Origin of the sequence: Pacificoceanicola onchidii (assembly GCF_004804335.1) — a bacterium.
GTDB lineage: Bacteria > Pseudomonadota > Alphaproteobacteria > Rhodobacterales > Rhodobacteraceae > Pacificoceanicola > Pacificoceanicola onchidii.
In genome coordinates this window covers 167,111-279,378 of record NZ_SRXY01000005.1, presented here as the reverse complement: position 1 = coordinate 279,378, position 112,268 = coordinate 167,111, and the positions used below count along the sequence as shown (strand labels likewise).

115 protein-coding genes and 1 tRNA gene (2 of these 116 running past the window's edge) are annotated in these 112,268 nt (G+C 62.7%); 53 read left to right on the top strand and 63 right to left on the bottom strand.

Annotation, left to right across the window (positions count from 1 at the left end; translation table 11 throughout):
* Both E4662_RS14935 and E4662_RS14930 read left to right on the top strand, forming a co-directional pair.
* Positions 1-8, top strand: partial view of an ammonium transporter gene (locus tag E4662_RS14935; protein ID WP_136442389.1) — the end only. Its footprint begins 1,171 nt before the window's first position; only the last 8 of its 1,179 coding nucleotides appear in the window; the start codon falls outside the window, past its left edge; its stop codon occupies positions 6-8.
* A gap of 130 nt (positions 9-138) precedes the next feature.
* Positions 139-702 (top strand): hypothetical protein, encoded by a 564-nt coding sequence (locus tag E4662_RS14930; protein WP_136442388.1) that lies wholly within the window; start codon positions 139-141, stop codon positions 700-702.
* A 72-nt stretch (positions 703-774) separates the two neighbouring features.
* Here E4662_RS14930 and E4662_RS14925 read toward each other — a convergent pair whose 3' ends face one another.
* Positions 775-1,221: a type II toxin-antitoxin system RatA family toxin gene (locus E4662_RS14925; protein ID WP_136442387.1), complete on the bottom strand. Its 447-nt coding sequence runs from the start codon at positions 1,219-1,221 to the stop codon at positions 775-777.
* Between the two features lie 84 nt (positions 1,222-1,305).
* Between E4662_RS14925 and hpt the strand changes: the two genes are divergently transcribed.
* From hpt to E4662_RS14865, 12 genes are all read left to right on the top strand, one after another.
* A complete protein-coding gene (gene hpt, locus E4662_RS14920) occupies positions 1,306-1,848 on the top strand; it encodes a hypoxanthine phosphoribosyltransferase (protein WP_136442386.1) in 543 nt (180 codons plus the stop codon).
* A 244-nt stretch (positions 1,849-2,092) separates the two neighbouring features.
* A complete protein-coding gene (locus E4662_RS24110; RefSeq protein WP_168797985.1) occupies positions 2,093-3,694 on the top strand; it encodes a hypothetical protein in 1,602 nt (533 codons plus the stop codon).
* A 5-nt stretch (positions 3,695-3,699) separates the two neighbouring features.
* Positions 3,700-8,241: a DUF6603 domain-containing protein gene (locus E4662_RS14910; RefSeq protein WP_136442385.1), complete on the top strand. Its 4,542-nt coding sequence runs from the start codon at positions 3,700-3,702 to the stop codon at positions 8,239-8,241.
* Between the two features lie 10 nt (positions 8,242-8,251).
* Positions 8,252-10,798 carry a hypothetical protein gene (locus E4662_RS14905; RefSeq protein WP_136442384.1) on the top strand — a complete coding sequence of 849 codons (2,547 nt, stop codon included), beginning with the start codon at positions 8,252-8,254 and terminating at the stop codon, positions 10,796-10,798.
* Positions 10,799-10,802: 4 nt separating this feature from the next.
* Positions 10,803-15,230, top strand: a complete 4,428-nt coding sequence (locus tag E4662_RS14900) for a hypothetical protein (protein WP_136442383.1) — start codon at positions 10,803-10,805, stop codon at positions 15,228-15,230.
* Positions 15,227-17,614, top strand: coding sequence for a Kelch repeat-containing protein (locus E4662_RS14895; protein ID WP_136442382.1), 2,388 nt, complete (start codon positions 15,227-15,229; stop codon positions 17,612-17,614). The genes E4662_RS14900 and E4662_RS14895 overlap by 4 nt, the downstream gene beginning before the upstream one ends.
* Positions 17,615-17,660: 46 nt before the next feature.
* Positions 17,661-18,824: a hypothetical protein gene (locus tag E4662_RS14890; RefSeq protein ID WP_136442381.1), complete on the top strand. Its 1,164-nt coding sequence runs from the start codon at positions 17,661-17,663 to the stop codon at positions 18,822-18,824.
* A gap of 23 nt (positions 18,825-18,847) precedes the next feature.
* Positions 18,848-19,756 carry a hypothetical protein gene (locus E4662_RS14885; protein ID WP_136442380.1) on the top strand — a complete coding sequence of 303 codons (909 nt, stop codon included), beginning with the start codon at positions 18,848-18,850 and terminating at the stop codon, positions 19,754-19,756.
* 52 nt (positions 19,757-19,808) lie between these two features.
* Entirely contained in the window at positions 19,809-21,209 is a 1,401-nt protein-coding gene (locus E4662_RS14880) for a hypothetical protein (RefSeq protein WP_136442379.1), read from the top strand.
* A 7-nt stretch (positions 21,210-21,216) separates the two neighbouring features.
* The gene (locus E4662_RS14875; protein WP_136442378.1) at positions 21,217-21,546 is read left to right on the top strand and encodes a hypothetical protein; all 330 of its coding nucleotides are present in this window, start codon (positions 21,217-21,219) and stop codon (positions 21,544-21,546) included.
* A 100-nt stretch (positions 21,547-21,646) separates the two neighbouring features.
* On the top strand, positions 21,647-22,102 hold the full coding sequence (locus tag E4662_RS14870) for a c-type cytochrome (protein WP_136442377.1): 456 nt from the start codon (positions 21,647-21,649) through the stop codon (positions 22,100-22,102).
* A 5-nt stretch (positions 22,103-22,107) separates the two neighbouring features.
* Positions 22,108-22,992 (top strand): c-type cytochrome, encoded by an 885-nt coding sequence (locus E4662_RS14865; protein WP_136442376.1) that lies wholly within the window; start codon positions 22,108-22,110, stop codon positions 22,990-22,992.
* A 123-nt stretch (positions 22,993-23,115) separates the two neighbouring features.
* Here the strand turns inward: E4662_RS14865 and E4662_RS14860 are convergent, their stop codons facing one another.
* From E4662_RS14860 to E4662_RS14825, 8 genes are all read right to left on the bottom strand, one after another.
* Positions 23,116-23,988: an exonuclease/endonuclease/phosphatase family protein gene (locus E4662_RS14860; protein ID WP_136442375.1), complete on the bottom strand. Its 873-nt coding sequence runs from the start codon at positions 23,986-23,988 to the stop codon at positions 23,116-23,118.
* Between the two features lie 20 nt (positions 23,989-24,008).
* Positions 24,009-24,620, bottom strand: coding sequence for a VPLPA-CTERM sorting domain-containing protein (locus E4662_RS14855; RefSeq protein WP_136442374.1), 612 nt, complete (start codon positions 24,618-24,620; stop codon positions 24,009-24,011).
* Between the two features lie 83 nt (positions 24,621-24,703).
* A complete protein-coding gene (gene lipA, locus E4662_RS14850; protein ID WP_136442373.1) occupies positions 24,704-25,654 on the bottom strand; it encodes a lipoyl synthase in 951 nt (316 codons plus the stop codon).
* 217 nt (positions 25,655-25,871) lie between these two features.
* Positions 25,872-26,258 carry a VOC family protein gene (locus E4662_RS14845; RefSeq protein ID WP_136442372.1) on the bottom strand — a complete coding sequence of 129 codons (387 nt, stop codon included), beginning with the start codon at positions 26,256-26,258 and terminating at the stop codon, positions 25,872-25,874.
* Positions 26,259-26,359: 101 nt separating this feature from the next.
* Entirely contained in the window at positions 26,360-27,214 is an 855-nt protein-coding gene (locus tag E4662_RS14840) for an ATP-binding protein (RefSeq protein WP_136442371.1), read from the bottom strand.
* On the bottom strand, positions 27,211-28,179 hold the full coding sequence (gene tatC / locus E4662_RS14835) for a twin-arginine translocase subunit TatC (RefSeq protein WP_136442370.1): 969 nt from the start codon (positions 28,177-28,179) through the stop codon (positions 27,211-27,213). Before tatC ends, E4662_RS14840 begins: the two co-directional genes overlap by 4 nt.
* On the bottom strand, positions 28,176-28,658 hold the full coding sequence (gene tatB, locus E4662_RS14830; RefSeq protein WP_136442369.1) for a Sec-independent protein translocase protein TatB: 483 nt from the start codon (positions 28,656-28,658) through the stop codon (positions 28,176-28,178). Before tatB ends, tatC begins: the two co-directional genes overlap by 4 nt.
* Before the next feature lie 5 nt (positions 28,659-28,663).
* Entirely contained in the window at positions 28,664-28,879 is a 216-nt protein-coding gene (locus E4662_RS14825; RefSeq protein ID WP_136442368.1) for a twin-arginine translocase TatA/TatE family subunit, read from the bottom strand.
* A gap of 201 nt (positions 28,880-29,080) precedes the next feature.
* Between E4662_RS14825 and E4662_RS14820 the strand changes: the two genes are divergently transcribed.
* Positions 29,081-29,737, top strand: a complete 657-nt coding sequence (locus E4662_RS14820; protein WP_136442367.1) for a helix-turn-helix transcriptional regulator — start codon at positions 29,081-29,083, stop codon at positions 29,735-29,737.
* Here the strand turns inward: E4662_RS14820 and E4662_RS14815 are convergent.
* A complete protein-coding gene (locus E4662_RS14815) occupies positions 29,728-30,399 on the bottom strand; it encodes an HAD-IA family hydrolase (protein ID WP_136442366.1) in 672 nt (223 codons plus the stop codon). The genes E4662_RS14820 and E4662_RS14815 overlap by 10 nt on opposite strands.
* Before the next feature lie 107 nt (positions 30,400-30,506).
* Here E4662_RS14815 and glmU point away from each other — a divergent pair, with 107 nt between their 5' ends.
* From glmU to E4662_RS14800, 3 genes are read left to right on the top strand one after another with little or no spacing between them, the layout of a single operon-like run.
* Complete coding sequence (gene glmU, locus E4662_RS14810; protein WP_136442365.1) at positions 30,507-31,859, top strand: bifunctional UDP-N-acetylglucosamine diphosphorylase/glucosamine-1-phosphate N-acetyltransferase GlmU; 1,353 nt, start codon at positions 30,507-30,509, stop codon at positions 31,857-31,859.
* A 3-nt stretch (positions 31,860-31,862) separates the two neighbouring features.
* Complete coding sequence (gene glmS, locus E4662_RS14805) at positions 31,863-33,680, top strand: glutamine--fructose-6-phosphate transaminase (isomerizing) (RefSeq protein WP_136442364.1); 1,818 nt, start codon at positions 31,863-31,865, stop codon at positions 33,678-33,680.
* Between the two features lie 13 nt (positions 33,681-33,693).
* Positions 33,694-34,368, top strand: coding sequence for a DNA alkylation repair protein (locus tag E4662_RS14800; protein ID WP_136442363.1), 675 nt, complete (start codon positions 33,694-33,696; stop codon positions 34,366-34,368).
* Here the strand turns inward: E4662_RS14800 and E4662_RS14795 are convergent.
* A complete protein-coding gene (locus E4662_RS14795) occupies positions 34,365-34,868 on the bottom strand; it encodes a hypothetical protein (protein WP_136442362.1) in 504 nt (167 codons plus the stop codon). The genes E4662_RS14800 and E4662_RS14795 overlap by 4 nt on opposite strands.
* An 84-nt stretch (positions 34,869-34,952) precedes the next feature.
* On the opposite strand from E4662_RS14795, the gene moaA reads away from it, so the two are divergent.
* Positions 34,953-35,960: a GTP 3',8-cyclase MoaA gene (gene moaA, locus E4662_RS14790; protein ID WP_136442361.1), complete on the top strand. Its 1,008-nt coding sequence runs from the start codon at positions 34,953-34,955 to the stop codon at positions 35,958-35,960.
* A 311-nt stretch (positions 35,961-36,271) separates the two neighbouring features.
* Here the strand turns inward: moaA and E4662_RS14785 are convergent, their stop codons facing one another.
* Positions 36,272-37,330, bottom strand: coding sequence for an anhydro-N-acetylmuramic acid kinase (locus E4662_RS14785; protein ID WP_240705213.1), 1,059 nt, complete (start codon positions 37,328-37,330; stop codon positions 36,272-36,274).
* A 101-nt stretch (positions 37,331-37,431) separates the two neighbouring features.
* Here E4662_RS14785 and tyrS point away from each other — a divergent pair, with 101 nt between their 5' ends.
* Positions 37,432-38,682: a tyrosine--tRNA ligase gene (tyrS, locus tag E4662_RS14780; RefSeq protein WP_136442360.1), complete on the top strand. Its 1,251-nt coding sequence runs from the start codon at positions 37,432-37,434 to the stop codon at positions 38,680-38,682.
* A 277-nt stretch (positions 38,683-38,959) separates the two neighbouring features.
* Entirely contained in the window at positions 38,960-39,790 is an 831-nt protein-coding gene (locus E4662_RS14775; protein WP_240705205.1) for a GNAT family N-acetyltransferase, read from the top strand.
* 109 nt (positions 39,791-39,899) lie between these two features.
* Here E4662_RS14775 and E4662_RS14770 read toward each other — a convergent pair whose 3' ends face one another.
* The 3 genes from E4662_RS14770 to E4662_RS14760 form a co-directional block, all read right to left on the bottom strand.
* Positions 39,900-40,859, bottom strand: a complete 960-nt coding sequence (locus E4662_RS14770; RefSeq protein ID WP_136442358.1) for a DUF3179 domain-containing protein — start codon at positions 40,857-40,859, stop codon at positions 39,900-39,902.
* A gap of 117 nt (positions 40,860-40,976) precedes the next feature.
* Positions 40,977-41,534: a peptidylprolyl isomerase gene (locus E4662_RS14765; RefSeq protein ID WP_136442357.1), complete on the bottom strand. Its 558-nt coding sequence runs from the start codon at positions 41,532-41,534 to the stop codon at positions 40,977-40,979.
* A complete protein-coding gene (locus E4662_RS14760) occupies positions 41,527-42,033 on the bottom strand; it encodes a peptidylprolyl isomerase (protein WP_136442356.1) in 507 nt (168 codons plus the stop codon). Before E4662_RS14760 ends, E4662_RS14765 begins: the two co-directional genes overlap by 8 nt.
* Positions 42,034-42,159: 126 nt before the next feature.
* Between E4662_RS14760 and E4662_RS14755 the strand changes: the two genes are divergently transcribed.
* Both E4662_RS14755 and E4662_RS14750 read left to right on the top strand, forming a co-directional pair.
* Positions 42,160-43,347, top strand: a complete 1,188-nt coding sequence (locus E4662_RS14755; protein WP_136442355.1) for a phosphoglycerate kinase — start codon at positions 42,160-42,162, stop codon at positions 43,345-43,347.
* A 196-nt stretch (positions 43,348-43,543) separates the two neighbouring features.
* Positions 43,544-43,846, top strand: a complete 303-nt coding sequence (locus E4662_RS14750) for an FtsB family cell division protein (protein WP_136442354.1) — start codon at positions 43,544-43,546, stop codon at positions 43,844-43,846.
* 22 nt (positions 43,847-43,868) lie between these two features.
* Here the strand turns inward: E4662_RS14750 and E4662_RS14745 are convergent, their stop codons facing one another.
* A complete protein-coding gene (locus E4662_RS14745) occupies positions 43,869-44,498 on the bottom strand; it encodes a hypothetical protein (protein WP_136442353.1) in 630 nt (209 codons plus the stop codon).
* A gap of 213 nt (positions 44,499-44,711) precedes the next feature.
* Between E4662_RS14745 and pdhA the strand changes: the two genes are divergently transcribed.
* Genes pdhA through E4662_RS14720 form a run of 5 tightly spaced genes read left to right on the top strand, consistent with a single transcriptional unit; the run spans position 44,712 to position 49,044 of the window.
* Positions 44,712-45,725: a pyruvate dehydrogenase (acetyl-transferring) E1 component subunit alpha gene (pdhA, locus tag E4662_RS14740; RefSeq protein ID WP_136442352.1), complete on the top strand. Its 1,014-nt coding sequence runs from the start codon at positions 44,712-44,714 to the stop codon at positions 45,723-45,725.
* On the top strand, positions 45,725-46,129 hold the full coding sequence (locus E4662_RS14735) for a VOC family protein (protein ID WP_136442351.1): 405 nt from the start codon (positions 45,725-45,727) through the stop codon (positions 46,127-46,129). The genes pdhA and E4662_RS14735 overlap by 1 nt, the downstream gene beginning before the upstream one ends.
* Positions 46,129-47,487 carry a pyruvate dehydrogenase complex E1 component subunit beta gene (locus tag E4662_RS14730; protein WP_136442350.1) on the top strand — a complete coding sequence of 453 codons (1,359 nt, stop codon included), beginning with the start codon at positions 46,129-46,131 and terminating at the stop codon, positions 47,485-47,487. Before E4662_RS14735 ends, E4662_RS14730 begins: the two co-directional genes overlap by 1 nt.
* The gene (locus E4662_RS14725) at positions 47,484-47,783 is read left to right on the top strand and encodes a hypothetical protein (protein ID WP_136442349.1); all 300 of its coding nucleotides are present in this window, start codon (positions 47,484-47,486) and stop codon (positions 47,781-47,783) included. Before E4662_RS14730 ends, E4662_RS14725 begins: the two co-directional genes overlap by 4 nt.
* A complete protein-coding gene (locus tag E4662_RS14720) occupies positions 47,773-49,044 on the top strand; it encodes a pyruvate dehydrogenase complex dihydrolipoamide acetyltransferase (RefSeq protein ID WP_136442348.1) in 1,272 nt (423 codons plus the stop codon). Before E4662_RS14725 ends, E4662_RS14720 begins: the two co-directional genes overlap by 11 nt.
* 63 nt (positions 49,045-49,107) lie before the next feature.
* On the opposite strand, the gene cysE is transcribed toward E4662_RS14720, so the two are convergent.
* Positions 49,108-49,923 (bottom strand): serine O-acetyltransferase, encoded by an 816-nt coding sequence (cysE, locus tag E4662_RS14715; protein WP_136442347.1) that lies wholly within the window; start codon positions 49,921-49,923, stop codon positions 49,108-49,110.
* 65 nt (positions 49,924-49,988) lie between these two features.
* On the opposite strand from cysE, the gene E4662_RS14710 reads away from it, so the two are divergent.
* The gene (locus tag E4662_RS14710; protein WP_240705204.1) at positions 49,989-50,342 is read left to right on the top strand and encodes a TraR/DksA family transcriptional regulator; all 354 of its coding nucleotides are present in this window, start codon (positions 49,989-49,991) and stop codon (positions 50,340-50,342) included.
* Between the two features lie 320 nt (positions 50,343-50,662).
* Here E4662_RS14710 and E4662_RS14705 read toward each other — a convergent pair whose 3' ends face one another.
* The 18 genes from E4662_RS14705 to E4662_RS14620 all read right to left on the bottom strand — a co-directional run bounded on the left by E4662_RS14705 (position 50,663) and on the right by E4662_RS14620 (position 65,250).
* Positions 50,663-50,956, bottom strand: coding sequence for a DUF7742 family protein (locus E4662_RS14705; protein ID WP_136442345.1), 294 nt, complete (start codon positions 50,954-50,956; stop codon positions 50,663-50,665).
* Entirely contained in the window at positions 50,953-54,885 is a 3,933-nt protein-coding gene (locus tag E4662_RS14700; RefSeq protein WP_136442344.1) for a baseplate multidomain protein megatron, read from the bottom strand. The genes E4662_RS14705 and E4662_RS14700 overlap by 4 nt, the downstream gene beginning before the upstream one ends.
* A gap of 3 nt (positions 54,886-54,888) precedes the next feature.
* Positions 54,889-55,320: an NlpC/P60 family protein gene (locus E4662_RS14695; protein ID WP_136442343.1), complete on the bottom strand. Its 432-nt coding sequence runs from the start codon at positions 55,318-55,320 to the stop codon at positions 54,889-54,891.
* Positions 55,317-56,204, bottom strand: coding sequence for a DUF2163 domain-containing protein (locus E4662_RS14690; RefSeq protein ID WP_136442342.1), 888 nt, complete (start codon positions 56,202-56,204; stop codon positions 55,317-55,319). Before E4662_RS14690 ends, E4662_RS14695 begins: the two co-directional genes overlap by 4 nt.
* Entirely contained in the window at positions 56,204-56,836 is a 633-nt protein-coding gene (locus tag E4662_RS14685) for a DUF2460 domain-containing protein (RefSeq protein WP_136442341.1), read from the bottom strand. Before E4662_RS14685 ends, E4662_RS14690 begins: the two co-directional genes overlap by 1 nt.
* 12 nt (positions 56,837-56,848) lie before the next feature.
* Complete coding sequence (locus E4662_RS14680) at positions 56,849-57,511, bottom strand: phage tail tape measure protein (protein ID WP_136442340.1); 663 nt, start codon at positions 57,509-57,511, stop codon at positions 56,849-56,851.
* The gene (locus tag E4662_RS14675; protein ID WP_136442339.1) at positions 57,508-57,720 is read right to left on the bottom strand and encodes a rcc01693 family protein; all 213 of its coding nucleotides are present in this window, start codon (positions 57,718-57,720) and stop codon (positions 57,508-57,510) included. The genes E4662_RS14680 and E4662_RS14675 overlap by 4 nt, the downstream gene beginning before the upstream one ends.
* A complete protein-coding gene (locus E4662_RS14670) occupies positions 57,707-58,039 on the bottom strand; it encodes a gene transfer agent family protein (protein WP_136442338.1) in 333 nt (110 codons plus the stop codon). Before E4662_RS14670 ends, E4662_RS14675 begins: the two co-directional genes overlap by 14 nt.
* On the bottom strand, positions 58,039-58,461 hold the full coding sequence (locus E4662_RS14665) for a phage major tail protein, TP901-1 family (RefSeq protein WP_136442337.1): 423 nt from the start codon (positions 58,459-58,461) through the stop codon (positions 58,039-58,041). Before E4662_RS14665 ends, E4662_RS14670 begins: the two co-directional genes overlap by 1 nt.
* Before the next feature lie 74 nt (positions 58,462-58,535).
* Entirely contained in the window at positions 58,536-58,949 is a 414-nt protein-coding gene (locus E4662_RS14660) for a DUF3168 domain-containing protein (protein WP_136442336.1), read from the bottom strand.
* The gene (locus tag E4662_RS14655) at positions 58,946-59,281 is read right to left on the bottom strand and encodes a phage head closure protein (RefSeq protein ID WP_136442335.1); all 336 of its coding nucleotides are present in this window, start codon (positions 59,279-59,281) and stop codon (positions 58,946-58,948) included. Before E4662_RS14655 ends, E4662_RS14660 begins: the two co-directional genes overlap by 4 nt.
* Entirely contained in the window at positions 59,278-59,871 is a 594-nt protein-coding gene (locus E4662_RS14650) for a head-tail connector protein (RefSeq protein WP_136442334.1), read from the bottom strand. Before E4662_RS14650 ends, E4662_RS14655 begins: the two co-directional genes overlap by 4 nt.
* 156 nt (positions 59,872-60,027) lie before the next feature.
* Positions 60,028-61,206 (bottom strand): phage major capsid protein, encoded by a 1,179-nt coding sequence (locus E4662_RS14645; protein ID WP_136442333.1) that lies wholly within the window; start codon positions 61,204-61,206, stop codon positions 60,028-60,030.
* A 32-nt stretch (positions 61,207-61,238) separates the two neighbouring features.
* Positions 61,239-61,784, bottom strand: coding sequence for an HK97 family phage prohead protease (locus E4662_RS14640; RefSeq protein ID WP_136442332.1), 546 nt, complete (start codon positions 61,782-61,784; stop codon positions 61,239-61,241).
* A gap of 30 nt (positions 61,785-61,814) precedes the next feature.
* Positions 61,815-62,033, bottom strand: coding sequence for a GTA head formation protein, RCAP_rcc01685 family (locus E4662_RS14635; protein WP_136442533.1), 219 nt, complete (start codon positions 62,031-62,033; stop codon positions 61,815-61,817).
* Position 62,034: 1 nt separating this feature from the next.
* Positions 62,035-63,231, bottom strand: coding sequence for a phage portal protein (locus tag E4662_RS14630; RefSeq protein ID WP_136442331.1), 1,197 nt, complete (start codon positions 63,229-63,231; stop codon positions 62,035-62,037).
* A gap of 263 nt (positions 63,232-63,494) precedes the next feature.
* Positions 63,495-64,862: a DNA-packaging protein gene (locus tag E4662_RS14625; RefSeq protein WP_136442330.1), complete on the bottom strand. Its 1,368-nt coding sequence runs from the start codon at positions 64,860-64,862 to the stop codon at positions 63,495-63,497.
* Positions 64,771-65,250 carry a hypothetical protein gene (locus E4662_RS14620; RefSeq protein WP_136442329.1) on the bottom strand — a complete coding sequence of 160 codons (480 nt, stop codon included), beginning with the start codon at positions 65,248-65,250 and terminating at the stop codon, positions 64,771-64,773. Before E4662_RS14620 ends, E4662_RS14625 begins: the two co-directional genes overlap by 92 nt.
* 164 nt (positions 65,251-65,414) lie before the next feature.
* Here E4662_RS14620 and E4662_RS14615 point away from each other — a divergent pair, with 164 nt between their 5' ends.
* The 4 genes from E4662_RS14615 to rsmA are packed head-to-tail and all read left to right on the top strand — an operon-like array spanning position 65,415 to position 68,634.
* The gene (locus E4662_RS14615) at positions 65,415-66,596 is read left to right on the top strand and encodes a pyridoxal phosphate-dependent aminotransferase (RefSeq protein WP_136442328.1); all 1,182 of its coding nucleotides are present in this window, start codon (positions 65,415-65,417) and stop codon (positions 66,594-66,596) included.
* A complete protein-coding gene (locus E4662_RS14610; protein WP_136442327.1) occupies positions 66,593-67,402 on the top strand; it encodes an isocitrate lyase/PEP mutase family protein in 810 nt (269 codons plus the stop codon). Before E4662_RS14615 ends, E4662_RS14610 begins: the two co-directional genes overlap by 4 nt.
* Positions 67,399-67,728: a TfoX/Sxy family protein gene (locus tag E4662_RS14605; RefSeq protein ID WP_136442326.1), complete on the top strand. Its 330-nt coding sequence runs from the start codon at positions 67,399-67,401 to the stop codon at positions 67,726-67,728. The genes E4662_RS14610 and E4662_RS14605 overlap by 4 nt, the downstream gene beginning before the upstream one ends.
* Before the next feature lie 60 nt (positions 67,729-67,788).
* Positions 67,789-68,634, top strand: a complete 846-nt coding sequence (gene rsmA, locus E4662_RS14600) for a 16S rRNA (adenine(1518)-N(6)/adenine(1519)-N(6))-dimethyltransferase RsmA (protein ID WP_136442325.1) — start codon at positions 67,789-67,791, stop codon at positions 68,632-68,634.
* 38 nt (positions 68,635-68,672) lie between these two features.
* On the opposite strand, the gene E4662_RS14595 is transcribed toward rsmA, so the two are convergent.
* The 6 genes from E4662_RS14595 to E4662_RS14570 all read right to left on the bottom strand — a co-directional run bounded on the left by E4662_RS14595 (position 68,673) and on the right by E4662_RS14570 (position 74,292).
* On the bottom strand, positions 68,673-69,386 hold the full coding sequence (locus E4662_RS14595) for a DUF4167 domain-containing protein (RefSeq protein WP_136442324.1): 714 nt from the start codon (positions 69,384-69,386) through the stop codon (positions 68,673-68,675).
* A gap of 209 nt (positions 69,387-69,595) precedes the next feature.
* Positions 69,596-70,444, bottom strand: coding sequence for a peptide chain release factor N(5)-glutamine methyltransferase (gene prmC, locus E4662_RS14590; protein WP_136442532.1), 849 nt, complete (start codon positions 70,442-70,444; stop codon positions 69,596-69,598).
* Positions 70,445-70,531: 87 nt separating this feature from the next.
* Positions 70,532-71,581 (bottom strand): peptide chain release factor 1, encoded by a 1,050-nt coding sequence (gene prfA / locus E4662_RS14585; RefSeq protein WP_136442323.1) that lies wholly within the window; start codon positions 71,579-71,581, stop codon positions 70,532-70,534.
* Between the two features lie 31 nt (positions 71,582-71,612).
* Complete coding sequence (locus E4662_RS14580; protein ID WP_168797983.1) at positions 71,613-72,032, bottom strand: DUF1499 domain-containing protein; 420 nt, start codon at positions 72,030-72,032, stop codon at positions 71,613-71,615.
* Between the two features lie 115 nt (positions 72,033-72,147).
* Positions 72,148-73,119, bottom strand: coding sequence for an agmatinase (gene speB / locus E4662_RS14575; RefSeq protein ID WP_136442321.1), 972 nt, complete (start codon positions 73,117-73,119; stop codon positions 72,148-72,150).
* Between the two features lie 9 nt (positions 73,120-73,128).
* Entirely contained in the window at positions 73,129-74,292 is a 1,164-nt protein-coding gene (locus E4662_RS14570; protein WP_136442320.1) for a M20 aminoacylase family protein, read from the bottom strand.
* A gap of 276 nt (positions 74,293-74,568) precedes the next feature.
* Between E4662_RS14570 and mazG the strand changes: the two genes are divergently transcribed.
* Both mazG and E4662_RS14560 read left to right on the top strand, forming a co-directional pair.
* Positions 74,569-75,372: a nucleoside triphosphate pyrophosphohydrolase gene (gene mazG / locus E4662_RS14565; protein ID WP_136442319.1), complete on the top strand. Its 804-nt coding sequence runs from the start codon at positions 74,569-74,571 to the stop codon at positions 75,370-75,372.
* A 99-nt stretch (positions 75,373-75,471) separates the two neighbouring features.
* The gene (locus E4662_RS14560) at positions 75,472-76,476 is read left to right on the top strand and encodes a Fe(3+) ABC transporter substrate-binding protein (protein WP_206080299.1); all 1,005 of its coding nucleotides are present in this window, start codon (positions 75,472-75,474) and stop codon (positions 76,474-76,476) included.
* A gap of 104 nt (positions 76,477-76,580) precedes the next feature.
* Here the strand turns inward: E4662_RS14560 and E4662_RS14555 are convergent, their stop codons facing one another.
* From E4662_RS14555 to fabD, 4 genes are all read right to left on the bottom strand, one after another.
* Entirely contained in the window at positions 76,581-78,707 is a 2,127-nt protein-coding gene (locus tag E4662_RS14555) for a methyl-accepting chemotaxis protein (protein WP_168797982.1), read from the bottom strand.
* 176 nt (positions 78,708-78,883) lie between these two features.
* Positions 78,884-79,117, bottom strand: a complete 234-nt coding sequence (locus tag E4662_RS14550) for an acyl carrier protein (protein WP_136442317.1) — start codon at positions 79,115-79,117, stop codon at positions 78,884-78,886.
* Positions 79,118-79,319: 202 nt separating this feature from the next.
* Positions 79,320-80,057, bottom strand: coding sequence for a 3-oxoacyl-[acyl-carrier-protein] reductase (fabG, locus tag E4662_RS14545; protein ID WP_136442316.1), 738 nt, complete (start codon positions 80,055-80,057; stop codon positions 79,320-79,322).
* Positions 80,058-80,126: 69 nt separating this feature from the next.
* The gene (fabD, locus tag E4662_RS14540; RefSeq protein ID WP_136442315.1) at positions 80,127-81,068 is read right to left on the bottom strand and encodes an ACP S-malonyltransferase; all 942 of its coding nucleotides are present in this window, start codon (positions 81,066-81,068) and stop codon (positions 80,127-80,129) included.
* A 159-nt stretch (positions 81,069-81,227) separates the two neighbouring features.
* On the opposite strand from fabD, the gene E4662_RS14535 reads away from it, so the two are divergent.
* Entirely contained in the window at positions 81,228-82,442 is a 1,215-nt protein-coding gene (locus E4662_RS14535; RefSeq protein ID WP_136442314.1) for a cytochrome b/b6 domain-containing protein, read from the top strand.
* Between the two features lie 332 nt (positions 82,443-82,774).
* On the opposite strand, the gene E4662_RS14530 is transcribed toward E4662_RS14535, so the two are convergent.
* The gene (locus tag E4662_RS14530; protein ID WP_136442313.1) at positions 82,775-83,347 is read right to left on the bottom strand and encodes a YceI family protein; all 573 of its coding nucleotides are present in this window, start codon (positions 83,345-83,347) and stop codon (positions 82,775-82,777) included.
* Positions 83,348-83,451: 104 nt separating this feature from the next.
* Positions 83,452-83,688 (bottom strand): hypothetical protein, encoded by a 237-nt coding sequence (locus tag E4662_RS14525; protein WP_136442312.1) that lies wholly within the window; start codon positions 83,686-83,688, stop codon positions 83,452-83,454.
* Positions 83,689-83,947: 259 nt separating this feature from the next.
* Here E4662_RS14525 and rpsF point away from each other — a divergent pair, with 259 nt between their 5' ends.
* The 3 genes from rpsF to rplI are packed head-to-tail and all read left to right on the top strand — an operon-like array spanning position 83,948 to position 85,194.
* Complete coding sequence (rpsF, locus tag E4662_RS14520) at positions 83,948-84,304, top strand: 30S ribosomal protein S6 (RefSeq protein WP_136442530.1); 357 nt, start codon at positions 83,948-83,950, stop codon at positions 84,302-84,304.
* A gap of 23 nt (positions 84,305-84,327) precedes the next feature.
* Positions 84,328-84,555 carry a 30S ribosomal protein S18 gene (gene rpsR / locus E4662_RS14515; protein WP_008328567.1) on the top strand — a complete coding sequence of 76 codons (228 nt, stop codon included), beginning with the start codon at positions 84,328-84,330 and terminating at the stop codon, positions 84,553-84,555.
* A 12-nt stretch (positions 84,556-84,567) separates the two neighbouring features.
* The gene (gene rplI, locus E4662_RS14510; protein ID WP_136442311.1) at positions 84,568-85,194 is read left to right on the top strand and encodes a 50S ribosomal protein L9; all 627 of its coding nucleotides are present in this window, start codon (positions 84,568-84,570) and stop codon (positions 85,192-85,194) included.
* Positions 85,195-85,389: 195 nt separating this feature from the next.
* On the opposite strand, the gene tig is transcribed toward rplI, so the two are convergent.
* The 6 genes from tig to E4662_RS14480 all read right to left on the bottom strand — a co-directional run bounded on the left by tig (position 85,390) and on the right by E4662_RS14480 (position 90,609).
* Positions 85,390-86,721 carry a trigger factor gene (gene tig / locus E4662_RS14505; RefSeq protein WP_136442310.1) on the bottom strand — a complete coding sequence of 444 codons (1,332 nt, stop codon included), beginning with the start codon at positions 86,719-86,721 and terminating at the stop codon, positions 85,390-85,392.
* Between the two features lie 104 nt (positions 86,722-86,825).
* Positions 86,826-87,587, bottom strand: a complete 762-nt coding sequence (locus tag E4662_RS14500) for a hydroxypyruvate isomerase family protein (RefSeq protein WP_136442309.1) — start codon at positions 87,585-87,587, stop codon at positions 86,826-86,828.
* The gene (otnC, locus tag E4662_RS14495) at positions 87,584-88,228 is read right to left on the bottom strand and encodes a 3-oxo-tetronate 4-phosphate decarboxylase (RefSeq protein ID WP_136442308.1); all 645 of its coding nucleotides are present in this window, start codon (positions 88,226-88,228) and stop codon (positions 87,584-87,586) included. Before otnC ends, E4662_RS14500 begins: the two co-directional genes overlap by 4 nt.
* Positions 88,225-89,463, bottom strand: a complete 1,239-nt coding sequence (gene otnK / locus E4662_RS14490) for a 3-oxo-tetronate kinase (protein ID WP_136442307.1) — start codon at positions 89,461-89,463, stop codon at positions 88,225-88,227. The genes otnC and otnK overlap by 4 nt, the downstream gene beginning before the upstream one ends.
* The gene (ltnD, locus tag E4662_RS14485) at positions 89,460-90,365 is read right to left on the bottom strand and encodes an L-threonate dehydrogenase (protein WP_136442306.1); all 906 of its coding nucleotides are present in this window, start codon (positions 90,363-90,365) and stop codon (positions 89,460-89,462) included. The genes otnK and ltnD overlap by 4 nt, the downstream gene beginning before the upstream one ends.
* A 159-nt stretch (positions 90,366-90,524) precedes the next feature.
* Positions 90,525-90,609: transfer RNA gene (locus E4662_RS14480), tRNA-Leu, on the bottom strand.
* 351 nt (positions 90,610-90,960) lie between these two features.
* Here E4662_RS14480 and E4662_RS14475 point away from each other — a divergent pair.
* Entirely contained in the window at positions 90,961-91,437 is a 477-nt protein-coding gene (locus E4662_RS14475; RefSeq protein WP_136442305.1) for a Hint domain-containing protein, read from the top strand.
* A gap of 79 nt (positions 91,438-91,516) precedes the next feature.
* Here E4662_RS14475 and E4662_RS14470 read toward each other — a convergent pair whose 3' ends face one another.
* The gene (locus E4662_RS14470) at positions 91,517-93,124 is read right to left on the bottom strand and encodes an NAD(P)H-hydrate dehydratase (RefSeq protein WP_136442304.1); all 1,608 of its coding nucleotides are present in this window, start codon (positions 93,122-93,124) and stop codon (positions 91,517-91,519) included.
* 174 nt (positions 93,125-93,298) lie between these two features.
* Between E4662_RS14470 and E4662_RS14465 the strand changes: the two genes are divergently transcribed.
* The 6 genes from E4662_RS14465 (at position 93,299) to E4662_RS14440 (ending at position 98,276) form a co-directional block, all read left to right on the top strand.
* Complete coding sequence (locus E4662_RS14465) at positions 93,299-93,637, top strand: P-II family nitrogen regulator (protein ID WP_136442303.1); 339 nt, start codon at positions 93,299-93,301, stop codon at positions 93,635-93,637.
* Between the two features lie 92 nt (positions 93,638-93,729).
* On the top strand, positions 93,730-95,136 hold the full coding sequence (glnA, locus tag E4662_RS14460; protein ID WP_136442302.1) for a type I glutamate--ammonia ligase: 1,407 nt from the start codon (positions 93,730-93,732) through the stop codon (positions 95,134-95,136).
* A 143-nt stretch (positions 95,137-95,279) separates the two neighbouring features.
* Entirely contained in the window at positions 95,280-95,474 is a 195-nt protein-coding gene (locus E4662_RS14455; RefSeq protein WP_136442301.1) for a hypothetical protein, read from the top strand.
* A 91-nt stretch (positions 95,475-95,565) separates the two neighbouring features.
* Positions 95,566-96,387 (top strand): lytic murein transglycosylase, encoded by an 822-nt coding sequence (locus E4662_RS14450; RefSeq protein WP_136442300.1) that lies wholly within the window; start codon positions 95,566-95,568, stop codon positions 96,385-96,387.
* A 220-nt stretch (positions 96,388-96,607) separates the two neighbouring features.
* The gene (locus tag E4662_RS14445) at positions 96,608-97,465 is read left to right on the top strand and encodes a hypothetical protein (protein WP_136442299.1); all 858 of its coding nucleotides are present in this window, start codon (positions 96,608-96,610) and stop codon (positions 97,463-97,465) included.
* A gap of 43 nt (positions 97,466-97,508) precedes the next feature.
* Positions 97,509-98,276 carry a heme-dependent oxidative N-demethylase family protein gene (locus tag E4662_RS14440; RefSeq protein WP_136442298.1) on the top strand — a complete coding sequence of 256 codons (768 nt, stop codon included), beginning with the start codon at positions 97,509-97,511 and terminating at the stop codon, positions 98,274-98,276.
* On the opposite strand, the gene E4662_RS14435 is transcribed toward E4662_RS14440, so the two are convergent.
* Entirely contained in the window at positions 98,240-99,109 is an 870-nt protein-coding gene (locus tag E4662_RS14435; RefSeq protein WP_136442297.1) for an endonuclease/exonuclease/phosphatase family protein, read from the bottom strand. The genes E4662_RS14440 and E4662_RS14435 overlap by 37 nt on opposite strands.
* 85 nt (positions 99,110-99,194) lie before the next feature.
* Between E4662_RS14435 and E4662_RS14430 the strand changes: the two genes are divergently transcribed.
* Entirely contained in the window at positions 99,195-100,409 is a 1,215-nt protein-coding gene (locus E4662_RS14430; RefSeq protein WP_136442296.1) for a bifunctional alpha/beta hydrolase/OsmC family protein, read from the top strand.
* A gap of 23 nt (positions 100,410-100,432) precedes the next feature.
* On the opposite strand, the gene E4662_RS14425 is transcribed toward E4662_RS14430, so the two are convergent.
* On the bottom strand, positions 100,433-101,326 hold the full coding sequence (locus tag E4662_RS14425) for an AraC family transcriptional regulator (protein WP_136442295.1): 894 nt from the start codon (positions 101,324-101,326) through the stop codon (positions 100,433-100,435).
* Between the two features lie 147 nt (positions 101,327-101,473).
* Here E4662_RS14425 and E4662_RS14420 point away from each other — a divergent pair, with 147 nt between their 5' ends.
* Positions 101,474-102,421: an SDR family oxidoreductase gene (locus E4662_RS14420; RefSeq protein WP_136442294.1), complete on the top strand. Its 948-nt coding sequence runs from the start codon at positions 101,474-101,476 to the stop codon at positions 102,419-102,421.
* A gap of 98 nt (positions 102,422-102,519) precedes the next feature.
* Here the strand turns inward: E4662_RS14420 and E4662_RS14415 are convergent, their stop codons facing one another.
* Positions 102,520-103,119: a biotin transporter BioY gene (locus E4662_RS14415; protein ID WP_136442293.1), complete on the bottom strand. Its 600-nt coding sequence runs from the start codon at positions 103,117-103,119 to the stop codon at positions 102,520-102,522.
* A 295-nt stretch (positions 103,120-103,414) separates the two neighbouring features.
* Here E4662_RS14415 and E4662_RS14410 point away from each other — a divergent pair, with 295 nt between their 5' ends.
* Both E4662_RS14410 and E4662_RS14405 read left to right on the top strand, forming a co-directional pair.
* Entirely contained in the window at positions 103,415-103,864 is a 450-nt protein-coding gene (locus E4662_RS14410) for a hypothetical protein (RefSeq protein ID WP_136442292.1), read from the top strand.
* A gap of 39 nt (positions 103,865-103,903) precedes the next feature.
* Positions 103,904-104,320: a hypothetical protein gene (locus E4662_RS14405; RefSeq protein ID WP_136442291.1), complete on the top strand. Its 417-nt coding sequence runs from the start codon at positions 103,904-103,906 to the stop codon at positions 104,318-104,320.
* An 85-nt stretch (positions 104,321-104,405) separates the two neighbouring features.
* On the opposite strand, the gene E4662_RS14400 is transcribed toward E4662_RS14405, so the two are convergent.
* Positions 104,406-105,836, bottom strand: coding sequence for an NAD(P)(+) transhydrogenase (Re/Si-specific) subunit beta (locus E4662_RS14400; protein ID WP_136442290.1), 1,431 nt, complete (start codon positions 105,834-105,836; stop codon positions 104,406-104,408).
* 13 nt (positions 105,837-105,849) lie between these two features.
* The gene (locus E4662_RS14395) at positions 105,850-107,424 is read right to left on the bottom strand and encodes a Re/Si-specific NAD(P)(+) transhydrogenase subunit alpha (protein ID WP_136442289.1); all 1,575 of its coding nucleotides are present in this window, start codon (positions 107,422-107,424) and stop codon (positions 105,850-105,852) included.
* A gap of 320 nt (positions 107,425-107,744) precedes the next feature.
* Between E4662_RS14395 and E4662_RS14390 the strand changes: the two genes are divergently transcribed.
* Complete coding sequence (locus E4662_RS14390) at positions 107,745-108,260, top strand: rhodanese-like domain-containing protein (RefSeq protein ID WP_206080298.1); 516 nt, start codon at positions 107,745-107,747, stop codon at positions 108,258-108,260.
* A 12-nt stretch (positions 108,261-108,272) separates the two neighbouring features.
* On the opposite strand, the gene E4662_RS14385 is transcribed toward E4662_RS14390, so the two are convergent.
* From E4662_RS14385 to E4662_RS14375, 3 genes are all read right to left on the bottom strand, one after another.
* Positions 108,273-108,722 carry a methyltransferase family protein gene (locus tag E4662_RS14385; protein WP_136442288.1) on the bottom strand — a complete coding sequence of 150 codons (450 nt, stop codon included), beginning with the start codon at positions 108,720-108,722 and terminating at the stop codon, positions 108,273-108,275.
* A gap of 1 nt (position 108,723) precedes the next feature.
* Entirely contained in the window at positions 108,724-109,140 is a 417-nt protein-coding gene (locus E4662_RS14380) for a rhodanese-like domain-containing protein (RefSeq protein ID WP_136442287.1), read from the bottom strand.
* Positions 109,141-109,253: 113 nt separating this feature from the next.
* Positions 109,254-110,210: an MBL fold metallo-hydrolase gene (locus E4662_RS14375; protein ID WP_136442286.1), complete on the bottom strand. Its 957-nt coding sequence runs from the start codon at positions 110,208-110,210 to the stop codon at positions 109,254-109,256.
* 139 nt (positions 110,211-110,349) lie between these two features.
* Here E4662_RS14375 and E4662_RS14370 point away from each other — a divergent pair, with 139 nt between their 5' ends.
* Positions 110,350-111,099, top strand: coding sequence for an SDR family NAD(P)-dependent oxidoreductase (locus E4662_RS14370; protein WP_136442285.1), 750 nt, complete (start codon positions 110,350-110,352; stop codon positions 111,097-111,099).
* A 113-nt stretch (positions 111,100-111,212) separates the two neighbouring features.
* Here E4662_RS14370 and E4662_RS14365 read toward each other — a convergent pair whose 3' ends face one another.
* Positions 111,213-111,803 (bottom strand): TetR/AcrR family transcriptional regulator, encoded by a 591-nt coding sequence (locus E4662_RS14365; protein ID WP_136442284.1) that lies wholly within the window; start codon positions 111,801-111,803, stop codon positions 111,213-111,215.
* Positions 111,804-111,895: 92 nt separating this feature from the next.
* Between E4662_RS14365 and E4662_RS14360 the strand changes: the two genes are divergently transcribed.
* Positions 111,896-112,268 carry the 5' portion of a (2Fe-2S)-binding protein gene (locus E4662_RS14360; protein ID WP_136442283.1) on the top strand. Its footprint extends 80 nt past the window's final position, so only the first 373 of its 453 coding nucleotides appear in the window; the start codon lies at positions 111,896-111,898; its stop codon lies beyond the right edge, outside the window.

Sequence of the window (112,268 nt, the reverse complement as noted above, 5' to 3'; positions counted from 1 at the left end):
CCAGCTGATCTGAGCACAAAACACATCAAACGCCCGGGTTTGCTGTCGCACCCGGGCGTTTTTTGTTGCCAGATTGCCGGCCCTTGTGAAAATAAACCGACCGCTTCCCGGAGGCGGTGTATTTTGAAAGGGAAGACATTGACCAAAACGACAAAGAGCCTCGCCTTTGGGCTGCTTCTGGCTGGCACGGCCATAAGCGCCGAGGCCGCCACCATCCAGTTCACCGCCACAAGCGCATCCGCCGGGGAAATCGGCTGGTTCCAGATGGACGACGCCGCTTTCAGCGGGGCCTGCTGTAGCAGCTGGTACGACAACAGCCTGATCACCGCGCTGTTTTTCAGCGACCCGGTCACCGGCGCGTGGCTGACCATCGAGGATATCAACCTTGGCTCACCCGGAAACGAAGCTGAGGTTCGGATCGACGCCTCAGGTACTCTGCCCGCCTTCGAGAATGGACGCTTCAGCTTTGCCGTTGACGAAAACTTCTTTGAAGTCAGCTTCTCCGGCACCCAGTACATCGACTTTTACGGCGGCGCGCCGGACTATGCTTACAACGGCTATAGCGATGTGAGCTGGAGCACGGGCTTTGCCCTGTCTTCCGTCCCGACCGCCGCCGAAGTGCCGCTTCCGGCCTCGGGCCTGCTGCTGGCGGGTACGCTTGGGCTTGCAGGCGCTGCGCGGCGCGCCCGGCGCAAAGGCTGAGCAGAGACCCTTTGCCAATATCCAAGCCCGGCACGCAGCCCAAGAACGCTGCGTCCGGGACAAGCATCGCGCTTAGCCGTAAAGCTCGGCTGCGCGCCGTTCGAACGCGCGGACCACGCGCTGCATGGCTTCATAGAAGAACATCCCCGCCGCGCCCTGCAGCAGGCGGTTCTTGAACTCGAAGTCCACGAAGAACGACACATCCACGCCGCCACCCTCAGCATCCGTGAAGGCCCATTTCGACACCATGTGCTTGAATGGACCGTCAAGATACTCGGTGTCGATCTTCTGCGCCTCCGGCCAGAGCGTCACGCGGCTGCCAAAGCGCTCGCGAAAGACCTTGAAGCTGATGACGAGGTCCGCGAGCATCACCTCGTGGTCGCCCTGCGGATCGCGTGACCGGATGCGCGCCGCCGCAGTCCAGGGCAGAAACTTCGGATAGCTCGCCACATCCGCGACAAGGCTGTACATTTGCTCTGCCGTATACGGCAGGTGGCGGGTTTCGGAGTGGGTCGGCATGTCGCCCCCTTGTGGTCGTCTCGAAGTCTTGTCGGTCGTGGGGTCCATGTCGTATGTAGCGCGCGGGAAATCAAGGGGATGGGCATGCCACAGCGTCCATATGTCGTCGACAAGATGATCTCGGCCAAGCGCATCGCCGCGCGGATCGAAGAGCTGAGCCGTCAGATCGAAAAGGAATTCGCCGATGCCGACAAGCTGGTGGTTGTCGGCCTCCTGCGCGGCTCTTTCGTGTTTATCGCCGATCTCGTACGCGAGCTGGATCTCGACGTGGAAGTCGATTTTCTGGAAGCCTCGTCTTACGGCAACGAAATGGAATCAAGCCGCGAAGTGCGCATCCTCAAGGACCTGCGCGGCGGCATCGAAGGGCGCGACGTTCTGGTGGTCGAGGACATCATCGACACCGGTTACACCATGAAACATGTGCTTGGGCTGCTCAAAGCGCGCAAGCCGCATCGCCTGCGCTCCATCGCGCTTCTGGACAAGCCCGTGCGGCGCGAAGTGGAGGTCCGGGCGGACTGGACAGGTTTCGAGATCCCCGACGAGTTTGTCGTGGGCTACGGAATTGATTTCGCCCAGAGAAACCGCAACCTCGGCTATATCGGCAAGGTGCGGTTTACCGAGGACTGAAGTCCTCGATCGGGCCGTTTACCACACACGCAAAAGGTGAGTCGCCGCTTGAAATCGGGCGGCTTTTTTGCGTTTGGAAGTGACGCGCGTCACACCTATTGAGAAATATATTCATTTACTAAGCATCTTTAGCGTGTTTACCTTTCCTTAACGTAAGGCTCTGACAGGCGCAGAGTCACGGGAGTTTTTGCAGATAAACTATTGATAACGCGTCACTATAAAATGACGCGGGGAGCGGAGCTTTATGGTTTTGCGGGTTGCCCGGAATGGCGGATACGGCGGCGTGACCGCCATGCAGAAATACAACCCATTGTCGAGCGTGACCATTACGGCTGCCGAAAGTGCGTATTGTTCGGCGATTCTTGAACACCGCTGCGAATGGCTCGATGACCGCTCGATTTTCCCACAAACCCTGACCTTCTACATGGCAGATCATGCGGCAGCGATTGCTGGCGAAAACGGCAAGCCGCCGCCTCTTGTGGTGGTCACATCAAACCGTTCGAGGTGGATTGCAGCCGGGTTGGAAACGGGCCGTCTGGCGCTTGCCGCCATGCCGGGCGATGCGACCAGTTTTGCCGGGATCCGGGACGGGCGCGCATTTGGCGGCGCGGACAGGCCGGTCTCGCCGCCGATCTACGCGCCTTACCGGCAGGGCCCGGGCAGCACGCGCTCGATCTATGTTCTGGTGCACGCCAGCGAGTATGCCACCTACCGCGCGAACCTCGATGCTTACGGCGTCACGGTTGTCGGCTGGAAATTCACCGCTGTACCCGCCGACCGCGCGCCGCTCGCAGGCTTTGGTGTCAGCCGCTTTGCCGCCATCGCCTTCTGCAAGGCCCTCAGGGCAGAAACGCTGAAGGCTGACGGGGCCACCTGTTGGGACAAGGCCTGGACCATCGACGACAATGTGATCGGAATGCAGGGTTTTCCGGGTTTTACAACCGCCGAAGCCGCTTTGGACGCCGCCTGGGTTTGCCTTGGGTTCAATGGCAAGCCGCTTGCGGACACGCGCGCCGACAACCGGGCACAGTTCAGCAGTGCCGCTGTCCCCGGTCCGCCCCCGCCCCTGCCTCCCGCGGCGACCTCCGGCATCATTCAGCAGGTGGCGCTCTGGAACATCGCGAAGATGACCGCCGATCGCACCAACTTCAGCCCGACCTACGTCGCCTCCGCCGAAGATCTCAGCCTGACCCGCTATTTCAACATCACGAACACGCCTTATCGGTTCTACACAGGTAGCGTGATCTGGAAGGAGAACGTCGTCGGCGATTACTACGACGGCTCCCTGGTCTTCCAAAGTGCACGCAGAACTTCTGAAGCGGACTTTGTCACAGCAGAAGCAACAACACCGGCTGGCGGCGCAGCGCCACCGCTGCAAGTGCGCGTCAAAGCCACGGATCCCGCTGTGACAGCGCGCGCCTTTGCCATCGATCCGGTGCTGCAGCTCAGCAAAAACATCTCCGCCGCAGATCGGGGAAATGCCGCCGTTCGCAACAGGGCCGCCTGCCAGATATCCGAACAGATCACCAAGACCTCAATCGGGAAGGCGGGAATCATGACACCGGCCTCTTTGGCCGCCGCCTTTGCCTTGCCAGACGACTCGGTCCCGATCGCTTTTCAGGACCTGAACCCGGCAGTCGCGGGGGGCGGCGACGACACGGCCGCAGGTGGCGGCGGGGACGACACCCTACCGGCAGGCGGCGGCGGTGATGACACCCCGCCCGCTGGCGGAGGCGCTGGCGGTGGTGGAGGCGGCGGCGGTCCGGCCAGAAACCGGGCGCGATGGAAGCAGCTGAGAAAAGAAAAGCGCAACAATTGGCGGCGGCGCTGGCGCTGTAAGAGGTAACGGCCATGGCTTTGGAAGAATTCTTACACGCGCTGCGCGCGCAGGCCGATGAACACGGTGCCCTGACGCTGGATGCGGATCTGATGGGCAAGGACGAGGCGGCCCGGATCAGCACACAATTTGCCCTCAAGGACGGCGCGCCGCTCTCGATCACCGGCGTCACGCCGGACCACATTCCCGACCCGGACGGCAATGGGCTGATCCATGTTCAGGGCGGCCAAGCGGCGCTGATGGGGCTTGATCCCATGGACGTCACTGCGATCTTTTCCATGCCGGAAGAAGCACCACAGGTGACGCTGCTTTGTCCCATGGCCAAGGATTGGGGGTTCAAGGACAGCTTCAAGGGGCTGACCTTCTTCCCTTTTACCGAGCTCGCCCCGAGCCACGCGCAGTTCATCTACGCCAGCGCCGCCAAAGACGCGCAGCCCTGGCCGGGCGATCCCGGACACAGCGTGCCGCTTGTTCCCGGTGTGAACCTGCTGACCGATACGACAATTTCCAAGCTGGACCTTGTGAGCAAACTGATTGGCGAAGATGTCTCGCCGCAGTTCCGCCTCTACGGCCCGTTTGGCGCGGCGGACAAGCAGGCGCTGCCTGTCGGCACGCTGCGCGCGCCCCTGACGGACAAGGGACTGACGCTTGGCACGACGCCGTTCAAGCTTGAGCTCGGCCCGCCCGCCGTTGGCGTGCGGATTGATGCCTCCACCGCCAAGAACCCCGGTCAGGACGTCAGCTTTGTTGTGTTTGCCGAGTTTCAGAAGACATTGGAGGTTTCTGTCGCGATCCCCCAGGCAGGCAATCGCGTTACCTTCTCCACCCATCCTTTGCCGCATCACGATGGCATCGACAGCCTGATTGCCGCCCTGCCCGGTTGTGAAAACTTCCGCGATGTGGTGCCCGGCGAAGTCACCAGCGCCTTTGCCAAGATCGGTCTACGCAGCTTTTCGGCGGTTTACGACGTGGACGCCAGCAAGCTGACCTACCTGCGGCTGGCCATCGGCGCAACGGAGCCCTGGCCGATCATCGACAACGTGCTGACCCTGACGGACATGGGGCTGGTCTACGACATCGTGAACCCCGGCGCAAAAAGCGTGCAAAGCGCCAACATCACGGCCAGCGCCGCGTTCCTGCCGGACGTGTTCAAGGGCGATTTCGAATTTGCCCTCGGCGTGAGCAAAACCGCCGGTAAGAAATGGCAGCTTGAGACCATAAGCGGCGCGTTCTACGGCCATGTCTCCTTGGGCGATCTCATTCAGAAGCTGGTGGGCAGCGGCGTTTCCGTGCCCAAGGAACTGAACGACATCACCTTCTCCGATTTCGGCGTGGCGGTGGAGAACACCGGGACCGAGGAAAAGGCGGTTTACCAATACACGATCTTCGGCAGCTGCGGCTTTTCCTTCCCGATGCTGGGGACCGAGCTGACCTCGTTGATCAGCGTGGTCGTCACCAAAGAAGGCACAAGCCATACGATTGCGCTTTCGGGGGTGATCGTCATTGGCGAGGCAAACTTCTTCTTTGAACTGGATATCGCCAAGGACAAGGACACCTCGGACGTCCAGCTCAAGGCGGGCTGGACCATGGAGGACCTGCTCCCCGGTCCCGATGGCGAAGCGGCAGAGCCGCATCCCCTGGGTTTCGGCGATATAGCCAAGGCGTTCGGCTTTGAACCGCCCGCCATCCCCAAGGAGCTGGACCTGGGCCTCAAACAGGCCGGGATCGCCTATGACTTCACCAACAAGACGCTGATGCTCGAGGCGCAATCGGTCAACTACGGCAGCGCCGCCTTTGTCGCCGATCGCTCGAGCGGCACCTCGACCTATGTCTTTGCCTTTGAGCTGGGCAAAGATCTCAGTCTTGGTGATCTTCCCCTTGTCGGGCCGGCGCTTGGCGATATTGGCGGGGTCAAGAACCTGCGGGTTCTGTTCACCTCGCAGCCTGTTTCCGCCAAGAAACTCAAAGGTTACAATGGCCTGTTGCCCAAAGGGTTCCCGCCGATCAGCGCGCCGGGTTCAGGGGCCACAGGCGAGGAGGCCAAGAAGACCGAAGGCGACAAACCCGCCCTGCCCAAAGGCTTCAACGTCTCTGCCGATATCTACCTCGGCGGGCTTCCCCTGCCCATCGGTGCGGGCGGCGACAGCGCGCCGGTCTCGGAGGCGCCGCCCCCGGCCAAACCCAAACCGCCCACGCCCCCCAGCGGCAATGCCACATGGATCAACATCAACAAATCGATTGGCCCGGTGGGGATCGAGCGCATTGGCGTGCGCTACGAGGACGGGCGTGCATGGCTGCTGATCGACGGCAGTTTCACTCTCGCCATGCTGGAGATGAGCCTCATGGGGCTGTCGCTGGGCTTCAAACTCGATGATCCCTCGGACATCTCCGTGCACCTCGACGGCATGTCGCTGGAGTTCCAATCCGGCCCGCTGACCATTGCGGGCGGTTTCCTCCATATGGGCGACGACTACCTCGGCATGGCCATGGTCAAGGCGGCGGGCTTTGGTCTGACGGCCATCGGGGGCCTCGCGCCGAAAGACAAGTCCTTCTTCATCTTTGCCCGGCTCAATGCGCCTCTGGGTGGCCCGCCCTATTTCTTCATCACCGGTCTTGCGGGCGGCTTTGGTATCAACCGCAGCCTGATCCTGCCCAAGATCGACGATCTTCCGAATTTTGCGCTGATGCCGCAGAACAACCAGTTCCCGACCAAGCTCGATCCCAAAGACCCCGGCGGCTCGCTCGCCTCGGTGCTGGCCCAGACGGCGGAGTACATTCACCCGGAGCCGGGCGCGAACTGGATCGCGGCGGGGATCGATGTGACCTCCTTCGAGATGGTCGATGCCTCCGTGGTGGTCACCGTCGCCTTTGGCGTGGACTTTGAAGTGGCGCTTTTGGGCATCTGCCGCGTCACCGTACCCAAAGGCGCGCCGGACCCGGTGCTTTACATGGAAATCGCGCTTGAGGCGCGCTTCTCGCCGGCGCAGCACCTCATCGCCATCGACGGCCGCCTGACGCCCGCCTCCTACCTGTTTGAAGGCATCGTGCGCATCTCCGGCGGCTTTGCCTTCTACATCTGGTACGGCGGCGATCATGCGGGCGAGTTCGTGGTTTCCGTTGGCGGCTACCACCCGCAATTCAAGAAACCCGATTATTACCCGGTCGTCCCGCGCCTTACGATCATCTATCAGGTCGGGCCGCTGATGATCAAAGGGCAGACCTATTTTGCCCTTCTGCCGCATATGCTTATGGCCGGTCTGGAGATTGACGCGGTGTGGAAATCCGGTCCGATCAAGGCCTGGTTCTCCGCCGGGGTCGACTTCCTGCTCGGCTGGCGGCCTTTCCATTACGAGGCCTCGGCCTTCATCCACATCGGCGCGTCCTTCACGCTCGATCTGCTGTTTACCTCCGTCGACATCACCATCCACGTTGGCGTGGATCTTGATATCTGGGGACCGAAGTTCGGCGGCAAGGCGACGGTCGATCTCGATATCATTTCCTTCACCATCCACTTCGGCGCGGACAAGACAATCGACCATGTGGATTGGCTGCAGTTCCGCCAGTCCTTCCTGCCGGGCGGAGAAGCCACGGGCGGCAAGGCGGCAGGGGCCACCCCGGTTGGCGCGCCCACTGCCAGTGGCGATGCGGTGCTCTGCACGGCGGCTGTGCCGGACGGGATGCTCAAGGACCTGAAAGCCAGCGATGGCGATGCGCCCTCCGAAGCCTTCTTTGACTGGTTGGTGGACCCGAACCATTTTGTCATCGCCTCAACCACGGTGATCCCGTCGAAGTCCCTGCAGTTCAACGATTTCACGGCCACATCACCGCTGAAAGACGCCAGCAGCTTCACCCCGGTGAAAGGCGCCCCCGCGGATCTGCCGAAGCCTTCGGTGCGCTATGATGCCACCAAGAATCCGAATGGCGTGGCGTGGAACAGTGATTTTGGCGTCCTGCCGATGGGGCTGGCCTCGGATGGTTTTGAAACCGGGCTGACGCTTTCGCTGATGAAGCTGCAGGAAGGCGCGGATTACACCGATCCCACGCAATACGTGGACGCGGTTGATGACGTGGCCATTGGCGCAACAGTGACCTCGGCGCAGGCGGCCATGTGGGCCGGGGTCGATCCGGGCATGAACGGAGCGCGGCTCGTCAAGGACGCGCTGACCACCGTCGAGATCTCGCCGATGATCCAGCACCCGCAGATCACGCTCAAGGCCGATCTCTGGGCGATGATGTTCAACATGGCGAACAGCATCACATGGCAGTTCGACGCGCCGCAGATCGCCAAGAGCGACAATTTCAACCCGGTATTGAGCGACGGCGGCACGACGCTGACCTTCAACGTGGATGGCGCGCCCGCACCCGCCAACCACAACTTCATCCTCTCTGCGCTCAATGATGCCAAGGCGGCCCAGGCGCGGGGTGAAATGGCGGACGCGCTGGGAGACCTTGGCCTCGATCTGGGCGCGAAGGACATCAACACAGATCACATGGCGGCCTATCCGCTCTGGGATTGGCCCATGATCCGCCTGCTGGGCGAAGAGATCGCGGCGTAAGGGGGCGGCCATGAGTGCAGACGTCATCAAGACCAAAAATCAGGCTCCAGTTCAGGGCACGGTCAATTTCATTCAGCACAATCTGCCGGGGCTGACGCCCGGGGCCTATCAGGTCACCGCCCGGCAGAAGGTGTCCACGCAAGACGACGATTTTGGCAACACCTACCATTTCGCCGTCACCGGCCAGCGGTTTTCGCTCAATCCCGAAGACCTGCATGTCACCTACCCGCCCGATCAGGGGGAAGGCGAGTACAACGGCACCCTGCCCCATGTGGTGCTGACCAAGCAGACCTTGCCGTGGCAGCGCTATCCCACCACGGAAATCCCGCCGCGCAGCTACCCTGATCAGATGCATGACCGCGATGTGCCGACATGGCTTGGCGTGCTGCTGTTTGATGCCGAGGATGAGAAAGCCTTTGAGGGGTTCCGCGCGCAGGCCACCGCCGGCGCGGTGCGCGATCTGTTCATCGCGCGCTCTGGCAGCGATCCGAAACAGGGGTACTCGCAGTTCTTCCGCGCAGGCGATCTTGGCCCCGATGCACCGGTGGATCAGCTCTCGCATCATCTCGAATACGGCGAGGCCCCGGACGATCCCTGCCGCTATATCGACGTGCCCATGGCCCTGTTTCAACGCATGGCCCCTTCTGTCAATGATCTCAAGATGATGGCGCATCTGCGCAATGTCGAGATCACCAAGAAAGCCACGCAGAACGGCGTGCCCGCCGGGCGCAATGACCTGTCCAAAATCCCCGGCACGTCTGATTTTGCGCTTGTGATGGGCAGCCGCATTCCCGAAGCCGGGCGGCGCACTTTTGCGCATCTTGTGTCCCTGGAAGGGCTGGAGCCATTCCTGCCCGCCGACCCTGGCGACAGCGACGATCCCTCGGACATCACCATCCCGACCAAGGTCACGGATTCAACCGGCGATTTCGACATCGCCGCAGGTGGGTTCATGCGGCTGATTTCGTTGCACAGCTGGAGTTTCACCTCCACCGGCGACAGCAGCCAGTTTGAAAATCTTGTGATGGGTCTTGCCCCGAAAAACCCGGCAGAGGGCGACACGAGCGCAAATTACGCCATCGGCTTGCCCTGCCCCGCCCCCGCCGCCAGCGACAGCCCCGCCACTAGGCAAGCGAAAAACGCTCTGTCGATGGGCTACACGGCGGTCAAGCACCACACCCGCGCGGGTGATCAGACCGTGTCGTGGTATCGCGGGCCGCTGGTGCCCTACACGGTGGAGACGGACACGCTGCCGTTGAACGGCTTCCCATCGGCGGATGCCGCCAATCGCTACAATCCCGACAACGGCATGTTTGACGTCAGCTATGGCGGCGCGTGGCAATTGGGGCGGCTTCTGGCGCTGCAGGACAAGGATTTTGCCGTCACGCTCTACAACTGGCGGCGCGATGCGCTCCGGGCGAATATCAACGAGCTGGAGACCATCATCGCGGGGCAAGCGCTCACCGATGTGACGCGCGAGTTGCAGGATGACGACCTGCTTGTGCCGCTCCTGCGCACCTTCCTGCCCGAAGCTGCCGTCTCAGGTCAGGGGATTGCCCTGAACGCCGTGGCCGTGCCCGAACCGCAGCAGGAAACCACACCCTCGCTGACGCAGAACCGCATGGAGCGCAGCCGCGCGGTGCGGCGCAAGCTGACCAGCAGCCCGCAGCCGCAGGTCGCCGCCTTGGCACAACTGCAATCGGTGGAAGACGCGCTTTTTGTGCCGATCAAACTGTTTGACTGGGCCGCGCGGCTGCGCCTGCTCGAAGGGGTGCCGTTTTCCTATATCGTGCCCGACGAGAAAATGCTTCCCCCTGAATCCATTCGGTTTTTCTATCTCGACAACAACTGGACCGACACGCTGTTCGACGGCGCGCTCAGCATCGGGCGCAATGCGTCAAAATCCGAACTGCCCAGCCTTGAGCAGGCGCAGGACGACCGCCTGCGCCCGGCGCTCTCAACCAAAGCCCACCGTCACGCGGCCAAACTGCGCAGCAAGGCGCTTGGCATGCCGGAGCCCGAGGCGCCGCAGCCGGTGCGGCAGGTTTCCGGCCTTCTCCTGCGCTCCAGCGTGGTCAAGGGCTGGCCCGGGCTGGAGGTGAACGGCTACGCCGATGACGGCAGCCTGATGGATATCGTCCGTTTCGAGCGGCTCTCGCCCACGGTGCTGATGTGCCTGTTTGAGCCCTCCAGGAACGCCAGCACCCTGCGGCTGCATCAGGTGGACATTCACGAACCGGCGGAAGGGCTGCATTTCGGCCTGTCCGGCAAAGGCAATTCCGTCAACGTGCGCTACAACTTCAAGGACGGCGATATTGACCCCGGCCAGCAGACCACCGATCCGCAGGTCGATCAGGCCGCGCCGTTCCGCAACGCCGAGCGTCAGCGCGTGATCCGCATGTACCGCCTGTCCCGGCAACTACGCGATACGGCGAAATACGGAAAATATATCAAGAACATATACGAAGAGCGCGATCACCTACCCTCGTCGGAATTTGCGCTTCAGATGATCCGGGGCGTAGGTCTCGTGTCCTTCAAACTTGGCCAGAAGGGATAAGCCGATGACCCTGATCGTTCCCATCAATGTCGCGGCCCTGCGTGTTTCTGTGGCGGATGCCAGCGGTGTCACGGTCAAGCCAGAGTATTTCTCCGGCCCAACCACCTCATTTCACGCCCTGCCTTGGCGCGACAAGAACTGGACCAACTTTCCGCCGAACATGCAGGCGAACGTTAGCCACTACATCAACGATCCTCTGACCGGGAATGTCACGCGCGGGCTTCAGGCCGGGGTGCATTTGCACTGGGCGTTGCCCGATGGGCTGTCGCGCGGGGTACAGCAAGAGAGCGGACAGTTGGATTTCCCCGCCGTACCAGACCGTTGGCTGGTCACGCGGATACTGGTGATGAACGGCCAAACCGAGGTGATGGTCAAACAATGGGTGATCGAAAGCGATCACCTTCTGGCCGAGTACATCGGCACCTCGGGCAAGGACAACGCCTATGCCAAGTACAATCAGGCCACCGGGCGGCAGTGTATTTCCGCGCCCGTGGGCTGGGAGCGCGATCCCAGCGCCGATCAATCCGGCGGGCCGCTTTACTATCCCCCGTGGCGGCGCGTGGGACGGGTGTTCGAACTCGGCGACTGGTCGCCGCAAGCACCGGATCCGAAGGCCGCTTTGGATGAAATCCGCAACCTGACCGCCTGGAATCCGGCGACAACCCGCGCGGTGCCCCCCGGCAACACGATGCAGCCGTTGAAAGCCGTCGGCGCAAGCGGCCCGGCCTTTTCCGCCTATTACCCCGATGCCAGCAGCGCCTTTGGCCTGCATGACGCTTTTGCCGATCTGAGCGGCACCGTCGATCTGACCAAAAGCGTCTTTACCGTGTCATACCATGTGGTTGGCTGGTGCAGCCGTGCGCGGCTCGACCCGATGCAAAGCGCCGCCCTGTCCGCCGCCGTGGCCGAGGCCAAGGACAAACAGGCCGCATTGCCGGAGAAAGACCGGTCCACCCCCGATGAATTGATGGCCAATGCCGTGGCCCAAACCTACGGCTGGGCAGTGAACCCCAAGGCGGCAACCCCCTCCCGCAGCGTGTTCAGCGGTCAGCTTGCGGGCCTGCCATGGAACATCGGACAGGCCTCCAAGACGCCGGGGTTCGAAGGGTGCTACTTGCCGCCCCTGCCCGGCGATCCCTCCATTCGCGTGGCCGTCGGCAATTCCACCTCCGGGGCGCTGGCCGCGCTCATCGCCCGCGACTGGAAAGAGAAAAGCGGCGCATGGACACCCGAAGGCCCGGCCAAGGACATTGATCCGGCCATTGAAAACAACCTCGAATTCCTGCTCGACCTTCTGCAAAGCGGGCTTTTGCACAAAATGGGCGAGCACAGCCTGCCCGAACTGGAAGAAGCCCTGCACGCCCAAGGGTTTGACGCCCATCAGGGCGGCACGCTCTGGGTGGTGCGCAAGAAGCAGACCGACGCCGAGAAATCCGATCCGAACCGGTTTGAGCCACCCGAAGAAACCCTGCCGCCAGAGGCCAGCGAACTGGCGGAAACCCTGAACGCACTGAACGCGGCGCAGCTGCGGCTCGACAATCTGCTGAACGTGATCGCCAGCACACAGGGCCAGGTTTTCCTCGATTGGTACAAGTACATCACCACCGTCTATGACGCGGATTTGCCTGACAAAAACACCCTGCAACAAGGACTGAAGGATCTGCTCTCCGAAGAGATTCTGGATATCTGGGCCAAGCTTGAGGCCGCCTTTGGTCTCAAGGCCGCAGGCGCGCCGGAAACCGGGAACTTGCCGCAGTTTTTTGCCACACCGCAGGATTACATAGCGCTGAACGGCGACACCTATGAGACCGCCGCGCCGCCCGAAAGCCTCGCCGGGCAGATCGTGCATCAGGCCAACGCCCTGCTCGATCAGCTGGAAAATGGCGATTATGCCGACTTCGAGCTGCAACCGAGCGACGATGCCCGCTTCTTTGCTCCCAGCGAGCCGGTGATCGTCGCCTCTGGTGACAGTCTCAAACCGGCGCGGCGCAATGGCAGTTTCAAGCAGCTGCCCTGCCGCGAGACCAAGGACATCGTCAGCACCCTGTCCCTTCCGATTGTCTCCGGCCCGACGATGCTGTCTGCGGCGGATCTGATTGACCGGTTCAAGCTGGCCATCCCGGACCTCTCCGCCAACACCTCGCCCGAGGGCAAGGACACCGCACCGCTGATGAACACGGTCCTGCCGTTGATTGCAGAGGCCTGCCTGCTCGATGCCTCGCTCGCCCTGCCCATTGGCACCTATATCAGCGGCGGAGAAGAGGCGATGGAGATCGTCGAAGCCCTCAGCACTGCAACGCACGCGCTTTATGGCGAGATGCAGAAAGCCTGGGAGACGCGCGACAAGAACGGCCTTGTCCCGCCCGCCCCGCCGGTGCTGGTGAACCCGAGTTTCCCAATCTCCGGCTCCGTCATCACCGGCGGCGACAAGCCGGGATCGGAGAGCGTGGCCTGGGACGGCACCATCCCGCAAAATCTTGCCGTAACCCGCCAGTCGGGCGGCAACTGGGAGGAGCCGTTCCTGCCTCTTTACCTCAATTGGACCGCAGAAGTGACACCGGTTGGCAAGGGCGTGGGCAAGACCGCGCCGGACTACGCCAAGGGCTACATCACCGATCAGTTCGGCCTTGATGACAACCATATCGAGTTGCAGCCCAGCGGCACGCCGCCGGTCATGGAAACCGGCGCAACGGAGATCAAAGGCTCGATCCCGCTGTCCTCCCGCGCCGCCGCGCCGCTGCTCGATCAGATCCGCGCCTTTGTGGAGGCGGACCCGGACGGGACCAAGAATCTGGCCCAGATCGTCAAGACGCTCGACGAAAAGCCCTTGCTCAGCCAGGGTTTGAGCGGGCTGAACGATGCGCTTCTGACCCGTGATCGCGGGTTGCAACTGCGCCCCTACGATCCGTTTTTCGACACGGAATCCGTGGCAACGAAGCTCGGCGCAAAGGGTGACAGCTTCCACTACGAGAATGTCATCACCCATTTTGTCGGTGCCACCGTGGGTGATCAGATCGCATCCGTGCCACGCGGCGAAGCGGTAGGGTTCGAGCCGCTGCGCGCGGGCACGCTGAACATCATGCATATGGAAGTGGTCGACGTCTTTGGCCGCAAGCGCACGGTGATTGATGGCTCGCTTGCCTCCGACCGCAAGAAGCTGACCGCCAGCTGGATGCTCAGCCCGCCGAAGGGCGGCGAGCTGGGGGACAATCCTTTCGCCTACCTGCCGCCGCGCGTGACGCAACCGTCGCGCCTGCGCTTTCGCTGGATGTCGGCCAGTGATGACCGGGTGGAGCTGAACGCCCATCCTGCCACCTCGCCGGTCTGCGGCTGGATCATCCCCAATCATCTGGACAACGCGCTGGCGCTTTACGAGGCGTCCGGCAAGCCGCTTGGCTCGCTTGGCGTCTTTGGCGGGCAGACCAAGGTCATCTGGCAGTCCCCCGCTGGCCATGCGCCGCGCGACATGGACCAGGATCTCGCCGGGGCGAACCCGCATCTGCGCAAGCTGGCCACCTTCATCAACGGCAAGGACAAGCCATTCTTCACCGCCCTGATGGCCGGGATCGACAACGCGCACACCTATATCATGCCGTCCGACAAGAAGGCCGCTCAGGCGCAGGCGGTGCTCATGGGGCGGCCGCTGGCGGTGGTGCGGGCGAGCCTGCGACTGGAAACGCAGGGCATCCCCGACAGTGACACCAGCACAGAGGCGCTCAAGGCCTTCCTGAAGACAAGCGAAGGCAAACCCTATGACTGGACCGGGCGCGACACCGCCGGGGTCATGGGGGTGGATTTCCCGGTGCGGCTGGGGGATCGGGCCAATCTCGAAGACGGGCTGATTGGCTATCTCATGGACAGCCCAGCGCCATTTGAGACACTGTTCATGCCAGCGGTTCCGGGTGGCCAATCGGCGATCGTCAGGCCAAAGGCCGACACGATCACGCTCAACCTGCGCGCCAATCTCGACCCGCCCGCCAAGCCGGACGCGGACGCCAAGGCCCAGATCGCCCGCCTGCGCAATACGGACGTGCAAAGCGCCCAGACCTTGATGACCGTCCTGATGGATCCGCGCGCGCAAGTGCACGCCTCCATGGGCATCCTGCCGGTCAAAGGCATTGGTCTACCGCCGGAAGTCTACGCCAGCGCGCTGCGGGCGCTTGAGGTGAGTTTCTTCACACACCCGATCCTGCGCAGCACCCAACGGCTCGATCTGCCGGTGCCGGATGAAGCGGGTTTCGAATGGAAATGGACCAAAGGCGTTCTGCAAAACGGCACCGAAGAGCCGCAGACCGAGGCGCTTGAGACACTCACCATCGCGGATCGTGCGCATTTCTCCTACAGCCCGCAAACCGCCGAAGATGGCTGGCTGACTCTCTCCCCCGCGCCCGAGACCAAGAAACCGGACACCCCCGAGGAGGCCACGCCATGACGATCAGCGTCACATTCCTCAATGACAAGACCGGCAAACCCGATGTCTACATCGGCAAACCCGAGCTCGACGCCTATACGCTGACCATCACCAGCGACAGCAGCACGGCGGTCTCCGTGCCCTCTGTGCGTATTCAGTTCCCTACGTCGATCTTCCCCATTGGCAGCACGGCGAAGTTTTCGGTTACCTCCTCGGGCTGGAAATCCCCGCAGGCGGGCGGGCCTTACCTGACGCTGACGCCGGATGCCCCCCTGAGCCTGTCGCAAGGTGCGCCGATCACGATTCTGCTCAGCGGCATCACCTCAAGCGTCAGCGCCGTGACCTCTGGTCAGATCACGGTCCATGCCGCCAGCGAAGCGCCCAGCGCCAAGGTTTTCCTTTTGCACTACCCCGAAGGGGCCAAGGATCTGAGCCAATACATGAGCGCGGCTCTGCTGCCGGTGGCAAAGGTCTACCGCACCCCATCGGGGCAAAAGGCCATTCAGAACATCCTGTCGCTCAACCTCAAGAACAAGACCCCCGGCAAGCCGCTTGTGACCGAAGGCTGGACCAAGGGCACGCCCACCGTGCTGTTGTCCTTTGTCTATGGCGCAGAGGCCGGGGCGCTCACCACCGACGGGCCAACCACCAGCGATCCGCATTCGGCGTGGTCGATTGATGTCTCCGTCGATCAGGTCTTTCGGGACGGAAAGCTGGTCCATGCCTGGACCGCAAAGAACCCGGATCCCGGCGGCGCGGGTAGCACGCCCGAATGGACCTTGCAGCCGACGCCGGAGAACCCGCAGGTTCTCGGCGATGGCACCGGGGCCAATGTGCTGTTCAAGATCGCGGATCTTTCCACTGCCGTGCCCGCCGCCCCGACACAGGCCTACCTGCAATACAGCGGCTTTCCCGGCTATGACGATGGCTACATCACCGTCGATCTCTGGGTGGCAGAGCCGCAGCCCTCGATCATCTTCTTTGACGGCAGCCCATCGCGGGTGGAGACGCTCGGCCAGCCGGTCAAGCTGAACTGGCAGACTTTCAGCGTCGACCGGGTTGATCTGGTCTATGACGCCTATACCGGGATCACGCAGGGCCAGCCGACGTTCAAGAAAACGGTGCTCTCCACCACCACCGGAGATATCGACACCTCCGGCAGCTATTCCGTCGATGTGAGCACCACCACACGGTTTACCCTCAATGCCTACCGCACAGTCTCTGACGCGCAGCCCGCCTTCACCCAAAGCTGGACGGCGGATGTGCCCGATGTGGCGCTGACCTTTGATGCCAAATACGATGCTCCCGTGGCGGGCTCCCCGGTGGCGTTGAACTGGACCACGCAAAATGCGCTCTATTGCGAGATCACCAACAGCTTGAACGAACAGCCTTACGTGCTGGACCCCAAGGACTTCGCCAAGGGAAGCCACACGGTCTATCCCCGGGGGGCTGCGAAATACACGCTCATCGCCAAGGGGCAATACGGCACCGCCGGGCAACTGACCAAATCCATTGACCTGATGTTCCTGCCGCAGGGGTTCTACCGGCAGGATGCCCCCGTGGTGAAGGCCACCGGCGCGCCGGTTCTGATGAAGCAGGACAAGGGCGCGTTCTGGCTCGCCTCCGGCACGGACAACAACGCGCTTCTCTCCAGCCCCAACGGCATGGACTGGACCCAGGTCGGCGTGGCCGCCTTCCCCCAGCGCGATCACGCGGGCGGCGCGGCGCATGCGACGGCGATGTTTGTCATGGGCGGCACGGACAATGGCGGCACCGCCATGAACGATGTCTGGGCCAGCGACAACGGGCAGGATTGGCACAACATGAGCCATTCCGCCGAATGGAGCCCGCGCGCGCGATTTGGCTGTGTCTCCTTTGGCGGCAAGCTTTGGGTGATCGGCGGTTATGACATCAACTACCAGCCTCTGAATGAGATCTGGAGCTCGGATGACGGCACGCATTGGACGCAGGAAGGCATCGCGCAATGGTCTCCGCGGTCTGATTTTGCCCTGACGGTCTGCAACGGGGCGCTCTGGCTCTTTGGCGGGCATACCGCAGCGGACGAGGCCGCCGGTGATCTGTGGACCTCCTCGGATGGCAAGACTTGGCAGGAGGTCTCTACCGGGGGTTTCGGATCCAATGCCAGCATCTTCGGGCGCAAGAACGGCATCCTCGCCAGCCCCGACGGCCACACGCTTCTGCTCTTTGGCGGCACCGATGCAAACGGCAACGCGCTGCGCGACATTCATGCCTATGCGGACGGGCACTGGCGCTCCCCCATCGGGGCGAGCGGCTGGGACGTGGTGCGGCCCGGCGTGACCGTGGCCAATGGCACGGTCTGGATGGTGGGCGGCGTCAGCGCGCGGGGCCTCCCGCTCAGCAGCGTCTGGACCTACCTGCCCTGACCCGGGCGACAAGCGAAAACAGGATATAACACAGGGAGATAACCATATGTCACAATTCTCAGGATTTCTGGTCCGGAACGCCATAGGCGATACCGGCAACATTCCCCGCAGCGGGACATGGACACAAAGCCCGGATATTATCCCGGCTGGCACCGTCGGGATCGACCCCAAGGAACTGGTGCAGAACTATGACAAGGTCTACAACAGCACGCTCGCACAAGGGCAGTCAAACTTCCTCTATGTGCGGGCCAAGAACCTGACAAAGAGCCAGCTGACCAAGAAGGCCTTTCTGTTTCAGGCGCCGCAGAGCCTCTTTCTGTTTCCGCATTCGTGGTACGCGCAGAGCAATCTCATACATTACACCAATCCCCTGCCCTCCGGTGATCAGGATCAGGTCTATCAGGAAATCACCGCTGCGCCCGGACAGGTGGTGGCGACCAATGCTTACCAGTGGAAGCCCACAAGCACCGAGCACCATTGCCTGATTGCGGTTGTGACCGAGGACTTCGACAGCCTGCAGGCCTCCTTCCCGCCCAATGTGACCAACTCCACCAGCGCCTTTGCCACCTGGATTTTCGAGAACGGCAACATCGGCTGGCATAACGTCAACATCGCGCCCATGACCTCTACGGTCATCGAAGGCTCCACCGAGGTCGGTCCGATGATCAGCGATGCCACCGTGACCTTCACCATGACGGCCGAAAACGTGCCTGTGGGGGCCGCCTGTACCTTCACCTCGACCACGGCGTCGGTCAGCGGAGAGTTCATCTCGCAGGGCTGGACCACCGTGCCGGTCAAGCCCGGCTACAAGGATCCCACGATCAACCCGACCTTCCAGATCGGCGCACGCGCCAACCTCAAGAAAGGGGACATCGCCCGCATCAGCTACCGCACCGATTTCAAAGGCAAGGCAGTACCGCCAGGCTTCAAACAGGCGGTCAGCGGCTCTGTTCCGGTGACCAACGCTGCGGCGCATTCCAACACGCTCATGTCCATGGGACTGGACCGCGAAGCGCTGTTCGAGGCGAGCGTCAGGAGCGCCTTTGCCGAAGATGCCCTCTTCCAGTGTCCCGACAGCGGCAAGCTGATCCAGGGTCGCGCGGGGCTCAACAACATGCTGGGCGATTTCGGCGGTGGCGGCGGACGGCAGCCGATCGACTTCATCTCGGTGATCGGCTCGGACACCACCCTGCCGATCCTGGCGTCCTGAACTTTTGAAGCGGAGTAAAACTCATGACACAACACACCGCACCCTGGCTGGTCCTGCGCCATTCCCTGGACGACGCGGACGCCTCGTCCTCGCCCGACATCATCCTTGGCGGCGACAAGCCTCAGCCCGGCTATTCGCATAACTATGATCACAACGTCTCGGCGGCAATTGCCTATGACAAGGACAACAACGTCTATGTCCGGGCCATGAATGCCTCCGAGGACTTTGCCTTTGGCAATGTCTCTGTCTACCTGTCGACCCTCGACAATCTGACCAGCCCGAGTTTCTGGCAACGTCTCCTGACCGAGGACAAACAAACCCAGCAGGCCATCGGCGCTGGCCCCGGAGAGGTCGGTGTGACACCCGCCCCCTTCATCTGGCCCGACGTGGAAAAAGCGCCCTGGTGCGTGATCGCCGTGATCTCCGACGGGTCGCACCCGGTGCCGGACATGCCGCATTGGCTCAATGGGCAGGACGGGTTTGACAAGTGGATTTCTTCGCAGACCACCATGGCCTACCACTTTTACAAGGCCCCGCCCAAACCGGTGCCATCGGAGACCTACGCCTGGACCGGGGTGATTGATCTGCAGAACAAGGATGAGCAGTTGGTGACCTTCACGATCACCAGCACGCAGTTCGCCAAGGATGCGCAGGTCTCCTTCATCCTTGACAGCAAGGATGTGAACTCCACGGTGATCTCCATGGGCAACCGAACCCTGTCCACCGGCGGCGTCTATTCGACCTCCGCCAAGGTCAGCCCCGGTTTCCAGTCCAAGGTGACGGTGACCTACCTGTCCTTGCCGGACACCGGGGGGCATCCGCTCAGCTTCAGCCTTTCGGCCACGGCGGAAGTGCCCGGACCGGGCGGGTTGAACCAGACCGTGGAACTGGCGAGCTTTGACGTGGGCATCAAGTCCACGTCGGGCTCCTGACGGACTATGGCGGCGGGGCCTGTCCCCGCCGCCGTTTACCGCGCGCATTGCCATGCCGGATCTGACCGCAGACACCTTCCCCGCCCTCGCCCGCGCCGTCGCCGCGGACTCTCCGCTGGCCGATGGCCCACCGGCGGTTCTGGAAATGACATCGCAGACCGTGCGCGCGGCGCTGGCCAAAGGCGCACCCCATCTTCCAAGCGCCTATCACAAGTACCTGCGCCAGCTGGACACGCATGTAGACAAGCTGACCACCAAACCCTTTGTCGGTCAGGGTCGGTCCCTGATCAGCTCCGTGGCGCAGCTGGACCCGGAAGGTCCTGTCGCTGGCGACGTGCGGCGCTTTCTGGCGGTCACCGGCGACGTCTTTCGAACGTTTCAAACCGCCCTGACCCGCGCCCACGACGATCTGGCGCTGATCGAGAAAACCCCGCCTTTGGTGGAGTTTCGCCCTTATGCACAGCTTGGCCCCTTCACGCTGACCGCCGACAGCGTCGGCATGCTCATCGCCAATCGCACCGCCGTGGTCAGCCTGCCCTCGGCTTACCGGCAACATCCGGTGCTCTGGGGCACGCTGGCGCATGAGACCGGCGGGCATGACGTGATCCACGCGGTCCCCGGCCTGATCGACGAGATGCAGACCAAGGGTTTCGCGGCGTTGAGCAAAACCCCGCTCTCCTCCGATCCGGCCAAGCGCGATGCAGGCCAGCGGCACGGGTTGCTCTGGTCCTACTGGATGAACGAGGCGGCCGCAGACGTCTTCGGCACGCTGTTCCTCGGGCCGTCTTATTGCCTTGGTTTCTGTACGCTCATGGCCGCCCTGCTCCCGGACATGCCGGGGCACGGCCTGTCGATCCCGGCACTGCGAACCAGCACGGTCTTTGACAAGACGCGTATGCTCGACACCCATCCGACAGACATCCTGCGCATCGGACTGGCGCAAGGCGCGCTGTCTGTCATGCCGGGACTGAGCGATGCAGCCAAGGCCCGGCATATCACCTTGCTGAATGAGATCGCAGCGGTTGCAGCGCAGGGGGTAACGGAGGTCCATATACGCGGATCGCTCTACACCGAACTCGACTTCAACCCGGTGCAGCAGAGCCTTGATGAAACCAACCCCTTGCAGGACATGATGGACATGGCGCGCAGCGTGGGTGCGTTCGTCGCCGCCACCCGCTTCGATGCGCTCGGCGGGCGGGCAATCGCCGAGCTTCTGTCCTGGACCGACCATCACGACACCGCCGCAGCACAGATCGCGGACCGCCTTGCCGCCGGGCATCCGCTGGCGGGGTTCGGACGGCCTGCGCTGCTGATTGCCGGGGCCACGCTTGCTGCCTTTCGCGAACCGCAAACCTATGGCAGTTTCAGCCAAGCCATTGAGTTGGCGCTTGATGCGGCCTTTGCCTCCGATCCGATCTGGGGCAGCGGCACGCATTGCCACAAGCATTGGTGAGGGTCCCATGACAACCGCAGCATCCCCCCCCGACTGGTTCAAGTCCATCCTGCTTGGCGGCCCGGCCACGGCGGGGCGCTGTTCCATCACGATAACCGCGCATTACATGCCGCCAGAGGCCGCCATTGCCGTGAGTTTCGCCGGCCCGGGCGCTCAGGGAACCGTGGATTTCGGCCCCGCCCTGCTTTCCGAAACGCATGACAGTTTCGGCTGGATCCTCGATCTGCCAGCACATTTCGAAACCGAACTGGAGGTCAGCCTGTGGCGCAACGGGCAGGATCTGGCCCCGGACGCGGATGTCACCGCAGCCATTTCCGTTCTGCAAGACCCTGAGTAAGCACAACAATACAAAAGGCAGGTATTCCTGTCTTGGACAGAGGCAGGTTTTGGCGCTACGCTGAATGAATTGTAGGCCAGCCACCGGAGAGGACGCCGCCATGAAACGATCCATTGCCCTTATTGCCTTGCTATCAACACTCGGCGGGACAGCCGCCATAGCCCAGGACACCAACGCCCATCTCAAAGCCCGCCAGGGCCAGTTCCGCATTCTTGCGCTGAACCTCGGCGTGCTGGGTGGCATGGCCAAGGGCGCTATCGAATATGACGCCGCTGTGGCCCAGGCCGCTGCCGATTCCGTGGCCGGGGTGGCCATGGTCCATCAGGCAACGCTCTTCCCCGAAGGCACCGATGCCATGAGCCTCGACGGCACCCGCGCCGATCCGGGGATCTGGGACAACTTCGATGACTTCAACGCGAAATGGGCGGCGCTTGGCGAGGCCGCTATGAAGGCCAAGGAAACCGTTGGCAGCGGCAAGGACGCCATCGGACCGGCCCTTGGCATGCTCGGCGGCACCTGCAAAGGCTGCCACGACACCTACCGTACGCCGGAGTAAGCGCCGTGAAACGCCTTCTGACCGGATTGGCCTTGCTCGCACTGGCGGGCGGCGGGATTGGCTGGCTGCTGACCGCGCCGGGCACCGTCGAGGCCTCCCGGCTGGACGGCGTGACCGGCGAGGCGGCGCGCGGCGAGGCGGTGTTTACCGCCGCAGGCTGCGCGTCCTGCCACCATGCGCCGGACTCCAAGGACAAGCAACTGCTGTCCGGTGGTCAGGCTTTTGCCAGCGATTTCGGGACGTTCTACGCCCCGAACATCTCCCCTTCGACAGAGGCCGGGATCGGCGGCTGGAGCTTGCAGGACTTTGCGAATGCCGTGCTCAAGGGCACCTCGCCCCGCGGCCAGCACTATTACCCGGCCTTCCCCTATGGCTCTTACTCCAAGATGGAGATCCAGGACGTTGCGGACCTCTGGGCCTACATGCAGACCTTGCCGCCGGATGCCACGCCGTCCAAGGCGCATGACGTGGGGTTTCCGTTCAACATCCGCCGCAGCCTCGGCGGCTGGAAACTGCTGTTCTTCTCGGATGACTACGTGATGGCCGCCTCCGACGCCGCGGGCGGCGAACGCGGGCGCTATCTTGTCGAAGCGCTGGCCCATTGCGGCGAATGCCACACGCCGCGCAACCCGCTGGGCGGGCTCGATACATCGCGCTGGCTGGCGGGCGCACCGAACCCCTCCGGGCAAGGTATGATCCCGGCGCTGACACCGGACAAGCTGACCTGGGGTGCCGAGGATGTAGCCTACTACCTCGCAAGCGGCTTCACACCGGATTTTGACAGCGTCGGCGGGCATATGGCTGCGGTGGTGGACAATTTCGCCAAGCTGCCAGCCGAGGACCGCGCCGCCGTGGCGGCCTATGTCAAAGCACTGCCTGCGCCGGACTGATACAGGGATTTCGCCCCGCTTCGCGGGCCGACCCGCGCGCCTTCGGCGCGCAGATGGGGCGCTGCCCCGCCGCAGCAGAGCTGCGACTCCCCGAGGTATTTTTGGCCCAAAGAAACCGAGGCCTCACAGGCCGGTGAGCGTGATCCAGATCGGGGCGTGATCGGAGTAATCGTTGATCCATTGATCGCGTTCGGCTTGGGTGGGCAGGGTTGTCCAGCCGCCGACGCGGACGTCAAAGCCGTTTTCGGGAAGAACCGACAGGCTGTGGTCGATGTAGACGTGATCGAGATCGCTGTCGTCCAGTGAACTTGTCGAGCCACCAGAAAAGGTGTGCGCGGCGCTTTTTCCGGGGCGGCGCATGTTCACGCGAGCGAGGCGCTTGTCGCAGCGGGCCAGTTCTTCGTCGGCGGAGATGTCCCCATCCGCATCGGTCAGGGTCAGCCCCATGGTGTTGAGATCTCCCATGGCGACGAAGGCGGCGCTGTCTTCGCCTTTGTCCTGCGCGTAGCCGTCGAGGGCCTTTTTCAAATCCACCAGTTTTTCGAACATGGAGGCCCGCAAGCCCCAGCCGCCCGGCTCCGGCAGGCTTTTGAAATGGCCAAACAGCAGCGTCAGGGTGCGCCCCGAGGGCGTTTGAACCGAGAGGGTCGGCGCGGGGCGCAGGTAGAGGTTGTTTTCCTTGAATTCGCCCTTCTGGGTGAAGAACAGCCGCAGCCGCTGCCGGAAACCCACGAGAATTTCCTGCGTTTGTTTGCCTTCGGTCAGCAGGAAGCTGTAGTCTGGCATCGCAGCCGCCACGTCATAGGGGCTGCGATCGCCTTCGACCTCGAGGATGGCAAAAATGTCCGGATCAATGGACTGAATTTGCGCCACCACGCGGGCGACGCGTTCAGATTTGGCACGCTCGCGGGCCTCTTCATCCCCGGACAGGCTACGCCAGGCGGCTTTTGGCCCTTTGAAATGTTCGACGTTCCAGGCAAGGATTTTCAGATCCATGTGGAACGCCCCTGCCCAACTCAGCTCTTGCGGCGGCGGATCAGTGCGAGCCCGCCCAGCCCCGCGAGAAGCAGCGGAAGGCCTGCAGGCAGCGGCACCTCGGCGGTGGCTTCGGCGGTGGAGAACGTAAACTCCGACAGGAAAGTCCACTGGAACCCGCGGTGCACCTCGACCATGAGCGTGCTCGTCGGCGCGAGAGACGAGATGTCCATGGTTACATCCCACGCACCGCTGAATGCTGTGCCGTTTCCAGTCAGCATGGGCGACGTCAGCCCGTTGACCGTGATGCTGTCTGCAAGGCCGACTCCGGCAATCCCCTTGCCGTCCTGAAGGTTCAGGACCAGTTCGCTGAACTGATAAACCGTGTCAAAGCTGAACAGGATTAAGGGGTTCACGTTGAGCCAGCCGACGTTCGGTCCCGGCGCGCCGAAGCCGTCTGTCGGCTGCCAATCGGTTGTGGCGCTGATGCCATCCGCCAACTGACCAAGCGTGCCGTTGTAGGTATCGTCCTCGTAGGCGGAGCCGGAGGAGTTCGGCGCGGCATAATACATGTAGCTTGTGGGCGAGACGACGGCGGCCTGTGCGGCGGCGGGGATCAGGAGGGTTGCGGCAAGCGCAAGACTGCGAAGCATAAGATAAGAACCTTTGATCGAAATTGTTGAAACTGTGCCTACCATCGATAGACACAGTTCGTTTTTCGGTCAACGGGTCAGGGTCAGGCGCGGCCCAGCTTTTCTTCGCGTGCGGCGCGCAGGCGCGCGAAGTCATCACCTGCGTGATAAGACGAGCGCGTCAGCGGCGTGGCCGACACCATCAGGAACCCCTTGCCAAAGGCGCTCTTTTCGTAAGAGGCGAACTCTTCGGGCGTCACGAAACGGTCCACGCGGTGGTGTTTCGGCGTCGGCTGCAGGTATTGGCCGATGGTCAGGAAGTCGATGTCGGCGGCGCGCATGTCGTCCATGACCTGCCGCACCGATTGCGCGTCCTCGCCAAGGCCAACCATGATGCCGGACTTGGTAAAGATCGATGGATCCTGCTCCTTCACCCGCTGCAACAGACGCAGGGAGTGGAAATAGCGCGCGCCGGGGCGCACTGTCGGGTAAAGGCCGGGCACCGTTTCAAGGTTGTGGTTGAACACGTCAGGGCGCGCCTCGACCACCACGCTCAGGGCGCTGTCGTCACACTTGAGAAAATCCGGTGTCAGGATCTCGATTGTCGTCTCTGGCGAACGGTGACGGATGGCGCGGATGGTCTGGGCAAAATGCTCCGCCCCGCCGTCTTCGAGATCGTCGCGGTCAACCGAGGTGATCACAACGTGGTTCAGCCCCAGTTTCTGGACCGCATCCGCAACACGGCCCGGCTCGAATACATCCAGCGTGTCGGGCTTGCCCGTGGCCACGTTGCAGAAGGTACAGCCGCGTGTGCAGATCTCGCCCATGATCATCATGGTGGCGTGTCCCTGATTCCAGCACTCGCCCGCATTGGGACAACCCGCCTCCTCGCAGACCGTCACGAGATTGTTTTCGCGCATGATCTTGCGGGTTTCATTGTACCCGTCGCCGCTCGGGGCTTTGACACGGATCCAGTCTGGCTTTTTCGGCTGGGCGTTGTCCGGACGATGGGCCTTTTCAGGATGGCGTTCGGACGGGATCTTGAGGTCGCGCACGGTATTTTCCCCGCGAAGATGTGACGTTGCGTCTTTTAATAAAGACTCGCAGGGGGTTTTACCAGTACCACACGGCCCGAAGGCTAAGTGACGCATCCCAATGTTACGACAGTACCCCCTGCACTTTCCAATCATGTCAGACGGTTAAACGCCCCCTTGCGCCATGGGAATGACCGCTATGCGACGCCCTGGGGGGCTTTGTGACCCGTGCCGAAGTCTATGCGCCAGAGCCGTGGAAGACCGCTTCCATATTGTTCCCGTCCGGGTCCAGAACAAAAGCCCCGTAATAGTCAGGGTGGTAATGCGGGCGCAGTCCGGGCCGCCCGTTGTCGATCCCGCCTGCGGCCAAAGCCGCTTCATGAAAGGCATCAACGCTGGCCCGGTCCGGGGCAGAAAACGCGACATGTAGTTTGCCGCGCGTCGCATCTTCTTCGGCGATCCAGAACCAGGGGCGTGTGTCGCCATAGCCTGTAACCTTGACGCCGCCTGTGTGCTCTTCCGGGACTGTAAAAAGCCGAGACACGCCCAAAGGCGCCAGGGCGGCATCGCAAAAGGCAACGGACCGCGCGAAATCCGTGACGCCGATGGTGATATGGTCAATCATGGCAGGCCCCGTGCTGTCTGGCAGTGCCTTCACCGTCACCGCGCGGGGCTGGCCTTGTCAACCGGCCCCCTGCTTGGGCGGTATCCTGCTCTGCCACCCGCTCAGGTCAGCGCAACGCCTTTGCGCCCAGCCAGATCGGTGAAGAACTGCCACGCCACGCGCCCCGAACGGGACCCGCGCGTGGCCTGCCATTCAATGGCCTCGGCGCGCAATTCATCAGCCCCGACCGACACGCCATAAGCGGCGCAATAACCTTCGATCATCGCAAGGTATTCGTCCTGCGAGCACGGGTGGAAGCCAAGCCAGAGGCCAAAACGGTCTGACAGGGACACCTTTTCCTCAACGGCTTCGGACGGGTTGATCGCCGTCGAGCGCTCGTTTTCGATCATGTCGCGCGGCATCAAGTGCCGGCGGTTGGAAGTCGCGTAGAGCACCACGTTGTCTGGCCGTCCCTCGACCCCGCCGTCCAGAACCGCCTTGAGGCTTTTGTAGTTCTGATCGTCGTGGCTGAACGACAGGTCATCGCAAAAGAGCACAAAGCGCTCTTTCGCCCCGCGCAGCAGGTTCAAGAGACGGCCCACCGACGCCAGATCTTCGCGCTGGATTTCCACCAGTTTCAGATCCAGCCCTTCGGCACAGATCGCCCCGTGCACCGCTTTGACCAAGGACGATTTGCCGGTCCCGCGCGAGCCCCAGAGCAGCGCGTTGTTGGCGGGCAGTCCCCTGGCGAACTGTCGCGTGTTGGCCAGCAGCGTATCGCGTGCACGCTCGATCCCGACCAGAAGCTCAAGCTCCACCCGATTAACATCAGGCACCGGGGTGAGCCGGTCCGGCTCCACATGCCATACAAAGGCGGTGGCGTCCGAAAAATCCGGCTTGCCCAAAGGCGGCGGGGAGACGCGCTCAAGCGCCTCCGCAATCCGGGTCAACGCGTCAGCAGAGGCATTTACAGTCACGTCTTCTTGTCCTCGACGTCCGTGTCGTCCTCTTCGAACTCCGCCATCAGCGGATCTTCTTCGTCTTCGTCCGCGTCGTCTTCGAACCACAGGCCCTGCTCGCGCAGCTCCTTTTCGCGTTTCTTCTCGACAAGGCGCACAAGGAAGATGGATATCTCATAGAGGCCATAGACAACCGTAAACAGGATGACCTGCGTGGTCACATCCGGCGGCGTCACCAATGCTGCCAGCACCAGAATACCGACCATGGCGTATTTACGCACGGTGCCAAGGCCCTCGGCGCTCACGAGGCCAGCCTTGCCCATCAGGGTCAGCAGCACGGGCAGCTGGAAGCACAGGCCAAAAGCCATGATGAATTTCAACGTGATATCAAGGCTCTCGTTCACCTTGCCGAAGAAGGTGATCTTGATGCCGTCACTGGTCTCCGGCACCACGGCCGCCCCTTCCGGCAGGGCCGCGCCCGTGGCGCTTCCAGCGGCATTCAGCAGGTTGGCAAAGATCGAAGAGATGTCTGCAAACCCAAGGAAAAAGGCCATGGCAAGCGGCGTCACCACGAAATGCGCAAAGCTCGCGCCCAGAAGGAACATGAAGGGCGAGGCGATGATGAAGGGCAGGAAAGCCCCCTTCTCCGACTTGTACAGCCCCGGCGCAATGAACCGCCACAGCTGGAAAGAGATCACCGGGAAGGCCAGCGCAAAGCCGAAGACCATCGAAATGCGGAACAGCGTGAACAGGTATTCCTGCGGACTTGTGTACTGCATCGTCGGCGACGGATCGCCCAACTCGCGCAGCGTGGCCTCGATCGGGCCAAGCAGGAATTGCAGGATCGGTTCGGCCACCACAAAGGCCAGAACCATGCCCACCAGAAACGCCAGCACGCAGCGAATAAGCCGCGTGCGCAATTCCGCCAGGTGCTCGATCAGCGGGGCGGAGCTGCCCTCCATCTCGTCATCGGCGCTGCTCATGCGGATCCCTTATCTGTATCTGTCGGCACGTCCGGCGGCGTGTCATGCGTCGGAGCGGTGGCCGCCCTTTCAAGCTCCTCCGCCTTCTTCATGGCTTCCTCGGCCTCGCGCTGCTTGCGTTCGGCGGCCATGCGCGCGGCGTTGGCCTCGATCTTGCGCTTGGCTTCCTGACGTTCCGCCGACAGCTTGCCGGTCTCGCTGGCGGGATCGAAATTCGTCATCGATTTCGCCGCGTCTTTCACGCCGTCCATGGCGCTGCCGACCGGGTTGGTCGCCGCCTTGACCGTCTTTTGCAAATCACTCACGCCCGCATCATCCGCCGCCTGATTCATGGCGGTGGAAAACTCGCGTGCCATACCACGGGCCTTGCCCATGAAACGGCCTGCGCTGCGGAACAGCTTGGGCAGGTCTTTCGGGCCAACCACGATCAACGCGACCGTCCCGATAACCAGCATTTCGCTCATGCCGAGATCGAACATGGGGCTTACGCCTTGTCTTTTTCATCCTCGGGGGTGACGTCCTTGGCCTCTTCGGCCTTGGCGTCTTCGATTTCCTGCTTGCCGTCATCCACGCCCTTCTTGAACGCGGTGATGCCTTTGCCGACCTCACCCATGAGGCTGGAAATCTTGCCACGGCCAAACAGCACGAGAACCACGACGGCGATCAGAAGAAGGCCGGGAAGGCCGATGTTGTTGAGCATGTCTCTACTCCTGTGGGGTCAACGGGCCCGGATCTGGCCCGCGAGAAAACTGATATTGCCTTCTATGCCGTCTTGGGAGGCGCGAAAAGCGACAAAACCGCCCGTCAGGCGGCAAGTTTTGTCACCTTCTTGTCAGTTGTCAGGATTTTGTCAGTATGTCGCAAAGAATTGGAGAGAATCGGTGACGTCGAAAGGCCGTTCATGAACCGCAAAGACCGCCTCTACGCCCTCATGGAACGCCTGCGCGGCGGCGAATTGCACACCGCCGAAGCCATGGCGCAGGATTTGGGCGTGTCCGTGCGCACGATCTACCGCGATATGGAGGTGCTTGCCGCCTCGGGCGTGCCTGTCGAGGGCGCGCGGGGGTATGGCTATACGGCACGCGCCGCCGTCACGCTGCCCCCTTTGAACCTCACAGATTCTGAACTCGATGCGCTGCACATCGCGCTTGCCGCGCTTGGCGCGTCCGATCTTGAAGAGCACGCCGCCGCCGCCCGCTCTCTCTCGGCCAAGATCGAAGCGGTCCTGCCCGAGGAATCCGGCCAGCCCGCCGCGCCTTTTGGTTTTGCCACCGATGCCTTTGCCGGGGCCGCGCGCGGCTTTGCCCACATGCCGACCATCCGCGCCGCCATTCGCGCCCGGCAAAAGCTCCGGGTCACGCTGGAGAATGCCCCGCATGACATCCGCCCGCTGCTGCTCGATTACTGGGGGCGCGTCTGGACCTGTGTCGCCTGGGATGAAACCACAAGCGATTTCAAGCGCTTCGCGCTGGACAAAATCGAAGACATCGCGCCCCTGCCCGGCCTTTTTGTCGATGAGCCGGGCAAACGTCTGTCGGACTGGCAGGCTCAGGGCTGACCAATCAACCGCGCGACCTCGCCCATCAACTCGTCGAAATGGGTAATGACGGATTCCGGCTCCAGCGCGCGCACCGCCTCCCCCGCAGGCGAGAAAGAAACCAGCACCGAAGGCACGCCCGCCGCCGCCGAGGTCTTGCGGTCCGTGTCGCTGTCGCCCACCAGCAAGGACGCCTCCCGCGCGCCGCCACAGCCGTCAACCGCCGCCCAGAAATGCGCCGGATCCGGCTTTTTCACCGGCAAGGTATCCGCCCCGATCATCGAATCGAACAGCGACCGAACGCCAAGCCGCGTCAAAAGTTCCTCTGCCAGCCCTTCCGGCTTGTTTGTCGCGATGCCAACCGCATAGCCCGCCCCGCGCAGCGCCTCCACCGACGCCACCGCGCCGGGATACATCGCCGTATGAACGTCCAAAGTCTCCGCATAGACCTCCAGAAGGCGCGGATACCACTGCATGACCTTCGCCTCGTCCATGCGCCCGGCCCGCGTCAGCCCTTCGGTCAGCATCCGCCGCCCGCCCCGCAGAGCGATCATCCGGTCCGCATCCGTGTTCAGCCGAACCGCTTCGCCCATCTCCTCGAAACAGCGGTTCGCCGCCGCCAAGAGATCAAGGCTGGTGTCCGCCAGCGTTCCATCGAGGTCAAAAATCACGCAAGGTTTCATGCCGGTTCCCTGTCACATGCCGAAATCAAGCGTGAAAAGCCCCCGCTTGCCCCGCCGTGATAACCGGATAAAACGGGGCAAAGAGAAAAACAAACAGGAAAGAGGCCATGAGCACAGCCCTCATCATCCTCGCCGCGGGCAAAGGCACGCGGATGGAATCGGACTTGCCCAAGGTCCTGCACCGCATCGCCCACGCCCCGATGCTCTGGCACGCCATGCGCGCCGGGCTTGCGGTGGAGCCCGAGGCTACAGTTGTCGTCGCAGGCCACGAGGCCGAACAGGTCAAAGCCTCCGCTTTGGACTTCGATCCCGAAGCCAAAGTGGTGATCCAGCAAGAGCAGTTGGGCACCGGCCACGCCGTGGCGCAGGCGAAGGACGCCCTGCAAGGCTTTGAAGGCAATGCCATTGTTCTCTACGGCGATACGCCCTTCATTTCTGAAAAGACCCTGCTGGCCATGCTGGAGGCGCGCAAAAGCCATGACGTTGTTGTGCTCGGATTCGAGGCGGCAGATCCGGGCCGTTATGGCCGTCTTGTAACCAGTGGCGACACGCTTGACAGGATCGTCGAGTTCAAAGACGCATCAGATGAAGAACGCGACATAACCCTTTGTAATTCAGGTGTTGTTTGCGCAGATACGGCCACGCTTTTTGATTTGATCGACGCGGTCGATAACAACAACGCCAGTGGCGAATATTATCTCACGGATACTGTCGCCATTGCTCGGGCACGCGGGCTTTCCGCGACGGTTGTTACCTGCGATGAAAGCGAAACGCTCGGTGTGAACTCTCGCGCGGAACTCTCTGAAGCAGAACGACTTTTCCAAATAAGCCGCCGCGAAGAACTCATGGCCGATGGCGTCAGCCTGCAGGCCCCCGATACGGTTTTCCTCGCCTGGGATACGGTGATTGGGCGTGACAGCGAAATCGAACCCAACGTCGTCTTCGGCCCCGGCGTCACCATAGAAAACGCCGTGCGCATCCGCGCCTTCAGCCACTTCGAAGGCGCCCATGTCAGCAGCAAGAGCACCGTCGGCCCCTACGCCCGCCTGCGCCCCGGCGCGGAACTTTCCGAAGGTGTGCACATCGGCAACTTCGTCGAAGTGAAAAACGCGGTGCTGCATGAGGGGGTCAAGGCCAACCACCTGACCTACCTGGGCGACGCCGAAATCGGCGCGCGCACGAACATCGGCGCGGGCACCGTGACCTGCAACTACGACGGTGTTTTCAAACACAAAACCACCGTCGGCACGGATGCCTTCATCGGCTCGGACACCATGCTCGTCGCCCCGGTGACCCTCGGCGACGGCGCGATGACAGCCTCCGGTTCGACCATAACGGACGATGTGCCCGCCGGCGCGCTGGCCGTCTCTCGCGCGCCGCAAGTGGTGAAACCGGGACTGGCAACAAAGCTATTCAAGATGCTCAAGGCTAAAAAGGCCAAGCAGGCAAAAGGAAATTAACAAATGTGCGGTATTGTCGGAATCCTTGGCACTCACGAGGTTGCCCCCAGTCTGGTCGAAGCGCTGCGGCGCCTCGAATATCGCGGTTATGACAGCGCCGGGATCGCCACGATCAACAAAGGCACGCTTGACAGGCGCAGGGCCGTCGGGAAGCTTGTCAACCTTTCTGACCTTCTGGTCCACAATCCCCTGCCCGGCAAGTCCGGCATCGGCCACACCCGCTGGGCCACCCACGGCGCTCCAACCGAGATGAACGCACACCCGCACAAGGCCGGTCCCGTGGCCGTGGTGCACAATGGCATTATCGAGAATTACAAGGAGCTTAGGACCGAACTGGCCGCTGAAGGGATCGAGCCGCAAACCGAAACGGACACCGAGACCATCGCCCTGATGGCGCAGCACCTGCTCAACACCGGTCTGACGCCGGTTGATGCCGCGATGCAGACCATCGACAAGCTCGACGGGGCCTTTGCGCTCGTCTTCCTGTTCGACGGTGAGGAGGACCTGCTGATTGCCGCGCGCAAGGGATCGCCTCTTGCTATTGGTCATGGGGACGGCGAAATGTTCGTCGGCTCGGACGCCATCGCGCTCGCCCCGCTCACCGATCAGATCACCTATCTCGAAGAAGGCGATCGCGCCGTGATCACGCGGGAAGGTGCCGTGATTACAGACGCTTACGCCCGGCGCGTGAACCGCGATCAAAAGACGATCCAGATGGATGCGGCCCGTGTCGACAAGGCCGGGTACAAGCATTTCATGGCCAAGGAGATTGCCGAGCAACCGGCCGTTCTCTCCAACGCCCTGTCAGCCTATGTCTCGGACGACGGCATCGCCCTGCCCGATCCGGGACTCGACTTCGCATCGGTTGACCGGCTGATTATGGTAGCCTGCGGGACCGCGTATTACGCCTGCCTGACCGCCAAATACTGGTTCGAGCGGCTCGCCGGTATCCCGGTCGAGGTCGATATCGCCTCCGAGTTCCGCTACCGCGAACCTCCGGTTACGAAGGGCACCGTCGCCCTGTTTGTCAGCCAATCGGGGGAAACGGCCGACACGCTGGCTGCCCTGCGCTACTGCAAGGAAAAAGCGGACAAGATCGTGTCCGTCGTCAATGTCGAGACCTCCTCGATTGCACGCGAAAGCGATCTTGCCCTGCCGATCCATGCCGGTGCCGAGATCGGTGTGGCTTCAACCAAAGCTTTCACTTGTCAGCTTAACACCTTGCTTTTGCTGGCTTTGAAGGCAGCGCAGGCCAAGGGCACAATGGACGCAAAGTCGGTTTCAGGCACCCTGGATGCCCTGCGCGCCCTACCCGGCATTTTCAACATTGCGCTGGATCAGGACAGCCGCATCGCCGAGGCCGCCAAGCAGATCGCCGAAGCCCGTGATGTGCTTTTCCTGGGCCGGGGGTACATGTACCCGCTCGCCCTCGAAGGCGCGCTTAAACTGAAAGAAATCAGCTATATACACGCCGAAGCTTATGCATCAGGTGAACTTAAGCACGGCCCCATCGCACTGATCGACAAGTCCGTGCCCGTGGTCGTCATGGCCCCGCGTGACAGCCTCTTCGACAAAACCGTGTCAAACATGCAGGAGGTCATCGCCCGCGGTGGCAAGGTCTGCCTGATCACCGATGCCAAAGGCGCGAAAGCCGCCGGGGAAGACGTCTGGCAGGTGGTAACCTTGCCGGAAGTGGACGAGGTCCTGACCCCTCTGCTTTACGCCCTGCCCGCGCAACTGCTGGCCTATCACGCAGCGATTGCCAAAGGCACCGATGTGGACCAGCCCCGCAACCTGGCCAAATCCGTAACCGTTGAATGACGGGACCTTCGGCATGACTTTGGACGAAGCGCTTGATGCCATGAAGGCGGAGGCGGACGAGACCCGCGCCGCCGGAAGCGCCGCCTACCACAAGGCGCCGCGCACCTATCTTGGCGTGCCGAACCCGGTTTTGAATGATCTGACAAAGGGTTGGCGGCGCGAACTGTCCGTCGAAGCGCGCGTGACGCTCGCAGATGAACTCTGGCGAACCGACATCCACGAAGCCCGCATCGCCGCCGCCAAACTGCTCACCCAAGCGCGGCTGCGCCCGGATCAGGACGCATGGGCGCTGATCACATCTTGGGTGCCTGAGTTCGATGCCTGGGCCATCGCCGATCACGCCTGTTCCGCCGGTGCGCGGCGGCTTCTTGCGGACCCGTCGCGGCTCGATACGGTCGAAGCATGGACAACCTCCGAACACCTTTGGACCAAACGCGCGGCCCTTGTCATGACCCTGCCCTGGACCAAGCAGAACTTCCCGTCAGATCAGGATCTTGCCATCCGCGACCGGGTTCTCGGCTGGGCCGCATCCTATGTCGAGGATCGCGCATGGTTCATTCAGAAGGCCGTGGCGTGGTGGCTGCGCGAATTGTCAAAACACGATGCACCGCGTGTGCAGGCTTTCCTCGAAAGCCACGGAGACCAGATGAAGGCCTTTGCCCGGCGCGAAGCCGGGAAGTACCTTTAACCGCCTGAATACACTTCCAAAGTCGGCAAGTCTGTCAAAGCGGCCTCAATTAGCCTCATGGCGGCCAGCGAAATCCGGCTGCCCGCTGTAGCAGGGCCTTCAATCGGGATCAGATCGACCTGGGCGGATTTGCCGGTGGCCGGGTTGACCACCCGCCCCTTGCCCGGCGCGGACACCAAAGGCGTCTCGAGCCAGAACCCCGGTTTGGCCACATCTCCAAGCGAGGCCACGGTTGTCCCGAGGCTCTTCTCACCGGCCGGCTCCGGCGGCGCGGCAGCCTCCGCGCGGTCCTCGGCGGTGGTCGTATCAAATTCCTCGACAGTGCGGGCTTCCGGAGGCGGCGGCGGCGCGGTCACGCCATCAGGGCGCGCCTCCGGCCGGATCTGCCCGTCCGCGCTCTGGGGCCCCGGGCCTGCCTCGGGCTTTGGTTTCAGAAAGCTCGCCGTGTTTCCACAGGCGGCAAGGCTCAGGACAACGCTGGTCAACAATACTGCTCTCATGCCCGCACCCTACGACCTTGGTCGCCTTAACACAAATTCACCCTAACTCTTGCTCAAATATCCGCCGAAGCCTAGGTTACCCCCATGACCGCACCATTGATCGACCCATTCCACCGCCCGATTTCCTATCTTCGGGTTTCCGTCACCGACAGGTGCGATTTCCGCTGCGTTTATTGCATGTCGGAGAACATGACCTTTTTGCCCAAGAAAGAGTTGCTGACGCTGGAAGAACTGGATCGGCTTTGCTCTACTTTCGTGCAACTCGGCGTGGAAAAGCTGCGCATCACGGGTGGCGAGCCCTTGGTGCGGCGCGACATCCTGAAGTTCTTCCAATCCATGACCCGCCACCTCGACTCCGGCGCGCTCAAGGAACTGACGGTCACAACAAATGGCTCTCAACTGGAGCGTTTCGCGGACGATCTTTATGCCGCGGGCGTGCGCCGGATCAACCTGTCGCTCGATACGGTGGACGAACAGAAGTTTGCCGACATCACCCGCTGGGGCCGCCTGCCGCAGGTTCTTAGAGGCATCGACGCGGCCCAGAAGGCTGGACTGCGGATCAAGATCAACGCGGTGGCTCTCAAAGGGTTCAACGAAGACGAGCTATTCACCATTGCGGAATGGTGCGCTGAACGGGACATGGATCTGACGTGGATCGAGGTCATGCCGATGGGCGACATCGGCAATGAACAGCGGCTGGACCAGTATTGGAAACTGACGGACCTGCGCGCGCGTTTGGCAGAACAGTACACGCTGACCGATCTGGCAGAGCGCACCGGCGGGCCAGCCCGCTATGTCCGGATCGAAGAAACAGGACAGAAGGTCGGTTTCATTACGCCGCTCTCTCATAACTTCTGCGAAAGCTGCAACCGCGTGCGCCTGACCTGCACCGGCGAGCTTTTCATGTGCCTCGGGCAGGAAGACATGGCCGACCTGCGCGGTCCACTGCGCAACCATCCGGAAAGCGACGCAGCACTCGAAGACGCCATCCGCGCCGCAATCCGCCTGAAGCCCAAAGGCCACGATTTCGATTACTCACGCCAATCCGTCGATGGCCGCGTATCGCGCCACATGTCTCACACCGGCGGGTAAAGCCTTGCCAAACGGAGCGCCTTCGGCGCGCTGGTTTTTTCCGGGGCAAGCCCCCGGACCCCGTTGGGGCTCTGCCCCAAACCCCGAGGTATTTACGGCCCAAAGAAACCGACTGTTAAGGGTAATCACGTAGCTTGTTTGTGCGGTACAGGCTGAGGAGCCGATGACCGCGCCCGAAGAAGCCAGCGGAAGACCCGCTTTGCTTCACGCCCGTCTCTGGTTTTCCGGTGGCGGGCGTTTTTTGTTCGTGCCCCGCTTCTTTGGGCACCAAATACCTCCGCCGGAGGCAACACGGGCCAGAGGCCCGTCCCCTATTCCGGACGGCTGATTTGCCCGCCTCCAACGGGCGCCGCAACACCGGTTGTATTGGGCGCTGATGTCGGCAAACCCCGCAAAACCCGCACTGCGAGAAAGGCAAAAGCCTGCGCTTCAAGCATATCGCCATCCAGCCCTACCGCCTCAACAGGCTCAACCGGGCAATCGAGACCGGCGGACAGCATCTGCATCATCACCGGATTGTGCCGCCCGCCACCGGTCACCAGAACACGGCTCAGCGGCACCGGGCAGTGTTCCATGCCCTGCATCACAGCTGTCGCCGCCATGGCGGTCATCGTGGCCGCAGCATCCGCATCCGACAACTCCCGCACAAGATCGAGCATCAGCGAAAAATCGTCCCGGTCCAGGGATTTGGGAGGCATCTTTCGAAAGTAGCTCTCTTCGAGGAACAGCTCCAGCGCCCCCTCTTCGACCCGGCCTTTGCGGGCCAGCGCCCCGTCTCGGTCGCAATCGAGCCCCAGCCGTTCTGCCACCAGATCATTGATTGGTGCATTCGCCGGCCCCGTGTCGAAGGCCAGCAACGCCCCGTCATCCTGCGGTTTGGCCTTTGACGGATCAACCCATGTCAGGTTGCCCACGCCCCCAAGGTTCAGGAAAGCCACAGGTTCGCGCGCCCCGATCCACTTGGCACAGGCGAAATGGAAGAACGGCGCAAGCGGCGCGCCCTGCCCGCCCAGGGCCACATCCGCTGACCGAAAATCCCAGACCACAGGTTTGCCGAGCGCCTCGGCCAGAGCCGCGCCGTCTCCCATCTGGTGTGTGCCACGCCCGGCCGGATCATGCGCCAGTGTTTGGCCGTGAAAGCCGATGACCTCTGCTGCATCAAACTCGGCCAAAACGGCGCGATGGGCTTCAAAACAGACTTTGGGAGCCGCGCCCAGATCGTCTTCCGGCCAAAGCCCCAAGGCTTCGCGCAACACCGCACGTTCCGCATCAGAATAGGCGCGATAGGCCGATGCGCCGAACTCGAAAATTGTCTCGCCATCGGTTCGCAAGAGCGCCGCATCCACGCCGTCCAATGACGTGCCGGACATCGCCCCGAGCGCCCAGACCGGCTCTGCCGTCAACTTACCCTTCACCTTCGCTCTTTCGCCTCTTATAGGTGCCTCGCGTACACGTATACGAGAGGCACCCTATGACCTACCATCCCAAATCGGATTTCATGGCGATCATGATGCAGCGCGGCTACCTTGCCGATTGCACCGATTATCAGGGCCTTGATGAGGCGCTGAGCAAAGGGTGCGTGCCGGCCTATATCGGGTTTGATGCGACGGCGAAGTCGCTGCATGTGGGCAGCCTGATCCAGATCATGATGTTGCGCTGGCTGCAAAAGACCGGCCATCAGCCGATCACGCTCATGGGCGGCGGCACGACAAAGGTGGGAGATCCGTCTTTCCGGGCCGATGAGCGCCCGCTGCTGACCGAAGAGCAGATCGACGACAATATTTCGGGCATCAAACAGGTTTTTGCGAAGTACCTCGATTATGACCGCGCGGAAAACCCTGCGCTCATGCTCAACAACGCCGAGTGGCTGGATGGGCTGAACTACCTCGAGTTCCTGCGTGACATCGGGCGGCATTTCTCGGTCAACCGGATGCTGGCCTTTGAAAGCGTCAAGTCGCGGCTTGACCGGGAGCAATCGCTCTCGTTCCTCGAATTCAACTACATGATCCTGCAAGCCTATGATTTCCTTGAGCTGAATCGCCGTTATGGCTGTCTGCTCCAGATGGGCGGCAGCGACCAGTGGGGCAATATCGTCAACGGTATTGATCTCACGCGCCGCGTGCTCGACCATGAGATCTATGGCCTGACATCGCCGCTTCTGACCACATCGGACGGCAAGAAGATGGGCAAATCGCAGGACGGCGCGGTCTGGCTCAATGCGGAGATGCGCTCTCCTTATGAGTTCTGGCAGTTCTGGCGCAACACGACGGACGCGGACGTGGGCCGCTTCCTCAAGCTCTACACCGAGATCGAGGTCGAGGAGTGTGACCGGCTTGGCGCGCTGGCGGGCTCGGAAATCAACGAAGCGAAGATCGTCCTTGCGAATGCTGTCACCACGCTGTGCCACGGCGCAGAGGCTGCGGCGGCGGCAGAGGCGACGGCGCGGGAAGTCTTTGAAAAAGGCGGGGTTGGCGACGATCTGCCAACGCTGGAACTCTCCGCCGAGGACGTGGGTGACGGCATCTCCATCGTACAGCTTATCGTGCGCTCGGGCCTCGCCAAATCCGGCAAAGAGGCCAAGCGCCTGATCGCGGAGAACGGCGCACGCATGGACGACGCGCCTCTGACCGATGCGGGACTGGTGCTCGACGCAGGCGCGCTGGCCACACCGATCAAACTCAGCGCAGGCAAGAAACGCCACGCGCTGATCAAGCTCGCCTGATCTCAGCGCATGTCTAAGGATGCGCCGCCCTGACCGGGGCGGCGTTTTTCGTTTACGTCATAGAACAACTTCCACGGCAGCGAGCACAACAAGCGGCGCTGAGAGCATCACGGCCAGCAACAGGGCGGCGCCGGATGTAGGACGGGGACGCGGGGCAATCGTGTTTTTCATGGGCGCATTAACCACGCGGAAAGTTTCGATTCCGTAAATTGCCCAAATGACAGGATTGCTGTACCCGCTCCCCCAATCTGCCGAATTTGCCCGCGCCTGCGAGGCCATGAGGTTGCCCATCCGCCGGATCGAACGCGAAAGCGGCGGCGCAGAACGGCTGTGCTGGCAGGTGCAATCGCGCAAGCTGCCGGTGCTGGGCCGTGTCGACATGATCTCGCGCGGGCCGGTGGCCGCGGCCCCGTCGGATCACATGGATTGGTTGAACAGCTTTGAGCGCTGGCAGGATGGCAGGCCGCTGATCCTGAACAGCGACGGGATTGCGCCCGAGTATTTGATCAAGGCCGGGTTCTGGCCTCTGATGACGCCTGCGACGCTGGCGCTCGTGCCCCTGACCGACGCGGCCACCATGCGCGCCCGGCTGCATCAGAAATGGCGCAACCGGCTGAACCGGGCGGAAAAATCCGGGCTGCGAGTGACACGGCATCCTTTGTCTGCGAACCATTGGCTGCTCGAGGCAGAAGCGCGGCAGGCAAAGGTGAAGGGCTATCGCAGCCTGCCCCCGGCGCTGTCTGTGGCCTTTGCGCGGGCCAATCCGGGCAAGGCGCAGCTGTGGGAAGTGTCACAACGTGGGGAGCCGCTGGCGGCGGCTTTGATGCTGCGCCACGGCGCCATGGCGACCTGGCAGATGGGGCATGTGACGGTAGAAGGGCGCAAGCGGAACGCGATGAACCTTGCTCTGTTCACGGCCATGCAGGCGCTGGCGGAACAGGGGCACCGTGTGCTTGATCTGGGCACAATCAACACGCAGGACGCACCGGGGCTGGCACGGTTCAAGCTCGGCACAGGGGCAGAAACGCACCGGCTGGGCGGGACATGGCTGCATTTCGGGGCTTTGGCTGCAATAGCACGGCACTTGCCGAAGCGGCTGGCGGCGTGACGGGTTGAGCTTTTGGCGGTCATTCTCCGTACCACAGGCGCGGAACAAAGGCAGCAGGCCGCCGCGCCTGAAGTGAGAAAAACTTCCGCCACCAACCAGAGACCCACTATCACTGCCCCAGCATCCACTCCCCATCCGGCCAGAACGCGTGGAAGGCAAAGGCGAACATCACGTCATGCGGCAGATCGCGCCCCGACGCATCGCGCACCCGGACCGAGCCCACATCGCGTCCCTTGGAGATCGTGCTGGTGTCCAGCGCCGAGGCTTGCCCTGCGCGCCACGACAGCGTCACGCCTGCTTCCTTCACTTCGCCAGCCCGCGCCAGACGCGTCAGCGGCCAGGCCCGGTCCCCCACCCGAACCACCCGCACCAGCGGTGGAATGTCATGCGGCGGCATCTCTCCGTTGTACAAAAACGGTCGGTGTGAGGTATCGTAGCCGCGATAAGGATTGCGCCCGTAATCGCGCCGCGCGGGCGGCTCGGCCATCACCAACCCATCCGGATTACGCGCGGCGAAACTCTGCCAATCCTCCATCCAGGACGGCATCTGTTTGAGCTTCACCCCCGTCAAATCTCCAACGATTCCAAGGCCAACCGCCTGTTGCCACCAGCTTTCCGTCTGCCTGTCGTACATCACCATGTCCGAGTTGCGCAGCTTGCCGGTCACGCCGAACTCCAACTCCTTGCCCCGGTATTGCCGCTCGAATGTCAGCGCCGAGTTGCACAAAGGACAGAAGGTCACCGCCACCGGCACCCCGGCCACACGGTCATTGACGATCTCATGCCAGGTCAGGTAGCGGATCGGATAGGCCCGCGCCCTGGCCCCGTCCATCTCCAGCGCAATCACCGGCTCGTTCGGCGCAAGGCCGCGCTTGTCCGCCACCGCCATCATTTTCGGATCGCTCAAGGCCGGAATGCCGTCCTTGCCCGGCCCGCCCGACATGATCTCGACCCAGTTTTCCACCGTGGTCTTGCTGAAATCGGTCCTCGGCCATTCGTGTTTCCAAAAGCCGGGATCGGCCGAGGCCACGCCCGCCCAGACCACCAGAAGCAACGTCAATATCCGCATGGCTCAATCCTCCTGCGGCGATCATGGGCGCAAATCCCCACAAGACCCAAGCCAATTTGAATCACAAAAGGCGGAGCCAAAGCCCCGCCTTTCGAAAATCCCACCGGGATATGCGTCTTATTCGGTTACGGTGACCGTCACCATCCGGTCCGGCTCGCCGAACACTTCACCGTTGCGGCCTTCGCCGCGCTTGATGGCGTCCACCACGTCCATGCCTTCAGTCACTTCGCCAACCACCGTGTATTGCCCGTTCAGAAACGGACCCGGCTCGAACATGATGAAGAACTGCGAGTTGGCGCTGTCCGGAGACTGCGAGCGGGCCATGCCGACCACGCCGCGCTCATAGGAAATGTCCGAGAACTCGGCCTTGAGGTCCGGGCGATCGGATCCACCCCGACCCGCCATGCGCATATCGAACCCATCAGCAGCGGAGTCGCCAAACATCACGTCGCCGGTCTGGGCCATGAAGCCGTCGATGACGCGGTGAAAGACCACGTTGTCATACTCGCCCGCTTCGGCCAGTTCGGTGATCTGCGCCACGTGACCCGGGGCCACGTCCTCGAAGAGGTCGATGACAACCGTGCCATTGGCCCCTTCCCCGGCAATCTCGACAGAGAGCCCCGTCGCCAGCGCGGGCGAGGCCATCAGGGCAAAGACAGCGGCGAGCTTACGCATCCGCAGCCACCTTGACCGAAATCATCGTGTCCGGGTTCGCAGGCGGCTCGCCGCGCACGATGGCGTCCACATGCTCCATACCTTCGACAACCTGACCGTACACGGTGTACTGGCCATTGAGGAAATCGTTGTCCTTGAAGTTGATGAAGAACTGCGAGTTGGCGGAGTTCGGGTTCTGCGAGCGCGCCGCGCCGAGGCTGCCCCGGGCGTGCGGGATCCGCGAGAACTCGGCCGGAAGGTCCGGCAGGTCCGAACCACCGGTGCCCGCGCGGCGGATGTTGAAACCGTCGTTCATGTTGCCGTGCTCGACATCACCGGTCTGGGCCATGAAGCCCTCGATCACCCGGTGAAACACCACACCGTCATACTTGCCCGCGCGCGCCAGCTCCTTCATGCGCGCCACGTGCTGCGGGGCCACATCGGGCAGCAGTTCGATTGTGACGGTGCCGCCTTTGAGCTCCATCAGGATGGTGTTTTCTGGGTCTTTGATCTCGGCCATGGTCCGCTCCCTTGGGATTTGCTTTGACCAAGGGACTTAATAGCCCTGCGCGCGCTTGCCAAGTCGCCGTTGACGCCCCGGCTCACAAAGGGCAGACAGCGCTCAGGGAAAATGTGGGAGAGCACCATGGCCTGGAAGACCCTTGACGAGATGGACCTGGACGGAAAACGGGTTCTGACCCGTGTCGATATCAACGTGCCGGTCGAGAGTGGCACCGTCACCGACACCACGCGCATCGAGCGCATCAGCGTGACCGTACAGGATATTCTTGATCGAGGTGGCAAGCCGGTGCTCCTCGCCCACTTTGGCCGCCCCAAGGGCGAGCGCCGCGATGATATGAGCCTGCAGATGCTCATCCCCGCGCTGGAATCGGTTCTGGGTGTCTCGGTGGTCTTTGCCGCTGATTGTGTCGGCCCGGCTGCTGCTGCCGTAATTGACGCGCTGGAACCCGGCCAGGTCGCGCTTCTGGAAAACACCCGTTTCCACAAGGGCGAAGAGAAGAACGATCCGGACCTGGCCGCCGAGATGGCCAAACTGGGCGATATCTACTGCAACGATGCCTTCTCCGCCGCCCACCGCGCCCATGCCTCGACCGAAGGTCTGGCGCAACTGCTGCCTTCCTGCGCAGGCCGCCTGATGCAGGCAGAGCTTTCGGCGCTGGAAAGCGCGCTCGGTACGCCGGAGCGCCCGGTTCTGGCGGTTGTCGGCGGGGCGAAGGTCTCGACCAAGCTGGATCTGCTCGGCAACCTTGTCGAAAAAGTCGACATGCTGGTGATCGGCGGCGGCATGGCCAACACCTTCCTTGCGGCACAGGGCCTGTCCGTCGGGGCCTCGCTCTGCGAGCATGACATGGCCCCCACCGCCCGCGAAATCGTCGAAAAGGCGAAAACCGCAGGCTGCGAGATCCTGCTGCCCACCGACGTCGTCGTGGCGCGCGAATTCAAGGCCGGAGCGGCAAACGAGACCGTCGCGGCGGATGCTTGCCCCGAAGATGCGATGATCCTCGATGCGGGCCCGGACAGCGTCGTAGCGGTCAAGGCGGCGATCGAAAAGGCCAAGACGCTGATCTGGAACGGCCCTCTTGGCGCGTTCGAGATCGAACCTTTCGACGTGGCTACCAACGCCGCCGCCAAACACGCCGCCAAGCAAAGCGCGGCCAGCCAGCTTGTCTCTGTCGCTGGCGGCGGGGATACGGTTGCGGCACTGAACAAATCCGGCGCGGCAGAGGATTTCACCTATATCTCCACCGCCGGTGGGGCCTTCCTGGAATGGATGGAAGGCAAGGAGCTTCCCGGCGTCGCAGCGCTCGGCTGAAGCCCACCCTAAGGAGGCGCCCCATCAGGGGCGACGACTGCCCCCCGCGTTAACCAATCGGCAGGAATGCAACGCTTTCCTGCCGATTCGCGGCCGCGCGAATCGCCTCTTTTCCACTCAATCCCCCCGTGGCATTCTGCGCCCAGCCGTCCGGCAAGAGACGGCATTCAAGCAGTGATCACAGGTATTCCGGCCCATGCCCCACAGGCGCACCCGCCCCACATTCGGCGTCCTGATCTTCTTCGCAGTCGCGTTGAGCCTTTCGGCCTATTTCACCTTCGCCGCCGTGCAGGGCGACTACGGGTTGTTCCGCCGCGCCGAGATCACGCAGGCCGCCCATGAGTTGCAGGGCGAGCTGGACCTTCTGCACGAAGAGGTCGCACACATGGAAAACCTCACGCACCGACTGTCGGACGAATACCTCGACCTCGACCTGCTCGATCAACAGGCCCGCGACATCCTCGGCATGGTCCGCGCCGACGAAATTGTCGTAAACTGACAGCCGCGAAAAAACGCGCGTTTCAGCCCGTGTTCTTTCCTCTGCGCACACCCAAGATCAATCCCGAAGCCCCAATCAGGAGCCAGAGGCTTGCCGGCAGTGGCACAGCCGCGATCTCTGCAATGGTTGCAGAGGAGGCCGTGCTCACCTGTTGTCCATCGGTATTGATCAAAAACGCATCGTAAGTGCCCGCAACGAGATCCTGCACGACATTGGATGGGCTGCTCGGAATTGAGAACCCAAGCGAACCTGCTTCAAAATGAATGGTATCACCGGCATTCAAAACAAAAGTTGAAGGAAACCGGACAATTACCAAAAGATCCAAAGGATCCGTCAGGCCGACGACACTCGAATTGAAGGCTTGAATGAGTCCCGAAGGGTCTAGGGTCGTCGCTAGCGGACCACCGTTTATGCTAAAGTTCAAGATGCCGCCGTTTTCCAATCCCGGAAACGAGTGAGGTGCCGAAAAAACGTTGTCCAGGTAAAACCCTGCCAGATCACTGCCCAACACGGTGGAGGAAGCCGTGAAGGAGACCGCATCCGTATTCAGCGCATAGGAGATTGGATCCACCTGAGTAATCGAGAACGCATTTGCGCTCGACGCGCCCGCGACCAGTCCCGCCACAATTAACGCTGTTCTTAAAAAACTCATATCCAGTTCCTTTTCTTCAATGGTGGCAATTCCACCTATGGTTGCTCTACCCTTTCAATGTGGTTCAGGTCGCTGAACAATGAAACCCGGTCCTTTAAAGTCATTTTGTCGCTAGCGGACCTCAGCCAAACCGTCAGACTTTACTCCCTCCCCCTCCCCGGCTACGCTTTGAAAAAAGTTCAACGTTAAACAAATTCCTGGGGAGGAGACGCCATGGCAGCGCGCAAGGCAGCGGCAGCACCCAATGTGTCCGCCGAAGAGCTTCTGACCTACTACCGCGACATGCTTCTGATCCGCCGCTTCGAAGAGAAGGCGGGGCAGCTTTACGGCATGGGTCTGATCGGTGGCTTCTGTCACCTCTACATCGGTCAGGAGGCCGTTGTCGTCGGGCTGGAGGCCGCCGCCGAAGAGGGTGACAAGCGCATCACCTCGTATCGCGACCACGGCCACATGCTTGCCTGCGGCATGGATCCGAACGGCGTCATGGCCGAGCTCACGGGCCGCGAGGGGGGCTACTCCAAGGGCAAAGGCGGCTCCATGCACATGTTCAGCCGCGAGAAGCATTTTTACGGCGGTCATGGCATCGTTGGCGCGCAGGTGCCGCTTGGCGCAGGGCTGGCCTTTGCGGACAAATACAAGGGCAACGGCCGCGTGACCTTCACCTATTTCGGCGATGGCGCGGCCAACCAGGGGCAGGTTTACGAGACCTTCAACATGGCCGCTCTTTGGGATCTTCCGGTGGTTTTTGTCATTGAAAACAACCAGTACGCCATGGGCACCGCGCAAAAACGCTCCACCTCCACGCCCGAGCTTTACACCCGAGGCGCGGCTTTTGGCATCAAGGGCGAGATCGTTGACGGCATGGACGTTCTGGCGGTCAAGGCGGCTGGCGAGAAAGCCGTCAAACACTGCCGCTCCGGCAAGGGCCCCTACATTCTGGAGATCAAGACCTACCGCTATCGCGGCCACTCCATGTCCGATCCGGCCAAGTACCGCACCCGCGAAGAGGTGCAGAAAATGCGCGAAGAGCGCGACCCGATCGACCACGTGCGCGAGATGCTCCTCACCGGCAAACATGCCTCCGAAGAGGACCTCAAGGCGATCGACAAGGAGATCAAGAAGATCGTCGGCGACAGCGCCGATTTCGCCCGCAACAGCCCCGAACCGGCGCTCGAAGAGCTCTGGACGGACATTTACGCTGACGCGCCGACAGAAGGGGCCGTGTGATGCCGCATTTCGAGATTTACGTGGATGACGTCCCCCGCGCCAAGGCCTTCTATGAAGGGCTGTTCGGCTGGACCATCACCCCGGCCCCGATGGGCGAAGACATCGAGTATCAGATCATCACCGGGGGTGGTTTTGTCGCTCCGGACGCGGCGCAAGGCGGGCTGACCGGCGGCATGATGCGCCGCATGGGCGCGGCCTCCCCCGCAGGCTCCCCCGTGCGCGGCGGCACCATGACCTTCGACGTCGCTGATTGTGACGAACGCTATGCATGGGCGCTTGCCAATGGCGGATCAGAGGCCTTGCCGCCCGAAACCATGCCCGGCGTTGGCCGCTTTGCCTATGTCGAGGACGGCGAAGGCAATATCGTCGGTTTCCTGTCCCAAGTCGAAGAAGGCGCACAGTAATGGCAATCGAAATTCTCATGCCCGCCCTCTCGCCCACGATGGAAGAAGGCACGCTTGCCAAATGGCTGGTCAAGGAAGGTGACATGGTCCAGTCCGGCGACGTGCTGGCCGAAATCGAAACCGACAAGGCCACGATGGAATTCGAGGCGGTCGATGAAGGGATCATGGGCAAGCTTCTGATCGCTGAAGGCACGGCGGATGTGAAGGTAAACACCCCCATCGCCCTGCTCGTCGAGGAAGGCGAGGCGGTACCGGACAGCGCCCCTGCGGCTGCAACCGAAACGCCTGCCACGGCCCCCGAGCCGGGCCGCCAGAGTGCCCCTGCAAAGCCGATTGAACCGGTCAAAGCCGAGGCCCCCTGGCCCGCTGGCACCAAGACCAAGAAGCAAACCGTCCGCGAAGCGCTCCGCGACGCCATGGCCGAGGAAATGCGCCGCGACGAAGATGTCTTTCTCATGGGCGAAGAGGTTGGCGAATATCAGGGTGCCTACAAGATCAGCCAGGGCCTTCTGGACGATTTCGGCTCCAAACGGGTGATCGACACGCCGATCACCGAACACGGTTTTGCCGGTATTGGCGTTGGCGCGGCCTTTGGCGGCCTCAAGCCGATTGTCGAGTTCATGACTTTCAACTTCGCCATGCAAGCGATTGATCAGATTATCAATTCCGCAGCCAAGACTCTCTACATGTCCGGCGGTCAGATGGGCTGTCCCATCGTCTTCCGTGGCCCGAACGGCGCGGCGGCGCGGGTCGGCGCGCAGCACTCTCAGGACTACGCGGCGTGGTACACCCATATCCCCGGCCTGAAGGTGGTCATGCCCTATTCGGCCTCCGACGCCAAAGGCCTGCTCAAGTCCGCCATCCGCGATCCCAACCCGGTGATCTTTCTCGAAAACGAGATCCTCTATGGCCGCAGCTTCGACGTACCGCGCCTCGATGATTACACCGTCCCCTTCGGCAAGGCCCGCATCTGGCGGGAAGGCACCGATGTCACCCTCGTCAGCTTTGGCATCGGAATGAGCTATGCTCTGGAGGCGGCGGACAAGCTGGCCGAAGACGGCATTTCCGCAGAGGTCATCGACCTGCGCACCCTGCGCCCGATGGACACCGACACGATCATCGCAAGCGTGCAGAAAACCAACCGCTGCGTGACCATCGAAGAAGGTTTCCCGGTTGGCGCCATCGGCAATCACATCTCTGCCGTGCTCATGGAACAGGCTTTCGACTACCTCGACGCGCCGGTGATCAACTGCACCGGCAAAGACGTGCCAATGCCCTATGCCGCGAACCTCGAAAAACTGGCACTTGTCACCACCGACGACGTCATCGCAGCGGTGAAGAAGGTCACGTATCGATGAGCCCCCGCGTGGAGGTCAAAGGCCGGGATGCCGCGCGCGAGGCCTACCGCGTCGAAACCGACGCGGGCTGCGCCCTTGTGCCCGAGTTTCTGATGGAAGGTCTGCGCCCCGGCGAACGCCCCTCACACCAGGAAGCCTACGAGTGGATTGCAGCCCACCGCAAACCGCTCGCCGCCGCCATTGACACGCTTGCAAAAGGGCGGTCCCCGCGCCGCCCTTATGACACCCTTTCCCTGATTGCTTCTTCTAGGTCCCAGGACCCCAGCCCGCAGGAGGCGCTTGACGATGCCCATTGAAATCCTGATGCCCGCGCTCTCGCCCACGATGGAAGAAGGCACGCTCGCCAAATGGCTGGTCAAGGAAGGCGACATGGTCCAGTCCGGCGACGTGCTGGCCGAGATCGAAACCGACAAGGCCACAATGGAGTTTGAGGCGGTCGATGAAGGCACCATGGGCAAGATCCTGATCGCAGAGGGCACGGCCGATGTGAAGGTGAACACCCCCATCGCCGTCCTGCTCGAAGAGGGCGAAAGCGCCGATGCCATCGCTTCTGCACCCGCGCCCGCGCCGGAAACCCTGGCTGCGGCCGCCCCGGCCGAGAGCACCGCACCCACCGCCGCCCCGGCGCCGAAACCCGAAGGCGCGCGCGTCTTCGCCACCCCCCTCGCCCGCCGCATCGCTGCGGACAAAGGTCTTGATTTATCACAGATAAAAGGCTCCGGCCCCCGTGGCCGCATCATCAAGGCCGACGTGGAAGGTGCCACCGCGACGCCGCCCATCCGGGCGGAGGAGCCCGCGCCGCAAGCCGCCGCCCCCGCGCCCCAGCCCGTCAACGCCAGCGCCGTGGCCAAACTCTACGAGGGCCGCAGCTTCACCGAAGTCCCCCTCGACGGCATGCGCAAGACCATTGCTGCCCGCCTCACCGAGGCCAAACAGTCGATCCCGCATTTCTACCTGCGCCGCGACATCCGTCTCGACGCGCTGCTCGCCTTCCGGGGAGATCTGAACAAGCAGCTGGAAAAACGCGGCGTCAAACTTTCGGTCAATGACTTCATCATCAAGGCCTGCGCCCTCGCGCTCCAGCAAGTCCCCGCCGCCAACGCGGTCTGGGCAGGGGATCGCGTCCTGCAGCTTGAGCCTTCCGACGTGGCCGTCGCCGTCGCCATCGAAGGCGGCCTCTTCACGCCGGTCCTTCAGGACGCCGAGAGCAAATCCCTCTCTGCCCTTTCCGCCGAGATGAAAGACCTCGCCTCCCGCGCCAGGAGCCGCAAACTGGCCCCGCATGAATACCAGGGCGGCAGCTTCGCAATCTCCAACCTCGGCATGTTCGGCATCGACAATTTCGACGCGGTCATCAACCCGCCCCACGGCGCAATCCTTGCAGTCGGCGCAGGTGTGAAAAAGCCCGTAGTCGGCCCCGACGGCGACCTCTCCGTCGCCTCGGTCATGTCCGTCACCCTCTCCGTCGATCACCGTGTCATCGACGGCGCTCTGGGCGCAGAACTCCTGCAAGCCATTGTCGACAATCTGGAAAACCCGATGGCGATGCTGGCCTGACGGAACTGGTTGTTTCGCAAAAAGAGAGGACCGAACGCGTTCAAAGCGTTCGGCCCTTCGTTGTTAAACCTTATCCGCATCCCGCAGAAGCTGATCCATGCTGATCGACGGCTGGGCGCAACCCGCCTCTCCCACGATCCGCGCAGGCACTCCGGCGACGGTGGTGCATTCCGGCACTTCGTTCAGAACAACGGATCCCGCCGCGATGCGGCTGCAATCGCCCACGCGGATGTTGCCAAGCACCTTGGCCCCTGCCCCGATCAGAACGCCGTTTCCGATCTTTGGGTGGCGGTCTTCCTCTTCCTTGCCGGTCCCGCCAAGCGTCACCGAATGCAGCATCGACACGTTATCGCCCACAACCGCTGTCTCGCCGATCACGATGGAATGGGCGTGGTCGATCATGATGCCCCGGCCAATACGCGCGGCGGGGTGAATGTCGATTCCAAAGACCTCGGACGAGCGCATCTGGAAGAAATACGCCATATCGGCCCGCCCCTGCCGCCACAGCCAGTTGCCGATGCGGTAGGCTTGGATCGCCTGAAAGCCCTTGAAGAACAGAATCGGCTGCAGGTACCGGTGGCAGGCCGGGTCACGGTCATGCACCGCCACGATATCCGCCCGCGCCGCTGCCGCGATGTCCGGATCGGCCTCATAGGCCTCGTCACAGATTTCCCGCAGGATCTGCTCGGACATTTCCCCATTGGCCAGCTTGAGCGAAATCCGGAACGCCAGCGCCTTTTCCAGCGTCGGGTAGTGCAGGATCGAATAATGCACCATGCCGCCCAGCAGCGGCTCCGTGTCCACGGCCTCTTCGGCCTCACGGACCACACGGGCCCAGACCGGATCAACCTCCGCCAGCTTTGCACGCGTTTCTGCCATCGTCTTACTCCTTTGACGCCGGGAGCTTAGCAGATAGTCTGTTTTTGGCGAAACGCAAATGCGTGATGGGTGGTATTGCGATGCGTGAAGAGGAAACAGAGCGGTTCCGATCGCTGATCACGGCCCGATTGGCCGATCTCGACGCGGAAGACGCGCTTGGCGCCGGGGGGCAGGCTACTGTCACCCTCGATCAGCAGGCCATCGGGCGGCTGTCGCGTCAGGACGCGCTGCTAAACCAATCCATGGCCAAGGCCACACAGGCCCGCCGCGACACAACCCGGCAGGCTTTGAACGCCGCATTGGCGCGGATGGATGAAGGCGCGTTCGGCTATTGCGAAGACTGCGGCGAGACAATCGCCACCAAGCGGCTGGAGCTTGATCCCGCCGCGCGCCTCTGCATTTCCTGCGCGCGCGGGTAGATGGTGGCGTGAAACGGACGTTCATCTCACCTCTGGCGCGGAATCACGGCCGCAGGCCGCCGCGCCTATCGACGGGCCGCCCCGTCGCACCAGAGGTGCGCCAGCATAATCTCGGCACGCCTTTGGCGTGACGGCACGGCGATTGGGTTGTTGCTGGGCGTTACACCGGCCTAGCGCGCCAGTTTCTAAGATAAAACAAGGGGATCAGAGGGTGGCTCGCCGTACCACGGCCCGCCGATAGGCGGGGCTTGTGCACTTAACATGAGGTCCCGGATCAAGTCGGGAACGGGGTCGGCTCAACGTCCGCTCAAGGCCAAACCTCACCCCTCAACCCGCCGCCGTCCCTTCAAAGCTTCCAGCACCGCCACAAAACAGTCCGCAAACTCCACATCGTCGAGCCTGCGGTCCGCAGCAACCGCGCCGCGCCCGAGGGCCGCGGCCATCAAGGTGCCGTTGCCCCAGAACGGATGCGCCCGACCCATGCGCTTTCGGTAGCGATCCGCCGCCTCGGCCTGCGCCACCAGCCGCCGCGCCAGACCTTCGCGGGCGCAGGCCGGCACGGACAGCAAAGCCCGCGCCGCCGCGCGCACGTCTCCGTGCAGCACCGGCCTCATAACGTCACCACATGGGAGGCAAACGGCCCCGGACCATAATGGGCAGAGACCTGCGCCACCGCCAGCGTCGTCACCCCACTCACCCCATCGGTGGCCTGCGCCTCACCCGAATAGACCCACTCCGGCGTCCCGACCTGATCCTCACGCAGAACCGTCCCGCCCTGCATCACACGCACAAGATAGCTCTCGCTTTCTTCGCCCAGCGGCACCTCCGGAACCTCCCAGACATCACCGTCCACGCGCGTCCGCCGAATCCAGCGCAGCGTCAGGCCAGCCGCCCCGGACGAGGTCGACAGATGCACCGGGCTGTAGGGCCGCAACCCGTTGCCATCGAAGGCGTGCACCGCGTGCACATAAGTCGGATCGTCGTAGGGCCGCCGTGCCGGACCGATGCGGAAATGCCGATCCAGCCGCCTCTGAGCCGCCGCCAGCGCGATCTGTGACGGCGTTCCGTCCATCATCACCACCAGCGATCCGGTCGGCCAGGTATCCGGCATCAGACCATCGCTGCCCGCCTGCCCCCGCAGACGGTTGCGCAGCTCCCAGACATCTTCTTCCACAAGATCCGCCTCGCGGAACTGCAGCAACTCCCAATTGCCCGGCGTGCCATCACCAATGGCCATGAGGTTGCCTCCCGCGAGCAAGGCTTCATCAGAAATCGACTGCAGTGATCCCGACTGCAGGCGCACCCGAAGCGCATCGCCCCGATCAAGCCGCCCCATGGGCGCGGCATGCAGCGGTGTTTCGGTCACCCCCACGGCCGAGCGCGTGGCGATGATGTCGTTCAGCACATAGTCCGCATCAAACGGCGAATCGTAGACCGCAACGCTGCCCGGCCATGGCTCGGCCGCGATGGCCAGATGCGGCGCGTGGGGCACCTCCTCGCCGCTCATCAGCGGCAGGTCCATGAAGATCGGCGTGACCGGGGCCGCAGCGGTGAACCCGCGCATCTGCGCGCCTTCATCGATGTACTCGGACGGCGTGAACACGTCCGGCTCGATGCGCACCGCATCGACCACCTGCCGGTCCGTGACCTCAACCCGGTCAATCCGAGCCAGCACCGGCCCCGATTTCGACGGCAGGCGCACGATGTCGCCTGCGCCCAACGCCAGTTTCGACGGCGGCAAGGCAAAGCGCATGCTGTCCCGCGCCACCCGCGATTCCGCCAGCCAGCGTTCAACCGTCTGCCGGCCTTCCGCGCGGGTCATGGCCATGTTGAGATCCGTCTCCGCAACCGCATGGGTGCGCTCGTCGGGCAGCACGGTCTCTTCCGAGGACACCACGTGATCGCCGTCGGCCTCGATGAAGCTGACGCGCACGCGGCCCGCCATTTCCACTTCACCCGCCCGCGTTTCGGCCAAATCGCCCTCGACCTCTTCGCTCAACGCAAGATCTTCATGACCCAGTTCAACCGCATTCTCCCCGGTTCGCATCCGGAACACCAACAGCCCATCCCGCTCGATCGCGTCAAAGCCATAGGCAATCATCAGCGGCTGCAACGCGTGGCGCGCATCCGAGACCCGCGGGACCACATAGCCGCGCACATAGCCGTGCAACTGACTGGTGTCGATTTCGGTCACACCTGACCGCGCGCAGATCTCGCGCACAATCGACGCCAGCGTCTGCCCCGAGGCGCGCCCGTTGAGCCAATGCCCCCGGCGATAGTTCGGCCCATCGGACCACAGGTCTTCATTGCCGGGGAACCACGGATAAGGCCGCGCATCCCAGGCCCAGACAAAGGTCCGGTCCATGTCGATCATCGGCTCGCCATACACTTCGGAGACCGGATTGTTCGCGGCATCGCCCCAGAACTCGTACATGGCCCGCAGGTACATCCTCTGGATCAGCTCATCGCGCATCCCGTTGGAATAATACGGCAAAGAGGATTCCGAGCTTTTCGGATCCACGAACTTGTTGGGCTGGTTCGTGCCTTTGTCCACGGCCGCGCAGCCGATCTCGGTGAACCAGACCGGCTTGCTGCCGGGCTCCCAGTCCGTCGGGTCGAGCGCCCGTACACCGCCCTGCCGCTCGTAGTGGTCGTTCTCCCACCAGTTGCGAATGTCCTTGTACCGCCAAACCCACGGCTCGCCGTAAGCCCCATCTTCAATTGGCTCACGGCGCTGCATGGCGCGGCCTTCGGCGCTGTCGTAATACCAATCATAACCCTCACCCCCGGCGATATTCGCCTTCAGGTAATCGACGTTGTAGATCGACTGCCACGCCTCATCCGCATGGCCCTCTTCGTCGCGCCAATCGGAGAGCGGCATGTAGTTGTCGATGCCAATGAAATCGATCTGGTCGTCGGCCCAAAGCGGATCGAGATGGAAATACAGATCCCCCGATCCGTCCTGCGGGTGGTAGCCAAAATACTCGGTCCAGTCCGCCGCATAACCGATCTTCACATCCGGACCGAGCAAGGCCCGGCATTCACCGGCCAGGGCAACGAGGGCCTGCACCGCCGGGAAGCCGCCCGCGCCCCGAATCTGTGTCAGCGCGCGCATTTCGGAGCCGATGCAGAAGGCTGTCACATCTCCTGCTGCCGCGCAAAGCGCCGCCTGATGGAGGATAAAGCGCGAATAGCTCCACTCCTCCGGCCCGTTGTAGGTCACGGAGTCGTTGCCGACAGAGAAATCCGCCGCCGTGACCGTGCCGATAAAGCTCGCCACTTCCGCATCCGCCGCCGCCGTGCCATCGGGCGAGCCATCCCGCCCCGGAGCCACGCTCAGCGTGATCCGCCCGCGCCAGGGCAGACGCGGCTGGCCGTCCTCGCCGGTCCAGGGATCGGGCAAGGCATTGTCCAGCTGATCCATCAGGATGAAGGGATAATACATCACCTCCAGCCCCTCGTCCGTCATCTTGCGGATCGCCTGCACCACGGAGGCGTCCGTCGGCGTTCCACCATAAACCGGACGTTCCAGCGAGAGCGGCACGCGCTCCGCCCCGTCACGGCTCAATCCGCTGACAGACCACGGCATTTTCGATGCCTCGAATTCCTTTTCCTCAACCTTCGGCTTGATCTCACAGCTTCCGCAGCGCAGGTCATTGCCGAACCAGCTGACAACCAGAGAGGTCGCCTTGCAGGCTGGCAACTCGTCGGTGAGTTGCTTCAGCGAGGTGTTGAAATCCGGCTCCTCGGAGGGCGAGTTCACATTCACCACCCGCTTGCCTTTCTTGGTCACGCCAAAGGGATTGGCCGTGCCCGCCGCGTAGTTCATATAGACCGGCTCCGTCGCCAGCGCGTATTCCCCGGTGCCAGGGATCATCGCCACGCCGGTCACGGCCTGCGCCACTTCCGCCTCGTCTTCGAGGTCAGGGCGGGTGACTTCAAAACTGAACTGCGGAATGCGGTTGCCGAAGTTCGACAGCTCCAGGTCTTCCATCACCACATAAGCCGTGCCGCGATAGGCTGGCACAAGACCCACCCCTTCCACCGCTTCCATTTTCGGATCGGGCAACTGGTCCTTGGTGCCGCGATAGACCCGCATGTTGAGGTCCTTGATCGCAACCTCAGCCCCATCAGCCCAGACCCGCTGCACCGAGGTGATTTCCCCTTCGCAAAGCGCAAGCGCGAGGCTCAACGAATAGCTGTATTCCTTGACCGTCGGCTGGGAGGGCGCGCCCTTGCCGCCACCGCCCTTCTTCTTGACCTTTTCCTTGAACTCGGTAGCCCAGATCACGTGCCCGCCAATGCGCATCCGACCATAGGTCTGCGCAATCGCCGCGCCTTCCCCGGCCCCGGTCACGCGGAAACGGTCGATCTTGCCGACCTCAACCGCCTCGGAGCCCTGCCCCATGATCCGCTGATCAATGGCCCGGCCAAGCGATGCGCCGATAAAGCGGCCGACGGCCGTCATGCTCAGCCCGAGAACCGAGCCGCCAATGGAACTGCCAATAGCCGCACCCGCGACCGAGAAAAGGATGGTAGCCATGCCTTATGCCTCCAATGGAAGGGCAAACCGCGCGACAATGCGCCGGGCCCATGGTGCGCTCAGCGCACTCTCGACAACGCCATGCCCGCTATAGGCATGAATGAATGCGGCATCCGCCCCGACGCGCGATTGCAGCCCGACGTGTTTCGCAACCGAGCCATCGCGCATGCGAAACAGCAGCACATCACCCGGTTCCGCCTGATCGAGCGGCTTGCGCTCCAGATGCGCCAGCGCCGCGCGCCACAGCCGCTCGTCACCCTGCGGCTCGGACCAGTCTTCGGTATAGGCCGGGACCACCTCTGGCTCCGGCCCGATCACCTCGCGCCAGACCCCGCGCAAGAGGCCAAGGCAGTCACAGCCTGCCCCCTTGGTCGAGGCCTGATGAACATAGGGCGTGCCGATCCAGGCGCGCGCGGCTTCAACAACAACGCTCATCTCCGGCTCCCCCCTCCGGTCTTCTTCGCCTGCGAAGCATGAACGAAGATCCAGTCTTCTTCCGGGATGTCCGGGAATCCCTGGAAATTCAACGCGTTGTTGAACTTCAGACGGCAGGTCTCAAACCGCTTGTCGCAGCCCGCAAAGATCTTCACCGTGTCCCCCGCCGCGAGGTTCGCGCGCAAAGGCTCCCACAGGTCAATCCGGCGCGTGCCATCCGCCAGCGTCTCGTCGCGTTTGATCACCCCGGACAGCCCCGCAGCCTCGCCGCTCAGAACATCAAGCCGCCCGCGCTGGAACCAGCCCTCTTCAAAGCCGCTGAGATCGGCAAAGACCACCTCGCGCATGTCCTCGACCGCCAGCACCGCACCTTCGTGAAAATACCCGGCTGTATCGAGATCGAAGCCGCAGCAGCCTTCGCCCACAACCGCCGAACAGGTCTTTTGATAAACACGGCCAATCGGCCGGTTCAGCTTGTCCGTCAGACCGCGCAACTCGGCATGAAACGCGCCATTGCTCCGGCGGAGTTCTCCAATGAAACCGCGAAACAGGATGCGGCGGGCGGAAACGTCCTGCCAGTTCACCAGCCAGGACACCACCTCCGCCTCGTCGTAACGCCCGGCGGCAATGTCTTCTTCCCGGATCGCCGCATCGCTCAACGCGCCCATGGCCTCGGTATTGTCCACCGACAAACCCGTCGCCTGCTGGAGCGCCCGCGCCGACAGCCCGGTGTCTGCCTTGAAGGTGATCCCCTCAAACGTCAGATCCCGGTCATGATCCGTGAAACCGTGCACGACCCCGTCCCGGCGTGTCACCGCCCAGGCCCGTGCGACGCTGCCGATCCCGTCCTGCAACGCCGCGTGAAATGCCTCCGCGCCCGGCATCAGACCCGCACCTCGACAACCGGCACATCCGGCACCTGACCGGCCCGGAAGCTGGCGACGCTGACGTTGATGCGATCCGTGTCAAACCGCACCGGCACGTCAAACTCGAAGCCCGCACTCACCTCGACACCCGCCAGCGGCGGCTCTTCGAAGGTGATCACACCCGTGTCCACATCCAGTTCGAAATGCACACCTTCGCGTGCCTCGACGTCCTGAACCGCTGCCAGAACCGTCCCGGCGACCGGCTTGGTCACGGGCCGCGCGTAATACCCTTCGCCCGAGCGATAGCTCTTGATCAGCTGGAAACTGCGCGTCACACCATCCCCGGTGGCAATCACCTGATCGCCCATCGCAGGTTGCCGTGATGGTTTGCAGGATTTGTAATCGGCCCAGTCTTTCCACCGAAAGCCGAACAGCTGACCCTGACGCGCCTCGAAAAACGCGATCAAGGCTTCTACATCGTCCAGGGACCGCAAACCCAGTCCCGCATCATACCGCCGCCGCGAATGCGCCCAGGGCGTGTTGCGCTCTTCGTATCCGCTGGTCAGCTGCACGATGTCCGTGCGCCGCTCCGGCCCGCCCACCGAGCCAAAGCTCAGGTCCGCCGGGAATCTCACTTCATGAAACGCCATTTTTCCCTCCGATTACCTGTTCCGCGCGCCTTTGCTCAGCGCCCGGCTCATCTGTGCCGCGATCTGGCTCTGGCTGCGTTGGAAGCCCTGTACGTCGGGCGTGTTGATGTTCATCACCACCGTCACCGGCTGACCTCCGCCCTGCGCCCGCACGCCCAACTTGCCGTCAGGCCCGCGGCTCAGCGGCATGATCGCCTCCGGTCCGGCCTCGCCCATCAGCCCGGTGCCGCCGCGCATCGGGAAGGTCACCGGCCCGGTGACAACACCCCCCGTTGCAAAAGGCATCACCCGACCCTGGCTAAAGCTGCCGCCATCAGCAAAAGGCGAGAACGAACCGAACATCGCCGACATGCCCGTGGCCAGCAGCCCCCCCACATGGTTCGCCACCGGCTGCACCGCCGCCTTGTAGGCCGCATTGATCATCGAGGTGGCCACAACCTGCAGCGCGTCCGACAGTTTCATGCCATCAAGGACCACGCCATCTATCGCCCGGCTCACCCCGGCGCTCAGTGTGCGCTCCAGCTTGGCCGCGCTGCCGCCGGTTGCCGAAAACGTCTGGTTGATGCGCTTGAGCTCGGCATCGAACTCCGCAGCCATGGCGACCGCGCCGCCCAGCGATCCGTTCAGCGCGTCAACCTCGCCATCCAGATCGTCGATCATATCCAACTCGCTCATTCCATAGCCCTTTCCTTGGTTTCCGCCCCCTTGTCGGGGAAGGCCGCCATCAACTCGCCCAGCCGCGAACGCCCCATCGGTCGCCCTCCGGCCCCTTCGCCCAGGAGCACCTGCAGTTCCGCCGGGGTCAGCGCCCAGAACTCATCCGGGCTCAGCCCCAGCCCGCGGATCCCCGCGCGCATCAGCGCTGGCCAGTCAAACCCCGGCATCCGCGCTCTCCGGCGTCATGAAGGCCCGCGCCAGAAGCTCCGCTGCCGCCTTCGCCGCCGCCATCGGTCCGCCTTCGATCTCGGCCTGGAGCAGGTCAGACGCCCGCCCCTGCCAGCCGCCACCGCGCAGGCCCGCCACGATCAGCCGCAGCACATCGCGGGTAGAGAAACCTCCGGCCTCGAACCGCTGCACCAGGTCGACGAGGGAGCCGCTTTCGAGGCTCGCCTCCAGTTCCGCCAACGCCCCCAACGTCAGCCGCATCACGCGCCGCTCGCCATCAATGACCAGCGCCACATCCCCCCGCCACGGATTGGCCATCAGGCTGCCGGAGCCGCGATGAACTCAAGCGCACCCGCCGATGCGAGCGAGACCTCATAGGTCGCCTCGCCATTGTGCGAGCCCGCATATTCGATCGACGTCACCTGAAACGCGCCTTCAACCGTGCCGAAGTCGGGAATGATCACCTGAAACTCCGGGGTCTCACCGTCGAAGAAAATCTGCCGCGCGCGCTCATCCGTGCCCGCATCCTTGAAAACGCCAGAGCCGGAAATGTTGGCGCTCTTGACGCCCGCGCCGGCCAGCAACTCACGCCAGCCTCCCTGGCTTTCGAGCGTGGTCACATCGACCTGCTCGGCGTTGAAGCTCACCCGTGTGGCGCGCAGCCCCGCCATTGTCTCGAACAGACCGTCGCCGGTCAGGTCCACCTTGATCAGAAGATCCTTGCCGTTTTGTGCACCCATGATCCTACTCCAGTTGATAAGGGTTGAGAGAGAGGCCCGTGCATGCCACGGGCATTGTTCAGTTTTTCCACGCCTTAAGCCGCGTCATCCTCGACACGCGCCCGAAACGTCAGGTCAATCGAGCGCAGCCCGCCACCGTCGCGTTTCGCCTTCGCCTTTCGGAACCACAGCCCCACAAGCCGGCCCCGGCTGAGGCTCAGATCGGCCCCGTCGAGCGCATCGCTCACCGCGCCTGCCGCTTCCTTCGCGGACTGGAACCCGGCCGCCTCGGTCACCACCGTGACGATGAACTCATGCCAGGCGCCCTGCGCGCAGGTGTCAGAGGCATCGGCCACGGTTTCGGGTCCAAGCGAGACATAAAGCGCGGGCAGAGGGCCGGTCGGCAGGGCGTCATAGACATCGCTGCCCACCAAGGCGGTCAGAGCCGCATCCCCTTGCAATTGCGCATAAACTGCCGTCTGAAGCGCTGCAGACATTGCATAACTCATGGGCTCACCTCCTCTTCGCAATGACACACGAGGTAGAGCCCCCTGGCCTTGTCCTCGGACACTGCTTCGATGTTGAAAACGCGCCCCTGCGCGACAAAACGCTGGCCGGGCTTGGGCCGGTTGGAATGGCCCATCGGCGCGCCGCGCACGGTGATCCGGTAGCGCATCACCGAAACCTCGCCGGTGCCGCCACCTGCCAAGCGCCCGGTGCGCGGCTCCACATGGGCCCAGAGCGTGCCCAGCGCCTGCCAGGCTTCGACAAAGCCCCCGGCCCCATCGGGCGTGCGCTCCGCACTCTCCAGCGTGAGCCGTCTGTTCAGCGACGTGCTCATGCGCCCAGCCCCAGCCGCACCGGACGGTAACGCGCGATCAGGCTGGTCACGCCAAACGGCATGCACCCCTGGCTCAGCGCGGTCTCATCGCGATATTCGTAGTAATGTGCCGCCAGAAGCAGCACCGCCTGCTGCAGATCCGCTGGCAGGTCGGCAAACGCCGGACCATATCCCGCTTCAAAGCGCACCTCTGCTGCGCCCTCCGCCGGAATGGCAGGCAGGCTGCCGCCAAATCCCTTGAGCACCGGCGCAAAGGCATCCTGTTCCAGCCGATAGCGCGCCGGATCCGCCGTGCTGGTCGCGCCATAGGCGTCGATCAGCGTGATATCTGTCACCGCGGCCACCGGCGCAACCGGCAGAGCCTGTGCTGCGCTCTCGCGCCAGGCATTCACCGACATCACAAAGGTCCGCGTGATCAGCGCCTTTGCGCAACGGGCCTCGATCGAAGCCATCGCGGCGCGCAGAAACGATCCCAGAACCGCATCCTGCACATCGTCTTCGGCAAAGCCTGTGCCAAGGCGCAGATGCTGCTTCAGCGCCGCCACCGGCAGTGCCGCCTCAGCGACCTGTGTTTCTTCCACCAAGATCATGTTCTATCTCCAAAGCTTCTCACCCGTCCCCCGGCTCCCGGCTCAGATCGGGCGCGCGCCGCCCACGTCGCAGGGCGGAGGGGGCTGCTGGACAACGCCGGGACGCGCGCCCTCGGAAAGGGCGGACAAACTGCCCGCCCCCCGTCTCATGCGCCCTTAGGCGACACAGCGCAGCAGCTTGATCGCTGCAAAGTCGCTCACGTCACCGCCCACGCGCTTGGTGGCATAGAACAGGACGTGCGGCTTGGCGCTGAACGGATCGCGCAGCACGCGCAGGTCCGGACGCTCGGCGATGGTGTAGCCAGCCTCGAAGTCACCAAAGGCGATCGGGGTGTTGCCCACACCGACGTCCGGCATGTCTTCGGCGATCAGAACCGGGTAGCCGAGCAGACGCGCGGGTTCACCGGCGGCAAAGCCATCGGACCACAGGTGACGGCCATCGGCATCCTTGAGCTTGCGCAGCGCGCCAGCAGTCTTGGAGTTCATCACGAAAGTGGACCCGGCGCGGTATTGCGCACCCAGCGCATAAACCAGCTCGATCAGGGTATCGCCACCGGCGAAATCGGTCGCAACCGAACCTTCAACAAAGCCGATCTGACCCCAGGCCCAGGAGGTGTTCACCACCTGCGTGTGATCGAGAATGCCGCGCGGCTTGTCGACACCGTCACCGTTGATGAACGCACCGGCCTCGGCACGGGCAAACTTCTCGGCGATGCGGCCTGCGAGCCAGCCTTCGACGTCAAACGCACTGTCGTCCAGCAGACGCTGGGACACCTTCGGCATCGCATTCAGCTCATACAGCGGAATGGAGATGCGTTCGATGGTCGGCGTGCCGGTTTCGGTGGTCGAGGAAATCTCTTCCGCCCAGCCCGCGCCGGTGTCGTTCTGATCAATCAGGACGTCAAAGGAAGACGCCTCAACGTTCACAACGCTGGAAATCGCACGGATGGAGGCGGTCGCCGCCAGCGTGGACTTGATGGTTTCCGCGGTCTGCGGGTCAACCAGGTAGCCACCGTCGGAGTTGACAGCCGTGGACATCGCCTTGCCCTCAAGCTCGAGCCCGCGCAGCGCGTCGTCATCGCCGGAGCGCAGGTAGGCGTCAAACGCCTTCTGGTGAGGGGCCTCGACCGGCATAGCGGACGAAAGCGCGGGGCGGCCCATACGGGCGGATTTTTGATCAAGCATGGTCAGTCGCTCTTCCTGTTTGTTCAGCTTCTCTGAAAGGTCGGCCTGGAGGGCCTTGATGTCCCCGATGAGCCCCGCCATCGCGGCGCTCACCCGGGTGACCGGAGACAAGTCTTCCCCGGTCCGAGACTTGGTCTCGGGTGTCGTCATGAGGTTTTCCCCGTGTCTTGAGAGGGCGTGCGTCAGCCGCCCGCCAGGTTACGGCGCATGTCCTCCAGGACGTCCGCCAACTCACGCATGGCCACATCTTCCGAGAGATCATCCCCCTTCGATGCAACCCGCGCACTGGGCAGCATCGGGAAGGTCACAAGCGACACCTCCCAAAGCTCCAGTTCGGTCAAGAGCCGCTGGCCCTTGTCATTCTTTGTCGCCTTCAGCGTGCGATACCCGATCGACAGCCCGTCAATCGCGCCCGCCTCGATCAGCGCCGCCGCCTCGCGGCCTTTCTCGACGCTTTCCAGCAGGCGGCCTTTCACATAAAGACCGCGCTCATCCTCGCGCACCTCGTCCCAGATGCCGATCGGCTGGGCCGGGTCATGCTGCCAGAGCATCTTTACCGCGCGCCCGTCACCGGTCAGCTTCTGCAGGGAGCGCGCATAAGCGCCTTTGGTCACCACGTCACCGCCCTGATCACAGGCACCAAACAGGCTTGCATAGCCTTCGATCCCGGTGCCTTCGACGATTTTCACCTCGTCATCAAAACGGCAGAACTTGTGTTCCAGATCCATCATCTGTCTCCTCGTTTCCCCAATCCGCGCTCACGGAGCCGCGTTCATAAACCCTTGAAAAACCTGCACGAGAATCGCTCCTGCGACGCCGTACACCGTCAGCCACACCCGCCGCTCCAGCCGCTCAAGGATCTTCTCAAGCTGGTCATAGCGGGCGTTCAACGCGTCCATCTGCAATCGGCTGATCCGCTCATGCGCCTCCAGCCGCAGCGCAGGCGCGCAGGCAAAAGGCTCAGCTGTACGCCGCATATCAGTCACCGTCTGTCTCCGGGGTCAGGCTCGGCAGGCCCAGCATCCGGCGCTTTTCTTCCGCCGTCAGGAAATCCGCCGTCGCCACGCGCGACCACTGCGCGTCGCGCTCCGTTGCCAGCGCCGGCACCTGGTCCAGATCCGGCTTGAGTTCGACCGCCTCCCCAACAAATTCGGAAAGCCAGCGTCCCACGCTTGCACTGACCCGCGTCGCCAACGGCAACACCGTCAGGCGGTAGAACGCGCGGTGCGCCTCGGCGTAGTTGGCAAAAGTCGCCTCGCCGGGAATACCCAGCAGCATCGGCGGCACGCCAAAGGCAATCGCAATCTCCCGCGCCGCCGCTTCCTTGGTCTTCTGGAATTCCATATCCGACGGGCTGAAGCCCATGGGTCGCCAGTCAAGCCCGCCTTCCAGCAGCATCGGCCGCCCGGCGTTGCGCGCACCCTGATGGTTCGACTCAAGCTCCGCAGACAGACGCTCGAACTGCTCCGGGCTGAGATGCCCCTGCCCTTCCGCGCCTTTCCAGACAATCGCACCAGAGGGGCGCGCTGCATTGTCGAGCAAACCTTTGCTCCAACGGCTCGCCGCATTGTGCACATCCACCGCCTGCGCCGCCGCTTGCAGCGGGGAGAGACCGTAATGGTCATCCTGCGGATGGAAACTCTTGATATGGCAGATGGGCGAGACGGGCCCGGTCACGTCAAAGCGGTGCTTGCGTGCGCCAACCGCGTATTCATAGGCCACCGGCCAGCCATCAGCCCCCGGCACCAGGCGCATCCGGTCAGAGCGCAGCACGTGCAGCTCGAACGGCACCGCCGCCTCGCCGGAAACCGCCTCGACGTAGCCATCGCCGGACAGCAGCATCTGGCCGTAAAGCGCCTCGAACAGCTCCGCGCGCCCCTGCGCCGGGTTCGGCGCGGTCAGAAGGCTCAGAAGCGGATGCTGGTCATAACGCGTGCCGCTGTCCTGCAAAACCAAGGGCAAGGCGGCTGCCGCTTCGGCAATCAGCTTGACTGCGCGAAACCCGACCGGGTTGCCCGCGAAAGCCTGCTTGGTGAGCGAAACCGTGTCGCGCGGCGACCAGGCCACGCGGCCCGAGGTCATATGCGCCACAACCGGGCCCGTCGCCGAGGCCTTTGCCTCAGGGGCCGCGCCCTCCGCCGCTTTGCCGCTCCGCCGCAGAAAATCGAATACCATCGCTTGCGCTCCTTTATCGCCCGCAGCCCATCACCCGGAAGCGCTGTCTCGCGCCCCGGCGACCTGTCTGCCGCATCCTTGGATCAGTCTTCCGGGGTGGCCCCCGTCGCCTTCGAAAAACAACCTATGAAGCGTGAGTTAACAGAGCTTCACACCACCGTACGGTACTGTTTTCCATCAAAATCAATACATTACACTTCCGACTACCGAGGTCTTAACAAAGAACCCGGTGCGGTTTCCCCAAACGAATCCAGCCGTCGCCCTCACAGGGCCCGCGCCCGGGGCACCATGTCCCCCTGCCGCTCCAGCATCAGCTCCTGGATCGCCCAGACAAGCGCATCCACCCGGTCCGGGCTGCCCTGTCCCTGATAGCCGCCATTGGTCATCCGGCACATCTGCTGCTCAAGCTGCTCCAACCCACGCTGATGCTTGACTTTGCCCTGCTCGTACAGAGCCGCCACCGGCTCGGCCCTTGCCGATTTGCCCCGCGTTGCGTGCACGGATTTGACCGGCAACATCGGATCAACCGTCTGCAGAACCGATGTCACCATCGCGCCGCCCTGATTGACCTCCGCCACCACGCGGTCCGCCTCCCAACGCGCCGCCGCATCACACACCGCCGTCGCCCAGCCCGTCGGCCCAAGCCCCTGCACGCTGGCATCTTCCAGCACATAGGCGCGCCATTCTTCCGGCCGGCCCGACATTTCCACGCCGGCCACAACAATCCCGCAGGCGTCCGATGTCTTGCCATCCCCCGCAGGCGGATCGACGGCTACCACGATCCGGCTCAGCTCTGGCAAACGGCCTGCCCGCGACGCGTCCAATCCTTCCATGGTCCACAAAGCCCCGTCGACCTCATCAACCAAAATCCCGTCCAGTTCCTGCATTCCCATTTGCGTTCCCGCATACCGCGCCCGTACTTCGCGCAGAAAGCTGTCCGCCAGATGCGCCCGGTTCGCTTCCGTCGGCGCATGGGTGCTCACGCTCGACGGCAGCTCCAAAAGCTCCTTCAGCACCTCCACATTCCGCGGCGTCGTCGTCACGCAGGCGCGCGGATCATCCCCAAGCCGCAATCCGAACTGCAGCATGTCCCAGGTCTCGCGTGCCTTCGGCCATTTCGCCAGTTCATCCGCCCAGGCCCCGTCAAACTGCGGCCCGCGCAGGCTCTCGGGGTTAAACGCGGAAAACGCCATGGCCTCGGCCCCGTTGGGCCAAACCAGACATTGCCGACCAGAGACCCACTTCGGCATGCGGTCCGGCGGCGAGCAGGCCAGAATCCCGCTGTCGCCAAAAATCATCACTTCACGCACCTGATCCAGCGTCTCGCCCACAAGCGCCAGCCGCTTGCAGCGTCCCGGATCCATCGGCCGCGGTCCTTCGACCATCGAGCGCACCCATTCCGAACCCGCCCGCGTCTTGCCCGCACCGCGCCCGCCCAGGATCACCCAGGTCCGCCAGTCGCCCTCGGGCGGGAGCTGATGCTCATGCGCCCAGAACTCAAAGAGAAAGGGGAGCGCAAGGCGCTCCCCATCCGTCATCTCATTCAGAAACCTCGTCTGCACAGCAGCAGGCGCGGAGGCTATCCAGGCGGCACCCGATCTCAACCTTTGCTTGTTCAAGGTCGAGACCATAGTCCCCGGCAATCCCACTGTCTTTTCGTCTGATTGCGTCAATTTCCTTCTCCGTTTCTCTGGCCTGCTTGAGCCAGTACCGGACCTCGGTCAGCAACTTGCCGCCTTCGGTCGATTTTCCCGCGCGCCGCTCGGTGCGCAGGTCTGCCTTGAGCACCTCGAGATCTTCGATCAGCTCCAGAAGCGTCGCCGCGATGTTTTCGCGATCCTTGTTCAAACGCTCCAGTTCCGATCCCAGCGTGATCACGATGGGTTGCTCGTCTTCTGCTCTTTTGGTCATGCTCGACACCTTTTTTGCCTGTATCGGGTCCCCCTCCGGGGTGCGGCGCAAACAAAAACGGCCCTCGGGTTTCCCCGCAGGCCGTTTTGCTGTCACCTCGTCCAGCATGTCACAAGTTGTACTTCGGACCGTTCGTTGGGTCAAACCCCCACCCGAACGCAACCAACTGAACTCATTCAACTAAATTACCAAATCGTTAATTTTTGCCTGCCCGGCCTTGCCCGTTTGCGCGGCCTCTGGCACTGATAATCCCAGCGTTTACAGGAGCCTTCATGCCACAGCTTTCAACCCGCATCCGTACTCTGAACTCCGGCGGCTCGGACGGCTGGGAGGTGTTCTACCGCGCCCGCCAGATGGTCGAGAGCGGCACGCGTGTCATCGAGCTGACCATCGGCGAGCATGACATCCGAACGCACCCCTCGATTCTCGATCACATGCACCAAAGCGCGGCGGGCGGGCACACTGGCTATGCCTCCGTTCCCGGCGTCCGCGCCCTGCGCGAGACCATCGCCGCCCGCGTCACGTCCCGCACCGGCGTCGAAACCACCGCCGATAACCTCGTGATCACCGCCGGGGGGCAGGCCGCCCTGCTCGCCGCCCACATCGCCACGTGCCAGCCGGGCGATACCGCTCTGCACGTGGATCCCTATTATGCAACCTACCCCGGCACCATCCGCTCCGCCTCCGCCGTGCCGGTGACCATCCCCACCCGCGCGCGCAACAGCTTCCTGCCTGATCCTGCCGAAGTAGACCGCATCGCCGCAGAGACCGGCGCGCGCACCCTGCTGCTCAACACCCCAAACAACCCAACTGGCGTGATCTACCCGCGTGAGACGCTCGAAGGGTTGGCCGAGGTCTGCATCAAACACGACCTCTGGCTGATCTCCGATGAGGTCTACGACACGCAGGTCTGGGACGGCGAGCACATCTCCCCGCGCCAGCTGCCCGGCATGGCCGAGCGCACGCTGGTGATCGGTTCCATGTCGAAAAGCCATGCCATGACCGGCTCCCGCGTTGGCTGGATTCTCGCTCCTGAAAGCGCCATCACCCATCTGATCGACCTGTCGACCAACACCAACTACGGCGTGCCGGGTTACATTCAGGACGCAGCCCTCTTCGCCCTGAACGAAGGGGCCTGGCTCGAAGAGGAAGTGGCCGAGCCCTTCCGCCGTCGTCGCAGCCTCGCCCTCGGCATCTTGTCTGAACAGAATACCGTCACCGCCATCCCCTCACAGGGCGCGATGTATGTCATGCTCGACATCCGCGCGACCGGCCTGTCAGGTCGCGAGTTTGCTGAACGTCTGCTCGATGCCAAACACATCGCTGTCATGCCCGGTGAAAGCTTCGGCTCGTCCGCCGCCGGCCACATCCGTGTTGCCCTCACCGTCGAAGACAGCCTTCTCGCGCAAGCCCTCCGGGAGCTCTGCGCCTTTGCCAAGGAGTTGACCCAATGACCGACATCGGAAACCAGTTCCGCGCGCTGCATCGCCCCGGCGCACCCTTCATCCTCGCCAACGCATGGGACATCGGCTCGGCCAAGATGCTCGCCGCCATGGGGGCCGAGGCCATCGCCACCTCCTCCGCCGCCCATGCTTTCACCCTTGGCCGTCCCGACATGGGCACCGTCACCCGTGATGAGGCCCTCGCCCACGCGCAAGATCTTGTCTCAGCCGTCAATGTCCCGGTCTCCGGCGATTTCGAAAATGGTTTCGGTGAAGCGCCCGAGACCTGCGCCGAAACCATCCGCCTCTCTGCCGAAGTGGGCCTCGCAGGCATCTCGATCGAAGACACCGCTTTGCCCGATGACGCGCCTTACGAACGCGAGCTCGCCGTAGAGCGCATCCGCGCCGCCGCCGCTGCCGCCCGCGCCTTGCCAAAGGACTTTGTCCTCTGCGCCCGCGCCGATGGGGTGATGAACGGCCAATACGATCTCACTGAGGCCATCACCCGCATTCAGGCTTACGAGCAGGCTGGTGCCGATTGCGTATACATCCCGCTGCCGCCCAGCTTTGACGATATAGACAAGATCTGTCAGTCCGTCAGTACTCCGGTCAATGTCCTCGTCGCTGGCAAGTTCACCGCCCATACACGCGCCCAATACGCCGCCGCAGGCGCTGCGCGCCTGTCGCTCGGCTCCGCCCTCGCCCGCGCCACCCACCGTGTCATCCATGACGCCGCCGCCAAGATGTACAACGATGGCGATTTCTCCGGCCTCATGCCTTCCATTTCTGGCGACGTGATTGATAAACTGCTGGAATGAGCACGCCGGTTTCCTCCATCCGCAACCTCGGCCCTGCCGTGGAACAGGAGTGCCGCCGCGCAGGCATTCCGGATGCGGAAACCCTGCGCGAACTCGGCGCGCATGAGGCCTACCGCCGCCTGCTCGCCCACGGCACGCGGCCGCATTTCATCGGCTACTACGTGCTGCACATGGGTCTTCAGGGGCGGCCCTGGAACGATTGCAAGGGCAAGGAAAAAGACGCGCTGCGCGTTCAGTTCGACGCGCTCAAGGCGGAAACCACCCCCAAGGCCCCGCCCGGCATCGAGCGCATCCTTGACGAGATCGGCACCGGCGAGCGCCGCTGAGGCTGGCCATTTCTGCGCGCCTGCGGTACCCCCGGCCAACGGAGCACAAGGAAGCCTATCATGAGCGCCATCGACGGACTGCCGCCCCTGCGCGAGGTCATCGCCACCCATGATCTGCGTGCCAAGAAGAACCTCGGCCAGAACTTCCTTCTCGATCTCAACCTGACCGCCCGCATCGCGCGCATCGCGGGCGATCTGTCCCAGACAGACGTGATCGAGGTCGGCCCCGGCCCCGGTGGCCTCACACGCGGGCTTCTGGCCGAAGGCGCGCGCAAGGTGCTCGCCATCGAAAAAGACTCGCGCTGCCTGCCTGCTCTGGCCGAGATCGCCGCGCAATATCCGGGCAAACTTGAGGTGATCGAAGGCGACGCGCTCAAGATCGATCCGCTTCGGCACCTCACCCCGCCCATCGCGATCTGCGCCAACCTGCCCTACAACGTCGGCACCGAACTGCTTGTGCGCTGGCTGACGCCCAAAGAGTGGCCGCCCTTCTGGTCTTCTCTGACGCTGATGTTCCAGAAAGAAGTGGCCGAACGCATCACCGCGCAGCCCGGCTCCAAAGCCTACGGACGCCTCGCGATTCTCTCGCAATGGCGCGCGGAGCCGCGCATCGCCCTGCATCTGCCGCCCGAGGCCTTCACCCCTCCGCCCAAGGTCTCCAGCGCGGTGGTGCACCTGACGGCCCTGCCCGCACCGCGCTTTGAAGCGGACGCAGCCACGCTCGAACGGGTTGTCGCCGCCGCCTTCAACCAACGTCGCAAGATGCTGCGGTCCGGACTGAAATCCCTCTCGCCGGACATCGAAGACCACCTGATCGCCGCCGGGATCAAACCCACGGAACGCGCCGAACAGGTGCCGCTCGAAGGGTTCTGCGCGCTCGCCCGCAGCCTCGCCTCCGCTACATAAAAAACCCGGGCGCCTGGCCCGGGTTCCCTTGATCTGATTTATTCAGCCGCGTCCGGCGGGGTCTCCGCCTTCGGCGCTTTCTCCTCCGCAGGAGCCGCCTCAGCCTCAGCTTCCGGCGCGGGCTTCTTGGCGCGCGGTTTGCGCGGCGCGCGGGGCTTTTTCGGCTTGGGCTTTTCTTCGACTGCTTCCGCCGGGGCCTCAGCCTCCGGGGCTGCCTGCGCTTTCGATTCCGGTGTCTCGACCAGACCCGGGCCATCGTCATCAGCCTTGACGTCGATCACATCGGGCTGATCCCCGGTGCCCGCGGGCTGCTCATTCCGGCGCGGCTTGCGCTGCGGGCGCTCGGCGGCTTCCGGCTCACCCTGCTGCTGCGGCTGCGCCTCCCCGGCTTCCCCTTCGCGCTGCGCCCGTGCCGCGTCGCGCTCTGCGCGCTCACGGTCGCGCTGCGCCTGGCGTTCGCGGTTTTCTCGCTCCTGCTGCTCGCGCTTGGCTTCCTGCTCTTTCTGAGCGGCGCTCAGAAGGCGGAGATAGTGCTCTGCGTGCTGCTGAAAGTTTTCTGTCGCCACACGGTCGTTGCCAAGCGCGGAATCGCGGGCGAGCTGATTATATTTATCAATGATCTGCTGCGGAGTGCCGCGCACCTTGCCTTCGGGGCCGTTGCTGTCAAACACGCGGTTGACGACATTGCCCAGCGAATTGTTGTTGCGGTTGCGGTTGTTCTTGTTCCGCGAGCGGGATTTGGAGGATCGCATAATTTTGTACTATCCAGTCTGCTTTAGGGACTGTTCTGTGACCGGTGCGGCGCGTCCTGCGCCTGATGCGTTTTGGGTCACCTGAATGTTGGCTTGGCGTCGGGCCGGTCCGCGCGGGGCAGTTCAGCCACTCGACATAGTGTTCTAAACATGGAAGCCGCGCGCGGAGCAAGAAGAAATGGCGATATATCGACGATTTGACGCGGAAATCAGCCGGTTTTCCCGCCAAGCGTGCCAAGAACAACGCGGTCGCGGCCATCGAGATCGGGCACGACGGTGATTCCCCGCAAGCCCGCCCCGGCCATCAACGCCGCCACATCCGCTCCCTGCGTAGGGCCAATTTCCACCATCAGCCGGCCACCGGGTTCCAGATGACGCGGCGCGCCCGAGCAAATGGCGCGGTAGGCGTTCAACCCGTCGGCCTCGTCGGTCAGCGCCATACGCGGCTCGTGATCGCGTACCTCGGGGGCGAGATCGGCCATCTCATGGCGCGCAATATAGGGCGGGTTAGAGACGATCAGATCGAACGTATCGGCCGCGTCCAGCGGGCCGAGCCAGCTGCCCTGACGCAGATCGGCACGCCCCTCCAGCTTCAGCGCATTGCGGTTCCAGAAGGCGACATTGAGCGCGGCTTCGCTCAGATCCGTGCCCACACCCACGGCCCCCTCCCGCTCTGCCAGCAGCGTCAGCAGGATACAGCCTGACCCGGTGCCAAGGTCCAAGACGGCGGCGAACGGCTCAGCGAGGGCAGCTTCGATTAGCGTTTCGGTCTCGGGCCGCGGGTCAAGTACCTCAGGTGTGACCAGCCATTCGCGCCCATAGAACTGCCGTCGCCCCGTCAGATGGCTGACCGGCACCCGCTCGGCGCGGCGTTCGATCATCACGTTGAAAACCACTTCGAGATCCGGCTCCACCGGCTCGGGCAGAAACAGCGTCAGCCGCCCCGGCGGCACCTTGAGCACATGCGCCAGAAGCCGCCGCGCATCACGGCCCGCATCCGGCACACCGGCCGCGTTAAGCGTCGCCGTGCCGCGCGCCACAAGCTCGGAGCCCCGCATCAGCGCAGCCCTCGGCCACAGGCGGGCGCAAGTTCCATGGATGGAACTTGCAAATTCCATCCATGGAATTTGCGCCAGACCCCCACGTCAGCTCTCCATTTCGGCCAGCTGCGCCGCCTGATGCTCGGAGATCAGCGCATCGATAATCTCGTCGAGATCCCCCTGCACGATCTGATCCAGCCGATACAGCGTCAGTCCAATGCGGTGATCCGTCATGCGCCCCTGCGGGAAGTTGTAGGTGCGGATGCGCTCCGAACGATCCCCTGACCCAACCTGGGATTTCCGGTCAGACGCCCGCTCATTGTCGATTTTCTGCCGCTCCGCATCATAAAGCCGTGCACGCAGGACCTGCATGGCAATCTCGCGGTTGCGGTGTTGGGATTTTTCCGAAGACGTAACCACGATCCCCGACGGAATATGCGTGATCCGCACCGCCGAATCCGTGGTGTTCACGTGCTGCCCGCCCGCGCCCGACGAGCGCATGGTGTCGATGCGAATGTCATTCGGGCTGATCTCGATGTCCACGTCCTGCGCTTCGGGCAGCACCGCCACGGTCGCGGCCGAGGTGTGAATACGCCCGCCGCTTTCCGTCTCCGGCACCCGCTGGACCCGGTGCACGCCGCTTTCGAATTTCATCCGGGCAAAGACCCCCTCGCCCGCGATGCGCGCCACAAGCTCCTTGAGTCCGCCCAGATCGCTGCCCTGCTCTTCGATCACTTCCCACTGCCAGCCGCGCGCCTCGGCGTAGCGCTGGTACATACGCGCCAGATCTCCGGCAAACAGCGCGGCTTCATCGCCGCCCGTGCCGGGTCGAATCTCCAGAACCGCCGGACGGGCGTCCGCCGCATCCTTCGGCAGCAAGGACAGCTGCACCGCCCGCTCCACCTCCGGAAGACGCGCGCGCAGCGCCGGCAGTTCCTCTTCGGCCAGTTCCTTCATTTCCGGATCGGCCAGCATGGATTCGGCCTCCGCCAGATCGGCGATCAGCGTCTCATACTCTTCGATCTGGGTCACAACCGGGCGCAGCTCCGCATATTCGCGGCCCAGTTCGGCAATATCGCCATCCCCCGCACTCATGCGGGCTTCGACGTATTCCAGTCGTTCCTTGATCTGCGCTAGGCGTTCGTTCGGGATCATGCGGCGTGCATTGCCCTAAAATCCCGCGTCGTCAACCCTCTGCGCCTTCGGCGCGCAACGCGGCAAGCCAGCCGTCCACCCGTTTGCGGTTCACCCCGATGTCCGAGGTCCCAAAGCGCAGCCGTCCGAAAATCTCGATCTGGCCGCCCACCTGCTGAACGGTGGTGTAATCGGGAAAGCCCATCCATTGGCTCCGCGTGACATATGTCACACGCCCATCCGCAACGCTGCCTGCCAGCACTTCGGTGCGCGGCGTGGCACGGATCAGCGCATCCAGGGCGGCAAAACGGCCCTCCTCCGCTGCGATCCGCCGCCGCACACCGTCTGTCAGATCCTGATCAGCGGTCACCATCGGGTCCACATGCCAAACCGCCGGGTCAGACGGGGCAAGGCGAATCCAGGCCAGAATGGCCAGACATGCAAAAAGGACCACAAAGAAGATCATGCGCAAAGATTTGCTCCGAAAGCCGTGTCATCCCCTCCTGAGGCATGACACGCCGCCGCGCGATTCTGAAAGGGCCTCGCGCCGAATTGACACAAAGCCGCCGATCTGACCCTTGGAGGCGTCAATTTTCCGCCGATCGCCGGGTCCAGCCCCACAGGCACAGGAGTTCTGTTGCCACATGCGCCGCCGCCGTCGCCGTCATGCCTGCGTGATCGAAGGGCGGCGAGACCTCGACAACATCCCCGCCAACAAGGTTGATCCCCTTGAGCGCCCTGAGCATATGCAGCGCCTGCCAACTCGCCAGCCCGCCGCTTACCGGCGTGCCGGTGCCGGGCGCAAAAGCCGGGTCCAATGCGTCAATGTCAAAGGTGACATAGACCGGATGATCCCCCACAACGGCCTTCGCCTGATCAATCACCGCCTCCGGCGTGCCGCGATGACAGGCGGGCGCGTCGATGATGTGAAAGCCCATGGTGTCCGGGTTGTCCGTGCGGATGCCGATCTGAACAGAGCGCTCCGCCACCACCGTGCCTTCCTTCGCGGCCTTGTACATGAAGGTGCCGTGATCGACGCGGGAGAAATCGTCATCTGCCCATGTGTCCGTGTGCGCATCGAACTGTATCACACTGAGGGCCCCGTGTTTTTCCGCATGGGCCCGCAAGCAACCCAGCGTCACGGAATGATCCCCGCCAAGCGCGATGCAACCCGTGTCCGTGGCCAGAATCCCGCCCACATGCGCCCGGATCCGTTCCGGCACCTCCGAGGGCATGGCATAGTCAAACGCCATATCGCCGTAATCCGCGATGGCAAATTCGCTCAGCACGTCATAGCCCCAACCATAAGGCGCATCACAAGGCTGCAAGAGCGACGCCTCGCGGATCGAGCGCGGGCCAAGCCGCGTGCCGGGCCGGTTGGTCACAGCCTGATCAAACGGCAACCCGGTGATGGCGATATCCGCCGCGCTCAGGTCCTTGGTGTAGCGCCTCCGCAGAAAAGACGGCGCGCCGGCAAAGACATTCTCAAACGACGATCCCTTAAGATCATCGCGGGTAAACGCATGATCTATCTGCTCTTTTGCGTCTTCAAGCGCCATGCCTGCCTCCTATTTCAACGGGAGCGCCCGCTCCACCAAGGTGGCGAAGAAGGACGCGCCAATCGGGGCGATCTCATCGTTGAAATCGTATTTGGGATGGTGGCAAACCGGCGTGTCGCCCTGCCCGAGGAAAAGATAGGCCCCGGGGCGCGCCTCCAACATGTAGGAAAAATCCTCTGCGGCCATGATCGGCTCGCAGTTCTCCTCGACCTTTTCCGCACCCACCACGTCCCGTGCAATCTCCGCGGCAAACGCCGCCTGCTCCGCGTGGTTGACCGTCGGCGGATAGCCCTCTTCGTAGGTCAGCGTTGCGCTCTGCCCAAAGGCCTTGGGCGCAAATTCCACCACTTCCGCCATGCGCTCGCGCGCGGTCGCCTGCACCGCCTTGTCGAAATACCGCAAGGTCCCGACAATCTGCGCCGTATCGGGAATGATGTTGGTCCCACCCTCTGCGTGAATCTGCGTCACCGTGATGACCAGCGCATCCAAGGCATTGATATTTCTGGATACAATCGTCTGAAGCGCCTGAACAATCGCAACCGCCGCCATCACCGGATCCTTGGCCTGATATGGCATGGCACCATGGCCGCCAACGCCCTGCACGTCGATATAGAAGGTGTCGACCCCGGCCATCAGCGGGCCCGGCGCGGTGTGAATATGACCTTCCTCGCCGCCGGGCGCGTTGTGGATGCCATAGACCTCGTCAATGCCGAACCGCTCCATCATGCCCTCTTCGACCATGATGCGCCCGCCGCCTTCGGCTTCTTCGGCAGGCTGGAAGATCAGCGCGACCTTGCCGGAAAATTTCCGTGTCTCCGCAAGATACCTCGCCGCGCCGAGCAGCATGGTTGTATGGCCATCATGACCGCAGGTATGGGCGACGCCGGGCACCTGGCTGGCATGGGGCGAGCCAGACAGATCGTCCATCGGCAGCGCGTCCATGTCCGCCCTGAGGCCGATCGTCCGCCCCGGCCCCTGACCATCGATGATGGCAACAACACCCGATGTGGCAATTCCGGTGTAAATCTCAGAAATCCCAAAGGACTTCAGCTTTTCGACAACAAACGCGGCGGTCTGGTGGCACTCCAGACCAAGCTCCGGGTTCTGATGAATATACCGCCGCCACTCCTTGAGTGTCTCGGCCATGTCGGCGATGGAATTGTGAACGGGCATTGAGGGATCCTTTCGCGGGCAGCCTGCACCTGTCCGCCGGAAATGGAAAGCGATGTGATCGAAAATTTGGTGCGTTAACACTCTTTTCGCGTCAATCCCTGCAGTTGCGGTGCGATCTTCAGATATTTCAGCCATATTGTTAATCTCAATGTGAAGCGCAAAGAAATGCCTGTAAGTCGCTCATTTTTAGCGACCTTTCAGGATTCTCGACGCCGCGCTGGACTCTGAAGCCCGGATGCCGCAAGCCTGTGTCACCGACGCGGAAGGAGACCGGCGATGAGCGATGATCTGATCCACAATCCGAACGGCGGCATGCCGCGTTTGCTGGCCATCATGCGGGCCCTGCGGGATCCTGAAACAGGGTGCCCATGGGACATCGAGCAGGACTTTTCGACCATCGCCCCCTACACCATCGAAGAAGCCTATGAGGTGGCCGACGCCATCGAGAGGGAAGCCTGGAACGAGTTGAAGGGCGAGTTGGGTGATCTTTTGTTCCAATCGGTATTCCACGCCCAAATGGCTGAGGAAAAAGGGCTTTTCAGCTTTGATCAAATCGCTGACGGGATGAGCGACAAGATGGTCGCGCGCCATCCCCACGTCTTCGGCAGCGAAAGCCGCGACAAGTCTGCCGAACAACAGACCGTCGATTGGGAAACCATCAAAGCCGCAGAGCGGGCGGCAAAGGCGCGCGGCGGGGTGCTTGACGATGTAGCCCTCGGCCTGCCCGCCCTGATGCGCGCAGTGAAACTGCAAAAACGCGCCGCGCGCGTGGGGTTTGACTGGCCCACGACCGATGAGGTGATCGACAAGATCGTCGAAGAGGCGCAGGAACTGCGCGAGGCTAAAGACCCGGACCATGCAGCAGAGGAGTTCGGCGATCTGCTCTTTGTCATGGCAAATCTCGCGCGGCATCTGCAGATAGATCCCGAAGAGGCCCTGCGCGCCGCCAATGCCAAGTTCACGCGGCGGTTCCGGTTTATCGAAGCCGAGCTGAAAAAGGACGGCCGTACCCCCGAGGACAGCGATCTGGAAGAAATGGATGGCCTCTGGGATGCCGCCAAGCTGGCGGAAAAAGTGTGAGACAATAACATGATTATTTTTGTCGACTATTGACCCGATCATTTTTGTCAGCTTTAACGGGCGCATCAAAAACGTGACCACGACTCACAAGGATACATAATGTTTCTGCGCCTCGCCTCCGCCCTCGCAGCGATCTCGATTGCAGCTCCTGCGCTCGCTCAGGAAGTCAATCTTTACTCCTACCGTCAGCCAGAGTTGCTCAAACCGCTGACTGATGCATTCACCGAAGAAACCGGCATCAAGGTCAATGTTGCCTTTCTGAACAAAGGCTTGGTTGAGCGTCTCAAGGCGGAAGGCCGCCGCTCCCCTGCGGACTTGATCTTCACGGTCGACATCTCCCGCCTGGCCGCCGCCGTCGAAGCGGGCGTCACCCAGCCGGTTGAAAGCCCCGCGCTCAGCGCCAACGTCCCGGCCGCTTTCCATGACCCGGAAGGTCACTGGTGGGGGCTGACCACGCGGGCGCGGATCGTCTATGCCTCCAAGGACAGGGTCGATCCTGCGGAAGTGACAACCTATGAAGACCTCGCCGATCCGAAGTGGCAGGGGCGCATCTGCACCCGGTCCGGCACCCACCCCTATACCGTGGCCTTGGTTGCGGCTGTGATCCACCATCACGGTGAAGAAGAAGCAAAAACCTGGCTGCAGGGCGTCAAAGGCAATCTCGCCCGCAAACCGCAGGGCAACGACCGGGCGCAGGTCAAGGCGATCTGGGCCGGGGAATGCGACATCAGCCTCGGCAACACCTACTACATGGGCAAGATGCTCGAAGACACGGAGCAGCAAGACTGGGCCAACTCTGTCAACGTGTTGTTCCCGACTTTTGAGAACGCGGGCACCCATGTGAACATTTCCGGCGTTGCCATGACCGCCTCCGCCCCGAACCGCGACAACGCGTTGAAAATGATGGAGTTCCTGACCACTGGCAAAGCCCAGGAAGTCTATGCCGAGGCGAACTATGAGTACCCGATCGCGCCCGGATCAGAAGCCATTGATCTGGTCAAGAACTGGGGCAGCTTCGAGGCCGATGATACCAACCTGATGGATCTGGCCGCCCTTCGGGAAGCGGCGCTGCGCTTGGTTGAAGAAGTCGACTTCGACGGATGACCAAGGCGATCCGGCCAGTCTTCCTTTTCTGGTCACGCGCGCTTGGAAAAAGTAGCGGGCAGGATGTTATCGTCCTGCCCGTTTGCATGTGTGAAGGCCTGAACTCACTCCGCGGCAATCAGCGCTTCAGGTCGCGTGGCGTCAGGCAGTTTGAAATGGGTCAACGTCTCTGACAAAGCGCCTGCTTCCGTGTTCAACTGATGGCTGATCTCCGTCATTTCATCCAGCGCCTCCGCGCTTTTCTGCACGTCGGAATCAATCACCCGAATCGCGGTGTTGATTTCCCCGACACTTTGAGATTGCTCGCGCGAGGTTGTGGCAATGCCCGTCACCAGCGCAACGAACTGCTGCATATCCTGCTGGATTACGGTCAGGGAGGTGGACGATTCGGTGACCAGACGCACACCATCCGCCACGTCTTCATTGCTGCGCCGCACAAGGTCCGTGATTTCCGAGGCGGCGTTGGACGCCTTCTGCGCCAGCGAGCGCACTTCCTGCGCAACAATGGCAAAACCGCGCCCGGCGCTGCCCGCGCGCGCCGCCTCTACCCCGGCATTCAACGCCAGCAAGTTGGTCTGGAAGGCAACGTCCTCGATCATGCCGATAATCTGGCCGATCGCATTTGACGATTGCTCGATCCGCTTCATCGCATCAAGCGCATCTTCCGCAACGGAACGTGTGTTGTCTGCCTGATTGCGGGTGTTGTCGAGGCTCTCTTCGGCCCCAAGCGCCGTTTTTTCCAGGGAGTGAACCTGCCCGACAAGCGTTGAGATCGCCGCCGCGCTCTCTTCCAGAGACGCGGCAGAAGACTGCCCGCGTTTCGAGGCCTCCTTAGCGGTTTCGGTAATCTTGTCAGAGGTTTCGCTCAGCGTGTTGCTGCTCAGGGCCATCTGGCTGATGGAAGCGCGCATGCGCGCCGTCAGCTCATCAATGTTGTCTGAAATCTCTTGAAAGAGCCCTTTCTGCCCGTCTGACATGCCCACCGACAAATCGCCTTCGGACAGCCCTTTGAGGACCAGAAGCACGTCCTGCAGACCTTTCTCAGCAGCCTCACCAATGGCGTTTACACCTTCGGCAAGGGAGGCACCTGAGGCATTGTCATCGACAGTCACACGCTTGCTGAAATCGCCTTGCGCGCAGGCTCCGATGACCTCGGCAAGCCGGGCCTCCAGAGCCCGCTCCGCAACCTGTTCAAGCCTGAATTGTTCCGTCACCGCCCCGATGCTTTGCGTTTCCGAGATGCGCGAAGGGGCAAGCCTCCAGTCCAGATCACCGGCGCGCAGTTTGTCGAGCGCGCCGCGAATAGCCACGAGCGGGCGCGATATGCCCCGGGTCAGCATCACCGCGCCGATCACAAACACCACCATCGCGGCCAGCCCAAACGTCAGGCTCAGGCGCCGCATGTCTTCAAGCACAATGCGTGATTGCAGGGCGAGATCCGCGGACCGCTGCCGAAAGGTATCGATCAAGGCGTTGATGCGCGGCTCGGCCACGGCATATTCGGCGGACAACGCCTTGCGAAGCTCACGTTCCTTCAGGCTCTCATCAACATAGGCGGCAAAAGCCGTTTGATACTGCACAAGCAGGGTTTCGACCTGTGTCCTTTGGCCCGCGTCCGTGTAGTAGCTGCCCGGAAAGGCCAGAAATTCCTCAACCCTTGCATTCAACCGGTCGAGATACTTCGGTGCCAGCCGCATGATGAAGTCTTTTTCATGCCGGCGCATCATCAGCATCTTCACCTGCATCTCCGGGCGTCCGATCTCGTTCAGGACCGTTTCAACCTCGTGCACGGCGCTGCGCAGGGTGCCTTGCAAACCTTCGTTTTCGTTGTAGCCAAGCTGCCGGTGACTGGCCACAAGCGCGGCGAACGCCTGTTCATAGCGCCCAATATCCGCCACCAACGCCTGCAATGTGACCCTGTCTTCTGACTCCGCACGCGAAATCAGAGCCAGAACGCTTTCGTTGAGCTGCGCGGTCAACGTTGCGTGACGGACTACGTATTTGTCATCGAGCCTGAGCAGAAAATCCTTTTCCGTGCGTCGGAGCTGGAGGAACAAACGCCCCGAGTCGGACACGAGGCTGGCCTGTTGTTCGGTCTGATGCAGGCTCTCGGCCGCCATGGTCTCCTGCTCCGAGCTGTAGAGCATGAGCCCAAGCAGGCCGAACATCACAAGGGCCGCCATGCCCACCAAGCCAAACAGGGCCGTTTTCACCGACAATCGCGCGCGCAAAACCATCTCCCGTGTACCCGAACCCAAAGAACCGCGTCAGCCCGAAGGGTAGGTCAATGTCAGGAAACGGATCGTTACCATTTAAACTTCTACAGATATTCTCCCGGCCAAACCGGCAACAAAAAAACGGCGCCCAAACGGACGCCGTCTTTAAAAACCTTTGTAAGCACAGAGGCTTAGCTGGCTTCGGTGATGAACTTCACCGCGTCGCCGAAGGTCTGGATGGTCTCGGCTGCGTCGTCCGGGATCTCGATGCCGAACTCTTCTTCAAACGCCATGACCAGCTCGACGGTGTCGAGGCTGTCTGCGCCCAGGTCGTCGATGAAGGAGGCGTTGTCTGCAACCTTCTCTTCTTCCACGCTCAGGTGCTCGACCACAATCTTCTTCACGCGATCTGCGATGTCGCTCATGTCTCTTCCTCACTTGTTCGGGCCGTTCGCCCAGTTCGCCCTCGCCCCGAGGGGGGGACATTCGGTGCCCTTTCGGGCGGCTTCTGGCCGGAAAACCCGGCCCTGACCATTCAACGCAACGCGCCCCTCGGTCAAAATCTGGGGGGCCTATAACACACCCGCAAGGGATGGCAAATGCTTTTCCCATGCCAAAGGGCATGGCTTAAAGCATGGCCATTCCGCCGTTGACGTGCAAGGTGGTGCCCGTCACGTAACCGGCCTCGGCGCTTGCCAGATACAGCACCGCTGCCGCGATTTCTTCCGGCGTGCCCATGCGGCCCGACGGGATCTGGCCAAGGATGGCCCCCTTCTGATCATCGTTGAGCTTGTCGGTCATGGCGGTCTGGATGAAACCCGGCGCAATGGCGTTCACGGTGATGCCGCGTGTGGCGACCTCATAGGCAAGGCTTTTGGACATGCCGACCATGCCCGCCTTGGCAGCGGCGTAGTTGCCCTGCCCCGGATTGCCGGTGGCGCCGACAATCGAGGAAATATTGATGATCCGGCCCCAGCGCGCTTTCATCATGCCGCGCAGCACACCTTTGCACAGGCGGAACGTGGAGGTCAGGTTGACCTCGAGAACCGAGGCCCATTCATCCTCGGACATGCGCATGAAGATATTGTCGCGGGTGATCCCGGCGTTGTTCACCAGGATGTCGATGCCGCCCATGGCTTCAATCGCCTGTTTCGGCAGCGCGTTGACGGCCTCCGCATCGGAAAGATTGCAGGGCAGAACGTGGGCGCGCTCGCCCAGTTCTGCCGCAAGCGCTTCGAGCGGCTCGGTGCGGGTGCCGGAAAGGCCGACGGTTGCGCCCGCCGCGTGCAGCGCCTTGGCGATCTCGCCGCCGATGCCGCCCGATGCGCCGGTGATCAGCGCGGTTTTCCCTGTCAGATCAAACATGTCTCGTCCTTTTGTGTCGCGCAAAATCCTTCAGAGGATTTTGCAAATTTCTTCGAAGAAATTTGCGTCTCAGCCGTTGAGCGTTTCAGCCGCCGCCTTCGCATCTGCCGCCGTGCCGACATTGCCCACCGATGCCGGTTTGTGGATGCGGCGGACCATGCCCGAGAGCGCCTTGCCCGCGCCAATCTCCCAGAAGGACTCGACGCCCTGCGCCACCATCCAGGACACGCTTTCGCGCCAACGGACGGAGCCGGTGACCTGTTCGATCAGCAATTGGCGAATGGTGTCCGGATCCGTGACTGCCTCGGCACGCACATTGGCGACCACCGGCACTTTCGGCGCATTGATCGTGGCCTTGGCCAGTTCCTCGGCCATCACGTCCGCGGCGGGCTGCATCAGGGCGCAGTGGAATGGGGCGCTGACCGGCAGCAGCAACGCGCGCTTGGCCCCTGCTTCCTTGGCAATCACGGTGGCGCGCTCCACGGCGGCCTTGGCGCCGGAAATCACCACCTGCGCCGGATCGTTGTCGTTTGCCGCCTGGCAGACCTCACCCTGCGCCGCTTCCTCGGCCACCGCCTGCACCGCCGCGAGGTCCAGCCCGAGAACAGCCGCCATGGCCCCCTCACCCACCGGAACCGCCGCCTGCATGGCCGCGCCGCGGGCGCGGAGCAGTTTGGCTGCATCTCCCACAGAGAGCGCGCCCGCCGCCGTCAGCGCGGAATATTCACCCAGCGAGTGCCCGGCCACAAAGGACGCCGCCTCAATGGAGACCCCTTCGGCCTCCAGCGCGCGCATGGCGGCAATCGAGGTAGCCATCAAAGCCGGTTGCGCGTTGGCGGTCAGCGTCAGCTCGTCCGCGTCGCCTTCCCAGATCAGATCGGAGAGCTTTTCGCCAAGGGCTGCGTCCACCTCGTCAAAAACCGCTTTCGCCGCCGGATAGGCCTCTGCGAGGTCCCGGCCCATGCCGATGGTCTGTGCACCCTGACCGGGGAAAATGAATGCGCGGCTCATCTCGGCCTCTCCTCCGCTTCTTTACGTTAAGCCAAGCCCTTACCGCGCCGCGCCCCGGCGGGCAAGCGCTGGCACAGGATATGTGCGCTTATGCGGGTTGTCTGAGGCGGGCCAGCCGATATGTCGGAGCGACCCCATCTCAACCGTGTGAGTTCAGCCATGTCGCTCAGCAACACCGCCACAAGCTTCGGCCCCTTCTCGAAATTTCTGCACTGGAGTGTCGCGCTCGGCATCATTGCGCTGATCCCGCTGGGCGGCATCGCCAATGGAGCGCCGTTTGACACGCCCGACGCGCTGGCATGGAAGGCGCAGTTGTTCAGCATCCACAAGACGCTGGGCGTCGGTGTGTTCTTTCTGGCGTTGATCCGGATCGTCTGGGCGCTCAGCCAGCCGAAACCGGTGCCGCTGCATCCGGAAAACCGGCTGGAGACCTTGCTGGCGGAGGTGGTGCACTGGATGCTCTACGGCGCGCTGGTGCTGGTGCCGCTGTCAGGCTGGATCCACCACGCCGCGACAACCGGCTTTGCGCCGATCTGGTGGCCCTTTGGACAGGGTCTGCCATTTGTGCCGAAAGACCCGGGCGTAGCGGAGGTCTTTGGCAAGATGCACGTGATCTTCAAGAACGTGCTGATCGTCAGCCTGCTGCTGCATATCGCCGGCGCGCTCAAGCACCACGTGATCGACCGCGACGCAACCTTGCGCCGCATGTTGCCGGGGCGCACCGAGGCGGGCACGCCGGGGCAGTCTGGCGGGCATGGGTTTGCCGCGCTTGCGGCGCTGGCGCTCTGGGGCGCTGCGATTGGCCTGTCCTTGCTGCCCGGTGGCGGTCATGGACCGGCTGGGGCCGCGCCAGCCGCGCTGGAACAGACCCAGAGCGACTGGACAGTTCAGGACGGCACGCTCGGGATCAGCGTGTCCCAGATGGGCAGCGCGGTCGAAGGCCGCTTCGGCGAATGGCAGGCGGCGATCCGCTTTGACGAGACCATCACCGAGGGTGCCATGGGCGATGTGACGGTCGACGTGGCCATTGGCTCGCTCTCGCTGGGGTCGGTGACATCGCAGGCGCTTGGCGCGGAGTATTTCGACGCAGGCCGCTTCCCCACCGCGCAATACAGCGGCGAGATCTTCGCAGTGGACGGCGGCTTCGAGTTGCGCGGCGCATTGACCCTGCGCGACATCACCGTGCCTTTGGTCCTTGATTTTGAGCTCACGCTCGACGGGGACATCGCCACGGTATCCGGCGAAGGAAGCCTCGACCGGCGCGACTTTGCCATCGGTGAAAGCATGACCGATCCGGGCCAGCTCGGGTTCGACGTCTCGGTCGAGTTCTCGCTTGTGGCAGACCGGAGCATTGAGGCGGCTGGCGGGAGCTGAGGGCCTGAAGCGGACATCGCGCACCCCACCCGCCCCGGACTTGATCCGGGACCTCTTGGCCAGCGCACAAGCCGCGCCATCGACGGGCCGGGGCGCGGCGATCCCACCTCTGAAACCCTTGATTTATCCGCGCCACTGGCGCGCTAGACAGGTGTAGCTCGATACGACTACCCAATCGCCGTGCCGCAGGGACGGCCCGTCGATGGCGCGGCGCCCTTCGGGCTTGATTCCGCGCTTGAGGTGCAAGGAAGTGGTCGCGTCGGTACCACTAAAATCCCAAAAGCCCCCCGCAGCATCCTGCGAGGGGCTTCTTCAACATAGGGATGAAGGTATCACTCGGCTTTCATGGCCTCGACCGAGATCATGACTTTCACTTCATCGCTCACGAAAGGCGCGAAATTGCCGACGTTGTAATCCGAGCGCAGCAGCGTGGTGGTCGCGTCAAATCCGGCCCAGGGCTTCTTGGCCATCGGGTGCTCCATCTCCTGGTTCAGGGACGCTTCCAGAACCACGGATTTGGTCACACCGTTCAGGGTCAGATCGCCGGTGATGTTGGCGGTCTTCTCGCCGGTCACTTCGATGCCGGTGGAGGTGAATGTCACCATCTCATCTTCGCCCGCGCCGAAGAAATCTTCGGACATGAAGTGCTGGAAACGGCCTTCCCAGCCGGTCAGCATCGAACGCACCGGGAAAGACACGCTGACGGAGGAGGCCGCCGGGTCTTCCTTGTCCCAGGAAATCTCGCCTTCGAAGCCGGAGAACATCCCGTAGGTGGTCGAGTACCCAAGGTGGTTGTAGCTGAACACGATCTGGCTGTGGCTGGCGTCCAGAGCGTAGGGAACGGCCTCGGCAGAGGCGGCAAGCGGCGCGGCGGCGATGGCCGCGGTGAGGAAAAACTGTTTCATGTCCGAACTTTCGGTTGATTGCATACCGCCGAAACATCGGGCACCCGGATGCCGCTTTCAATTCACAGGACAATCACAGACTCTGTGCAAAACCGAACGAAGATTTATCCGCGCCGCGCACAGCAGACGAGAAACACACCGCCGACAAACAGCACCACCGAAACCCACAACTGCGTCAGCGCGCCCCCCGGCACGCCGTGGCTTGTATGGGTCAGCCACAGACCAACAGCCGACAGGCACAAAGCCGCACCGAGGATCAGAAGAAGAAGAGAGAAAAAGAAGCCCGAGAGCGAGATTTCAACCGGGGTGCGGCGTTTGACGTCTGCGGCAAGCGTACTCATGATCGGGTTCTCCTGATCGGAAACAATGATGACTGAACCCAAGGCTCTATCCCCGATTGGGCAACACTGTGGCAGGATCGGGGAAATGCGATGCCGCACCATCCAAGCCCCCTGCCGCCCCCCTTGCGCCGCCCCGCAAACCATGCGATAGGGCCGGACCTTTCGCGACTTAGCTTTGCACCGCGCAGTCTCTCGTGGACCGGGGCGAAAGGGACACCCGGCCCTATGAAATGCGCCTTGAAAAATGAACGGAGATAGCATGCCGCTTTATGAGCATGTCATGATCGCGCGTCAGGATCTGTCCAACGCGCAGGCCGAAGGCCTTGTGGAACACTTCACAGCAGTTCTCAGCGACAACGGCGGCAAGGTCGTTGATTCCGAGTACTGGGGCGTGAAGACCATGGCCTACAAGATCAACAAGAACCGCAAGGGCCACTACGCCTTCCTGAAGACCGACGCGCCTTCGACCGCGGTTCAGGAAATGGAACGCCTGATGGGTCTGCACGACGACGTGATGCGCGTTCTGACCATCAAGGTCGACCAGCACGCCGAAGGCCCGTCCGTCCAGATGCAAAAGCGTGACGAGCGTGAAGGCCGTCGCGAGCGCCGCAACTGATCCCCGAAACAAGGAGTTAAACCATGGCTGCAAAACCGTTTTTCCGCCGCCGCAAGGTCTGCCCCTTCTCGGGCGACAATGCACCCAAAATCGACTACAAGGACACCAAGCTCCTGCAACGCTACATCTCTGAGCGTGGCAAGATCGTCCCAAGCCGTATCACCGCCGTTTCGGCCAAGAAGCAGCGTGAACTGGCCCGCGCCATCAAGCGCGCCCGCTTCCTCGCCCTGCTGCCCTACGCCGTGAAATAAGGAGCGACTGACATGCAAGTTATCCTTCTCGAACGCGTGGCCAAGCTCGGCCAGATGGGCGACGTCGTTGACGTCAAGCCCGGTTACGCCCGCAACTTCCTGCTGCTGCAGGGCAAGGCCCTGACCGCCTCCAAGGAGAACATCGCCTCCTTCGAAGCTCAGAAAGCCCAGCTCGAAGCACGCAACCTGGAAACCAAGAAAGAAGCCGAAGCACTGGGCGAAAAGCTGGACGGCCAGCAGTTCGTCGTGATTCGTCAGGCTTCCGATGGCGGCAACCTCTACGGCTCCGTCACCACCCGTGACGCTGCGGAAACTGCAACGGCCGAGGGCTTCTCGCTCGACCGCAAGCAGGTCATCATCCGCCAGCCGATCAAGGTTCTGGGTCTGCACACTCTGGAAATCCACCTGCACCCCGAAGTGATGGTCACCATCGAACTGAACGTCGCCCGCTCCCCCGAGGAAGCGGAGCTTCAGGCTTCCGGCAAGTCCATCCAGGAACTGGCCGCAGAAGAAGAAGCACAGGCCGAGTTCGAAATCTCCGAACTGTTTGACGACATCGGCTCCGCCGCTGACGAGGACTCCGACCTGGTCGAGACCCCGGAAGGCCGCGCCGCCGAAGCCGCAGACGACGAGAACTGATCGGCTTTCGCCGGTTCTGATCCGGGATTGCGAAAAACAGACCGCCGCGCAGGGTTCTGCGCGGCGGTTTTTTGTTGGGCGCTTCCCGGATTGCTCACCACGCCTTCGGCGCTGTCTCGCGGCGCTCTCCCCTTGCCACCGGACACAAAAAAGCCGCCCCGAAGGACGGCTTTTCCGTTGGTCTGATCGGGAAGATTACTCTTCGTCGAGCGCTTCCACGGCCTTCTGGAGATCGTCCTTGGAGACCTCTTTCTCGGACACTTCGGCCCCTTCGGCGATGTGGTCGATCACCTTGTCTTCAAAGATCGGCGCGCGCAGCTGCTGCTGCATCTGCGGGTTCTGGCGCACGTAGTCGAAGAAGGCGCGTTCCTGGCCCGGGTACTGGCGGGCCTGGTTCATGATCGCCTGGGTCATCTCGGCGTCGGACACTTCGACCTCAGCTTTCTGACCGATCTCGGCGAGCAGCAGGCCAAGGCGCACGCGGCGCTCGGCGAGCTTGTTGTGCTCTTCGGTCGGCTCGATCTCACCGTGATCGTGGCCGGTGTCTTCCGGGTTTTCCTCGTGGTAGAGCTGATGCGCGATCTGCTTGGCTTCTGCTTCCACGAGGCTCGGCGGCAGGTCAAAGGAGACAAGGCCGTCCAGCTCGTCGAGCAAAGAGCGCTTCATCACCGCGCGGGCCGCGCCCACGTATTCGGCTTCGAGACGCTCACGGATCTGACCTTTCAGCGCGTCGAGATCTTCGGCACCGAACTTGGTGGCCAGCTCATCGTTGATCTCGGCTTCGGCCGGGGCCTTCACGCCTTTGATCTTGCACTCGAACACGGCGGCTTTGCCGGCGAGGTTCTCGGCACCGTATTCTTCGGGGAAGGTCACTTCGACGTTCTTCTCTTCACCGGCCTTGGCACCAACAAGCTGCTCTTCGAAGCCCGGGATGAAGGAGCCGGAGCCCAGAACCAGCGGGTAGTCTTCGGCGGAACCGCCGTCAAACGCTTCGCCGTCCACCTTGCCGAGGAAGTCGAACACAACCTGGTCGCCATCTTCGGCGGCTTCGCCTTCGGCGCGGTCTTCGAAGTTCTGCGCGGTCTTGGCGAGATCGGCCAACGCTTCGTCAACGGACGCATCGTCCGCCTTGGTCACCAGCTTCTCGACCTTGATGCCGGAGAAGTCGACCTCGGGCACCTCGGGGAGCGCCTCGTAGGACATGGTCACTTCCACGTCGTCGCCTTCTTTCCAGTCCTCGTTGGTCATCTTGACCTCGGGCTGGAGCGCCGGGCGATCGCCGCTGTCTTCGAAATGTTTGTTCATCGCGCCGTCGATGACTTCCTGCATCGACTCGCCAAGCAGGCGCTGGCCGAACTGCTTTTTCAGCAGCGGCATCGGGACCTTGCCCTTGCGGAAGCCTTTCATTTCGACTTCGGGCTGCGCCTCGACCAGCTTTTCGTTGACCTTGTCGTCAAGCTCGGCGGCCGTCACGGTGATCGCATAGGCGCGCTTCAGACCGTCGTTCAGAGTCTCGGTGACCTGCATGTTTTCCTCTTTATCCTCTTCGGCACGGGCCCGCCTCGATGCGACCGCCCCGGGTTCAAAATCTGGGTTCTTCTAAGCGTGAGACGGGTGCGGCGCAAGGTGATTCATGTGCTTTTGCGCAAGGCCGCCATCCAGTGCAGGCTTTCCTCCGTTGGCCCGCCGGGCTTGTATTCCGCGCCCAGGGGCCGCGTCCATCCGGCGGCCTCGATCCGGGCAAAGATTTGCGCGTAGTTCAGCTCTCCCCGATCCGGCGCGCCGCGCTCCGGTACGGAGGCGAATTGCACATGGCCGATGAGGTTTTGCAGCGCCTCGAACCGGGTGATCACATCCCCTTCGGTGCGGCCCACGTGATAGCAATCAAACATCAGCCGGACATTCGCCCGGTCCACCTCTGCGATGATCGCCACGGCCTGATCCGTGATGGTCAGGAAATAGCCGGGCGCATCATGGCGGTTGAGCGGCTCGATCAGGATCGTGATCTCCCCGGCCTGATCGGCGGCATAACGCAGGTTGGCGACAAAACTCTCATGCGCCGCCTGCCCTTCAGAAAAGCCCGCCATGACATGCACCGCCCCTGCCCCGATCTGGCGCGCGTAGTCCAGCGCCTGATCAATTGCGGCGCGGGCCTCTGCCTCGCGCCCCGGCAAGGCGCTGAGCCCGTTTTCGCCGGGATTGCCGCGCAGGGTGTTGAGGCCAAGCATGGGCAGGCCCGTTTCCTCCAGCGCGGCCTTTGTCTCGGCGGCGGGCGTCTCATACGGCCAATGGCATTCAACCGCCTCAAAACCGGCGGCTTTGGCGGCGAGGATGGCATCGGGCAGGCTGAGCTCCTGCCACAGGAACCCAAGGTTGGCGGAGAACTGTCTCAATCGTCCCACTCCACGTTGTACTTGGCCACCAGCGCCTGCACCTGATCCGAGGTCAGCCCGCGCGGGTTCATGCCGCGCGTCATCATGGCCAGCTGCGCCGTGGCTTCCATCTCTTCGATGGCGTTGCACGCGGTCTGCACGTCCTTGCCCGCTACGACAGAGCCGTGATTGGCCAGCATCACCGCCGCACGTTTGCCACCAAGCGCACGCACCGCCTCGCCCATCGCCGGATCGCCGGGCAGGAAAAACGGCAAGAGCTTGACCCGGCCCAAAAGCATGATCCCGTAAGGGGTCAGCGCGGGCAGGAAATCGTTCTCATCTGCGGGCAGCATCGAAAGCGCCACGCAATAGGGGGAATGCAGGTGCACCACCGCACCCGCCGCGCGCCGCGTGTCATAAAACGCCATATGCAGCGGCATTTCCTTCGTCGGCTTGTCGCCGCCGATATGGGCACCGGAGGCATCAAACCGGGCAAGCCGGTCCGGATCCAGCCGCCCAAAGCTTGTCCCCGTGGGCGAGACCAGCAGCCCGCCATCTTCGGTCCGGGCCGAAATATTGCCGGTGCTGCCATGGGTCAGGCCGCGATCAAAGAGCGACTTTGACAGGACGCAGATTTGTTCTCGGAGTGCGGTTTCGCTCATGTCAGCCCTTCCAGCAGTCTGTTTGCTTTGGCAAAAAAGTCTTCCGCCCCGAAGTTGCCGGACTTCAGGGCCACAACCAGAGCAGGCCCCGCCCGCAAAGCCGGCACGCCCGGATCAATCTCTGGCCCGATCTCCAGCGTATCCAGCGACAGCCCTTCGACAATCGCGCCGGAGGTCTCGCCGCCTGCGGTGATCACACGGGTCACGCCCCGCGCGACGCACTGCCGGGCGACCTCGGCAAAGAGCCCCTCCAGCGCCTCCGAGGCGGTCTCACGTCCGTAATGTGCCTGCACCTGCTTGACGGTCTCGGGATCGGCGGAGGTGTAGATCAGCGGCAGACCGTCCTGCGCCAGTGCCCAGTCCGTCAGGTCTTCGGCCGTGACGCGCCCTTCCAGCACATCCGCCGCACGCACCTCCCGCGCAGGGCTTTGCGCCTTGTGTTTTTCCACCTGCGCCCGCGTGGCAATGGAACAGGAACCCGAAAGCGCCACCGCTCGGCCCGCCTGCCCGGTCCAGGGCGCATCCCCCGCCGTGCAGCCGAAATTCGCGGGCAAGCCCAAAGCCACGCCCGAGCCGCCAGTGATCAGCGGCAGGCCCTTGGCCGCGCGGCCAATCTCCATCAGGTCTTCGTCCCGGATCGCATCCACCACGATCAGCCGGTGCCCCTTGGCATCCTCTTCTTCGAGCCCCGCCGCAATGGCGTTTGCCCCGGCAAACACCGCCTGCGCGGCAACATGGCCCACGGTGCCTGTGGTCTGCGGCGTCAGCCAACGGCGCAGGTCCGCATCGGTCATCGGGGTGAGCGGATGGTTCTGCATCCCGCTTTCGCTCAGGAGCATGTCCTTGACGAACAGATGCCCCTGATAGACCGAGCGCCCGGTCCCCGGAAACGCCGGGCAGACAATGACTTTCCGCGCATTCAGCGCATCAGCCAACGCATCCGCCACCGGGCCGATATTGCCCTCTACGGTGGAATCGAAAGTGGAGCAATATTTGAAAAAGATCTGCTCACAGCCCTGAGACAGCAACCAATCGAGCGCTTCAAGCGACAGCCGCACGGCCTCCTGCGGGTCAATCGAGCGGGACTTGAGCGCCACAACCCCCGCCTCTACATCCGCCCCCGCATCCCCGGTTGGCGTGCCGGAGTATTGCACCACCCGCATGCCGCCTTTGGCCAACGTGTTGGCAAGGTCGGACGAGCCGGTGAAATCGTCCCCGATACAGCCCAGCTTCATGCCTCTTCTCCCGGAAGCGTCAGCCCGGCATTGCGGGCGTAGACCTTCGCCACGGCGGCGTCATCCTCGCCGCCCAGCCCCATGCCCTGCGCCGCCAGATATTGCTGAAGCGCGGCAGCGGTGATCGGCGCACTGAACTGCGCGGATTTGGCGATGTCGAGCACGATGCCCAGATCCTTCGGCCAGATGTTCACCGAACTGTGCGGCGTGTAATCCCCGGCCACGATATGCGGCGCGCGGTTTTCCAGCATCCAGCTGGAGCCCGCGCATTTCGAGATCACCTCGACGAACTTCTCCGGCGCGACGCCCTGGGTCATGCCAAAGGTCAACGCCTCTGCCATGGCCGCGATATGCACCCCGGCGAGCAACTGGTTGACCGCCTTCATCGCGCTGCCCGCCCCGGCTTTATTGCCCAGCTCAAACACCGTCTCGGCGCAGGCCTCCAGCACCGGCCCCGCCGCTGCGAACGCCTCGGGCGTTCCGGAGGCCATGATCGAAAGCTGCCCGTTCGCCGCCTTGACCGATCCGCCGCTGATCGGCGCATCAAGATAATGCACGCCCTGTTCCGCACAGCGCGCGGCCATGGCGCGGGCAAAATCCGGGGGCACCGTGGCACAGGCCAGAACCACCGCGCCGGGCTTCAGCAACGGCACAACGCCGTCCTCGCCGAACAGGACGCTTTCGGTCTGTGCCGCGTTCAGCACCACCACCGTGACCGCATCCAGCGTTCCGGCAATATCCGCCAAACTGCCCTGCGCCCCGCCATCGGCCACAAATCGCGCCGTTGTCTCCGGGTTGATGTCAAAGCCGTGGCAGGTGAGCCCGCCCGCAAGATGCGATTTGGCAATGCCGTAGCCCATTGAGCCAAGCCCAATGACCGCCGATATGCATGATTTGCCCATGAATGACCCCTCCCAAGCCGCATTGTTACCGCTACCGCTTACGCTTTCTCACGCGCGTGTCAAACCAAATGCAGCCAAAGCGCAGGCAAACCGGGGCATCCGGCCCGGGTTCTGCTGGACCTCAGGATCAGGCATCTTGCGGTTGGAAAGTCTGCAAGTTGGTGCGGGTGGAGGGACTTGAACCCCCACGCCTTGCGGCGCCAGAACCTAAATCTGGTGCGTCTACCAATTTCGCCACACCCGCATCCGGCCCGAAGCGTCCCCGGGCAGGTGGCTGTCTAGCAAAGCCCGTCCGGGAGGGCGAGAGGAAAAATCAAATCAAATTGCAGCAAAGACCAAAGGCGCTGTTAACCTGATCTTGGCGCAGGCGCCGCATGCTCTGACGGCTCTCCCACAGGCTGGTCTTTTCATGCCCAATCGCCCTGCAAAACCGCCCATGACCGGCCCTTCGATGCGCCGCAGGCCACGTGATGCGCAAAAGACTCAATCAGGCATGGATGCGCCCCGCTCGCACGAAATGAGCGCGACAAAGGCGCATTCGCGCCGTAATCCTTGGACAAAAACCGAGGCAGAGACGAGGACAGGACGGCGCAGCATGGCTTTTGATATCATTGAAAAAAGCGTCCGGAGCGGAAGCCGGGACAGTCGGCAAGGACACAACGCGCTTGTGGCCGGAACCGTGGTGTTGACCCTCGACGGCGCGCTGCCGGTCGAGTTCATCTCCGCCGGGGACCGGGTCATCACCCGGGACAGCGGCACCGCGATTGTGCGCGACGTGCGCCGCAGCACCCGCACCTTGCGCGGCATCTCCATCAAGGCCGGCTCGCTCGGCAACGCCCGCCCGGACCGCGACGTGATCCTCTCTGCCACGCAGGAGGTTCTGATCCGCGACTGGCGCGCGGATGCGCTCTTTGGCGGGGCCCCGGCGCTTGTCGCGGCGGAGCGCCTCGTGGATGGCGAGTTCGTGCGCGAGACCGAAGAGTATGAGGCCGAAATGGTCGAGCTGGTCTTCGACACGCCGCACATCCTATATGCGGACGGTTTGGAAGTGGCGTCCGGCAGCCTGCTCTGATCCACCAGAACTGCGCGCCAGGATCGGCGGTCCGAACGGGCCGCCTTTTGCTTTTCGGGCGCCGGGGCACAGCCCCGGCCTACAGACCGTTGGCCTGAAACACCTTCGGGAGTTCTTCAGGAAGATCTTCCGCGATCAAACCCGGCCCGAAACTGCGCGCACATTCGACGTGCAACCATGCGGCGGTTTCCGCGGCCTGCATGGGGTCAAAACCCCGCGCAAGCAGACCGGTGATGAACCCGGCCAGAACGTCGCCGGACCCCGCTGTGGCAAGCCAAGGCGCGGCGCGCTCATAGACGGCGGCATTGATCGAGGCGCGACCGCCCGGTGCGGCGATGACCGTGTCGGAACCTTTGAGCAGCACGACGCAGCCAGCGCGTTTGGCCGCCTCGCGCGCGGCGTCAACCTTGGAAAAAGCCGGGCCTTTGGTCGGCGTGTGGGTCAATTTCTGCACGATATCGGGAAAAAGCCGCGCGAACTCACCCATATGCGGGGTAATCACGCAGGATTCGTGGAGGTTTGAGAACAACGCTTCGGGCGAGTCCGCGAAAGCGCTCAGAGCATCTGCGTCCAAGACCGTAGGGCGGGGTTCCACCCCGCCTGCCCCCAGCGCAACCGGCACCAGCTCCCGAGCCCGTTCCAGACCCAGGCCCGGCCCGAGACACAGCGCGTTGAGCCGCTTGTCACCCAAAACCTCTGCCAAGCCTGCCGCATCGTCGACGCGCATCATCATCAGGGCGGTGATCTGCGCCGCCACCTCCATCTGCGCCGATCCCGGCACGCCAAGGCTCACAAGCCCCGCCCCAATCCGCAACGCCCCGCGCGCCGCGAGACGGGCCGCGCCGGTGCGGCCAAACCCGCCGGAGAGGATGAGGGCGTGGCCGTGGGTGTATTTGTGGGTTTGCTGAAAGCGCGCTTCGGCAGAGGGTTTTTGGAGGTTCTCCGCGCCATAGACGCTCTTCCAAGTCTGAAATCCGTCGGTCACCCTTTCCAGCTCAGGCTGTGCAAAAGCAGCGTTTTGATACTCGGGCTCAATGCCAATATCGGCGACCCTGAGCCGGCCACACAAACCCGGCCCATACCCCAACACATGCCCCCGTTTCTTGGCATGAAATGTTACAGTCAGATTAGCAAGAAATGGCGACCCAAGTGTTCGGCCGCTATCCGCACAGACCCCACTCGGGATATCTATGGCGACGCGGTATGTGCTTTCACGCATGGCTTGGTCTTCTTCCAGTGCCATGCCTGCGTAGTCTTCTCCGAAAGACACAGGGCGCGTCAATCCCGTGCCAAAAATCGCATCGACTGTTAAATCGGATGTGCAACCTACCGAAGGCACACCATCAGACCCAGGCGCGCGCACCGCCCCCAAAGCCCCCCACCGCTCATAATTCACCTTAGCATCCGGCGGCAGCCGATCCGCCTCGCCATAGAGGAAAACCTCAACCGTCCAGCCCCGCTCCTTGAGCAATCGTGCCACGACAAAGCCGTCGCCGCCGTTGTTGCCCGGACCGCAGAGCACCACGGCGCGGCGCGTGCCCTCCGCCAGCTCGGGCCACTCTTCGAACACCGCTTCGACCACGCCCTGCCCCGCGCGTTCCATCAGTTCCAGCCCGGTCACGAAGCCGCTTTGGATCGCCGCCTGTTCAATCGCCCGCATCTGGGCCGCGGTGAGCAATTCTGTCATGTTCCAAACCTCAGCGATTCAATTCCGCTCAATTTTTGAGCGTTCCGCATAATTTTTGACCGTGCCGCATTTTTCAGCACTTCCCATGGGCCCAGAATGGCCCTATCCGATTGTGGCTGCCAGACAGAAATGATCTGCACAGGTCCAAACGAATTACGAGGAGACGGGAAGGCCATGAAAAAGATCGAGGCGATCATCAAGCCGTTCAAGCTCGACGAGGTCAAGGAAGCGCTGCAAGACGCAGGCATTCAGGGCCTGAGCGTTGTCGAGGTCAAAGGCTTCGGCCGTCAGAAGGGTCACACCGAACTGTACCGCGGCGCGGAATACGTGGTGGACTTTCTGCCCAAGGTGAAAATCGAGACCGTTCTGGATGACGATCAGGTCGAACCGGCCATCGAAGCCATCGTCGGCGCGGCCAAGACTGACAAGATCGGCGACGGCAAGATTTTTGTCAGCCCGGTTGAGCAGGCCATCCGCATCCGCACCGGCGAAAGCGGCTCGGACGCGCTCTGAGGCGCGGGCCGATTTGCCAGACCAGATGAGGCGCGGGGCAACCCGCGACCATGCACACGAACCCAATCATAACCAGTCAGGGGAATGACACCATGAGCGCAAAAGACCTGCTCAAAATGATCAAGGACGAAGACGTACAGTACGTTGACATCCGTTTCACCGATCCGCGCGGCAAGCTGCAGCACGTGACCGTGATCGTGGACGAAGTTGACGAGGACTTCCTCGAAGAGGGCTTCATGTTCGACGGCTCGTCGATTGCAGGCTGGAAGTCGATTGAATCGTCCGACATGAAGCTGATGCCGGATTGCGCCAGCGCCTACATCGATCCCTTCTACGCGGAAAAGACTGTCTGCGTGCACTGCTCCATCGTTGAGCCGGACACGGGCGAAGCCTACAACCGCGACCCGCGCGGTACCGCCGAGAAGGCCGAAGCCTACCTCAAGTCCTCGGGCATTGGTGACATCTCCTACTTCGGCCCGGAAGCGGAATTCTTCCTCTTCGACGACGTCAAGTTCTCCGTTGCTCCGAACAAGGTTGGCTACGAGATCGACGCCGACCACGCCGCGTGGAACACCGACGCCGAGTTCGAAATGGGCAACCTGGGCCACCGTCCGACCTACAAAGGCGGCTACTTCCCGGTCAACCCGATGGACGACGGCCAGGACATCCGGTCCGAGATGCTCTCCACCATGAAGCGCATCGGCATGAAGGTCGACAAGCACCACCACGAAGTGGCGACCTCGCAGCACGAGCTGGGCCTCGTGTTCGGCTCGCTCACCGAGCAAGCGGACCACCTGCAGAAGTACAAGTACATCGTGCACAACGTGGCTCAGGCCTATGGCCGCTCCGCCACCTTCATGCCGAAGCCGATCGCAGGCGACAACGGCTCGGGCATGCACGTGAACATGTCGATCTGGAAAGACGGCAAGCCGCTCTTTGCTGGCGACAAGTATGCTGACCTGTCGCAGGAAGCGCTGTACTTCATCGGCGGCATCCTGAAGCACGCGAAGACGCTCAACGCCTTCACCAACCCGTCCACCAACTCCTACAAGCGTCTGATCCCGGGCTTCGAAGCGCCGGTTCTGCGTGCGTACTCCGCAAGCAACCGTTCCGGCTGCGTGCGTATTCCGTGGACCGAATCCCCGAAGGCAAAGCGCGTCGAAGCGCGTTTCCCCGATCCGGCGGCAAACCCCTACCTGTGCTTCGCAGCGCTGCTGATGGCTGGTCTCGACGGCATCACCAACAAGATCGATCCGGGCGAAGCCATGGACAAGAACCTCTACGATCTTCCGCCCGAAGAGCTGGCCGACATCCCGACCGTCTGCGGCTCCCTGCGTGAAGCTCTGGACGCTCTTGAAGCCGATCACGACTTCCTGCTGGCCGGTGATGTGTTCACCAAAGACCAGATCGAGGGCTACATCGAGCTCAAGATGGAAGAAGTGGTTGCTTACGAAACCACCCCGCACCCGGTTGAGTTCGGCCTGTACTACAGCTGCTGATCCATCCGATCTGCGAGACTTCGAGAGGGGCGCCTTTTGCGGGCGCCCCTTTTCTTGTGGCGTTTTGAGCACAGATTTTCCCAGTACCGCCCCTGCCCCAATCCGGTCACGCTGTAGCCCGGATTGACTGGAAGACAGGGAGCATGGAGCAAAAACCGACCATAGAAGACGTTGTCTCCCGGCTGACAGAAGCCGAGGCCGCCGCCCCGGAACGCGCGCCCACACCGCTGCCGCGCGCACCGGTAGAGCCGTCCAAAGGCCACCCCGGCCGCTGGGTCTTTGCGCTTGGCGGGGCGATCGGCGTGGCCTCCCTCGCGGCGCTTTCGATGCTGCGATAAGGGGATGACAAGTCAGGAATTCCCACTTGGAGGATAAGGCCGAGCCGCCTATCCTGCCCGGAAAGACCAACAGATTTCCGGGGACACTTCCATGCGACGCATTCTTTCTGCTCTTTGCCTGACCGCACTAACCGCCGCCGCCGCACCGGCCTGGTCGGCCAACTGCATCACTCAAAAAGGCGCCTGGGGCCAATACAAATCCGGCTTTGGCCAACAGGCGCAAAAGGCCGGGATCGGCCAGCGCGGACTGCAGGCGCTTTCCGGCGCAAAGCTCTCTTCGATCACGTGGAAGTTCGAATCCCGCCCCAGCAGCCAGAGCGGCGTGTCTTATGGCGATCCGGCCAAGTTCCTTGCCAAGCGCTCCGGCAGCTCGGCGCAAAGCTTCATCAACATGGCCAATTCCCGTCTGAAAAAGAACGCCGGGCTGTTCAACGCCATCGAGAAGAAGTATGGCGTGCCCGGCAGCCTTCTGGTGACGATCTGGGGGCTTGAGACCTCCTGGGGTGGCTACACCGGGGGCACCTCCATCGTCGACGGGGCCATCACCCTCGCCTCCTACTGCCGCCGCCACCCGCGCTTTGAGCCGCACGCGATTTCTGCTCTGCAACTGGTGGATCGCGGCGTGATTTCCTCAAAAACCAAGGGCGGCCCTTCCGGTGAGCTCGGCCATATGCAGTTCCTCGCGGGCAACTGGCTGCGCTTTGGCGTGGACGGCAACGGCGATGGCCGGGCCGATCCCTACAACGCCGCCGACGCGCTGGCCTCTGCAGCCAACATGCTGCGCCGCAATGGCTGGAAAAAGGGCCAGCCCTTTGGTCAGGGCACTGCCAACTTCCGCGTGCTTGCGGCCTGGAACGACAGCGGCAACTACCAGCGCGCCATCGCCTACGCCGCCGAACGCATCGGGCAATAACGCGACTCACCCTGCGTCAATCCTTAACAACACATTCGATCCCGGGAGTCCCACTCCCGGGATCGTTGCATTTTGTTAACGGGAATTAACCACTGGGACGCAAACCGGCGGGATTGTCCCGACAATGCCGACAATTGTCCGAAACCTCGCCTCAAATTTTCCAGATTTCCGCAGCATTCTTGTCTCCATTACCTGCGAACGCCTGGACGAGGTTTTTTGTATGTCGCTTAACGAATATCCCTATGCCGGTTTGATCCTCCCCGATGAACGGGGGCTTTCCGTTGCTCCGTATCTCGATACCTGTCAGCAGGTGCTGGCCCGTCTCGATCCGCGCCCGGTGGGCGTGCCGAAACGCTCCGCCAAACGGCAGGCGGTGCTGGGCAATCATTATGGTTTGCGGGTGCGCGCCGAGCCGCAGGGCGCTTATGGCCCGCGTATCCTGATTGATGTGCTGACCCGCGATGGCGCGCCTGCCTCGGAAGAGATTGCCTCCAAACTGCTCTCTGACGCGGTTCTGGCCGCGCTTGACCACTCCCCCGCCGACACCATCGAATGGTACGCGCCGGATACCTTGCTGGACGCAGAGGATTTCATCCGCCTGCGCAGCTATGTCTCCCCCCAGCGCGCCCGCGCGCCAAAAGACGCAGACACGCAGGACGCGGAGATCCGTCACGCCGTCGAGGACGTCATGCTGGATACAGACCCCGTGGAGGACGACGCGCCAAGCACAATCGACCGGCTCTATGATCGCTCCGACGAGCAAATCGCCACGCAGGACCTGCGCGACATGCTCAGTGAGCCGGACGAAGAACAGGATTCCTGCAATCCGTTGGCCCGGATGCAGGCCCGCATGGAAGAACAGGAACCCGAGGAAAAACGAATGAACGCGGCGGGCTGGTTGATGTCTGGCATCCTCGCCGTGGTCTATTTCCCGGCGGCGGCCTTCCTGTGGATCGTAGCCCTGTTCAAAGGCATGGACTTCCGCCTGAGCACGCAGGTGCTCTCGGTGACGCTGCTTTTCCTGGCGCTGGCCAACAGCAACCGGCTGCACAACATCCTCGGCTCCGTCCTGCACTGATCCCCGCTTGCGTGCAGACGCGCGTATTGGCACGGTGCGGGGCATGACCGCACCGCTTCAACACAGCCTGCCCTTTGATCCTTTCGCCCCGCGCCCTCTGCCCGGCATCGCGCCCATCGGGCCGGAAGGCTGGATCATCGCGGACGATGCCTACGCCGGGCAAATGGCTGAAAAGCAACGGCTTCTGCGCGATCATCGTTCAGAGGTGCTCTGGCTGGATCCGGCCTATCTGCACATCGCGCAGGAGTGTCTATCAGAAGTCCTCACCGCCCTGCCCACCGGGTTTTCCCGCGACGGAGGCACCGTGATCTGCCCCGATGGACGGCACGTCACGCCCGATCCTGACGCGCCGCTTGAAAGCATCAGCGCGCTCATTCAGGAAGACATCTGTCTGCTGGTCAAACAAGGCGACGAGCACGTTCTGTGTGGCGCGCTCCTGTGTTTCCCGGCCAGTTGGTTGCTGTCAGAAAAGGCGGGCAAACCGCTGCTCGCCATCCATGCCCCGGTGGAGGACTACGATCCGATGCTGGCCAAACGGGTGCAGCGCCTGTTCGATGGCATCCGCCCCGGCCGCCCGCTCTGGCGCTTCAACGCGCTGTGGTACGACGATCCAAGCCTGTTTCAGCCCCGCAGCGAAGACGACCGCCGCCCGCTGACCACCCGCAAAGAGGCCCCCTATTTCCGCAGCGAACGGCAATGCCTGCTGCGCCTGCCGGAAACAAACGCGGTGGTCTTTTCGATCCACACCTATGTCCTGCCGCGCGCGGCCGTGCTTCAGGGCAAGGAGAGCGCTGCCAGCAGTCCCCGGTGATCTGCTCCCAGCATATCGGTCTGCTGCACGGTCGCCCGCGTGCCGGTTGGGGCCAGAAGATGATCAATCCCGATCGGCAAGCCGCCGGGCAACGTGAAACTGTGATTGAGCGGCCCGATCCGTACCGTGCCCGTGGCGCGCGCCACGCGTTCCAGCGTGTGGGACCAAGCCACCGCGTTGAAATCCCCGCCAAGCACAACCGGTCCATCAAGCCTTTGCAAATCCGGGATAATCTGCGTGACATGACGGGCCTGCCCGTAGGGCCATGGCCAGCTGATGTGAAGCGAGATCATCCAGACCGGCCCCTGCCTCGTCTCCACCTGCGCCGCCGCGATACCATCGCGTTTCGAACAGACCGGCGGCTCTGCGGTGAACGGCAGACGCGACAGCACCGCCTCGCCGACAAAGCCATTTGGACACAGGTGCTGGTGCGGATAAAGCGGCGCAAGCGCGGTCAGAAGCGCCCGATTTCCTTCGGAGATCTCCTGCAAAAGCAGCACATCAGGCCGCACCGCCTCGATCATCGCCAGCCAGTCTGCGCTCTCGCTCCGGTTCCACTGCATGTTCTGCTGGAACACCATAAGCGCGCCCGGCTCTGCCGACTGCCCGCGCGGCAGCGGCAAGTGTGCGACAAGGCCAGCCATCGCCAGAACAGCCAAAGACCAGCGCGCCCGCCGCGGCCAGTCGCTCCAGATAATCGCCAGCGCCGCCACGATCAGCAACGGCACACGAAACACCGCAAGGGAATCGCCCGCCGGGTGCCAGTCCCCGGCAAATCCCGCCGCCAGCAGCAAGACACAGCCGCCTGAAACAACTCTCAAGAAAACGCGCATTGCCCTCACCTTGCCGTGACGCGCCTTGTGCGGCGGCGCCCCGCGGGTCACTTTTATCCCAAGCCCGTTAACAGGACGTCACGCCATGCCCCTTGATCGCACCACAGACCGCCTCACCTTTCCCGGCCATTCCGGCGCGCTTTTGTCGGCGCGGTTGGATCGTCCGGCGGGGCCGCATCTGGCCACCGCACTTTTTGCCCATTGCTTCACCTGCGGCAAGGACATCCCCGCCGCCCGGCGGATTGCCGCCCGGCTATCGGCGATGGGCATCGCGGTTTTGCGCTTTGATTTCACAGGATTGGGCCATTCCGAAGGCGAGTTTGCCAACACCAGCCTAAGCTCCAATGCCGCTGATCTCGAAGCCGCCGCCGCGCATCTGGACAGCCTCGGCATGGCACCGGATCTGCTGATCGGCCATTCGCTTGGCGGGCTGGCGGTGCTGCGCGCGGCGCGCAACCTGCCGTCGGTCAAGGCCGTGGCGACCCTGGGCGCCCCCGCCGATGCAGGTCATGTCACCCATCACTTCTCCGAGCATCTGGACGACATCCGCACGCAGGGTCAGGCCGAGGTCAATTTGGGAGGGCGTCCCGTCACCATCGGCAAAACCTTCCTCGATGATGTTGAAACCAATCAGGAAACCGGCCCGCTGAAGGCCGCCCTGCTGGTCATGCACGCTCCGCGCGACGCCATCGTCGACATCTCCAACGCGGCTCGCATCTTCGAGGCTGCCAAACACCCGAAGAGCTTTGTCACGCTCGACGAGGCCGACCACCTGATCACCGATCCGGGCGATGCCGAATACGCCGCCGAGGTGATCGCCACATGGGCCACCCGCTACCTTGACCTCTCGCCGCCCGCTCCGCCGATTGGCGCGCCCGAGGGCGTTACGCGCGTGTCAGAGGCCGATCCCAAGGGCTTCCTGCAGGACGTCCAGAACGGCCCGTTCCACCATGCGCTTGCGGATGAGCCCAAGGCCTACGGCGGCACGGATCGCGGCATGTCTCCTTATGGATTTCTCGCCGCTGGACTTGGGGCCTGTACGTCGATGACCATCCGCATGTACGCTCGCCGCAAAGGCTGGCCGCTCAGCCATGTCTCCGTCGATGTGACCCACGACAAGCTGCACGCGCAGGACGCAGGCACCGGCACCGAAACCCGCATCGACAGCTTCACCCGCAGGATCACGCTGGAAGGCCCGCTGAGCGAAGAGCAACGCGCCCGGCTTCTGGAAATCGCCGACAAATGCCCGGTTCACAAAACGCTGGAGAAAGGCGCACAAATCCAGACCGAATTGCTCTGACGTCAACACACGGCGCAGGCCGCTCACGTCAACCCAACCGGCCCTTGCTGCGCTTCGCCCCATTTCCGGGGTGACTCCCCGTAGGTGCGTTTGAACTCGCGGCTGAACTGCGACGGGCTGACATAGCCCACCTCCAGCGCCGCCTCGTTCACCGAAACGCCGCCCGCGATTTTCATCGCCGCATTGTTCAGCCGCATGGATTTGACGAACTGGATCGGGGACAGGCCCGTCGCCTGTTTGAACTTGCGATGAAACACCGCGCGGCTCATGCCGGAGCGCAGCGCCATGTCGTCAATCGAAACAGCCCTGTCCAGATGGGACGACAGATGGGCAATCGAGCGCGCGATGGCATTGCCCGGCCCGAAGGCCTGCCGGGCAAACGGGCCCGCCTCCCCTTGGAGAACCGCGTAGTAAAGCTCGCGCACCCGCCCCGCGCCCAGAACCGAGGCACCCGCAGGGTCTGCGCTCAGGTCCAGCACCCGCGTCAACGCATCGGTGAACCCCGCATCCCAGGATGCCAGCCGGATCCCCGTTGTCCGCAGCCCGCCTGCCTGAGCCGGCAAAGCCCCGGCGGCGCGCTCCATCTCCATCACCAGCTCCGCCATGACCCGCAGATCAAGCGAGATGAAGACACCGTAGAGCGGGTTCGTCTCGGACGCGGTGGGCGTGCCCGCCTTGACCGGCATGGACATCGGGCAGCACAGGTATTGTGCGTCGTCGTAGACAAAGCGCTGCCCGTCCAGAATGGCCTCCTTCGCGCCGCTGACAATCGCAACGACACAGGGCTCATAAACCGCCGGAACGCAGGGGATCGCCTGTGTCGCGCGAAACAGGCGCACGCCGGGAATGCCGGTCTCTGTCAGCCCTTCGGACTGCGCGCGCTGAGCGATGAAGGCTCTGATCTGATCTTTGCTCATAGCCGCAAGTTTGCCGCAGAAAACCGCGCTCCACAAGCAGGTTGAGACAATCAGGCAAGTAATCGCTCCAAATACGCCTATTTCCGAGCGGTCATGAGACGTATCTGCATGTCCATCAACACCAGACACCCCACAGGACACAACATCATGGCAGATACCACTTTCGGCCCCAAAGGCTGGACCCCGGAGCGGCTCGGATCGCTCAAAGGCAAGACCTATGTGATCACCGGCGCCAATGCGGGCGCAGGCTATCAGGCCGCCCGTATCCTGCTCTCCAAGGGCGCGGAGGTGGTGATGCTCAACCGCAGCGCCGAGAAATCCACCGCCGCCGTGGCCAAGTTGAAAGAGACGTTTGGCGCTGAGGCCCCGGTGCGCTTCATTCGCATGGACCTGTCGGATCTGGCCAGCGTGCGGGCAGCGGCGGCAGAGCTGCTGGACAGCACCCCGCGCATCGACGCGCTGATCTGCAACGCCGCCATTGCGCAGGTGCCGACGCAGCAGTTGACCGTGGACGGCTTCGAAAGCCAGCTCGGCACCAATCACTACGGGCACTTCCTGCTCAGCGGGTTGCTGTTTGACCGGATCGAGGCCTCTGCCGGGCGGATCGTGGTTGTGGCCAGCCTCGGCTACAACATGGGCATCAAGACCATCCAGTTCGAGGACATGAACTGGGACGCGAACTACAGCGCCAACCCGGTCTACAGCCAGTCCAAGCTGGCGCAAATGATGTTTGCCTATGAGCTTCAGGACCGCGTTCAGGCGGCGGGCAAGGCGCTGCAGGTCTATGTCTGCCATCCGGGCGCGTCGGCGACCTCGCTGATCAGCACCAGCGGCGGGCTGCTGACGCGGCTGATCTGGGGGATCATGTCGCGCACGCCCATGGTGCAATCGGCCGAGAAAGGGGCATACCCGGAGGTCATGTGCGCCACCGAAGACGGGCTGGAAGGCCGCGCGCTCTATGGCCCCACGGGGCGGATGCAGACCGGTGGCCCAGTGGGCAAAGGCACGCTTAACCCACACGCCTACGACAAGCCGGTCATGACCCGGCTCTGGACAGTGTCCGAAGAGGCCACCGGGTTCACCTGGGCATTCTGAAGTCTGATGCCCCGCGCAACGAAAAAGACCGCAGCCTTGCGGCCACGGTCTTCGATGTCAGTCGGTAGGACGGGGCTTTGCCCCGGGCCTGCCCCGGGTCAGCCGCGGGCGCGGCCGACGAATTTCCAGGCCATCGGCAGGATCACTGCGGCCAGAGCCAGCTTGATCGCGTCACCAACGAGGAACGGGGTGAGGCCCCACTCGAGGATCGGCTTGTCCCAGCCATAGAGCATGCCCAGCCAGATCAGGCCCGGCACGTAGATCAGCGCGTTGCCGATCAGCATGGCGCCTGCCATTTTCGGTGCGGAGCGGTCCCAGCCTGCGCGGGCCAGCGCGCCAAGCGCGAGGGTCGCAAGCACGTAGCCCACAAGGTAGCCACCGGTGCCGCCCATCATGTACTCAAGGCCAAATTTCTCGGCCGAGGAGCCCGCAAAGACGTCAAAGCCAAGCGCGCCGATGATCATGTAACCCAGGATGGTCACAAGGCCGAGGCGCGGGCCATAAGCAGCGCCCAGGGTCAGCACGGCAAAGGTGCCCATGGTGATCGGCACAGGCCACATCGGCACCTTGATCTTGGCGGCAACCGCCAGCACGGCGATGCCGAGCACCACCAGAGCAATCTGCTTGACGCGCAGTGCCGCGCCTTCATTCGCGCCAAAGGCTTCCGCCAGCACGTTCCGGTCCATCGTAAGGTTCATATCGAGCCCCCGTTACATTCCTGTTTCCTTGGCGTTGTTTTGCCTTATGCCCGCCCGTATCGCAAGCCTACATTGCTGCATGGCAGCGGTAAATTTGCAAAGTATACTTTGCAACTGCAAATCAATTGCGGCACTCTCAGGCTACGACTTAAGTCGTACATCGCGGCACAAAACGTTGCTTTTTGGAGGAAAATCAACCGCTATGCCAAAAGTCGGCATTTGTGGCAGGTTGACCTTGACCTCCGTTACGGAAACCGAAATCAGTTTGTCAGTAATCGTGTTTCAGGATCCGTGTATGCCCCTTTCGACCCATTATCTGACCAACCCGCAACTTGTGGTGATCCGATACGAGGGCCATATCACGCAATCGGACATCATCGAGGGCTTCGAAGCCTGCCTCACCCATCCGCTCTTTGTACCGGGCATGCCCGAGTTTGATGATCTGAGCCGGGCGACGCGGATCGATCTAGATTTCAGCGCAGTGCATGACATTTTCCGCAGGCTGAACGCCTATTATGCCGAACACGAAACCCGTGTGAGCTTCTACGCGCCCAGCGACGTGGCCTACGGCATGGCCCGCATGTACCAGAACCTCGCGGAGACGCGGTTCGGCCACGTTGTCCATGTCTCGCGCGCAGCCAATGATGCATTGCAGGCGTTGAAACTCGGCCCCCTGCGGTACGACGCACTGCTCGCGCAGCTTCCGGACCCTGAAGCGACAACCGACGGGCCTATCGTCCGTTGAGCATGTCCGCCAACCTGAATTGAGAGTGACCTGCAGTCGATGGAAATTGAGCGGTTCTACCTGTCCGACCCAAAGATTATCCTTGTCCGCAAGACAGGCGCGATGACGGCCAAGGCGGTGCTGGAAGCGCTGGAGGCGCACCGCAACTCGCCTCATGCCGAACACAGCAACACCAAGCTGATCGACCTGTCACAAGTCGACAGCTTCGAGATGGATTTCTCGGCCGTGAACCGGATCTCCAGCGATCTGACCCGCTATTACATCAGCCGAAACATGACGATCATCCTCTATGCCCCCACGCAGGTCTCGTTTGGCATGGCGCGTATGTATCAAAGCGTGGCCGAGGCCCGGTTCGACATGATGGCCGAAATCTACGACGTGGAGTCCGAGGCCCTTGCACGGATTGGCGCGCCCGATGCCACGATCGACGCGCTGATCGCCCGCAACGGGCTCTGACACAGGGCTCCAACACCCGCACATTCGCCAAAGAAAAAAGCCCGCCCCTTTCGGAGCGGACCCTTTGTCAGTGCTGTGAAGCGGATCAGATCTTCGCCAGAAGCGCGCCGATCGAATCCTTGGCATCGCCGTAGTACATGCGCGTGTTCTCTTTGTAGAACAGCGGGTTCTCGATGCCGGAGTAACCGGTGCCCTGACCCCGCTTGGAGACAAACACCTGCTTGGCTTTCCAGACTTCCAGAACCGGCATGCCTGCGATGGGCGAGTTCGGATCGTCCTGCGCCGCCGGGTTCACGATGTCGTTGGAGCCGATCACGATGACAACGTCCGTATCCGGGAAGTCCTCGTTGATCTCGTCCATCTCCAGCACGATGTCATACGGCACCTTGGCTTCGGCCAGGAGCACGTTCATGTGCCCCGGCAGACGGCCCGCAACCGGGTGGATCGCAAAGCGAACGTTCTTGCCCTTGGCGCGCAGCTTGGTGGTGAGTTCCGCCACGTTTGCCTGTGCCTGAGCAACCGCCATGCCGTAGCCCGGCACGATGATCACAGAGTCAGCCTCTTCCAAAGTGGTCGCAACGCCGTCCACGTCGATGGCGATCTGCTCGCCTTCAACTTCCATCGCCGGACCCGCCGCGCCGCCGAAGCCGCCGAGGATCACCGAGATGAAGGAGCGGTTCATCGCCTTACACATGATGTAGGACAGGATCGCACCGGACGAGCCAACCAGCGCACCAACAACGATCAGAAGGTCGTTCCCGAGGGAGAAACCAATCGCCGCCGCGGCCCAGCCAGAGTAGCTGTTCAGCATGGAAACCACGACAGGCATGTCCGCGCCGCCGATGCCCATGATCAGGTGATAGCCGATAAAGAACGCCAGCAGCGACATCAGGATCAGCGTCCAGCCGCCACCGGTGTTCATGTAGATGATCAGCAGGATCAGCGACAGGATCGCCGCGCCCGCATTCAGCAGGTGCCCGCCCGGCAGTTTGGTGGCCGCCGACGTCAGCTTGCCCGAAAGTTTGCCATAAGCGACGACAGAGCCGGTGAAGGTGATCGCACCGATGAAGACGCCGAGGAAAACCTCGACCTTCAGAATGCCGATCTCGACCGGGGTTTTATGTGCCACCTTGGCCGAGAAGCCTTCCAGCGCCTCAACGCCAGCCGCATCCAGACCCTGAACCGCGTTCATCACCAGTTCGGCGTTATAGCCGACGAAGACCGCCGCAAGGCCGACCAGCGCGTGCATGCCCGCCACCAGTTCCGGCATCTGGGTCATTTCGACCTTCGATGCGAGGAAATAGCCGATGACACCGCCGCCTGCGATCAGGATGACCGACAGGATCCAAAGGCCCGAACCGGGCCCGATGAGCGTTGCAAAAACCGCCAGCGCCATGCCGACAATGCCGTACCATACCGCGCGTTTCGCGCTTTCCTGCCCAGACAGACCACCCAGAGAGAGGATGAAGAGGACAGCCGCGACCACATAGGCCGCCGTTGTAAATCCGTATTCCATGTGCCTCTACTCCTTAGGATTTCTGGAACATGGCGAGCATGCGCCGTGTCACGAGGAAGCCGCCGAAGATGTTGATCCCGGCAAAGAAAACCGAAATCGCAGCCAGAAGAACGACGAGGAAACCGCCGCCCGAGCCGATTTGCATCAAGGCGCCGAGGATGATGATCGACGAAATCGCGTTGGTCACAGCCATGAGCGGCGTGTGAAGCGAGTGCGAGACGTTCCAGATCACCTGGAAGCCGACAAAGACCGCCAGAACAAACACGATGAAGTGCTGCATGAAGCTCGCCGGGGCAATCAGGCCCACACCAAGCAGAACAGCCGCGCCCACCGCCAGCAGGGTCACCTGCTGCTTGGTCTGCGCCTTGAAGGCAGCCACTTCTGCGGCGCGCTTCTCTTCCGGGGTCAGCTCAACCGGCTTTTCTTTCGGCTTGGCCGCAATCGCTGCCACTTTCGGCGGCGGCGGCGGGAAGGTGATCTCGCCCTGGTGCGTCACGGTCGCGCCACGGATCACGTCGTCTTCCATGTCGTGATTGATCTGACCGTCCTTTTCCGGGGTCAGGTCTGTCATCATGTGACGGATGTTCGTGGCATAAAGCGTCGAGGACTGACGCGCCATGCGGGAGGGGAAGTCCGTGTAGCCGATGATGGTCACGCCGTTGTCGGTCACGACCTTCTCATCCATCACGGTGCCTTCGGCGTTGCCGCCTTTTTCGGCAGCAAGGTCAACGATGACCGAGCCCGGCTTCATCGCCTTGATCATGTCCTCGAGCCACAGCTTGGGCGCCTCGCGGTTCGGGATCAGGGCGGTTGTGATGACGATGTCTACTTCCGGGGCCAGTTCGCGGAACTTGGCAAGCTGCGCTTCGCGGAACTCCGGGGAGGACACGGAAGCATAGCCGCCGGTGGCCGCGCCATCCTGCTGCTCTTCCTCGAAGTCGAGATAGACGAATTCTGCGCCCATGCTCTCGACCTGCTCCGCCACTTCGGGGCGCACGTCAAAGGCGTAGGTGATTGCGCCGAGCGATGTCGACGTGCCGATCGCGGCCAGACCGGCCACACCAGCGCCCACAACCAGAACCTTCGCCGGGGGCACCTTGCCCGCAGCGGTGATCTGACCGGTGAAGAAGCGGCCAAAGTTGTTGCCAGCCTCGATCACGGCGCGATAGCCGGCGATGTTCGCCATCGAGCTGAGCGCGTCCATTTTCTGCGCACGCGAAATACGCGGCACCATTTCCATGGCAATGACGTTTGCGCCCTTTTCCTTCGCCTTTTCCAGACCGGCCTCATTGCCGCCCGGATTGAAGAAGGTGATCAGCGTCTTGTCCGATGTCAGCCGGTCCAGTTCAGCATCCACCGGGATGCGAACCTTGGCGATGATGTCCGACTGGCTCCACAGATCGTCGGCTGAACCGACAACTGTCACACCGGCGGCTTCATAATCGGCATCGGAGAAGTCGGCCTTGGCCCCTGCTCCGGTTTCGATCAGGCACTCATAACCCAGCTTTTGCAATTGCAGCGCCGAATCCGGTGTCATCGCAACGCGATTCTCCCCAGATTCAACCTCTCTTGGCGTCCCTATTTTCACGGTATTCCCCTTTGTTCTCAGGTACTCCTACGCCCCTGATGAGGCGTTAATTCGCGTTTGCACGGCAAAAATGCCGCTCTGCAGCGACAGGCAGTTCTCGCTGTAAACCACACCCGAGGCAAAAGTTAAAGACTCAGTCATGTTATTGCTAAAATGACGCGCCAGCGGCAACAAACTTGCGCGGCGCTAACATTCCAATCCGCGTGACGCCCCGTCACCGGGATGTGATCGCGTGACGCGGCGCGGGGGCACTTTACCTGCAGACTTTGGAATGTTTTTCGGCTATCCCCACCTCAATGCACAAGCGAGGAACTCCGGCCATGCGATCGACCCTGTTCAACCCGAGCCCGGCCATGGGCCGACGCGGTTTTCTGACGACCCTGCTGGCGAGCGCGGCGGCGCTTGCCGCGCTGCCGCAGGACCTCTTCGCCCAGACCGGCGCGCAAATCGGTCATATGACGGCGGACAAGGCCTTTGCCGCCGCCAGCACCGGCGAGATCATCCTGATCGACATCCGCCGCCCCGAGGAATGGCTGCAAACCGGCGTCGCCGAAGGGGCAATTGGCCTCGATATGACCACCGAAACCTTCGTTCAGGCGCTGGTCTCCCTGCGGCAGGCCAACCCGAACACGCCGCTGGCGCTGATCTGCCGCACCGGCAACCGCACCGGCCATGTGACCCGCGCTCTGGCCGATCAGGGCTTTCCCGGCCTTGTGGACGTGAGCGAGGGCATGGTTGGCGGGCCGCGTGGCAAAGGCTGGCTGACCCGGGGCTTGCCCACCTACGAAGGCAGTCTCGAAAACGTGCGCAGCCGCACCGCCGCCGCCCTGCCCTAAGGCCCTAAACAGTCAGACCCAGCGCCGCGTCTCGCCGCTGTAGCGCAGGAAGTCGCGCGAAAACTTTTTCCGAAGCCGCGCCTCTTCCGGCTCGATAAACCGCTTTTCAATAATCCAGACAAAGACCGGGATCAGCGGCAGCGACAGCACCGCGTCCCAAAAGAGGATCAGCCCCGCAAGGATCAGCACATCCCCGAGGTAGATCGGATTGCGGGTGCGGGAGAAAATGCCAGAGGTCACAAGCCGGTCCGCAGTTTGGTGCGGGATGATCGTGGTACGATGGCGGCGCATCTCGTAGACCGCCAGCAGCGCAAGTATGATCCCGCCACCCACCAGCAGCCCGCCCAGAAGATCCGCCCAGACCGGGCCAAAGCTCAACCCCATGGCATGCTGCGTCTTCTGCCACCACGCCAGCGCCAGACAGGCCAGAAGCCAGACAGGGGGCAGATCAATCCATTTCATCTCAGGGCCTGTACGCTGCGGTCTCCTGCCAGCCGAGAAAGCCCGACTGCAGGACAACCACGTTATCGCGACCCAGAAGCCGCGCCGCAAAGACCGCCTGCGCCGAAAGGCTCCCCGTGTTGCAAAACAGAACAACCTTGCCCGCCTCCGGCAAGTCGTCCAGCCGCCCCGGCACCGCGCGCCATTCGATGTGGCGTGCACCGGGAATGGTCCCTGCCTCGAACTGATCCGCGCTGCGGGTGTCGACAAAGGTGATGTCGCCCCAAACTTCTTCGGTCAGCTGTTCGGGCAGGATGATGCCGCTGTCATAAGGTTCAAACTCGATGTAACCGGTGACCGCATCGGTCAGATCCTCGGCCCAAAGGGGCGCGGGCATGAGGGCGAGAGCGGTGATCTGTGCAAGTCGTGTCAGGGTCATGAAACAATCCTATCGGGGAGGGCAAATTCCATCCATGGAATTTGCAAATTTCCTCGAGGAAATTTGGTCTCCTTGAATAACGCCTGTGTGGGAAAAATCCTGCTTTGGCAGGATCATTCCCATTCCATCTCCTCATACACCCGGCCGGCGTTCTTGGTGGCCAGCTCTTCGAACGTGTCGAGATACTCCCATGCGGACTGATCCACGTAATAGGCCCCGGCCAGATCGCCGCCTTCGTCAATATGCGCGCCGATCTTTTCGCGCAGGTCCTTGAGGTAGCCCACGGTCTCGATGGTCACCATCTCCATGTTTGTCGGATGGCCGTGGCCGGGGATCACGTAGGTCGCGCCAAGGTCCACAAACGGCCCTTCAAAGGTCTCGATCCAACAGCTGGTGCAGATGCCTTCAAAAATCGGGGGCATGCGCTCATGGAAGGCCAGATCACCCGCGATCACCATGCCCTGCTCCGGCAGCCAGACCTGCACGTCACCCGGATCATGCGCCGGGCCAAGATGCAGCACTTCGATTGTCACACCGCCCATGCTCGCGTCATAGGTGTCCGAAAACGACAGGTTCGCAGGAACAACCCGCGTGCCTTCGGCTTTGTCGCGGTTGTAGCGTTCCATGCCCTGCAGGATGAAATCGCCATCTTCGACAACAACCGCCGTCGCATCCTCATGCGCGAGGATATCCACGCCCAGATCGGCCCAATAGGCATTGCCGAGCACCGCATGCCCCTGCCCATTCTCATTGATCACCAGCTTTACCGGCTGATCGGTGACCGCCTTGATCTCATCGTGCAGAGCCTTTGCCAGACGCACGCTTGCGCCGCCGTTGATCACCACCACGCCCTCGCCGGTCACAATGAACGACAGGTTGTTGTTGTGGCCGGAATTTTCATAAGTCGGCGGGGCGGTTGCACCGATCGCGGACCAGACACCGGGAATCACCTGCACCGGCTTGGCGTAAAGCTCCGACTGCGGATAAAGATCCGCGATGTCATCATGCGCGACTGCCGCGCTTGCAGTGGCCAGCAAAGCGGCGGTGAATGACAGTCCCAGGGTTTTCATGAACAGGCTCCTCCTAAACTGAAGACACATTCGCATGTGTGAATGAAATTGCCAAGACATGCCAGCCCCAACAGAGCGGCGACGCCTTGTCACGGCGCATCCGCCGCGTCAGGGTGTGGGGAGAACGGGGAGGAAAGACATGCTCAGAGGCAAACACGCATTGGTCACCGGGGGTGGCACGGGCATCGGGCTCGCCATCGCGCAAACCCTGGCAAGCCACGGGGCGGAGGTCACGATCACCGGGCGGCGCATGGACGTGCTCAAACAGGCCGAGAGCCTGCGTATTCACCCCCTCGTCATGGATGTGAGCGATGAGACGTCCGTGGTGGACGGCGTCGCCAGCGCGGTGCAGGCGCGCGGGCCGGTACAGGTCTGCGTGGCCAATGCCGGGATCGCCGAGGGGCGCGCGCTGCTCAAGACCGACATGGATTTCTGGCGCACCATGATGGCAACGAACCTCGACGGGGCGTTTCTGACGATCCGCGAATGCCTGCGCTCCATGACCGGGACCGACTGGGGGCGCGTCATCGCGGTTTCTTCCATTGCCGGGGTCAAAGGGCTGAAAGGCGCGCCCGCCTATTCCGCCTCCAAACACGCGCTGATCGGCCTGATCCGCGGGCTGGCGGCGGATTACGCGCAAAAGCCCTTAACGTTCAACGCGCTCTGCCCGGCCTATGTGGACACGGAGATCGTTAGCCGCAACACCGCCTCGATCATGCAGCGCACGGGACTGGGCGAAGAGGAAGCGCGGCGGTTGATGACTGACATCAACCCGCACGGACGTTTGATTGCCCCGTCCGAAGTGGCGGAGGCCGCGCTGTTTCTATGCGGCCCGCAGTCCGGCAGCGTGAACGGTCAGGCGCTTCAGATTGCAGGCGGGGAGGTTTGAGGCTTCGGGCCGAGGAAAATTTTGCCGGGACAAAATTTTGATTGGGGCCTTGCCCCGCCGCAGCAGGGCTGCGACTCCCCAGGATGTTTTTGGCACAAAGAAACCAGGGGCGCTCAGGCGGTGAGCGCTGCGCCGAAGAGGCGGGCCATGCGATCGAGGTGGGCCAGATAGGTGGGGTAGTCCGGGGCGCGACCGCCCGCCTTGGCCCCTTCCAGAGCGGCGATCATGCTGTCGGCCAGCGCATGCGGCGCGTCGTTCAGACGGATGCGCCCGGAACGGTCCATATGCTCGAGCCAGGCGGCGAAGGCGGCGACGAGGGTTTTGCGCCCCTCCTGCGCCTCGGCGGCGGCGATATTGTTGCTGACCTCCAGCATGTCTTCGCCGTGCGGGCTGCTGAGCAGTGCCTCCATGCCCGGACCGGACTTCGCGCGGAAGGCGGCTTGCAAGAGTTCGGTGACCGTCCCCTGTCCCGAAAGAGCTTCGGTCACGGCCGCGGTAGCCTCGCCATAGAAGGCGGCGACCAGCGAGCGGGCGATGTCTTCTTTGCCGCCGAAATACTGATAGAGCGCCGGGCGGGACATGCCTGCGGCGCGGGCGATGTCCGACATGGAGGTGCGGGCAAAGCCGTATTGGGCAAACACGCCAAAGGCGGCCTGCAGGACAGCTTGACGTTTAATGCTTTCTTTGTCCGTTTCGTCTCTCATGATGACACGCTGACAAAACGTGCACAAAATGTCAACTTGACAGGCTGACACTTTGCGCTAATTTTGTCAGAAAGCCAAACAAAGGACACGCCATGCCCAGTATCACCGTGAACGGCAAAGCCCATGATGTCGACCTGCCTGAAGATGTGCCCTTGCTCTGGGTGCTGCGCGACGAACTGAACCTGACCGGGACAAAATACGGCTGCGGCGTGGCGGCCTGCGGGGCCTGCACGGTGCATGTGGATGGTGAGGCGGTGCGCTCCTGCCAGGTGAGCCTTGGCGATGTCTGGGGCGAGGTCACCACGGTGGAAGGGATTGGCCAGCCGGACAATCTGCACCGGCTTCAACAGGCTTGGATTGACCATCAGGTGGCGCAATGCGGGTACTGCCAGTCCGGGCAAATCATGCAGGCAGCCGCGCTTCTGGAGGAAAACCCGAACCCGAGCGACGACGACATTGATGCGG

Coding starts and splice junctions, on each gene's coding strand:
- fabG (WP_136442316.1), bottom strand. CDS start 80,057: ATGTTTGATCTGACAGGGAAAACCGCGCTGATCACCGGCGCATCGGGC.
- E4662_RS24110 (WP_168797985.1), top strand. CDS start 2,093: ATGGTTTTGCGGGTTGCCCGGAATGGCGGATACGGCGGCGTGACCGCC.
- mazG (WP_136442319.1), top strand. CDS start 74,569: ATGAGCGATGATCTGATCCACAATCCGAACGGCGGCATGCCGCGTTTG.
- E4662_RS14745 (WP_136442353.1), bottom strand. CDS start 44,498: ATGAGTTTTTTAAGAACAGCGTTAATTGTGGCGGGACTGGTCGCGGGC.
- hpt (WP_136442386.1), top strand. CDS start 1,306: ATGCCACAGCGTCCATATGTCGTCGACAAGATGATCTCGGCCAAGCGC.
- E4662_RS14925 (WP_136442387.1), bottom strand. CDS start 1,221: ATGCCGACCCACTCCGAAACCCGCCACCTGCCGTATACGGCAGAGCAA.
- rpsF (WP_136442530.1), top strand. CDS start 83,948: ATGCCGCTTTATGAGCATGTCATGATCGCGCGTCAGGATCTGTCCAAC.
- glnA (WP_136442302.1), top strand. CDS start 93,730: ATGAGCGCAAAAGACCTGCTCAAAATGATCAAGGACGAAGACGTACAG.
- E4662_RS14710 (WP_240705204.1), top strand. CDS start 49,989: ATGGGTGGTATTGCGATGCGTGAAGAGGAAACAGAGCGGTTCCGATCG.
- E4662_RS14475 (WP_136442305.1), top strand. CDS start 90,961: ATGGCTTTTGATATCATTGAAAAAAGCGTCCGGAGCGGAAGCCGGGAC.
- E4662_RS14430 (WP_136442296.1), top strand. CDS start 99,195: ATGCCCCTTGATCGCACCACAGACCGCCTCACCTTTCCCGGCCATTCC.
- E4662_RS14735 (WP_136442351.1), top strand. CDS start 45,725: ATGCCGCATTTCGAGATTTACGTGGATGACGTCCCCCGCGCCAAGGCC.
- E4662_RS14380 (WP_136442287.1), bottom strand. CDS start 109,140: ATGACCCTGACACGACTTGCACAGATCACCGCTCTCGCCCTCATGCCC.
- E4662_RS14800 (WP_136442363.1), top strand. CDS start 33,694: ATGACTTTGGACGAAGCGCTTGATGCCATGAAGGCGGAGGCGGACGAG.
- E4662_RS14690 (WP_136442342.1), bottom strand. CDS start 56,204: ATGCCGGGCGCGGAGGCATTTCACGCGGCGTTGCAGGACGGGATCGGC.
- E4662_RS14385 (WP_136442288.1), bottom strand. CDS start 108,722: ATGAAATGGATTGATCTGCCCCCTGTCTGGCTTCTGGCCTGTCTGGCG.
- E4662_RS14750 (WP_136442354.1), top strand. CDS start 43,544: ATGCCCCACAGGCGCACCCGCCCCACATTCGGCGTCCTGATCTTCTTC.
- prfA (WP_136442323.1), bottom strand. CDS start 71,581: ATGATCCCGAACGAACGCCTAGCGCAGATCAAGGAACGACTGGAATAC.
- E4662_RS14365 (WP_136442284.1), bottom strand. CDS start 111,803: ATGAGAGACGAAACGGACAAAGAAAGCATTAAACGTCAAGCTGTCCTG.
- E4662_RS14655 (WP_136442335.1), bottom strand. CDS start 59,281: ATGAGCACGTCGCTGAACAGACGGCTCACGCTGGAGAGTGCGGAGCGC.
- E4662_RS14680 (WP_136442340.1), bottom strand. CDS start 57,511: ATGAGCGAGTTGGATATGATCGACGATCTGGATGGCGAGGTTGACGCG.
- E4662_RS14770 (WP_136442358.1), bottom strand. CDS start 40,859: ATGCGGATATTGACGTTGCTTCTGGTGGTCTGGGCGGGCGTGGCCTCG.
- E4662_RS14530 (WP_136442313.1), bottom strand. CDS start 83,347: ATGAAACAGTTTTTCCTCACCGCGGCCATCGCCGCCGCGCCGCTTGCC.
- E4662_RS14880 (WP_136442379.1), top strand. CDS start 19,809: ATGCCGGATCTGACCGCAGACACCTTCCCCGCCCTCGCCCGCGCCGTC.
- E4662_RS14900 (WP_136442383.1), top strand. CDS start 10,803: ATGACCCTGATCGTTCCCATCAATGTCGCGGCCCTGCGTGTTTCTGTG.
- E4662_RS14700 (WP_136442344.1), bottom strand. CDS start 54,885: ATGGCTACCATCCTTTTCTCGGTCGCGGGTGCGGCTATTGGCAGTTCC.
- E4662_RS14895 (WP_136442382.1), top strand. CDS start 15,227: ATGACGATCAGCGTCACATTCCTCAATGACAAGACCGGCAAACCCGAT.
- E4662_RS14630 (WP_136442331.1), bottom strand. CDS start 63,231: ATGGTATTCGATTTTCTGCGGCGGAGCGGCAAAGCGGCGGAGGGCGCG.
- E4662_RS14420 (WP_136442294.1), top strand. CDS start 101,474: ATGGCAGATACCACTTTCGGCCCCAAAGGCTGGACCCCGGAGCGGCTC.
- E4662_RS14755 (WP_136442355.1), top strand. CDS start 42,160: ATGGCCTGGAAGACCCTTGACGAGATGGACCTGGACGGAAAACGGGTT.
- E4662_RS14595 (WP_136442324.1), bottom strand. CDS start 69,386: ATGCGATCCTCCAAATCCCGCTCGCGGAACAAGAACAACCGCAACCGC.
- otnC (WP_136442308.1), bottom strand. CDS start 88,228: ATGAGCGAAACCGCACTCCGAGAACAAATCTGCGTCCTGTCAAAGTCG.
- E4662_RS14845 (WP_136442372.1), bottom strand. CDS start 26,258: ATGATTGACCATATCACCATCGGCGTCACGGATTTCGCGCGGTCCGTT.
- E4662_RS14560 (WP_206080299.1), top strand. CDS start 75,472: ATGTTTCTGCGCCTCGCCTCCGCCCTCGCAGCGATCTCGATTGCAGCT.
- ltnD (WP_136442306.1), bottom strand. CDS start 90,365: ATGGGCAAATCATGCATATCGGCGGTCATTGGGCTTGGCTCAATGGGC.
- rpsR (WP_008328567.1), top strand. CDS start 84,328: ATGGCTGCAAAACCGTTTTTCCGCCGCCGCAAGGTCTGCCCCTTCTCG.
- E4662_RS14525 (WP_136442312.1), bottom strand. CDS start 83,688: ATGAGTACGCTTGCCGCAGACGTCAAACGCCGCACCCCGGTTGAAATC.
- E4662_RS14605 (WP_136442326.1), top strand. CDS start 67,399: ATGAGCACGCCGGTTTCCTCCATCCGCAACCTCGGCCCTGCCGTGGAA.
- E4662_RS14620 (WP_136442329.1), bottom strand. CDS start 65,250: ATGCTGGACGAGGTGACAGCAAAACGGCCTGCGGGGAAACCCGAGGGC.
- E4662_RS14670 (WP_136442338.1), bottom strand. CDS start 58,039: ATGGCCAATCCGTGGCGGGGGGATGTGGCGCTGGTCATTGATGGCGAG.
- tatC (WP_136442370.1), bottom strand. CDS start 28,179: ATGAGCAGCGCCGATGACGAGATGGAGGGCAGCTCCGCCCCGCTGATC.
- E4662_RS14450 (WP_136442300.1), top strand. CDS start 95,566: ATGCGACGCATTCTTTCTGCTCTTTGCCTGACCGCACTAACCGCCGCC.
- E4662_RS14905 (WP_136442384.1), top strand. CDS start 8,252: ATGAGTGCAGACGTCATCAAGACCAAAAATCAGGCTCCAGTTCAGGGC.
- tig (WP_136442310.1), bottom strand. CDS start 86,721: ATGCAGGTCACCGAGACTCTGAACGACGGTCTGAAGCGCGCCTATGCG.
- E4662_RS14425 (WP_136442295.1), bottom strand. CDS start 101,326: ATGAGCAAAGATCAGATCAGAGCCTTCATCGCTCAGCGCGCGCAGTCC.
- E4662_RS14640 (WP_136442332.1), bottom strand. CDS start 61,784: ATGGATCTGGAACACAAGTTCTGCCGTTTTGATGACGAGGTGAAAATC.
- E4662_RS14705 (WP_136442345.1), bottom strand. CDS start 50,956: ATGAGGCCGGTGCTGCACGGAGACGTGCGCGCGGCGGCGCGGGCTTTG.
- E4662_RS14910 (WP_136442385.1), top strand. CDS start 3,700: ATGGCTTTGGAAGAATTCTTACACGCGCTGCGCGCGCAGGCCGATGAA.
- moaA (WP_136442361.1), top strand. CDS start 34,953: ATGACCGCACCATTGATCGACCCATTCCACCGCCCGATTTCCTATCTT.
- E4662_RS14765 (WP_136442357.1), bottom strand. CDS start 41,534: ATGCGTAAGCTCGCCGCTGTCTTTGCCCTGATGGCCTCGCCCGCGCTG.
- E4662_RS14825 (WP_136442368.1), bottom strand. CDS start 28,879: ATGCTCAACAACATCGGCCTTCCCGGCCTTCTTCTGATCGCCGTCGTG.
- prmC (WP_136442532.1), bottom strand. CDS start 70,444: ATGCGGGGCTCCGAGCTTGTGGCGCGCGGCACGGCGACGCTTAACGCG.
- E4662_RS14610 (WP_136442327.1), top strand. CDS start 66,593: ATGACCGACATCGGAAACCAGTTCCGCGCGCTGCATCGCCCCGGCGCA.
- E4662_RS14375 (WP_136442286.1), bottom strand. CDS start 110,210: ATGAAAACCCTGGGACTGTCATTCACCGCCGCTTTGCTGGCCACTGCA.
- otnK (WP_136442307.1), bottom strand. CDS start 89,463: ATGAAGCTGGGCTGTATCGGGGACGATTTCACCGGCTCGTCCGACCTT.
- E4662_RS14730 (WP_136442350.1), top strand. CDS start 46,129: ATGGCAATCGAAATTCTCATGCCCGCCCTCTCGCCCACGATGGAAGAA.
- speB (WP_136442321.1), bottom strand. CDS start 73,119: ATGGCGCTTGAAGACGCAAAAGAGCAGATAGATCATGCGTTTACCCGC.
- E4662_RS14435 (WP_136442297.1), bottom strand. CDS start 99,109: ATGCGCGTTTTCTTGAGAGTTGTTTCAGGCGGCTGTGTCTTGCTGCTG.
- fabD (WP_136442315.1), bottom strand. CDS start 81,068: ATGAGCCGCGCATTCATTTTCCCCGGTCAGGGTGCACAGACCATCGGC.
- E4662_RS14625 (WP_136442330.1), bottom strand. CDS start 64,862: ATGGTCTCGACCTTGAACAAGCAAAGGTTGAGATCGGGTGCCGCCTGG.
- E4662_RS14870 (WP_136442377.1), top strand. CDS start 21,647: ATGAAACGATCCATTGCCCTTATTGCCTTGCTATCAACACTCGGCGGG.
- E4662_RS14405 (WP_136442291.1), top strand. CDS start 103,904: ATGGAAATTGAGCGGTTCTACCTGTCCGACCCAAAGATTATCCTTGTC.
- E4662_RS14645 (WP_136442333.1), bottom strand. CDS start 61,206: ATGACGACACCCGAGACCAAGTCTCGGACCGGGGAAGACTTGTCTCCG.
- rsmA (WP_136442325.1), top strand. CDS start 67,789: ATGAGCGCCATCGACGGACTGCCGCCCCTGCGCGAGGTCATCGCCACC.
- E4662_RS14775 (WP_240705205.1), top strand. CDS start 38,960: ATGAGGTTGCCCATCCGCCGGATCGAACGCGAAAGCGGCGGCGCAGAA.
- E4662_RS14855 (WP_136442374.1), bottom strand. CDS start 24,620: ATGCTTCGCAGTCTTGCGCTTGCCGCAACCCTCCTGATCCCCGCCGCC.
- E4662_RS14665 (WP_136442337.1), bottom strand. CDS start 58,461: ATGGGTGCACAAAACGGCAAGGATCTTCTGATCAAGGTGGACCTGACC.
- E4662_RS14650 (WP_136442334.1), bottom strand. CDS start 59,871: ATGATCTTGGTGGAAGAAACACAGGTCGCTGAGGCGGCACTGCCGGTG.
- E4662_RS14785 (WP_240705213.1), bottom strand. CDS start 37,330: ATGTCCGGCACGTCATTGGACGGCGTGGATGCGGCGCTCTTGCGAACC.
- E4662_RS14860 (WP_136442375.1), bottom strand. CDS start 23,988: ATGGATCTGAAAATCCTTGCCTGGAACGTCGAACATTTCAAAGGGCCA.
- E4662_RS14795 (WP_136442362.1), bottom strand. CDS start 34,868: ATGAGAGCAGTATTGTTGACCAGCGTTGTCCTGAGCCTTGCCGCCTGT.
- E4662_RS14615 (WP_136442328.1), top strand. CDS start 65,415: ATGCCACAGCTTTCAACCCGCATCCGTACTCTGAACTCCGGCGGCTCG.
- E4662_RS14695 (WP_136442343.1), bottom strand. CDS start 55,320: ATGAGCGTTGTTGTTGAAGCCGCGCGCGCCTGGATCGGCACGCCCTAT.
- E4662_RS14400 (WP_136442290.1), bottom strand. CDS start 105,836: ATGGAATACGGATTTACAACGGCGGCCTATGTGGTCGCGGCTGTCCTC.
- E4662_RS14675 (WP_136442339.1), bottom strand. CDS start 57,720: ATGCCGGGGTTTGACTGGCCAGCGCTGATGCGCGCGGGGATCCGCGGG.
- glmS (WP_136442364.1), top strand. CDS start 31,863: ATGTGCGGTATTGTCGGAATCCTTGGCACTCACGAGGTTGCCCCCAGT.
- tyrS (WP_136442360.1), top strand. CDS start 37,432: ATGACCTACCATCCCAAATCGGATTTCATGGCGATCATGATGCAGCGC.
- E4662_RS14410 (WP_136442292.1), top strand. CDS start 103,415: ATGCCCCTTTCGACCCATTATCTGACCAACCCGCAACTTGTGGTGATC.
- E4662_RS14820 (WP_136442367.1), top strand. CDS start 29,081: ATGAACCGCAAAGACCGCCTCTACGCCCTCATGGAACGCCTGCGCGGC.
- E4662_RS14760 (WP_136442356.1), bottom strand. CDS start 42,033: ATGGCCGAGATCAAAGACCCAGAAAACACCATCCTGATGGAGCTCAAA.
- E4662_RS14660 (WP_136442336.1), bottom strand. CDS start 58,949: ATGAGTTATGCAATGTCTGCAGCGCTTCAGACGGCAGTTTATGCGCAA.
- E4662_RS14875 (WP_136442378.1), top strand. CDS start 21,217: ATGACAACCGCAGCATCCCCCCCCGACTGGTTCAAGTCCATCCTGCTT.
- glmU (WP_136442365.1), top strand. CDS start 30,507: ATGAGCACAGCCCTCATCATCCTCGCCGCGGGCAAAGGCACGCGGATG.
- pdhA (WP_136442352.1), top strand. CDS start 44,712: ATGGCAGCGCGCAAGGCAGCGGCAGCACCCAATGTGTCCGCCGAAGAG.
- E4662_RS14885 (WP_136442380.1), top strand. CDS start 18,848: ATGACACAACACACCGCACCCTGGCTGGTCCTGCGCCATTCCCTGGAC.
- E4662_RS14725 (WP_136442349.1), top strand. CDS start 47,484: ATGAGCCCCCGCGTGGAGGTCAAAGGCCGGGATGCCGCGCGCGAGGCC.
- E4662_RS14890 (WP_136442381.1), top strand. CDS start 17,661: ATGTCACAATTCTCAGGATTTCTGGTCCGGAACGCCATAGGCGATACC.
- E4662_RS14370 (WP_136442285.1), top strand. CDS start 110,350: ATGCTCAGAGGCAAACACGCATTGGTCACCGGGGGTGGCACGGGCATC.
- E4662_RS14550 (WP_136442317.1), bottom strand. CDS start 79,117: ATGAGCGACATCGCAGATCGCGTGAAGAAGATTGTGGTCGAGCACCTG.
- E4662_RS14720 (WP_136442348.1), top strand. CDS start 47,773: ATGCCCATTGAAATCCTGATGCCCGCGCTCTCGCCCACGATGGAAGAA.
- E4662_RS14455 (WP_136442301.1), top strand. CDS start 95,280: ATGGAGCAAAAACCGACCATAGAAGACGTTGTCTCCCGGCTGACAGAA.
- E4662_RS14815 (WP_136442366.1), bottom strand. CDS start 30,399: ATGAAACCTTGCGTGATTTTTGACCTCGATGGAACGCTGGCGGACACC.
- E4662_RS14635 (WP_136442533.1), bottom strand. CDS start 62,033: ATGCGGCGTACAGCTGAGCCTTTTGCCTGCGCGCCTGCGCTGCGGCTG.
- cysE (WP_136442347.1), bottom strand. CDS start 49,923: ATGGCAGAAACGCGTGCAAAGCTGGCGGAGGTTGATCCGGTCTGGGCC.
- E4662_RS14440 (WP_136442298.1), top strand. CDS start 97,509: ATGACCGCACCGCTTCAACACAGCCTGCCCTTTGATCCTTTCGCCCCG.
- rplI (WP_136442311.1), top strand. CDS start 84,568: ATGCAAGTTATCCTTCTCGAACGCGTGGCCAAGCTCGGCCAGATGGGC.
- E4662_RS14445 (WP_136442299.1), top strand. CDS start 96,608: ATGTCGCTTAACGAATATCCCTATGCCGGTTTGATCCTCCCCGATGAA.
- E4662_RS14465 (WP_136442303.1), top strand. CDS start 93,299: ATGAAAAAGATCGAGGCGATCATCAAGCCGTTCAAGCTCGACGAGGTC.
- E4662_RS14570 (WP_136442320.1), bottom strand. CDS start 74,292: ATGCCCGTTCACAATTCCATCGCCGACATGGCCGAGACACTCAAGGAG.
- E4662_RS14685 (WP_136442341.1), bottom strand. CDS start 56,836: ATGGCGTTTCATGAAGTGAGATTCCCGGCGGACCTGAGCTTTGGCTCG.
- tatB (WP_136442369.1), bottom strand. CDS start 28,658: ATGTTCGATCTCGGCATGAGCGAAATGCTGGTTATCGGGACGGTCGCG.
- E4662_RS14390 (WP_206080298.1), top strand. CDS start 107,745: ATGCGATCGACCCTGTTCAACCCGAGCCCGGCCATGGGCCGACGCGGT.
- E4662_RS14415 (WP_136442293.1), bottom strand. CDS start 103,119: ATGAACCTTACGATGGACCGGAACGTGCTGGCGGAAGCCTTTGGCGCG.
- E4662_RS14470 (WP_136442304.1), bottom strand. CDS start 93,124: ATGACAGAATTGCTCACCGCGGCCCAGATGCGGGCGATTGAACAGGCG.
- E4662_RS14535 (WP_136442314.1), top strand. CDS start 81,228: ATGTCGCTCAGCAACACCGCCACAAGCTTCGGCCCCTTCTCGAAATTT.